This window comes from Collinsella aerofaciens, assembly GCF_015560135.1.
Lineage (GTDB): Bacteria > Actinomycetota > Coriobacteriia > Coriobacteriales > Coriobacteriaceae > Collinsella > Collinsella aerofaciens_AN.
This window is the reverse complement of the sequence record NZ_JADMRH010000006.1, coordinates 1-112,872: the sequence shown is the minus strand read 5'-3', so window position 1 is coordinate 112,872 and position 112,872 is coordinate 1. Positions and strand designations below refer to the sequence as shown.

General features: G+C 59.0%; 99 protein-coding genes, 1 tRNA gene, 1 pseudogene and 1 riboswitch. Of the genes and pseudogenes, 48 read left to right on the top strand and 53 right to left on the bottom strand.

Annotated features, from left to right (window positions below; translation table 11 throughout):
* Positions 1 to 332: 332 nt before the first annotated feature.
* Both I2H19_RS04385 and I2H19_RS04380 read right to left on the bottom strand, forming a co-directional pair.
* Complete coding sequence (locus I2H19_RS04385; RefSeq protein ID WP_195621511.1) at positions 333 to 1,244, bottom strand: hypothetical protein; 912 nt, start codon at positions 1,242 to 1,244, stop codon at positions 333 to 335.
* A 152-nt stretch (positions 1,245 to 1,396) separates the two neighbouring features.
* Positions 1,397 to 2,746, bottom strand: coding sequence for an MFS transporter (locus I2H19_RS04380; RefSeq protein ID WP_229089776.1), 1,350 nt, complete (start codon positions 2,744 to 2,746; stop codon positions 1,397 to 1,399).
* A 270-nt stretch (positions 2,747 to 3,016) separates the two neighbouring features.
* Here I2H19_RS04380 and I2H19_RS04375 point away from each other — a divergent pair, with 270 nt between their 5' ends.
* Positions 3,017 to 3,427: a peptide deformylase gene (locus tag I2H19_RS04375; RefSeq protein WP_195621508.1), complete on the top strand. Its 411-nt coding sequence runs from the start codon at positions 3,017 to 3,019 to the stop codon at positions 3,425 to 3,427.
* Positions 3,428 to 3,502: 75 nt separating this feature from the next.
* On the opposite strand, the gene I2H19_RS04370 is transcribed toward I2H19_RS04375, so the two are convergent.
* On the bottom strand, positions 3,503 to 4,984 hold the full coding sequence (locus tag I2H19_RS04370; protein ID WP_271745587.1) for an aminotransferase class I/II-fold pyridoxal phosphate-dependent enzyme: 1,482 nt from the start codon (positions 4,982 to 4,984) through the stop codon (positions 3,503 to 3,505).
* A gap of 201 nt (positions 4,985 to 5,185) precedes the next feature.
* Positions 5,186 to 6,043 carry a LysR family transcriptional regulator gene (locus I2H19_RS04365; protein ID WP_271745582.1) on the bottom strand — a complete coding sequence of 286 codons (858 nt, stop codon included), beginning with the start codon at positions 6,041 to 6,043 and terminating at the stop codon, positions 5,186 to 5,188.
* A gap of 118 nt (positions 6,044 to 6,161) precedes the next feature.
* On the opposite strand from I2H19_RS04365, the gene I2H19_RS04360 reads away from it, so the two are divergent.
* Positions 6,162 to 7,073 carry a DMT family transporter gene (locus I2H19_RS04360; protein WP_195621506.1) on the top strand — a complete coding sequence of 304 codons (912 nt, stop codon included), beginning with the start codon at positions 6,162 to 6,164 and terminating at the stop codon, positions 7,071 to 7,073.
* Positions 7,074 to 7,211: 138 nt separating this feature from the next.
* On the top strand, positions 7,212 to 9,461 hold the full coding sequence (locus I2H19_RS04355; RefSeq protein WP_195621505.1) for a KUP/HAK/KT family potassium transporter: 2,250 nt from the start codon (positions 7,212 to 7,214) through the stop codon (positions 9,459 to 9,461).
* Between the two features lie 81 nt (positions 9,462 to 9,542).
* On the opposite strand, the gene bsh is transcribed toward I2H19_RS04355, so the two are convergent.
* Together bsh and I2H19_RS04345 are read right to left on the bottom strand one after the other, a co-directional pair.
* A complete protein-coding gene (gene bsh, locus I2H19_RS04350; protein ID WP_195621504.1) occupies positions 9,543 to 10,508 on the bottom strand; it encodes a choloylglycine hydrolase in 966 nt (321 codons plus the stop codon).
* 131 nt (positions 10,509 to 10,639) lie between these two features.
* Positions 10,640 to 11,059, bottom strand: coding sequence for a peptide deformylase (locus I2H19_RS04345; protein ID WP_195621503.1), 420 nt, complete (start codon positions 11,057 to 11,059; stop codon positions 10,640 to 10,642).
* 193 nt (positions 11,060 to 11,252) lie between these two features.
* On the opposite strand from I2H19_RS04345, the gene I2H19_RS04340 reads away from it, so the two are divergent.
* The gene (locus tag I2H19_RS04340; RefSeq protein ID WP_195621499.1) at positions 11,253 to 12,563 is read left to right on the top strand and encodes an NCS2 family permease; all 1,311 of its coding nucleotides are present in this window, start codon (positions 11,253 to 11,255) and stop codon (positions 12,561 to 12,563) included.
* Positions 12,564 to 12,700: 137 nt separating this feature from the next.
* Positions 12,701 to 13,366, top strand: coding sequence for an alpha/beta hydrolase (locus I2H19_RS04335; RefSeq protein WP_195621498.1), 666 nt, complete (start codon positions 12,701 to 12,703; stop codon positions 13,364 to 13,366).
* Between the two features lie 60 nt (positions 13,367 to 13,426).
* Here the strand turns inward: I2H19_RS04335 and I2H19_RS04330 are convergent, their stop codons facing one another.
* From I2H19_RS04330 to I2H19_RS04315, 4 genes are all read right to left on the bottom strand, one after another.
* Positions 13,427 to 14,761, bottom strand: coding sequence for a uracil-xanthine permease family protein (locus I2H19_RS04330; protein WP_195621496.1), 1,335 nt, complete (start codon positions 14,759 to 14,761; stop codon positions 13,427 to 13,429).
* 123 nt (positions 14,762 to 14,884) lie between these two features.
* Positions 14,885 to 16,018 carry a 5-methyltetrahydropteroyltriglutamate--homocysteine S-methyltransferase gene (locus I2H19_RS04325; RefSeq protein WP_229089775.1) on the bottom strand — a complete coding sequence of 378 codons (1,134 nt, stop codon included), beginning with the start codon at positions 16,016 to 16,018 and terminating at the stop codon, positions 14,885 to 14,887.
* A gap of 155 nt (positions 16,019 to 16,173) precedes the next feature.
* Complete coding sequence (locus I2H19_RS04320; protein ID WP_195621493.1) at positions 16,174 to 17,070, bottom strand: LysR family transcriptional regulator; 897 nt, start codon at positions 17,068 to 17,070, stop codon at positions 16,174 to 16,176.
* Between the two features lie 10 nt (positions 17,071 to 17,080).
* Positions 17,081 to 17,989 (bottom strand): HAD-IIB family hydrolase, encoded by a 909-nt coding sequence (locus I2H19_RS04315; protein ID WP_195621492.1) that lies wholly within the window; start codon positions 17,987 to 17,989, stop codon positions 17,081 to 17,083.
* Between the two features lie 160 nt (positions 17,990 to 18,149).
* Positions 18,150 to 18,260, top strand: a riboswitch (TPP riboswitch).
* Between the two features lie 51 nt (positions 18,261 to 18,311).
* Here I2H19_RS04315 and thiM point away from each other — a divergent pair.
* Genes thiM through I2H19_RS04300 form a run of 3 tightly spaced genes read left to right on the top strand, consistent with a single transcriptional unit; the run spans position 18,312 to position 20,188 of the window.
* The gene (gene thiM, locus I2H19_RS04310; RefSeq protein WP_271745575.1) at positions 18,312 to 19,151 is read left to right on the top strand and encodes a hydroxyethylthiazole kinase; all 840 of its coding nucleotides are present in this window, start codon (positions 18,312 to 18,314) and stop codon (positions 19,149 to 19,151) included.
* A gap of 3 nt (positions 19,152 to 19,154) precedes the next feature.
* On the top strand, positions 19,155 to 19,496 hold the full coding sequence (locus I2H19_RS04305) for a thiamine-binding protein (protein ID WP_229055688.1): 342 nt from the start codon (positions 19,155 to 19,157) through the stop codon (positions 19,494 to 19,496).
* A complete protein-coding gene (locus I2H19_RS04300; RefSeq protein ID WP_195362042.1) occupies positions 19,493 to 20,188 on the top strand; it encodes a thiamine phosphate synthase in 696 nt (231 codons plus the stop codon). Before I2H19_RS04305 ends, I2H19_RS04300 begins: the two co-directional genes overlap by 4 nt.
* Positions 20,189 to 20,485: 297 nt before the next feature.
* Here the strand turns inward: I2H19_RS04300 and I2H19_RS04295 are convergent, their stop codons facing one another.
* The gene (locus I2H19_RS04295; RefSeq protein WP_195621491.1) at positions 20,486 to 21,355 is read right to left on the bottom strand and encodes a patatin-like phospholipase family protein; all 870 of its coding nucleotides are present in this window, start codon (positions 21,353 to 21,355) and stop codon (positions 20,486 to 20,488) included.
* Between the two features lie 128 nt (positions 21,356 to 21,483).
* On the opposite strand from I2H19_RS04295, the gene I2H19_RS04290 reads away from it, so the two are divergent.
* From I2H19_RS04290 to I2H19_RS04260, 7 genes are all read left to right on the top strand, one after another.
* Positions 21,484 to 21,780: an EAL domain-containing protein gene (locus I2H19_RS04290; protein WP_195621490.1), complete on the top strand. Its 297-nt coding sequence runs from the start codon at positions 21,484 to 21,486 to the stop codon at positions 21,778 to 21,780.
* A 127-nt stretch (positions 21,781 to 21,907) separates the two neighbouring features.
* Positions 21,908 to 23,437, top strand: coding sequence for a diguanylate cyclase domain-containing protein (locus I2H19_RS04285; RefSeq protein WP_195621489.1), 1,530 nt, complete (start codon positions 21,908 to 21,910; stop codon positions 23,435 to 23,437).
* A gap of 73 nt (positions 23,438 to 23,510) precedes the next feature.
* Complete coding sequence (locus I2H19_RS04280; protein WP_195621488.1) at positions 23,511 to 24,134, top strand: flavodoxin family protein; 624 nt, start codon at positions 23,511 to 23,513, stop codon at positions 24,132 to 24,134.
* Between the two features lie 12 nt (positions 24,135 to 24,146).
* Entirely contained in the window at positions 24,147 to 24,488 is a 342-nt protein-coding gene (locus tag I2H19_RS04275) for an arsenate reductase family protein (protein WP_022093957.1), read from the top strand.
* Between the two features lie 86 nt (positions 24,489 to 24,574).
* Positions 24,575 to 25,705: a GTP-binding protein gene (locus I2H19_RS04270; RefSeq protein WP_195621486.1), complete on the top strand. Its 1,131-nt coding sequence runs from the start codon at positions 24,575 to 24,577 to the stop codon at positions 25,703 to 25,705.
* A gap of 98 nt (positions 25,706 to 25,803) precedes the next feature.
* Positions 25,804 to 26,403: a tRNA (cytidine(34)-2'-O)-methyltransferase gene (locus tag I2H19_RS04265; protein WP_195621484.1), complete on the top strand. Its 600-nt coding sequence runs from the start codon at positions 25,804 to 25,806 to the stop codon at positions 26,401 to 26,403.
* A gap of 143 nt (positions 26,404 to 26,546) precedes the next feature.
* Complete coding sequence (locus tag I2H19_RS04260; protein ID WP_271745567.1) at positions 26,547 to 27,647, top strand: ATP-binding protein; 1,101 nt, start codon at positions 26,547 to 26,549, stop codon at positions 27,645 to 27,647.
* Between the two features lie 40 nt (positions 27,648 to 27,687).
* Here I2H19_RS04260 and I2H19_RS04255 read toward each other — a convergent pair whose 3' ends face one another.
* The 4 genes from I2H19_RS04255 to I2H19_RS04240 all read right to left on the bottom strand — a co-directional run bounded on the left by I2H19_RS04255 (position 27,688) and on the right by I2H19_RS04240 (position 34,210).
* The gene (locus I2H19_RS04255; protein ID WP_195621482.1) at positions 27,688 to 30,201 is read right to left on the bottom strand and encodes an excinuclease ABC subunit UvrA; all 2,514 of its coding nucleotides are present in this window, start codon (positions 30,199 to 30,201) and stop codon (positions 27,688 to 27,690) included.
* Entirely contained in the window at positions 30,194 to 31,312 is a 1,119-nt protein-coding gene (locus I2H19_RS04250) for an AAA family ATPase (RefSeq protein WP_195621481.1), read from the bottom strand. Before I2H19_RS04250 ends, I2H19_RS04255 begins: the two co-directional genes overlap by 8 nt.
* Positions 31,313 to 31,405: 93 nt before the next feature.
* Positions 31,406 to 33,409: a GTP-binding protein gene (locus I2H19_RS04245; RefSeq protein ID WP_195621479.1), complete on the bottom strand. Its 2,004-nt coding sequence runs from the start codon at positions 33,407 to 33,409 to the stop codon at positions 31,406 to 31,408.
* A 312-nt stretch (positions 33,410 to 33,721) separates the two neighbouring features.
* Entirely contained in the window at positions 33,722 to 34,210 is a 489-nt protein-coding gene (locus tag I2H19_RS04240; protein ID WP_195621516.1) for a GNAT family N-acetyltransferase, read from the bottom strand.
* 77 nt (positions 34,211 to 34,287) lie between these two features.
* Here I2H19_RS04240 and I2H19_RS04235 point away from each other — a divergent pair, with 77 nt between their 5' ends.
* The gene (locus I2H19_RS04235) at positions 34,288 to 34,584 is read left to right on the top strand and encodes a hypothetical protein (RefSeq protein WP_195621477.1); all 297 of its coding nucleotides are present in this window, start codon (positions 34,288 to 34,290) and stop codon (positions 34,582 to 34,584) included.
* Between the two features lie 48 nt (positions 34,585 to 34,632).
* Here I2H19_RS04235 and I2H19_RS04230 read toward each other — a convergent pair whose 3' ends face one another.
* Positions 34,633 to 35,337, bottom strand: a complete 705-nt coding sequence (locus I2H19_RS04230) for a class I SAM-dependent methyltransferase (RefSeq protein WP_195621475.1) — start codon at positions 35,335 to 35,337, stop codon at positions 34,633 to 34,635.
* 435 nt (positions 35,338 to 35,772) lie between these two features.
* On the opposite strand from I2H19_RS04230, the gene I2H19_RS04225 reads away from it, so the two are divergent.
* Positions 35,773 to 36,174 carry a hypothetical protein gene (locus I2H19_RS04225; protein WP_117805917.1) on the top strand — a complete coding sequence of 134 codons (402 nt, stop codon included), beginning with the start codon at positions 35,773 to 35,775 and terminating at the stop codon, positions 36,172 to 36,174.
* A gap of 129 nt (positions 36,175 to 36,303) precedes the next feature.
* Here I2H19_RS04225 and I2H19_RS04220 read toward each other — a convergent pair whose 3' ends face one another.
* Positions 36,304 to 37,119 (bottom strand): putative RNA methyltransferase, encoded by an 816-nt coding sequence (locus tag I2H19_RS04220; protein ID WP_195621473.1) that lies wholly within the window; start codon positions 37,117 to 37,119, stop codon positions 36,304 to 36,306.
* A 232-nt stretch (positions 37,120 to 37,351) separates the two neighbouring features.
* Between I2H19_RS04220 and I2H19_RS04215 the strand changes: the two genes are divergently transcribed.
* Entirely contained in the window at positions 37,352 to 38,734 is a 1,383-nt protein-coding gene (locus tag I2H19_RS04215) for an MATE family efflux transporter (RefSeq protein ID WP_195621471.1), read from the top strand.
* 27 nt (positions 38,735 to 38,761) lie between these two features.
* Here the strand turns inward: I2H19_RS04215 and I2H19_RS04210 are convergent, their stop codons facing one another.
* Entirely contained in the window at positions 38,762 to 39,628 is an 867-nt protein-coding gene (locus I2H19_RS04210) for a LysR family transcriptional regulator (RefSeq protein WP_195621469.1), read from the bottom strand.
* A gap of 158 nt (positions 39,629 to 39,786) precedes the next feature.
* Here I2H19_RS04210 and I2H19_RS04205 point away from each other — a divergent pair, with 158 nt between their 5' ends.
* Both I2H19_RS04205 and I2H19_RS04200 read left to right on the top strand, forming a co-directional pair.
* Positions 39,787 to 40,689 (top strand): DMT family transporter, encoded by a 903-nt coding sequence (locus tag I2H19_RS04205; protein ID WP_195621467.1) that lies wholly within the window; start codon positions 39,787 to 39,789, stop codon positions 40,687 to 40,689.
* Positions 40,690 to 40,777: 88 nt separating this feature from the next.
* Positions 40,778 to 41,503, top strand: a complete 726-nt coding sequence (locus tag I2H19_RS04200) for a uracil-DNA glycosylase (protein ID WP_195621465.1) — start codon at positions 40,778 to 40,780, stop codon at positions 41,501 to 41,503.
* A 50-nt stretch (positions 41,504 to 41,553) separates the two neighbouring features.
* On the opposite strand, the gene I2H19_RS04195 is transcribed toward I2H19_RS04200, so the two are convergent.
* From I2H19_RS04195 to I2H19_RS04185, 3 genes are all read right to left on the bottom strand, one after another.
* Positions 41,554 to 42,234: an SDR family NAD(P)-dependent oxidoreductase gene (locus I2H19_RS04195; RefSeq protein WP_195621463.1), complete on the bottom strand. Its 681-nt coding sequence runs from the start codon at positions 42,232 to 42,234 to the stop codon at positions 41,554 to 41,556.
* 9 nt (positions 42,235 to 42,243) lie between these two features.
* The gene (locus I2H19_RS04190) at positions 42,244 to 42,966 is read right to left on the bottom strand and encodes a VUT family protein (RefSeq protein WP_022093974.1); all 723 of its coding nucleotides are present in this window, start codon (positions 42,964 to 42,966) and stop codon (positions 42,244 to 42,246) included.
* A 156-nt stretch (positions 42,967 to 43,122) separates the two neighbouring features.
* The gene (locus I2H19_RS04185) at positions 43,123 to 44,736 is read right to left on the bottom strand and encodes a peptide chain release factor 3 (protein WP_055252215.1); all 1,614 of its coding nucleotides are present in this window, start codon (positions 44,734 to 44,736) and stop codon (positions 43,123 to 43,125) included.
* Between the two features lie 214 nt (positions 44,737 to 44,950).
* On the opposite strand from I2H19_RS04185, the gene I2H19_RS04180 reads away from it, so the two are divergent.
* From I2H19_RS04180 to I2H19_RS04170, 3 genes are read left to right on the top strand one after another with little or no spacing between them, the layout of a single operon-like run.
* Complete coding sequence (locus I2H19_RS04180) at positions 44,951 to 45,331, top strand: GntR family transcriptional regulator (RefSeq protein ID WP_055309996.1); 381 nt, start codon at positions 44,951 to 44,953, stop codon at positions 45,329 to 45,331.
* A gap of 23 nt (positions 45,332 to 45,354) precedes the next feature.
* Positions 45,355 to 46,236 (top strand): ABC transporter ATP-binding protein, encoded by an 882-nt coding sequence (locus I2H19_RS04175; RefSeq protein WP_195621460.1) that lies wholly within the window; start codon positions 45,355 to 45,357, stop codon positions 46,234 to 46,236.
* Positions 46,233 to 46,931, top strand: a complete 699-nt coding sequence (locus tag I2H19_RS04170) for an ABC-2 transporter permease (protein WP_195621458.1) — start codon at positions 46,233 to 46,235, stop codon at positions 46,929 to 46,931. Before I2H19_RS04175 ends, I2H19_RS04170 begins: the two co-directional genes overlap by 4 nt.
* Before the next feature lie 95 nt (positions 46,932 to 47,026).
* Here I2H19_RS04170 and I2H19_RS04165 read toward each other — a convergent pair whose 3' ends face one another.
* The 3 genes from I2H19_RS04165 to I2H19_RS04155 form a co-directional block, all read right to left on the bottom strand.
* Positions 47,027 to 48,331 (bottom strand): chloride channel protein, encoded by a 1,305-nt coding sequence (locus tag I2H19_RS04165; RefSeq protein WP_117769864.1) that lies wholly within the window; start codon positions 48,329 to 48,331, stop codon positions 47,027 to 47,029.
* A 125-nt stretch (positions 48,332 to 48,456) separates the two neighbouring features.
* Positions 48,457 to 48,990 carry an LOG family protein gene (locus I2H19_RS04160; protein WP_195621456.1) on the bottom strand — a complete coding sequence of 178 codons (534 nt, stop codon included), beginning with the start codon at positions 48,988 to 48,990 and terminating at the stop codon, positions 48,457 to 48,459.
* Between the two features lie 36 nt (positions 48,991 to 49,026).
* A complete protein-coding gene (locus tag I2H19_RS04155) occupies positions 49,027 to 49,452 on the bottom strand; it encodes a potassium channel family protein (RefSeq protein WP_117820851.1) in 426 nt (141 codons plus the stop codon).
* A 198-nt stretch (positions 49,453 to 49,650) separates the two neighbouring features.
* On the opposite strand from I2H19_RS04155, the gene I2H19_RS04150 reads away from it, so the two are divergent.
* Both I2H19_RS04150 and I2H19_RS04145 read left to right on the top strand, forming a co-directional pair.
* On the top strand, positions 49,651 to 52,455 hold the full coding sequence (locus I2H19_RS04150) for an ATP-binding protein (RefSeq protein ID WP_195621453.1): 2,805 nt from the start codon (positions 49,651 to 49,653) through the stop codon (positions 52,453 to 52,455).
* 42 nt (positions 52,456 to 52,497) lie between these two features.
* The gene (locus I2H19_RS04145; RefSeq protein ID WP_195621451.1) at positions 52,498 to 52,977 is read left to right on the top strand and encodes a pyridoxamine 5'-phosphate oxidase family protein; all 480 of its coding nucleotides are present in this window, start codon (positions 52,498 to 52,500) and stop codon (positions 52,975 to 52,977) included.
* A 94-nt stretch (positions 52,978 to 53,071) separates the two neighbouring features.
* Here the strand turns inward: I2H19_RS04145 and I2H19_RS04140 are convergent, their stop codons facing one another.
* Both I2H19_RS04140 and I2H19_RS04135 read right to left on the bottom strand, forming a co-directional pair.
* Positions 53,072 to 54,286, bottom strand: a complete 1,215-nt coding sequence (locus I2H19_RS04140) for a MalY/PatB family protein (RefSeq protein WP_195621449.1) — start codon at positions 54,284 to 54,286, stop codon at positions 53,072 to 53,074.
* 112 nt (positions 54,287 to 54,398) lie between these two features.
* Positions 54,399 to 55,136: an SAM-dependent methyltransferase gene (locus I2H19_RS04135; RefSeq protein ID WP_229089774.1), complete on the bottom strand. Its 738-nt coding sequence runs from the start codon at positions 55,134 to 55,136 to the stop codon at positions 54,399 to 54,401.
* Positions 55,137 to 55,277: 141 nt separating this feature from the next.
* On the opposite strand from I2H19_RS04135, the gene I2H19_RS04130 reads away from it, so the two are divergent.
* The 3 genes from I2H19_RS04130 (at position 55,278) to I2H19_RS04120 (ending at position 57,503) form a co-directional block, all read left to right on the top strand.
* Positions 55,278 to 56,105, top strand: a complete 828-nt coding sequence (locus I2H19_RS04130) for a TipAS antibiotic-recognition domain-containing protein (protein ID WP_195621443.1) — start codon at positions 55,278 to 55,280, stop codon at positions 56,103 to 56,105.
* Between the two features lie 51 nt (positions 56,106 to 56,156).
* Complete coding sequence (locus I2H19_RS04125) at positions 56,157 to 56,402, top strand: glutaredoxin family protein (protein WP_117763676.1); 246 nt, start codon at positions 56,157 to 56,159, stop codon at positions 56,400 to 56,402.
* Positions 56,403 to 57,236: 834 nt separating this feature from the next.
* Positions 57,237 to 57,503, top strand: coding sequence for a ribbon-helix-helix protein, CopG family (locus I2H19_RS04120; protein WP_055309982.1), 267 nt, complete (start codon positions 57,237 to 57,239; stop codon positions 57,501 to 57,503).
* A gap of 151 nt (positions 57,504 to 57,654) precedes the next feature.
* Here I2H19_RS04120 and I2H19_RS04115 read toward each other — a convergent pair whose 3' ends face one another.
* The 4 genes from I2H19_RS04115 to I2H19_RS04100 all read right to left on the bottom strand — a co-directional run bounded on the left by I2H19_RS04115 (position 57,655) and on the right by I2H19_RS04100 (position 62,760).
* Complete coding sequence (locus I2H19_RS04115; RefSeq protein ID WP_117840389.1) at positions 57,655 to 58,608, bottom strand: tRNA dihydrouridine synthase; 954 nt, start codon at positions 58,606 to 58,608, stop codon at positions 57,655 to 57,657.
* A 448-nt stretch (positions 58,609 to 59,056) separates the two neighbouring features.
* Positions 59,057 to 60,322 carry an MFS transporter gene (locus I2H19_RS04110; protein WP_006234574.1) on the bottom strand — a complete coding sequence of 422 codons (1,266 nt, stop codon included), beginning with the start codon at positions 60,320 to 60,322 and terminating at the stop codon, positions 59,057 to 59,059.
* A gap of 11 nt (positions 60,323 to 60,333) precedes the next feature.
* The gene (locus tag I2H19_RS04105; RefSeq protein ID WP_195621442.1) at positions 60,334 to 61,398 is read right to left on the bottom strand and encodes an ornithine carbamoyltransferase; all 1,065 of its coding nucleotides are present in this window, start codon (positions 61,396 to 61,398) and stop codon (positions 60,334 to 60,336) included.
* Positions 61,399 to 61,521: 123 nt separating this feature from the next.
* Positions 61,522 to 62,760: an agmatine deiminase family protein gene (locus I2H19_RS04100; protein ID WP_148346582.1), complete on the bottom strand. Its 1,239-nt coding sequence runs from the start codon at positions 62,758 to 62,760 to the stop codon at positions 61,522 to 61,524.
* Between the two features lie 239 nt (positions 62,761 to 62,999).
* On the opposite strand from I2H19_RS04100, the gene I2H19_RS04095 reads away from it, so the two are divergent.
* Positions 63,000 to 63,563, top strand: coding sequence for a TetR/AcrR family transcriptional regulator (locus tag I2H19_RS04095; protein ID WP_022094929.1), 564 nt, complete (start codon positions 63,000 to 63,002; stop codon positions 63,561 to 63,563).
* Positions 63,564 to 63,701: 138 nt separating this feature from the next.
* Here the strand turns inward: I2H19_RS04095 and I2H19_RS04090 are convergent, their stop codons facing one another.
* The 5 genes from I2H19_RS04090 to I2H19_RS10155 all read right to left on the bottom strand — a co-directional run bounded on the left by I2H19_RS04090 (position 63,702) and on the right by I2H19_RS10155 (position 70,632).
* Positions 63,702 to 64,982, bottom strand: a complete 1,281-nt coding sequence (locus I2H19_RS04090; protein ID WP_117840391.1) for an MFS transporter — start codon at positions 64,980 to 64,982, stop codon at positions 63,702 to 63,704.
* 175 nt (positions 64,983 to 65,157) lie between these two features.
* Positions 65,158 to 68,412, bottom strand: coding sequence for an ATP-binding cassette domain-containing protein (locus I2H19_RS04085; RefSeq protein WP_195621440.1), 3,255 nt, complete (start codon positions 68,410 to 68,412; stop codon positions 65,158 to 65,160).
* Between the two features lie 252 nt (positions 68,413 to 68,664).
* Positions 68,665 to 69,636, bottom strand: coding sequence for a TlpA family protein disulfide reductase (locus tag I2H19_RS04080; RefSeq protein WP_195621439.1), 972 nt, complete (start codon positions 69,634 to 69,636; stop codon positions 68,665 to 68,667).
* 29 nt (positions 69,637 to 69,665) lie between these two features.
* Positions 69,666 to 70,568 (bottom strand): 4Fe-4S binding protein, encoded by a 903-nt coding sequence (locus I2H19_RS04075; protein WP_195621438.1) that lies wholly within the window; start codon positions 70,566 to 70,568, stop codon positions 69,666 to 69,668.
* On the bottom strand, positions 70,561 to 70,632 hold the full coding sequence (locus I2H19_RS10155; RefSeq protein WP_254179316.1) for a CD1871A family CXXC motif-containing protein: 72 nt from the start codon (positions 70,630 to 70,632) through the stop codon (positions 70,561 to 70,563). The genes I2H19_RS04075 and I2H19_RS10155 overlap by 8 nt, the downstream gene beginning before the upstream one ends.
* Positions 70,633 to 70,779: 147 nt before the next feature.
* On the opposite strand from I2H19_RS10155, the gene I2H19_RS04070 reads away from it, so the two are divergent.
* Together I2H19_RS04070 and I2H19_RS04065 are read left to right on the top strand one after the other, a co-directional pair.
* Positions 70,780 to 71,472 (top strand): response regulator transcription factor, encoded by a 693-nt coding sequence (locus I2H19_RS04070; protein ID WP_138111720.1) that lies wholly within the window; start codon positions 70,780 to 70,782, stop codon positions 71,470 to 71,472.
* Positions 71,469 to 72,626, top strand: coding sequence for a HAMP domain-containing sensor histidine kinase (locus tag I2H19_RS04065; protein ID WP_195621437.1), 1,158 nt, complete (start codon positions 71,469 to 71,471; stop codon positions 72,624 to 72,626). Before I2H19_RS04070 ends, I2H19_RS04065 begins: the two co-directional genes overlap by 4 nt.
* 162 nt (positions 72,627 to 72,788) lie before the next feature.
* On the opposite strand, the gene I2H19_RS04060 is transcribed toward I2H19_RS04065, so the two are convergent.
* Positions 72,789 to 73,553 (bottom strand): trypsin-like peptidase domain-containing protein, encoded by a 765-nt coding sequence (locus I2H19_RS04060; RefSeq protein ID WP_195621436.1) that lies wholly within the window; start codon positions 73,551 to 73,553, stop codon positions 72,789 to 72,791.
* Positions 73,543 to 74,085 (bottom strand): hypothetical protein, encoded by a 543-nt coding sequence (locus tag I2H19_RS04055; protein WP_195621435.1) that lies wholly within the window; start codon positions 74,083 to 74,085, stop codon positions 73,543 to 73,545. The genes I2H19_RS04060 and I2H19_RS04055 overlap by 11 nt, the downstream gene beginning before the upstream one ends.
* A gap of 376 nt (positions 74,086 to 74,461) precedes the next feature.
* On the opposite strand from I2H19_RS04055, the pseudogene I2H19_RS10105 reads away from it, so the two are divergent.
* Positions 74,462 to 74,689, top strand: a pseudogene (locus tag I2H19_RS10105) (leucine zipper domain-containing protein); the annotation flags it as partial.
* Between the two features lie 60 nt (positions 74,690 to 74,749).
* On the opposite strand, the gene I2H19_RS04045 reads toward I2H19_RS10105, so the two are convergent.
* The 3 genes from I2H19_RS04045 to I2H19_RS04035 are packed head-to-tail and all read right to left on the bottom strand — an operon-like array spanning position 74,750 to position 75,977.
* Positions 74,750 to 75,031: a hypothetical protein gene (locus I2H19_RS04045; RefSeq protein WP_195621515.1), complete on the bottom strand. Its 282-nt coding sequence runs from the start codon at positions 75,029 to 75,031 to the stop codon at positions 74,750 to 74,752.
* A gap of 15 nt (positions 75,032 to 75,046) precedes the next feature.
* Positions 75,047 to 75,670: a DUF1700 domain-containing protein gene (locus tag I2H19_RS04040; RefSeq protein WP_195621434.1), complete on the bottom strand. Its 624-nt coding sequence runs from the start codon at positions 75,668 to 75,670 to the stop codon at positions 75,047 to 75,049.
* Positions 75,660 to 75,977, bottom strand: coding sequence for a PadR family transcriptional regulator (locus tag I2H19_RS04035; RefSeq protein ID WP_195621433.1), 318 nt, complete (start codon positions 75,975 to 75,977; stop codon positions 75,660 to 75,662). Before I2H19_RS04035 ends, I2H19_RS04040 begins: the two co-directional genes overlap by 11 nt.
* A gap of 241 nt (positions 75,978 to 76,218) precedes the next feature.
* On the opposite strand from I2H19_RS04035, the gene I2H19_RS04030 reads away from it, so the two are divergent.
* The 4 genes from I2H19_RS04030 (at position 76,219) to I2H19_RS04015 (ending at position 82,159) form a co-directional block, all read left to right on the top strand.
* Positions 76,219 to 76,491, top strand: a complete 273-nt coding sequence (locus I2H19_RS04030) for a hypothetical protein (protein WP_195621432.1) — start codon at positions 76,219 to 76,221, stop codon at positions 76,489 to 76,491.
* 143 nt (positions 76,492 to 76,634) lie between these two features.
* Complete coding sequence (locus tag I2H19_RS04025) at positions 76,635 to 77,639, top strand: helix-turn-helix domain-containing protein (protein WP_195621430.1); 1,005 nt, start codon at positions 76,635 to 76,637, stop codon at positions 77,637 to 77,639.
* 156 nt (positions 77,640 to 77,795) lie between these two features.
* Positions 77,796 to 78,443: a hypothetical protein gene (locus tag I2H19_RS04020; RefSeq protein WP_195621428.1), complete on the top strand. Its 648-nt coding sequence runs from the start codon at positions 77,796 to 77,798 to the stop codon at positions 78,441 to 78,443.
* Positions 78,425 to 82,159 (top strand): hypothetical protein, encoded by a 3,735-nt coding sequence (locus I2H19_RS04015; protein ID WP_195621426.1) that lies wholly within the window; start codon positions 78,425 to 78,427, stop codon positions 82,157 to 82,159. Before I2H19_RS04020 ends, I2H19_RS04015 begins: the two co-directional genes overlap by 19 nt.
* A gap of 112 nt (positions 82,160 to 82,271) precedes the next feature.
* Here I2H19_RS04015 and I2H19_RS04010 read toward each other — a convergent pair whose 3' ends face one another.
* Positions 82,272 to 83,291, bottom strand: coding sequence for a hypothetical protein (locus tag I2H19_RS04010; protein WP_195621424.1), 1,020 nt, complete (start codon positions 83,289 to 83,291; stop codon positions 82,272 to 82,274).
* A 348-nt stretch (positions 83,292 to 83,639) separates the two neighbouring features.
* Between I2H19_RS04010 and I2H19_RS04005 the strand changes: the two genes are divergently transcribed.
* The 3 genes from I2H19_RS04005 to I2H19_RS03995 all read left to right on the top strand — a co-directional run bounded on the left by I2H19_RS04005 (position 83,640) and on the right by I2H19_RS03995 (position 89,972).
* Positions 83,640 to 85,427, top strand: a complete 1,788-nt coding sequence (locus I2H19_RS04005) for a DUF3825 domain-containing protein (protein ID WP_195621422.1) — start codon at positions 83,640 to 83,642, stop codon at positions 85,425 to 85,427.
* A 261-nt stretch (positions 85,428 to 85,688) separates the two neighbouring features.
* Entirely contained in the window at positions 85,689 to 87,686 is a 1,998-nt protein-coding gene (locus I2H19_RS04000) for a DNA gyrase/topoisomerase IV subunit B (RefSeq protein WP_055309971.1), read from the top strand.
* Between the two features lie 45 nt (positions 87,687 to 87,731).
* Complete coding sequence (locus I2H19_RS03995) at positions 87,732 to 89,972, top strand: DNA gyrase subunit A (RefSeq protein WP_195621420.1); 2,241 nt, start codon at positions 87,732 to 87,734, stop codon at positions 89,970 to 89,972.
* 179 nt (positions 89,973 to 90,151) lie between these two features.
* On the opposite strand, the gene I2H19_RS03990 is transcribed toward I2H19_RS03995, so the two are convergent.
* Complete coding sequence (locus I2H19_RS03990) at positions 90,152 to 91,360, bottom strand: ATP-binding protein (protein WP_195621417.1); 1,209 nt, start codon at positions 91,358 to 91,360, stop codon at positions 90,152 to 90,154.
* Between the two features lie 136 nt (positions 91,361 to 91,496).
* Here I2H19_RS03990 and I2H19_RS03985 point away from each other — a divergent pair, with 136 nt between their 5' ends.
* Positions 91,497 to 91,634 carry a hypothetical protein gene (locus tag I2H19_RS03985; protein WP_195621415.1) on the top strand — a complete coding sequence of 46 codons (138 nt, stop codon included), beginning with the start codon at positions 91,497 to 91,499 and terminating at the stop codon, positions 91,632 to 91,634.
* 108 nt (positions 91,635 to 91,742) lie between these two features.
* On the opposite strand, the gene I2H19_RS03980 is transcribed toward I2H19_RS03985, so the two are convergent.
* Positions 91,743 to 92,273 (bottom strand): flavodoxin family protein, encoded by a 531-nt coding sequence (locus tag I2H19_RS03980; RefSeq protein WP_195621412.1) that lies wholly within the window; start codon positions 92,271 to 92,273, stop codon positions 91,743 to 91,745.
* A 322-nt stretch (positions 92,274 to 92,595) separates the two neighbouring features.
* On the opposite strand from I2H19_RS03980, the gene I2H19_RS03975 reads away from it, so the two are divergent.
* Positions 92,596 to 93,534 carry an LPXTG cell wall anchor domain-containing protein gene (locus I2H19_RS03975; protein ID WP_229089773.1) on the top strand — a complete coding sequence of 313 codons (939 nt, stop codon included), beginning with the start codon at positions 92,596 to 92,598 and terminating at the stop codon, positions 93,532 to 93,534.
* A gap of 424 nt (positions 93,535 to 93,958) precedes the next feature.
* Here I2H19_RS03975 and I2H19_RS03970 read toward each other — a convergent pair whose 3' ends face one another.
* Positions 93,959 to 95,182, bottom strand: a complete 1,224-nt coding sequence (locus I2H19_RS03970; protein ID WP_195621410.1) for an ATP-binding protein — start codon at positions 95,180 to 95,182, stop codon at positions 93,959 to 93,961.
* Between the two features lie 252 nt (positions 95,183 to 95,434).
* On the opposite strand from I2H19_RS03970, the gene I2H19_RS03965 reads away from it, so the two are divergent.
* A complete protein-coding gene (locus I2H19_RS03965) occupies positions 95,435 to 95,854 on the top strand; it encodes a YjdF family protein (RefSeq protein ID WP_195621409.1) in 420 nt (139 codons plus the stop codon).
* A 210-nt stretch (positions 95,855 to 96,064) separates the two neighbouring features.
* Here the strand turns inward: I2H19_RS03965 and I2H19_RS03960 are convergent, their stop codons facing one another.
* Positions 96,065 to 96,607, bottom strand: coding sequence for a hypothetical protein (locus I2H19_RS03960; RefSeq protein WP_195621407.1), 543 nt, complete (start codon positions 96,605 to 96,607; stop codon positions 96,065 to 96,067).
* A gap of 230 nt (positions 96,608 to 96,837) precedes the next feature.
* Entirely contained in the window at positions 96,838 to 98,436 is a 1,599-nt protein-coding gene (guaA, locus tag I2H19_RS03955; protein WP_195621405.1) for a glutamine-hydrolyzing GMP synthase, read from the bottom strand.
* A 266-nt stretch (positions 98,437 to 98,702) separates the two neighbouring features.
* Between guaA and I2H19_RS03950 the strand changes: the two genes are divergently transcribed.
* A complete protein-coding gene (locus I2H19_RS03950; protein WP_195621403.1) occupies positions 98,703 to 99,716 on the top strand; it encodes an asparaginase in 1,014 nt (337 codons plus the stop codon).
* 21 nt (positions 99,717 to 99,737) lie between these two features.
* Here I2H19_RS03950 and I2H19_RS10100 read toward each other — a convergent pair whose 3' ends face one another.
* Positions 99,738 to 99,956 (bottom strand): helix-turn-helix domain-containing protein, encoded by a 219-nt coding sequence (locus I2H19_RS10100; RefSeq protein ID WP_195621401.1) that lies wholly within the window; start codon positions 99,954 to 99,956, stop codon positions 99,738 to 99,740.
* A gap of 76 nt (positions 99,957 to 100,032) precedes the next feature.
* Here I2H19_RS10100 and I2H19_RS03940 point away from each other — a divergent pair, with 76 nt between their 5' ends.
* Positions 100,033 to 100,422 (top strand): hypothetical protein, encoded by a 390-nt coding sequence (locus I2H19_RS03940; protein ID WP_195621399.1) that lies wholly within the window; start codon positions 100,033 to 100,035, stop codon positions 100,420 to 100,422.
* Positions 100,423 to 100,431: 9 nt separating this feature from the next.
* Here I2H19_RS03940 and I2H19_RS03935 read toward each other — a convergent pair whose 3' ends face one another.
* From I2H19_RS03935 to I2H19_RS03910, 6 genes are all read right to left on the bottom strand, one after another.
* Positions 100,432 to 100,815: a DUF1648 domain-containing protein gene (locus tag I2H19_RS03935; protein WP_089572786.1), complete on the bottom strand. Its 384-nt coding sequence runs from the start codon at positions 100,813 to 100,815 to the stop codon at positions 100,432 to 100,434.
* A gap of 11 nt (positions 100,816 to 100,826) precedes the next feature.
* On the bottom strand, positions 100,827 to 101,903 hold the full coding sequence (ychF, locus tag I2H19_RS03930; protein ID WP_055309950.1) for a redox-regulated ATPase YchF: 1,077 nt from the start codon (positions 101,901 to 101,903) through the stop codon (positions 100,827 to 100,829).
* A 114-nt stretch (positions 101,904 to 102,017) separates the two neighbouring features.
* On the bottom strand, positions 102,018 to 103,271 hold the full coding sequence (locus tag I2H19_RS03925; protein ID WP_195621397.1) for a 4Fe-4S binding protein: 1,254 nt from the start codon (positions 103,269 to 103,271) through the stop codon (positions 102,018 to 102,020).
* Between the two features lie 150 nt (positions 103,272 to 103,421).
* Positions 103,422 to 104,489: a glycerol dehydrogenase gene (locus tag I2H19_RS03920; RefSeq protein ID WP_195621395.1), complete on the bottom strand. Its 1,068-nt coding sequence runs from the start codon at positions 104,487 to 104,489 to the stop codon at positions 103,422 to 103,424.
* Positions 104,490 to 104,601: 112 nt separating this feature from the next.
* Positions 104,602 to 105,702 (bottom strand): glycerol dehydrogenase, encoded by a 1,101-nt coding sequence (locus tag I2H19_RS03915; protein ID WP_117563611.1) that lies wholly within the window; start codon positions 105,700 to 105,702, stop codon positions 104,602 to 104,604.
* Between the two features lie 84 nt (positions 105,703 to 105,786).
* Positions 105,787 to 107,010, bottom strand: coding sequence for an iron-containing alcohol dehydrogenase (locus tag I2H19_RS03910; RefSeq protein WP_006234677.1), 1,224 nt, complete (start codon positions 107,008 to 107,010; stop codon positions 105,787 to 105,789).
* A gap of 498 nt (positions 107,011 to 107,508) precedes the next feature.
* On the opposite strand from I2H19_RS03910, the gene I2H19_RS03905 reads away from it, so the two are divergent.
* The 4 genes from I2H19_RS03905 (at position 107,509) to I2H19_RS03885 (ending at position 112,226) form a co-directional block, all read left to right on the top strand.
* Complete coding sequence (locus tag I2H19_RS03905; protein ID WP_195621392.1) at positions 107,509 to 108,585, top strand: hypothetical protein; 1,077 nt, start codon at positions 107,509 to 107,511, stop codon at positions 108,583 to 108,585.
* Complete coding sequence (locus I2H19_RS03900; protein ID WP_195621390.1) at positions 108,585 to 109,628, top strand: hypothetical protein; 1,044 nt, start codon at positions 108,585 to 108,587, stop codon at positions 109,626 to 109,628. The genes I2H19_RS03905 and I2H19_RS03900 overlap by 1 nt, the downstream gene beginning before the upstream one ends.
* Before the next feature lie 45 nt (positions 109,629 to 109,673).
* A complete protein-coding gene (locus tag I2H19_RS09920) occupies positions 109,674 to 111,851 on the top strand; it encodes a MurT ligase domain-containing protein (RefSeq protein WP_229089771.1) in 2,178 nt (725 codons plus the stop codon).
* A 298-nt stretch (positions 111,852 to 112,149) separates the two neighbouring features.
* Positions 112,150 to 112,226, top strand: a tRNA-Glu gene (locus I2H19_RS03885).
* Positions 112,227 to 112,872 lie beyond the last annotated feature (646 nt).

Below are 112,872 nucleotides of genomic sequence, written 5' to 3'. Positions count from 1 at the left end.
GCCGCGGACGGGTTGATATAGGGAGAGGGCCTGACCCCATATCGTTGGGGCCAGGCCCGATTTTGCCTCTTGACAATGTCCTGCTCATATTAAAAGGAACGTCCCCATCTGCCACATCGCAGGTTGAGCACACGCCAGCGAGCGACGTCCAGAGCGAACAAGTTGGCATGAAAAAGGCAAGGCATAGACCTTCTGGTCATGCCTTGCCTTTTGAATGACAAATTGTCGCTCTGGACGTCGCGCAGCGTCGACCGGTCCGCCGTTCGTTAGAACGGCGGAACCTAAGGGCGCAGCGTCAACTGGTTACGCGGTTCGTAGAACCGCGTAACCAATTAGAAACGGTTGCCGCGGAAGCCGCCACCGTTGCGGCCGCCACGATCGCCACCGCGACCGCCACGGTCGTTACCACGGTTGCCGCCGAAGCCGCCACGGTTGCCACCGCGATCGCCATAGCCACCACGGTTGCCGCCAAAGCTGCCGCGACCGCCACGGTCGCTGCCACGGTCACCAAAGCCGCCACGGCCGCCACGATCGCCACCGCGGCCACCGCGGTCACCGCCACGGCCACCGCGATCGCCAAAGCCGCCGCGACCGCCACGGTCGCCGCCACGGCCACCGCGATCGTCACGACCGCCGCGAGGACCGCGGTCCTCGTCCAGGCCCATGGCGACGAGCGGAGCGATAACCTTATCGAGAGCGGCCATCAGCTCGGTGGCCTCCTCATAAGAAAGCTCGGGCAGGAGCTTCTCCTTCTTGTTGGCAAGCTCGACCAGGCCCTCAGCGGCATCCTCGGCGGCGAAGACAACAATCTTGCGCATATCGCCCTCGGCGTCGTCGATGCGGCCGACCAGATCGGCAGCCTCGGCCTCGGCCATCAGGCCATCGAGCTCACGAAGGCGCATGCCCAGCAGGTCGGACATTTCCTTCTGCTCCATCTTGGGCTTGAGGTCAAGGAGCTTGATGGCGCGCTCGATGTTCGCCATGCGCTCGGCCTTGGCCTCCTCCTCCTTGGAAATAGCAAAGCGACGGCTACGCAGCAGACGGGCGGCCTTCTGCATCTTGTCCATCAGCTCTTCGTCATCGTAATCAACGGCGGCCTCGACAACCTCGGCCTCCTCCTCGGCGGAAACCTCGTCAGCAACCTCAACCTCGGCAGCTTCGGTTTCCACGGTCTCGACTGCCTCGACCTCGGCAGCCACGGTCTCGTTCTCGGTCTCGTTCATGATCTCTTCGTTCTCGGACATGAGACTCCTTCTTGGCCCTCTCGGGCATCATCGCCCCATTCGCGGGGCCCGTCGCGCACTCTTTGCGCTTTAAACATTCATGCCTCTCGGCAAAACGTCCATTAGTTTATGGTGTCGCCATCCAATCTAGCTGCAGAATCTATGTGCACACATTAATGCGACATGTGCGACTCGCGACGAGCGTACACCAGCGACGTCGCGAACCCGACCACGGCAATTACAGCCGCCACACGCACGGCAGCTGCAAATCCAATCGCCTGGGCAACGTCGGACGCAGCGCCAGCGGCGCCGGCGGTCGCGGCAGAACTCGAGAGCAGGCCGATAAACAGCGACGGGCCAAACGATGCGGCAATCATGTTCCACGTGTTGAGCAATGCCGTTCCGTGAGGATGCTCAGCGGCAGGCAGCGTCTCCAAGCCGGCCGTCTGCGAGGGACTCAGCACCAGGCCGACTCCGGCATACACCACAACGGTCAGCGCCACGACGACGCCGATGTTCATGCTTGCCGCCGTCATCGAGATTGCAATCTGTCCCACGGCAATCAGGGCAAAGCCGACCGGCAGCAGCGGCCATGCGCCATGGGCGTCCATCACGCGTCCGCCCACAATCGAGGTCACGGCGTTGCAGGCAATCGCCGGCAAAATGAGCAGGCCCGCAACAAGTGCGGTCATGCCGTATGCGCCCTCAAAATAGAGCGGCAACAAAACGCTCATCGAGAACGTCGTCATCATCGACACCACCACAAGCAGGCACGCAGGCCAAAAGCGACCGCTCGCCATGGGACGCACGTTAAGCACCGGATGCTCGAGCTTGAGCTGGCGGGCCGCAAATAGGCCGAGCAGCACAATGGCGGCGAAAAGAGCCACGATGCCGGCAATCAGATTGGTCGAGAACTCGCCTACGGAATACACAAATGCCGTAATGCCGGCGGCGAGCAAAACAACCGACAGAATATCAAGCGTGGTGTTCGAGCGCTCTCCGACATTCCGAACGAGCTTTGCTGCCGCCGCGGCGACCACGACACCGCCCACCAGCGGCACTACGAACACCGCCCTCCAGCCAAACAACGTGCACATAAGACCACTAATCACGGGCCCAAACGCCGGCCCTAGCGTAATGCAGGCACCGCCCAGGCTCAGATACAGACCGAGCTTCTCGCGCGGAGCACAAGATAGCACCACATTCATCATGAGCGGAAACAAGATGCCCGATCCCGCAGCCTGCAAAATACGACTTGGCAGCAAAACGGTAAACGACGGGGCGACCAGGCACAGAACTTCTCCGGCGACCATGCATCCGCATGCGAAAAACAGCAGCTTGCGCGTCGAGAAACGACCGGACAGAAAGGCCATGATGGCCGTAAAGATCGACGTCACGATCATGTATCCCGAAACGAGCCACTGCGCCGTGGTAGCGCTCACCGAAAAGACCGCCATGATGTCGTGCAACGCCACGTTAATAATGTTCTCGTTAAACGCGGCGACAAAGGCTGCAATATACATTACGACGAGAAACGCCGCAGTGGCCGATGGCGCTACTTGAACTTGTTGCTGAGATTTGCTCCCCATGCATTTCCTTCCTCTTGGAACGACAGTCACATCGCCCCAGAGGAACAGTCCAGGGCGAGAATGAGCCCTAGACTTACGCCAGACGCCGCACGCGACGAGTCTGGCAACATGGTCCAACGTCGAAAGATTGTAACGCGGACGAGCAGCTTTCCTTCCGCGCTATTATTAAAAGTCCACGAAAGCACGAGACATGAGGAGCCCGCCATGATTAAGCCCATCATGAAATCCGAGTTCTTTTTGCGCCTGCCTTCCGAAGACGCGGGGCCCGACGATGCCGCGACCGGGCAGGACCTCCTGGATACGCTCCATGAGCATGAGCACGAGTGCGTGGGCCTTGCCGCCAACATGATTGGCGTGCGCAAACGCATCATCTGCGTAAAGGACGGCAACAGGGCGCTGCTGATGTACAGCCCTCAAATTCTTGAGCAGGTCAATTCCTATCAGACGAGCGAAGGATGTCTCTCGCTTTCCGGCGAGCGCCCCTGTACTCGCTATCGCCGCATTAAGGTTGAGTATTTGGACGAGAATTTCGTCCACCGCATCAAAAACTTCTCGGGCTACACCGCCGAGATCATCCAACACGAAATCGACCACTGTTGCGGAATCGTTATTTAGTTCCGCCGATTCAAGAAAGCTCCCTGCAGCAAAACAACTGCAGGGAGCTTTTCATAGTGCGGAACTTCTATCCCACTAGCTCTGGCGGTAATGGTCGAAGAAGTCGGCGAGGTCTTCGAGGGACTCTTTGAGCACTTCCATGCGCGGCAGGTACACGATACGGAAGTGGTCGGGCTCAGCCCAGTTAAAGCCGCCGCCGCGCGTGATCAGGATCTTCTTCTCGTGCAGCAGGTCAAGGGCGAACTGCTCGTCATCGGTAATGTTGAACTTCTTCACATCCATCTTGGGGAAGATGTAGAACGCCGCACGCGGCTTAACCACCGAGATGCCGTCAATCTTGTTGAGCGCCTCATACACAAAGTTGCGCTGCTCGTAGACACGGCCGCCGGGGCGGATGTAGTCGTTGACGGACTGATGGCCACCGAGCGCCGTCTGAACGATCGACTGAGCCGGCACGTTGGAGCACAGGCGCATGTTGGAGAGCATGTTGATGCCCATGATGAAGTCGCTCATGCAGCGCTGGTTGCCCGAAAGCACCATCCAGCCAATACGATAGCCCGCGATCATGTGCGACTTGGACAGACCGCTAAAGGTGACGCAGGGCAGATCGGGAGCGAGCGAGGCAATCGAGACGTGCTCGTAGCCGTCCATGCACAGGCGGTCGTAGATCTCATCAGCAAAGATCATCAGCTGATACCTGCGTGCAACCTCGACGATGCCCTCGAGCACCTCGCGCGGATAGACGGAACCCGTGGGGTTGTTGGGGTTGATGATGACGAGGGCTTTGGTCGCGCTCGTAATCTTGGACTCCATATCCTCCAGGTCGGGATACCAATCCGCCTGCTCATCGCACAGATAGTGCACAGGATGACCGCCGGCAAGGGTTGCGCACGCCGTCCAGAGCGGATAGTCGGGGCTGGGGATCAGAATCTCGTCGCCATTGTCGAGCAGCGCGTTCATCGAAAGCTGAATGAGCTCGGACACGCCGTTGCCCGTGTAGATATGCTCCATCTGAACGTTGGGCAGGCCCTTGATCTGCGAATACTGCATGATCGCCTTGCGCGCGGAGAACAGGCCACGCGAGTTGGAATAGCCTTCGCAGTCGGGCAGCTGCTGGCGCATGTCCTTGATGACCTCATCGGGCGTGCGGAAACCGAAGGGCGCCGGGTTACCGATATTGAGCTTGAGGATGCGCTCACCCTCGTCCTCCATACGGGCGGCCTCGTCGACGACGGGACCGCGCACGTCATACAGGACGTTATCGAGCTTGGTGGATTTAGAAAAAGTACGCATGGTGGTGCTCCTTGCAATTTGAGCTGAGGGATGGGGTTCGGGCTTGGAATCGTTGCGGGGTGATGATGCCTCGCCTTGATCGGCGTCGCCGGCAAGCAGCCAGGTAACATCGACCTCCAAAATACGAGCGAGCAGCTCAGCCACATCGCGCCGCGGGATCGTCTTGCCGCTCACATATTGGCTCATCTGACTCTTGCCGAGTTTTTTGCCGAGCATCTCCGATGCGCGGATCACGTCCGACTGGCGAACGTCGCGATCGGACATAGCCTGTCGCAGGCGATCGCTAAACGTCTCTTGGGCCACAGGAACCTCCTCGCTGGCAAAGTTCAATTTATAGAACACGAATTGAACCGATGTTCAATTTAGTAAGCAGTATAGCGCCGCGCCTCATTCGAAAGTTCAATTTCATAAGAAAACGTACCGAACTCCGAGGTTTGCCCAAAGCGGACAATGGCGTGTACGCGTTTAGAGGTATTCAAGGAATCGAGCGGCGGCAAGCGAAACGTCAGCCGTGCGATATATCGCATTGATCTGCCGATGGGGATGTCCCTCGAGCGAACGCACGGCAACATCGAACTGACAACGGCGCAAGATGAGCGCGGGAAGAATACTCACGCCCAGGCCGTCCTCGACCATGGCCATAATCGCATAGTCATCCCAGGTCGACAGCTTAGAGCGCACCGCCAGGCCCGCGCGGCGAAACAGCGGCGTAATCTCGTCGTCGCTACCGCGTTCCGGCAGGATAAACTGCTCGTTGGCCAAATCGGCAAGGGAAACGACCTCCGCGGTGGCAAGCGAGGAGTCCGCTGGCACCACGGCCATCAGCTCGTCTTGCACCAACGGCCGCGACGCCATGCCGGCGCCGCGTGGTTCGCGCGGAATAAAGCCCAGGTCGCAGCGACCTTCCGCCACCCATTGTTCAATCTCTGAATAATCGCCCATCAGCAGCTCGTAATCGACGTCCGGGTGATCGGCGCGAAAGTGCGCAATCACCGGCGGCAGCACGTGGGTCGCCACACTCGAAAACGTACCGATGCAGATTTTGCCGCGCATGAGCCCACGCATCTCATCCACCCGTCGCTGCAAGCGAGTGAATTCCTCGCAGAGCGCCTCGACCGCCGGCATAACTTGCCGCCCGTCGGCAGAAAGCACTACGCCCTCGCGGCTGCGATCAAGCACCTTAAAACCCCAGTCCGCCTCAAGGTCGCCCACCATGCGGCTCACGCCCGACTGCGAATAGCTCAGCCGCTCTGCAGCACGCGTAAAGCTGCCGGCACGCACCGTCTCGAGCAGCACCTGCATCTTTTGAATATTCGTTTCCACGGCACGTCTCCACCTTCGCATGAGTTCTTGTCATGTTTGCCATGCATTATATTCGCTTTTCTTCTAAAGCCAGTTCACCCATAGTGAACATGCTCGGATATAGAGGGGATGTCAGCGCATGAACAACGGACTGTTTACGTACTTAGCAGCATTGCTATTGTTTGGCTCCAACGGCATCATTGCCGCTGTCATCGCGCTGCCGAGCTCCGATATCGTGCTCCTGCGCACGTTTTTGGGCGCGCTCTCACTCATTGTCATCCTCGTCACTACGCAACGCCATAAGTTGCAGGCGCCATCTCGCCCTCGCGAAGCCGCAGCCCTCCTCCTTTCGGGAGCCGCGCTGGGCGCCAGCTGGATTTTTCTGTTCCGCGCTTATCAGACAATCGGCGTCGGCGTATCCTCGCTGCTGTACTACTGCGGCCCCATCATCGTCATGGCCCTTTCGCCGTTTATCTTTGGCGAGAAGCTGACCGGCGGCAAAATCGCCGGGTTTATCGCCGTCGCCTGCGGCGCTTTTCTCATTGCGGCGCAAGGTCTAGGCGGCAATATGCCCATTGCGGGCATCGTCTGCGGCATCGCCTCGGCATTTTGCTATGCGTTGATGGTCATCGCAAGCAAGGGCGCGCCGCACATCGAAGGCCTCGAGAACTCCGCGCTCCAGGTGAGCGCGGCCTTTGTGACCGCGCTGGTCCTCACGCTCATCACGCAGGGCGCTCCCTCGTTCCTGTCCGCCGGCGTCGCCGCCAGTATTGATTGGCGCGCCGTCGCTATGCTCGGCGTCGTCAACACCGGCATTGGTTGCCTGCTCTACTTTAGCGCCGTCGCCAAGCTGCCCGTCCAGACCGTCGCCGTCGTCGGCTACCTCGAGCCGCTTTCGGCGGTCGTGTTCTCGGCCGCCCTTTTGGGTGAAGCCATAACACCAGTCCGCCTGATGGGCGCCGCGCTTATCATCGGCGGCGCGATTTTTTGCGAACTCGCCGGCAAACGCGCAAACGCCAAGGCTGGCATCGCCCAGACAGTACGTGCTTAAAAGCCCCTGCTTTGAAATGCTACCTGCGTAGATAAATAATCCCCAGCTGAGGATTATTGTCTAAAATAACCCGATGTGCCAAACTGCTCTTGTATGTATAAAGACGGCATAAAGTTTTTGTCCTAGACAGATAACCGGATGTCTAAGGGAGTCCTCGTGGCACACAACAAACTGGAGGCAAACCTCCAAGACCAGCGCGGGCAAGGCGGGCACGGAGCCATCCCCCTCTCCGCTGGCATGCTGCTCGTAACGCTCGGCGTCGTCTATGGCGACATCGGCACGAGCCCCATGTACACCATGAAATCAATCGTTGCCAACAACGGCGGCATCGGTACCGTCAGCGAGGACATGATCCTGGGCGCGCTTTCGCTCGTCATCTGGACCATGACGCTCGTGACCACGGTCAAGTACGTGGTAATCGCCATGAAGGCCGACAACCACAACGAAGGCGGCATCTTCGCCCTGTTCAGTCTCGTGCGCAAGGTGGCGCCATGGCTGATTCTCCCCGCCATGATCGGCGGCGCGGCGCTGCTCGCCGACGGCATCCTCACCCCCGCCGTCACGGTTACCACGGCCATCGAGGGCTTGCGCACTATCGAGTGGGGCCATGCGCTTTTGGGTGACGGCCAGACCAACGTCATCATCATCACCATCATCATTATCTGCGGCCTGTTTGCCATGCAGCGCGCCGGCACCTCGTCAATCGGCAAGATGTTCGGCCCGCTTATGACGCTGTGGTTCCTGTTCTTGGCTGGCGCCGGCCTGTTCAACATGCTCGGCAACCTATCCATCCTGCGTGCGCTCAACCCCATCCGCGGCATTATGTTCCTGTTCTCGCCCATCAACCACTCGGGCATCATGGTGCTCGGCTTTGTCTTTCTGTCGACGACCGGTGCCGAGGCGCTCTATTCGGACATGGGTCACGTGGGCAAGGCTAACATTTACGCATCCTGGCCGTTCGTGAAGGCGACCCTCATCCTTAACTATCTGGGTCAGGGCGCTTGGCTGCTCGCCAACAACTCCAATCCCCAGATGCTCGCGATGGACATCATCAACCCGTTCTACATGATGCTTCCCGAGCCCCTGCGCCCCTTTGCCATCGTGCTTTCGACCGTAGCGGCCATCATCGCCTCGCAGGCGCTCATCACCGGCTCGTTCTCGCTGGTATCCGAGGCCACGCGCCTCAACCTTATGCCGCATCTGCGCATCCACTACCCCAGCGACACCAAGGGCCAGCTCTATATTCCGCTCGTCAACAACATCATGTGGGTCGGCTGCGTCTTCATCGTGCTGCTGTTCCAAAACTCCGAGCGCATGGAGAGCGCCTACGGCCTCGCCATTACCGTGACCATGCTCATGACCACGACGCTTTTGACGAGCTACATCGCCGGCGTCCTCAAGCACAAGCTGGGTGCCTGCGTCTTCGCCCTGCTCTTCGGTGCCATTGAGCTGTGCTTCTTCGCTTCGTGCCTCACCATGTTCTTTGACGGCGGCTACGTCATGATCTTCCTGGCCGCACTGCTGTTTGGCCTTATGTATGTGTGGCGCCGCGGTACTGCCATCGAACGCACGCAGACGATTCTGCTGCCCGTCTCCAAGTACATCGACCAGCTCAACCGCCTGCGCAATGACGAGACCTATCCCGTGCTCGCTGACAATCTGGTATTTCTCACCAACAGCCCCGACCCGCTCACGCTCGACCGCGACGTGCTCTATTCCATCCTGGACAAGCACCCCAAGCGCGCCAAGGCATATTGGTTCATTAACGTGCATGTCACCGATGAGCCCTATACGCACGAGTATTCCGTTGAGACCTTTGGCACAGACTTCCTGTTCCGCGTGCGCTTGGACCTGGGCTTTAAGGTCAACCAGCGCGTTAATGCCTACCTGCGCCAGATCGTTGGCGACCTGATGGCATCGGGTGAGTTGCCGCCGCAGCATCACACCTACTCTATCTACGAGACACGCGGCAACGTGGGCGACTTCCGTTTTTGCATGCTGCGCAAGATGCTTGCCCCCGAAACGGACATCAACCGCAACGACCACCGCGTGATGGCCATCAAGTACGCCGTCCGCCGCGCCTGCGGAAGCCCGGCACGTTGGTATGGTCTCGAGAACTCGGCCATCATCATTGAGTACGTACCGCTCTTTGCCCGCATGCGTCCGGCAGTCAAGCTCGTACGCACCCAGGTGCCGCTCGAGATCCTGATCGAAGAGGCCGAGGAAATGGAAGTCGACATCTTCTCGGACGACCTGGTCAACGGCAACGAAGCCGGTAGGAACATGAACGTCGATCCCACCGAGTTGCTCGAGAGCGTCGCCGATACGCCCGAGCAACAACAACTCGACGGACTCGAAAGCACCCAGCTCAACGACGCCAACTTCTAACACGCCACCAGCCATTGACGACAGCGGCCCTGCACCTCACGAGAGACGCAGGGCCGCCTTGCATTGCAGTAAAGCTATCGGCTACGAACGACGTGGCTCGGGAACCACGAGCTTATCGGGGCTCGCGCCCTCGGCATCCATCAGGCTCACGTAGCGAATCGACGGATCCCCATACATCGCGTAGTAATAATTGCCCGTGCGCGCGCTAAAGCATCCGGTATAGATAGTCTTCTCGAACTTGCCATCGCCCATCCTAGACGCCCCCTCAATCATCACCACGCCCTCGAGCGATCGGAACATGCGGACGACGTTTTCGGTCTCGCTCTCCTTTTGCGGGTAATTGGCATTGAGGTACGCCGCCTTTACAAAACGGCTCGGCGAATAGCAGTCACCCGGAATACCGCGCATGCCGGCACCCGCGCCATAGGGCTTGAGCTCGACGCCACGCCATGTCGCCGTCTGCGGAAAATCGCTTGTGGCCGTGATATAGGTGCGCAGGTTTTCCATGTGCCACGGGAAGGTGGGCTGATTGGCAAGGGTGTCGACCGGATCGTCGTATACATGCAGGCCGTCAGCCATCATCTCGACCACGATGCTGCGCTGGCTGTCGCCGATAATCCAATGGAGCAGCGACACGCCCAGCCCCTCTCCGGCAGATTTGGCGACAATCACCGTGTCGCGCAGCGCGGCCTCGACCTCATCGACCGTCGAGAACGTCGCTGCCACCCACAGGGGAAACTCATAGGCCGCGATATTGGTCTTACCGTCGACAGGGTCATCGGCATACTCGGCATAACCAGGGAAATTGAGACCCGCCACGGCGAGGCCCGCATCGTTGCCGCAATCGAAGAACATAGGGTAGTTCCTGTAATCGATGCACATACCGATCACCGCGTGCGCCGCTGTCGCGTCGTCGATAAACGAATACGGAATGTGAAACCCGCGCGGCATCACGCGAACCTGTTGGCCGTAGTCAAAGCTCCAGTCGAGATTGCGGCCCAGATACATGTGGCCAGAATTATCAGTAAATCGAATACTCGTACACATAGCGCCTCCTAGCTTTACGTTCTTGCTAATTTCATTGTCTCCAAACAAAAAGGCGCTAAACACAAAAGCCCGGACATGACAACAATGTCATGCCCGGGCCAAAAGAGACGAAGTGCGGTGCTTTGGTCCCCTTAGACCAACTTGCCGAGACAGTGGTCGATCATATGCTGGATCATCTGTGCCTCAAAGCCCACAAAGTCCTGCTTGCGCTCGCGCATCTTGCCGTCGACGATCTGGTCAAAGGCAACCTTGCACTTGATGTAGCGCGTGGACTTGGTGACCTCCTCGTGCGTCAGGCAGCTCTCCTCCATCTTGCTGGCGCCCAGACCAAACACCAGACGGGGGTTGTAGAGCACATGGGGCTGGCCGGCATCGTCCAGGTAGACGCAGACCTTCTTGGTGACGCCAATCTGGTTGGCGGCAAGGCAGCCGGCATCGTCGAGCGACTTGATGGTATCGATCAGGTCCTGTGCCACCGACTCGTCCTCGACGGTCGCGACCTCGCAACGCTGGGACAGAATAGCCTCGTCGTGGCAGAGCTCTTTAATCATACGTTCCTCCATAGGGGTCGTTGTAACTGCTTAAGTATACGGTACCCACACATTTTCATGCGAAAAATACCGTCTGTCTGCTACAAAGCGCCGAACATCAACATGCGAGGAACATCAGCCTTTCAAAGGCGATATAGTAGTTGAGTTCGTGTCAATCGGCCTAAACTCGGGGCCGAGCAAGGAAAGGGTATGCATGGACGAACTATTTCACGTCAGCGAGCGCAAGTCCACAATCGGGACCGAACTCCGCGCTGGACTGACAACATTCCTGGCGATGGCCTACATCATCGCCGTCAACCCCGCGGTGCTCTCGGGCGCTGGCATCGATGCGGGAGCGCTCGCCTGCGCCACCTGCCTGGGCGCCGGCATCATGACCATCTGCATGGGCATCTTCGCCAACCGCCCGCTCGCCTGCGCGTCGGGCTTAGGCGTCAACGCGATGATCGCTGGAATCACCACCACCGTCTGCGGCGGTGACTGGCACGTGGCCATGAGCGTCATCTTCCTCGAGGGTATCGTCATCTTGCTGCTCGTGCTTTGTGGCCTGCGCGAGGCCATCATGGACGCCATCCCGGTTGTCCTGCGTCACGCCATCTCGGTGGGTCTGGGCCTGTTCATCGCCATGATTGGCCTGTGCGATGCCGGCATTATCACCTCTGGCGCCGGTACACTCGTCGGTCTGGGCGACATCACCTCCCCCACCTTCATCGTCGGCATCATCTCCATCCTGGTGACAGTCGCCCTCGCCTGCCGCAACGTCCCCGGCTCGCTGCTCATCGGCATCGTCGTCGCCGTCATCGCCGGTATCCCCCTAGGTGTGACCCATGCTCCGACCGGTATCATCGCCCCGCTCGACTTCTCGAGCATCGGTGGCCCCATCGCCGACGCCGGCGGCGTGCCCGCCATCGTCAAGGTCCTTACCGACCCCACGCTCCTCGTCATCTCGTTCTCGCTGCTCATGAGTGACTTCTTCGACACTATGGGCACCGCGATGGCCGTGGCCAAGCAGGGCGAGTTCCTCACCGACGACGGCAACGTCGAGAATATCAAGGAGATCCTGATCGTCGACTCCGCCGCCGCTGCTGTGGGCGGTTTCATGGGCGTCTCCTCCATCACCACCTTCGTCGAGTCCACTTCCGGCGCCGCCGACGGTGGCCGCACGGGCCTCACCTCCGTCACCACCGGCGTGCTGTTCATTCTCGCCGCGTTCTTCTCCCCCATCGTCACCATCGTTTCCAGCGCCGCCACCTGCGGTGCTCTGGTCTACGTCGGCTACCTCATGATGAGCGAAGCCTCCGAGATCGACTGGTCCGACGTGTCGCAGGGTTTCCCGGCGTTCATGATCGTCGCCGGCGTGCCCTTCACCTACTCCATCTCTGCCGGCATTGGCCTGGGCTTTATCGCCTACGTGATCGTCGCGCTCTTTAAGGGCGAGGCCTCCAAGATCAAGCCGCTCATGTGGATCGCAGCCCTTGCCTTCCTCGTCTACTTCTTCGTGGCGTAACGGCATAGTCTGCTAAAGCAGAACATCAAGGCGCGGAGTCGCATCGAGCGGCTCCGCGCCTTTCTTTTAGCGTCTGCCCCCGCGCCAGCGTGCGACAATTGAGGCTGTCAATATCACAACACCGAGAGAAGCCTGCCTTGGAAGCGCATCATAAGCAGATAACCGTTTACTCAGAGTGTGCGGAAGGCGCGCCCGTCATCTACCTCCCCGTGGTTATGGGCGACGGTAGTGAAGTCTACGAGCGCTGCCGAGAGCTCGACTGCCCGCCATTCACCCTTGTCGCCATTGGAGGGCTCGATTGGAATCGCGAGCTTAGCCCCTGGGAATGTGAGGGAACTATACGAGATGCCGAGCCCTTTGGTGGACAGGCTGCTGGTTTTCTTGACGAGTTGTTGAAGCAGATAATCCCAGAGGCCGAATCATCACTTCCCTGCCCGCCCACCTGGCGCGGCATTGCCGGCTACTCGTTGGCGGGTCTTTTTTCACTGTGGGCACTTTGGCAAACAGATGTCTTTGAACGCGCGGCAAGTGCATCGGGGTCGCTGTGGTTCCCCGGCTTTATCGACTACGCGCGCGAGCGCACGATGACAGCCACGCCCGACGCCGCCTATCTGTCGCTCGGTAAAAAGGAAACCAAGACGCCCAACCGCATGATGCGGCACGTACTCGACGATACGCGTGCGATGGAAGAGCTGTTTATCGAGCGCGACATTCCAACAACACTGGAGCTCAACCCCGGCAATCACTTTGCCCAAACTGACCTGCGCATGGCGCGCGGCATCCACTGGATACTGACGCATTAAAAATGGCGTCCGCGCGTACATACGCATGGACGCCATCTATAATTTGGCTGAACGCAGCTACTATTCAGTAGTCTCCTCAAGCTCGGAAGTATCGAACTCAAAGTCATTACCGGGCAGGATGGCGTTGAGCACAATGCCCACCAGCGAGCCCACGGCAAGGCCCGAAAGCGAAATCGTCACGCCGCCCAGCTCCAGCACGATGGCACCGGCGGTACTGTAGGCAATGCCGAGCGAGAGCACGAGCACCAGAGCCGCAACCAGCACGTTGCGGTTGTTCTGGAAATCGACCTGGTTTTCGATAAGGTTGCGAACGCCCACGGCACTGATCATGCCGTAGAGCACGAGCGACACGCCGCCGATAACGCACGCCGGCATAGCAGCGATTACAGCAGCAAACTTGGGGCAGAACGAAAGCACGATGGCGCAGCAGGCGGCAATGCGAATCACACGCGGGTCGAACACGCGCGTAAGCGCAAGCACACCGGTGTTCTCGCCATACGTAGTGTTGGCCGGAGCGCCAAAGAGCGAAGCCAGAATCGTGGCAAGGCCGTCGCCGAGCAACGTGCGATGCAGACCAGGATCGGCGATGTAGTTACGCTCGCAAGTGGAGCCAATGGCGGAGATATCGCCAATGTGCTCAATCATGGTCGCAAAGGCCAGCGGCATGATGGTGATGATAGCCGTCGTGGCAAGACCGCTATCGAACTGCGGGCCAAAGAGCGCAAACACGGTGTTGTCCCACACGATGGGCAGACCGACCCACGGAGCGGCGGCAACGCCCGAAAAATCAACCTCGCCCAGCACCGCCGCGACAGCATAGCTCACCACAACGCCCAGCAAAATCGGCACGATCTTGACCATGCCGCGGCCCCAGATGTTGCAGATGACGATCACGGCCACGGCGACAACGGCAACAAGCCAGTTGGTTTGGCAGTTGGCAATGGCAGAGCTCGCCAGGATCAGGCCGATGGAAATGACGATGGGACCGGTCACCACCGGCGGAAAGAAGCGCATGACACGCTTGGCGCCAAATGCGCGGAACAGCGCCGCCAGCACCGGATAGAGCAGGCCGGCGCAGGCAACGCCCAGGCAGGCGTAGGGCAAAAGCTCGGCCTCGCCGTTGGGTGCAATGGCGGCATAACCCGCGATAAAGGCAAACGACGAGCCCAGAAACGCGGGCACCTTACCGCGCGATAGAAAATGAAACAGCAGCGTGCCGATGCCGGCGAACAGAAGCGTCGCCGAAACGGAAAGGCCGGTGAGCACGGGCACGAGCACCGTGGCTCCGAACATCGCAAACATGTGTTGCAAACCCAACACGAACATGCGCGGGCGGCCGAGCGACGATGCATCGTAGATGGCATCGGTGACGGCGGGCGTCGAGGATTGGGACATGGAAGTCCTTTCATAATGGAAGGGCGATCAGGCATATCGGATAACCTGCCCGAACGATACGATCCGAACCATTGTACGTGATACGCCATGTCTCGCACGCGCCGTCACCTGCAAGCGGTAGCGTTACTTCCAAACGCGCTCGGCAATGCGCTTGACCAGCGCGATCTTTGCCCACTGTTCGTCCTCGGTCAGTTTGTTGCCAATCTCGCAGCTGGCAAAGCCGCACTGGGGCGACAGGTACAGGTTCTCGAGCGGCACATACTTTGCGGCCTCTTGGATACGTTCGACGATAACGTCCTCGTCCTCAAGCTCAGCCGCCTTTGTAGTGACCAGTCCCAGCACCACCTTCTTGCCGGGGGCGACATACTTGAGCGGCTCAAAGCCACCGGCGCGCGGCGTATCGAACTCAAGGTAGAACGCGTCGACATCCTCGTGCGCAAACAGGTACGGTGCAATGGGATCGTAACCACCCTCGAAGGCATACGTGGAGTGATAGTTACCGCGGCACACGTGCGTGTTGATGACCAGATCGTCGGGCTTGCCCTCGATGGCGGCGTTGTTGAGCGCCACGCCCAGCTCGCTTACCTTTTGCAGGTCGACCGGGCTCATGCCGGTTTTGGCGACAAAATCAGTATCGCAGTAGATGCCCCAGGTGCAGTCATCAAACTGGATGTTGCGACAGCCTGCTGCGTACAGGTCGGCGATCACCGTGCGATAAGCGGCTGCAATGGCGTCGGCAAGTTCCTCATCGGTCTTGTAGACGGCGCGCAGACTCTCCTGCTGTCCATCGCAGCGGTCGAGCGTAACCTCCGAGAACGTCTGGATCGGCGCCGGAATGGTTTGACGCGCGACCTGGCCCTCCCCCTCAAGCGCCTTGACAAACTTAAAATGCTCGACGAACGGGTGGTTCTCGCCGCTAATGGGACCGGTAACCACAGCGGTGTCGGCCGTCGTCTCCTCGTCATGGAACATATAACCCGTGCGTGAGGTACGGCGCTCAATGCCGTTGAGTCCCCACATAAAATCGAGGTGCCAGTAGCTGCGGCGGAACTCGCCATCGGTAATCACCTGCAAGCCGGCAGCCTTCTGCTTGGCCACTAAGTCGCGGATGGCCTCGTCCTCGACGGCCTTAAGGCCGGAAGCGTCGAGTTTACCCGCGACATAGGCGGCATGGGCGTCCTTTACAGCCTGCGGACGAAGAAAACTGCCGACGATATCGGCACGAAACGGCGCGTTCGGTTGAATCGAAGTGCTCATAGATATCTCCCTTTGCATTGGTTGCTTTACTGGGACAGAGTATGAGCGTTCATATGGCCATCGTAAAATATACGTTTATAACAGTTTGATATAGATGCTTCCTATATCAGTCTGGACTGTCATAAAGAGACTTGAACCGTGCGGAGCACAGCAGCCTAGATATGCTGACGAATCGCGTCGATATAGGCCCGACCGTAGCGCGTGAGCGTCGTGTTCTTGCGCGTGATGATGCCAATCTCCATGTACTCGTCCACGTCGAGCGGAATCGAGATAATGCCGGGGCCGTTGAGCTCGTGGCTGATCACGCCCGAGCATACCGTGTAGCCGTTGAGGCCCATGGCCAAATTGAACAACGTCGCACGATCGCGCACGCGGATATTTTTGCGACGCTCGAACGTCGAGGTCAGCTCCTCGGAATAGTAAAACGAGTTGTAGCTGCCCTGCTCGTAGGACAGGAACGGGTAGTCTTCCAGATCCTCGAGCGTCACGCTGGAGCGGCCCGCCAGCGGATGGTCGGCACAGACGAAGACATGCGGCGTGGCGCAGAAGAGTCCTTCGAACACGAGTTCGTTGGCCGCCAGCATGCGCTCGATGACCTCGCGATTGTGCTCGGACAGATATAGGATGCCCAGCTCGCTTTTCATGTGCGCGACATCCTCGATAATCTCGTGGGTCTGTTCCTCGCGCAGGGTAAAGTCGTAGCGCGCGGCATCGAACTCGCGGATTACATCGACAAACGCATTAACGGCAAAGGAATAATGCTGGCAGCTCACACTAAAGTGCGGCACCTGCTCGGACGCGCCTTTGTACTTGCCCTCGAGCAGGTCGGCCTGGTCGAGTACCTGGCGCGCATAGCCCAAGAAGGTCTCGCCCTCCTCGGACACAATGACGCCCTTGTTGGTGCGCTCAAAGATGTGCACACCCATCTCGTTTTCGAGATCGCGGATCGACGCGGTAATCGAAGGCTGCGACACAAAGAGCCGGCGCGAGGCCTCGGTGATGCTGCCGCATTCGGCAACTTTGACAACATATCTGAGTTGCTGGAGCTTCATGGCTTTCTCCCTAGACGTTTGTGACGTCGAAACCCGCCGTGTCCATTTGGCTCATAAACGACGGCATCTCCCCCGTCGCGGCGCAGGCGACAATCTGATGCAGAGCCCCGGCAACCGCATCATCTGCCGCAGCGCCGATATGCCAGCGTGCGGCAGCCGTGACGGCCTCGTTGGCATTGGCGACTGCAACGGAGTTGGGAACAGCATCGATCATGGGCAAATCGTTATCGGAATCGCCGAATACGGCCACCTCGTCGGGCGTCAGGCCCAAAGCACGCGCCAGCTCCAGCGCAGCGCAGCCCTTGTCCCAGTCGGTCGGAAGAACGTCGAACAGGCGCACGCGGTTGTTGGGAAACACGAGCGAGAGCTCCGGCACCTCAGCGGCAACACGCTCGCGCAGCTCGGCGAGCTCCTCGCGCGAACGGGCACTCCAGATATTCGCCTTGTATACCGGGGCATCGTCAACGACAGGACAACAGGGAGCCTCTTCGCCCTTGAGCCACGCGTTGCCGCCTGACTTCATGGCGCGACGCACACGCTCGGGATCGCTTGTCACGCAATAGGCATCGTTATTCCAAAAGTCATCGCCCAGACGGTAGACCTTCAAATACGTATCGTCGGTCTCCTGTTCAAAATAATCGGCTAAGCGCATAAGGACATCGTTATCGATTGCGCGCGAAGCGACTACTTCGCCGTCGACAAACATCACCTGGCCGTTACAGAACGCGCCAGTCGAAAAGCACTCGGAACGATTTTTGAACATCCAGCCCATCGCGGACGGCTGACGACCCGAAACCGGACCAAAGTGCAGACCCGCCGCCTGCATGGCATGAATACCCCCAATGGCGTAGTCGCTGACACCGTCATGTCCAGCCGGAATCAGCGTATCGTCCATATCGGTCAGCACAAGTTTGATCATAGAGCCCCCCGTCATTTTCACCGTAACCATTGTAACGACCTGCCAATAAGGGACAGGTTTATTTTGCCAGGTTTTATCTGGGAAAATGCAACGCCCCTGTTGCCACCTACCAAAATAAACCTGTCCCTATTTGGCAGGTGCGCTAGTATAGGGAGCAACAGATTCGATGCGGGAGTGCCGGCGGTGCAAACCACAAGGCTGAGAGGGCATGGGGCCCAATCCTTTGAACCTGTCAGTTAATGCTGGCGTAGGGAGCATGCCGCCTTTACAGGGGCGCTGTCTATGCACAGCGCCCCTTTTCTATGCCAAGGAGGCATGTGCAGTGATTGATTCGGAACAGCTTAAACAACATATGGTCAAGGCCGTAGAGGAGATTCGCGCCACCAATCCGATGGCCGGCTCCATCACCAACACGGTGACGATCGACTTTGTCGCCAACGCGCAGCTCGCCGTGGGCGGATCGGCCGCCATGGTCTATCTGCCCGACGAGGGCGAGGCACTCGTTGCCGGCGGCGGCGCCATCTATCTCAATATGGGCACGCTCTTCCCCATCTACGAGCAGACAATTCCCCGCGCGGCCAAGGCGGCACACGACGCCGGCAAGCCCTGGGTGCTCGATCCAGTGGGCTTGGGCATCGGCAGCCTGCGCACCCAGTTGGTAAACGAGCTCAAGCAGTACAAGCCCGCTATCGTGCGCGGCAACGCCTCCGAGATCATCGCACTCGCCGGCCTGTGGGGTCTTGAGGGCGAGGCAGCTGATCTGAGCCGTGTACGCGGTGTCGATACCACCGACACGGTAGACGCCGCCCGCGATGCCGCCGTGGCGCTCGCCCGCTACACCGGCGGCGCCGTTGTGGTCTCGGGCGAAGTCGACCTGATAACCGACGGCACAACCGTGGCCAAGTCCCACGGCGGCAGCCCGCTCATGTCCAAAATCACCGGCTGCGGCTGCTCGCAGGGAGGCGTGCTGGCCGTGTACGCCTGTGCCGCCGACCCGTTTACGGCAGCCATCTGCGGCACCGCCGTCTACAACGTTGCCGGCACGCGTGCCGCCGCTGTCGCCGATGCCCCGGCAAGCTTTAAGGTCGCCTTTATCGACGAACTCTACCGCGCGACCGCCCAAGACATTGCCGACAACCGACTCGAGCTCGAGGAGGCATAGGCCATGTCCGATCCCGCAACCAATACCGGCATGAACACGCTCGTCGCCGTCGCCATCGCCCCGTGCGGCACCGGCGACGAGCTGTCCGCCGAGGTCGCCGAGGTCGTGCGCGTCATTCGCGAGAGCGGCCTTCCCAACCGCACCACCTCGATGTTCACCGAGATCGAGGGCGACTGGGACGAGGTCATGCATGTCGTGCGCGACGCAACCTTTGTGTTGGCGAGCAAGGGCATCCGCACCGAAGTCGTGCTCAAAGCCGATATTCGGCCCGGATTTACCGACACCATGACCGGCAAGCTCGAGCGCATGGAAGCACAGATCAAAAAGCAGGAGGAAGCACGATGAGCATCCGCGACAACCTTGATATCTCGGCCTATCTGGTACTCGGCCCCGAAAACACGCTCGGACGCCCCGTGGGCGATGTGGTGGCCCAGGCACTCGACGCCGGCTTTACCTGCATCCAGGTGCGCTCCAAGATGGCAAGCGCCCGCGAGATCATTGCGCTGACCGGCGATGCCGCACAGGCAATCGCACAGGCCGGCAAGACCGGTCAGGTCGCCCTGCTGATCGACGACCGTCTGGACTGCGTGCTTGCCGCGCGCGAGCAGGGCATCGCCGTCGACGGCGTGCACGTGGGTCAGAGCGATATTCCCGTCGAGGTCTGCCGCAAACTTCTGGGCCCCGATGCCATCGTGGGCCTTTCGGCACGCTGCGAGGAGATGCTCGAGTACGTCAAGACCGCCGACATGAGCCTGGTCGACTACCTGGGCATCGGCCCGCTCCACGAGACCAAGACCAAGCGCGATTGCGGACGCGCGGCCGACGGCTCTATCATCACCAAGAGCTTTGAGGACCTGGCCGCCCTCCACGCGGCAAGCCCCGTGCCCATCGTGGTGGGCGGTGGCGTCAAGACAGCCGACTTGCCGCAGCTCAAGGCCACCGGCGTCAACGGCTTCTTTGTGGTGAGCGCCGTCTGCAGCGCCGATGACCCCTACGCCGCGGCCAAGGAGCTTGTCGACACCTGGCAGCAGGCATAGGCTCAGGCCGAGCAACTGATTCGCGGCCTCATATCTTCAGCAATGGAAAGCGCATCCCGGTTTGGACCTCCATTCCGGGATGCGCTTTCCGCATGCGGCTCCGTTGGGAAACCCTATCCCATTCCAGGCGCAAATTCTGGGACGCCGTTTCCAAAACCCGCCGTCGGGGAAACTGCATCCCGTTTTGGATGCCGATTCCGGGGCGCGCTTTCCGCTACGGGCCTCTCGCGGAAACCTCATCCCATTTTTAGCGCCGATTCCGGGATGCGCTTTCCGCCGAGTCCACGGCAGTTTGCTCTACTCTGCCAGATACGCTTCCAGCGCCGGCAAGGTCGCCTCCGCATCGTGACGGCCGATCTGGTAGATGCGCTCAAGTTCATCCGGTTCGCGGCACAGCGACGGCACCTTCACCGATTCGCTCGGCCGTACCACAAAGATTTCGCCGGCAGCCTCGCGACGTGCCAGGTCATCGAGCGTGGCATTGTAGACCTCATGCCGGTGCTCAAGCGCTGCGACAAACTCCGGATAGTGACGGAACACGCGCCGCAGCATGGGCATCACGCTGTTGGGCTGCTTCACAAAGCCCGCCGGCTGCGTGAGTACCACGATATTGCGGTCATACCCCTGCGCAAACAGCCAAGCGCTGGGAATGGAATCGGCCACGCCGCCATCCAGGTACTTGCGGCCCTCAATGGCGACAGGACGCGTCGCCACGGGAATTGCCGACGACGCCCGGATCCACTCGATATCGCGCTCGTCGCCATACGGCAGGTCGTGGTAGACGGCCTTGCCCGTCTCGATATCGGTACACACGCACGTAAATCGCATGGGGCAGGCGCGATACGCCTCCAAGTCGATGGGATCGCGCTCGATAGGCACCTCGTGATAAGCAAAGTCGGCATTGAACATATCGCCGGTTCGCAGCCAGCTGGTCACGCTCGCATAGCGCTTGTCGGCGCAATAGGCCTTGTTATAGCGAATGGCGCGGCCGATCTGGCGCGATTTAAAGTTGTAGCCAAATGCCGCGCCCGCCGAGACGCCCACCATATGGTCGCAGGTCAAACCGTGCTCCATCCAAACGTCGAGCACGCCCGCCGTATACATACCGCGGTAGCCGCCTCCCTCGAGCGCCAGCCCCACCGTGCGCGTCATATTTGACTGTGCCATGCGACCATCTCCGTTCCTGCGTTTTAAACCGGGACAAGTATACCCGTCAACATATATCGTCCCAGTCGCATTTTTATCGAACATCGCATCGTCGCGCTACCGCCTGTCGAATAATAGCCGCCCACAGCATGTGCACCCATATCCCCGCACTCGAGGAAAGCGGCTTTATGGTGACGCTCGACAAGCACATTTGGCAGATTGTGCCCACCGACCGCGATCAAGGCCGCAGCACGCAAATCATTTCATCGATGCTCGAAATGGCGCAGTCGCTCCATCTGCCCGTCGTGGTCGAAGGCGTCGAGACAAATGAGCAGGCGAACATGCTACGACAAATGGGCGCCCGCTACGCTCAGGGCTTCCTCTGCTACCGCCCCATGCCGGCGAAGGATTTTGAGGCATTGCTCGATGGTGGCAATAACAACTGATACGCTCGCGCGCAAAACGCCACCGTCGAAGGGGATATTTGTCTCCATTAGCTAACTTATATCCCCAATTCAAACCGAATTGGGGATATGATACAAACCGTTGTTCCGCCCAAGGAGGTTATCCATCATGAACGAGTCATATCGCCTGGGCGAGCAATCGATTATTGCCTATCTTCAGCGACTTGCGAACGGCGTCTCGACCGCCGAACTCGATGTTGCCGCGCTGCCTGCTGAGCTACGCGCCGTTGGCGAGCAACTGCAAAAGACGCATGCCATCCTGCAACAAGAGCGCCAGCTGCTTGAGCGCAACGCCTATATCGATCCGCTCACCAACTTGGGCAACCGCAACGGATTCGACCGTCACGTCGAGCAACTCTGGCGCAAAGGCGACCCCTTCACCTGCGCCTATATTGACATCGACCATCTCAAGCATTGCAATGATAGGTTTGGCCACGCCGAAGGCAATCGCTATATTCTGAGCATCTGCCGCACGCTCTCCGAAACCATGGAGCACGATGAAATGCTGTTCCGTATCGGTGGAGACGAGTTTGTGCTTATCTCGCTCTCCGCAAACGAGATTGAACTCGAGCAGCGCTTGGAGCAGGTACGTACCAGGCTGATCGAGGCGAGCTCAGGTGGCAAGGCGCCCATGATCGGCAGCTTTAGCTTTGGCTGCTCGCGCGTCGATCCACTTGCTGGCGACACGCGTCGCCAGATGACGATGGATGCCGATCGCAAGATGTATCGCTATAAGCTTATGCATCGTGTGCAGCAACCGAAAGACGATGACGCGCCGCAACGCCCAATCGTCGATCAGCTTCCCTGCAACGACCGGGTGTTCCAAGCGATCTCCATGAGCTCCGAGATGCGCTATCCGTTTATCCTCAATCTCGATACGGGAGAATCGCAATGGTCGGTTAACGCCGTGCGCGATTTTGACCTGCCCTCCCAGCACCCTTTTAACTCACTCGACATGTGGCTTGCCCGCGTTCACCCCGAGGACCGCGACAACGTACGCGCCGAGCTCGACATGGTGATAAACGGCACGTGGCACTTCCACTACATGCAGTATCGCGTAATGGACGCCACCGGAAAATACGTGCTTTGCGACTGCACGGGCTACCGCTTGGACGGCACCGATACCGAGCCCAACATGTACGTGGGCATTATCATCAACCGAAGCCTAGCGGATACGACCGACTCAGTAACGGGCCTGGGCGATGTCCACGCACTGGTCAACGCTATTGGAGAGATGCGCCACGTGCCGCACGAGGCAGGTTTTATTGCCATTAAGGTCGACGATATCGCCGAGGTCAATGCCCGCTTTGGATTCGATGCAGGCGACCGCGTGCTCGCCGAAAGCGCCGCCTGCCTCATGGATTGTTCGCGCGGCAAGGGCCGCCTGTTCCGCTCAACGGGACCGATGTTCGTGGCACTCTTCGATGAGCTCGGCCCCGAGGCAATCGACGAGATCGCAAGCGACATCGAACGGTTCCTGGGTACTCCCGTGCTCATCGGCTCGCTTGAATATCAGCCGCCCATTCGCGTGGCCACGCTCCATCTGGACGGCGTCGACCGTCAGCCCGTTTCCATTTTGAACGAGCTCAAAGCGTTGCTCGGGAAAGCCGTGCAGGTGCCAGGTACCAAACTGGATTAGCGCCGCGCCCGCGCCGCCCCCCCATCGTGCGATAATCCTCTGCAGAAGTCACCAAAAGCAGAGGGAGTTTGTGATGAAGGTTCTTTTAGTCAACGGTAGCCCCAAGGCAAACGGCAACACCGCTCGCGCGCTTGCCGAAGTCGCCGAGCAATTGCATGCCGAGGGTATCGATACCGAGGTGTTCCAGCTGGGCGCCAAGCCCATTCGCGACTGCATTGGCTGTGGTCAGTGCGGCAAGCTCGATTACCGCTGCACCTTTGACGACGACGAGGTCAACGAGCTCATTGCCGCCGCCGAGCAGGCAGACGGCTTTGTCTTTGGCTCGCCCGTCTATTACGCGCACCCCAGCGGCCGCATCCTCTCGGCCCTCGACCGCGCGTTTTATGCTGGCAGCAAGGCCTTTGCACACAAGCCGGGCGCTGCCGTCGCCGTTGCCCGTCGCGGCGGCACGTCGACGACCTTCGACGTACTCAACAAGTACTTCACCATCAACCAGATGCCTGTGGTAGCGTCCACGTACTGGAACAACGTGTTTGGCTGCGTGCCCGGCGACGCCGACGGAGATGCCGAGGGTCTGGCCACCATGCGCAACATCGGCAAGAACATGGCCTGGCTCCTGCATTGTATCGAGGCAGGACAGGCTGCCGGCATCGAAGCCCCCGAAGCCGATCGCGAGCGCACCAACTTTATCAGGTAGAACGGCGGGACCATGAATATTCAAATCTTCGGCACCAAGAAGTCCTTCGATACCAAGAAGGCACAGCGTTATTTTAAAGAGCGCCGCATTAAGGTGCAGTTTATCGACCTTAAGGAAAAGGAGATGAGCAAGGGCGAGCTCACGAGCGTGATGCAGGCGGTCGGCGGTATCGACAAGCTGCTCAACCCCAAAGCCAAGGACGAGGAGACGCTCGCGCTCATTCAGCATCTCACCCCCAGTCAGCGCTTCGACAAGCTGCTCGAGAACCAGCAGGTTCTAGCCGAGCCCATCGTGCGCAACGGCAAAAAGGCCACCGTCGGTTATTGCCCCGATGTATGGGGAGCCTGGGAGTAGCTTGTGTTATTTGCCGGCGCGTGGGTATAAGAGCAGGCGTTTGGCATAAGATTCAACTGTAAGCCATGTCTAACAAAGGAGGGCACATGCCCAACAAACCCGTGAAGATCATCATGCTTACCGGATACCTCGGTGCCGGCAAGACCACGCTGCTCAACCACATCCTCGCTAACGACGGCGGCATCCGCGCCGCCGTGATCGTCAACGATATCGGCGAGATCAATGTCGACGCCAGCCTTATCGCCGACGGCGGCCTTTCCGAGACCGACGACCTCATCCCGCTCACCAACGGCTGCATCTGCTGCACGCTTTCGGACGACCTGGCCAACCAGCTGCAGGGCATCGCCGATTCGGGCAACTTCGATTACATCATCATCGAGGCCTCGGGCATTTGCGAGCCCATCCCCATCGCCTACACCATCTCGAGCTTCTGCGACGAGGCCAAGGTGGGCGGCGAGCCTAAGCTCGCGCTCGACAACATCGTGGCCGTGGTCGACTGCGCCCGCATGTACGACGAGTTCAACGGCGGCCGCGACCTGCTGGCAGAGGATATCGACGAGGACGACATCGAGAGCCTGCTCATCCAGCAGATTGAGTTCTGTTCCACGCTGATCCTCAACAAGACCGATACCGTGAGCTCTGAGCAGATCGCCGAGCTTAAGGCCATCGTGCGCAGCCTGCAGAAAGACGCCGTGATCGTCGAGGCCCAAAACGGCGAGGTCCCCATGGAGGAGCTGCTCGACACCGACCGCTTCGACTTTATGCGCGCCTACAACTCCGCCGCCTGGATCGATGCCATGGGGCATCCCGAGGAGCACGACGACCCCGAGGTGCTCGAGTACGACATCGAGACCTTTGTATACTCGCGTCGCAAGCCGTTTGACCTGCAGAAGTTCACCGATTTTGTTGAGCAAGAGTGGCCCGATGAGGTCATTCGCGTCAAGGGTCCGCTGTGGCAGACCGGCGATCCGGACATGTGCTACATGTTTGAGCAGGCCGGACACCAGATGCGCCTGATGGAGAACGGCCTGTTTGTCGACTCGGCGCCCGAGGGCGAGAAGCAGAAGATTATCGACGAGAACCCCGAGATCATGCAGATTTGGGACGACGAGACGGGCGACCGCATGACGAGCCTGTGCATCATCGGCCGTCACATGGACAAGGATGCGCTCATCGCCTCCCTCGATGCTTGCCTGACCGACTGGCACCGCGCCTAGGTTTATCCAAGCGGGCATTTGTCCGCAAAGTAGTCGCCAACCACCACGAAGGTGCCTGTCCCTTCGTGGTGGTTTTTCGTTCTGAGCCAAGGAGATTCATGTTCAACATTGTGCTGTATGCGCCCGAGATTCCGGCCAATACGGGCAATATCGGCCGCACCTGCGTGGTTACCGGCACCCGCCTGCATCTGGTGGAGCCGCTGGGGTTTTCGCTCGACGACAAGACGGTGCGTCGCGCCGGACTGGGCTACTGGCAAAACTTGGACGTGACGACCTATGCCAGCTGGGAGGATTTCCTTGCGCGTAACGGCCTCTCCCCTACCGACGAGCGTCTGCATCTGCTGACCAAAAAGGCGCGCAGGACCTATGCGCAAAGCACCTACCGTGACGGTGACTACTTGGTCTTTGGCAGCGAGAGCTCGGGCATTCCCGAGGAGCTGCTCGCCGCGGCGCCCGAGCGCTGCGAGCGCATCCCCATGCTGCGCGATTGCGACTCACTCGATAACGCCGAGACTTGGGAAGCTCACGAGGAATCGCTCGGGCATACCGAGGACAGCCACGAGGCCATCCTGCAGCAGGATATCTGCGGCAACTTCGTTAACCCCGACGACTACCGCATCAGCGCGCTGAACCTCTCCAACAGCGCCGCCATCGTCCTCTACGAGGCCCTACGCCAGGCAGGCTTTCCGGGAATGTGACAAAGGGACTATCCTTTTGCCACATTCGAGCGCCACGTCGATGGCACACACGCCTAATTGATGCTCTAGATAAAGGCCCTCACTTTTAATCAGAATTAACTAAAGTAAAATGAAGTTAAACGGCGGTGTGAAAGGAGAGCCGTGTGAAATATCTCGAGAACCCGTTTACCCCCAGTTTTGGTGAGGTTCCTGCCCATCTCGCTGGCAGACAACAGATTATTCGGGATTTGGACCGCGCCTTCTTGAGCCAGCGCAGGCGCCCAGAATTGACCTCGATCTTCTCAGGCGCGCGTGGAACCGGTAAAACCGCTCTCATGTCATCGCTCGCGACAAGGGCGGAATCCCACGGCTGGATAGCCGTAAAGACGACCGCGCTCCCGGGAATGCTTGAGGAAATCGAGTTCGGGACGAAACGCGCCGCAGCCCATCTCATCGACTCGTCCTACCACTTCGAAGTCACCGGCCTCGGAATTGCACCGCTCGGCAGCATCGAGGTCAATCGCGTTCACGATGCCTCAACCTGGCGTTATCGCATGAGCGATATCATCGACCAGCTCAACGGGGCCGGTACCGGTCTGCTCGTCACGGTTGACGAGGTGGACCCGACACTCGACGAGATGATTCAGCTCGCGGCGACGTATCAGCACTTTGTGACCGATGGGAAACGCGTCGCCCTGCTCATGGCGGGACTTCCCAACAATGTCTCGACGTTGCTGAACCACAAGACGGTCTCGTTCCTTCGCCGCGCCCAACAATATCATCTGGGTCGCATTGCCGACTATGACGTGCGCGAGGCCTTGATTCGCACAATCCAGGAAAACGATCGCCTGGCAGATGCCGAGGGAATCGATAGAGCCGTTCGCTCGATCTCTGGTTTTCCCTTCCTATTGCAACTCGTAGGCTACCGTGCCTGGGATCTCACAAGCGATTCGAAGGAAATCTCGTCACGCGACTTTGACCTGGGAATCAAAATCGCGCGCGACGAGATGGACGACCGAATCCTCGCGGCAACCTATCGGGAACTCACTGCAGAGGACAAGCGATTCCTCATCGCCATGCTCGATGACGAGGAAGAGTCCACCACCGCCGACCTTGTCGAGCGCCTTAAGCGTTCGCCGCAGCAGGTCTCCCGCTACCGACGCCGAATGATAGATGCCGGCATCATCGGGGAACGAGGACGAGGGCTCGTCGCATTTGAATTGCCATTCTTCCGCGACTATCTCGCGGCTCAATGCGTGAAATAGGCATCAATGAGGCAAAGGGGCTGTCCCTTTGCCTCATTGTCTATAGGTAGCGGCCGGTGATGCTTGCGGAGCAAGCTGCGATGTCGCCCGGCGTACCGGCGCAGACGATTTGCCCGCCCGCATCACCACCGCCCGGACCCATGTCGATCACATAATCGGCGTTACGGATAAGGTCGAGGTCATGCTCGATCACGATAACCGTGGCGCCCTTGGCGACAAGGCCGTCGAACACACTCAGCAACACCTGAACATCGAGCGGATGTAGTCCGATCGTGGGCTCGTCGAACACAAATACGGCATCGTCCTGCACACGACCCATCTCGCTCGCGAGCTTAAGACGCTGCGCCTCGCCGCCCGAAAGCGCCGGTGTGGGCTCGCCAAGTGTGAGATAGCCCAGGCCCAGGTCGTGCAAGGTCTGCAAGCGCGTCTGAACCTTCTTGAGTCCCAGCGTGACGTCGATAGCCTCGTCCACACTCATGTCCATGATCTGCGGCAACGTAAGTAGACTCCCGTCCTTGCCCTCGCGATGGATACGCGAAGCCGCGTCTGCATAACGCGAACCGCGACATGCTGGGCAGACGATCTCGACATCGGGCAAAAACTGTACGTCGAGCGATATCGAGCCCGTGCCGTCGCACGTAGGGCAGCGCAACGCGCCGGTGTTATAGCTAAAGGCACCCGCCTTGTAGCCAGCTGCCTTGGCCTCGGGCGTACGGGCAAAGGCACGACGCAGCTCGTCATGGATGTCGGCATAAGTCGCCACCGTCGAGCGCACGTTGGCGCCGATAGGCGTGGCGTCAATCAGGTTTGCGCGGGCAATGCCTTCGGCATCGACCCAACGCACGTGCCCCGGCAGGCGCTCGCCGGCTGCCTGCGCCTTAAGCGCCGGGATGAGCGTCTCAAGCACCAACGTCGTCTTACCCGAACCCGAAACGCCCGTCACCGCAACGAGACGGCCGCGCGGGATATCGACTTCGAGCGGTTTGACAGTATGGATGGTATCGGTTGCCATACGGATGTGGCCCTGGTCGAACATTTCGTCGTCAGTCACCTGTGGACGCAAGCGCTTGGGCTCTGCGCGCAGAAACGGAGCGATGCGGCTGCCCCGCGATTGCTCGACCTCGTCTACTGTACCGGCAGCGATCACGTTACCGCCGCCTGCTCCGGCGACGGGGCCCATCTCGACCAGATAGTCGGCTTCCGCCAGTACGCGCGTATCGTGGTCGACAACGACCACGGTGTTGCCGTCGCCTACCAGGTCGCGCATCACACCAACCAGGCCGTCGACATTTGCCGGATGCAGGCCAATCGAGGGCTCGTCCAACACATAAAGCACGCCTGTCGATCGGTTGCGCACCACGCGAGCAAGTTGCACGCGCTGGCGCTCACCCGTGGAGAGCGTGGCACCGGCGCGATCGAGTGAAAGGTAATCAAGACCCAGGTCGACCAGGCGACGGGCCGTGCCCAAAAATGAATCGCAGATATCCGCTGCCATGGGCCGCATCTCGGGCGGCAAGGATGCGGGCACCCCGCGCACCCACTCAACCGCATCACCAAGCGTCATGGCCGCGGCCTGCGCCAGATTGATACCGCGCACTTGGGGCTGGCGCGCAGCCTCGGAAAGACGCGTGCCACCACAGTCGCGGCATGGCCCCTCGCGCAAAAAGCGCGCAACGCGTTTGAGCCCCTTATCGTCCTTAACCTTGGCGAGCGCATTCTCGACGGTATAGACGGCGTTGTAATAGGTAAAGTCGAGCGGCGTGGCGCCCTCGCCGTTTTTGGGAACGTAGAGAATGTGCTTCTTAACCGCCGGACCGTGGAACACGATGTCGCGCTCTTGAGGCGTGAGCTGGTTAAACGGCACGTCGGTGCGCACGCCCATCTCGCCGGCCACCTGCTTCATCAGATCCCACATGAGCGTGCCCCAAGGAAGCACCGCGCCCTCGTTGATAGTCTTTGACTCGTCGGGCACCAAGCTCGCCTCGTCCACCTCATGCATAACGCCGGTGCCGCCGCAGGTGGGACATGCACCACCGCTATTGAAAGCCAAATCCTCGGCACCCGGCGCGTAGAACTCGCGGCCGCATGCGGGGCACGTGAGCGACAGGCCCGCAGCCACGTTAAGGCTCGGCTCCACACGCGCCCCGCAATGCGGGCACACGTGATGGGCGCAGCGGCTAAAGAGTAGACGCAGGCTATTGTTGAGCTCGGTCATGGTGCCAAAGGTGGAACGCACGTCCGGCACGCTGGGGCGCTGATGCAATGCGAGAGCCGCCGGCACGTGCAATACCTCATCCACCTGAGCGTGCTCGGCCTGCGTCAGGCGACGGCGGGTATAGGTGCTGAGCGCCTCCAGGTAACGGCGCGAGCCCTCGGCATAAAGAACCCCCAGCGCCAGCGAACTCTTGCCCGAACCCGACACGCCGGCAATGCCCACAAGCTTTCCCAGCGGAATATCGATATCGATGTCTTTAAGGTTATGAACGCGCGCGCCACGCACCTCGATAGCCTGCGGGCTCATCTTTTGTTCCGTCACCTTTATCACCCTACTCATGCCATAAAACTCGATCGCGAACGTACGCGCCCAGCATGGGCACGGTAAACCGGACGAGGCCGTATCCGGCAGCCTCGATGACGCGCTCGCGAATCAGGCTTGCGCGATATTTACTCGCCCAGCTCTGGGTACGATCACAGCGCTCAATGATATCCGCCATGCGCGTCGGTTTGTCCTCGTCAACCGCCATGGCCTCGATAAAGAGGCGCTGTGGACTGCGCAGCCCGTAATACAGGGGCGCGTCAACCGCTTCGTAGAACTCGGAGACGGCATCCGCATGGCCATCCTCGACATCGCGCCTTTCGATGACCTGCGAGCCACGCCGGACAGCAGACCGCCACATGTAATATCCCACCAGCTGAACCATATAGGGATGCCCCATGCTCTTGCGTGCCGCAAGGTCCGCCGTCTCCGCGTCAACGTAAAGACCAGCGTCTTTGACCGTCTGGATATATGAATCGCGCACCTTGGGCAAAGATATCGCCCCCAGCGTACGCTGCTGGGCGCGGCGCAAAAACGTCACGCTCGGCTCTTCGAGCAGATCGTCAACCATACTGGGCAAGCCGGCAAAAACCAGCGCAAGACCGCGCTGGTCGCTATCGGGTAATCCCGTGGCATCCTGGTCTCCGAGCACCTGCTGATAGAGAACGGCAAGAGCCGCCAGTTCCTCGATAGACGCCGATTGCGCCTCGTCAATCGCAAACAGTATGCCCTTGCCTGGACCGAGCTTCTTAAGGCGCTCGTTGACCAGCCCTCGCAACGTCTCGCCCTTTGCTCGCGCCGCCTCGACCGACATCCGGCCAAACGAAGGACCGAACTCCATTGACGTCACAACGGGTTTATTCGAGCGAAGCGCGTCGGCCAAGCGGTCGCATAAGCCAAGCGAAGCGGAATCGGAGACAACCGCCCATCCGCGCTCGCTGGCCAGACGTTGCAGCTCCCGCAGGAGAACTGTCTTGCCGCAGCCGCGGTTTCCCGTAATGAGCATGAGCCTGCCCGGCGCTCCGGCGCCGTTATCGAGCCCTTCCTCGAAATCTTCGATGACCGACTCGCGACCAATGAGCATCGGAGGCCGCTTGCCTGCCGTTGGCTTAAAGGGATTTGGATTCATGTCGGCCTCCTCGGATTGGCAAACCCTGGTAATAGTTATACCAACTTATACCGAGTTATACCAACTGAATCTGCCAAAGGGGCTGCCCCTCTGTCACATGTGGCCGAAAAACTCGGCGTCTGCTGCTCGCCAGGGGCGGAAGGTGGAGGGATCGACCTTTACGTGGGCTGCCTCGGGGACGTCGTACCATTTGACCGTGTAACCGGCGCCGTGGGAGCAAAAGACCGAATCGGGCGTGTTGGGCAGATCGGCCTCGGGCTCATAGGCGGCCGTCTCGATGACGCGCTCGGCATCATGGCAAGCCGCATAGCCGGCGAACTCTAGGTACAGATGCCCACGACCACTCGTATAGGCGGCCACCTCCAGCGCGTAATCCTGCACCTCAGATGCCGGCACGCGACCCACAAGCTTCGCCCGGTCTCCCGCCATCGTCGGCGGCTCGTACTCGGCACCCATGCGCGTGGCATCCGAGAGTGCCCGGCCCACGCACTCCCCCGGCACCTCGAGCTCAAAGCGATACCACGGCTCCAACAGCACCGCCGCGCCAGCCTCACGCGCCTGCATGAGCCCCTGGCGAATCGCGCGGTACGTGGCCTGGCGAAAATCGCCGCCCTCGGTATGTTTGGCATGCGCACGGCCGCCCGTGAGCGTAATGCACACATCGGTGATGGGCGAGCCGGTCAGCGCGCCCAGGTGATCGCGCTCCATGGCGTTGGTGAGTGCCAAACGCTGCCAGTTAAGATCGAGTTCGTCGGTCGAGGTCACGGTGCCAAACTGCACGCCCGAACCCGCTGGCAACGGCTCCAGGCGCAGATGTACCTCGGCATAGTGGCGCAGCGGCTCAAAATGGCCCACGCCCTCGACCGGCTGCGAAATAGTCTCCTTATAGAGAATGCCGCCAGACTCAAACGCAACCGAAAGGCCAAAGCGATCGGTCAACACCCGCTGCACGACCTCGAGTTGCACGGCGCCCATCAGCTGTAAATGAATCTGCTCAAGATGAGTGTTCCAGCTTACGCCGAGCATGGGATCTTCGTCCGCCAACTCTGTCAGTGCTTTGAACACCGCGTGGACATCGTGTTCGCCCGGAAGCACCGTATAGGTGAGGACCGGAGCGATGACAGGCGCATCGCCCACGGGCTCCGCCCCCAAGGCATCCCCTGGGCGAACGTGCGCAAGGCCCGTCACGGCACAAATACCGCCAGCAGCAACTTCTTGGGCAAGCTCATACTTCTCGCCGTTATAGATGCGCACCTGGTCGATCTTTTGCTCCCAAGTGGAGGCGCCAGAGCATCCCTCGACAACTTGCTTTGCACGCAGTACACCGCCCGTCACCTTGACCCAGGCAAGACGCTCGCCACGGTCTCCACGACTCACGCGGTAGACTCGCGCGGCGAACTCCTGGGGCCATGTTCGCTCGCGCATCAAAGCGCATATGCCGTCGAGTAGCTCTGCCACACCCTGGTCCTTGAGCGCCGAGCCCGCAAAGCAGGGAAACAACTTTCGCTCTGCGACCAGCCGCGAAAGCGTGGCAGTCGAAAGCTCCCCTGCGTCGAGAAACTCCTCGAGCGCCGCCTCGTCCAACGCAGCAGCGTCCTCCTGAACGGCACCACCCACCAACAGTTCGCTGGCATCCAGGCAGCCCTCGGAAAGACGTTGCCCAAGCTGTGCCAGCAAAACATCGCGGCCGGGATTCTCCAAATCGATTTTGTTGATAAAGATGAACGTCGGAATGTCATAGCGCGCAAGCAGGCGCCACAGGGTTTCGGTGTGCCCCTGCACGCCGTCGTTGGCACCCACAACCAAAATCGCATAGTCGAGCGCGCGCAGCGTGCGCTCCGCCTCGGCCGAAAAATCGACGTGGCCGGGCGCATCCACAAGCATGACGTGGGTATCGCCGTGGTCGAGCACGGCCTGCGACGAGAAGATCGTAATGCCGCGCTCGCGCTCGATCGCGTTAGTGTCCAGATGCGAATCGCCATCGTCCACGCGGCCGCGCTTGCGAATGCGACCCACGTTGAACAACATGGCCTCGGCCAACGTGGTCTTGCCGGCATCGACATGCGCCAAGATTCCAACGACTGCCTGCTTCGACATGGCTCTCCTCTTATTACAAGCTACAAGCCCATCGCACGCGGCAACGGGCGTCCTCGTTCCACACTGGATGATACAATTTACGAGCCGGCGGGCGAAGCGGGCCCTATCCCCCGACCAAGCTCATCGCCCTGCGTTGCCGCGCGGCGATTTTCGTAGGTTCGCGCCTTGCGAAAGCCGGCACCTCCCCTTTTTGTCTGCCCGGGCTCATCTGGGGCGATAACAACGCGAGCCCCACAACAACGCGTTTTACCAAAAATGGCCCCACTCGGGGCCATTTTCATTTCGGTGAAACGCTGGTATGCGACTCGGCCTTTATGCCTCGCGCAGCCAATCAAACGCGACGCGCGGCGTACCGTCCGACACATATACGATACCGGCGCGCTTAAACCCGGCCTTGGCGATGGCGCCCTGCATAGGCAGGTTGTCTTGGTGCGTGTCGATACGCAGATGGTCGATACGTTCCTTGGCAAAGGCAAACATCGCGGCCGCAACGCCATGCGTGGTGCCGTCGGATGCCACGCGATGCAGCACGGCATACGGAGTGTCGCTGCGCCATTGACCGTCCTCAATCACGTCATAGCACTCGTCCGGACCCGGTAAAAAGGCAAACGTCGCCACCACGCGGCCATCGACTTCGCACACGTAACTGCCACCAGCGGCAATATCGGCAGCCAGCTGCTCGGCCGAAGGCGTGCCCTCGGGCCACTGCGTGGCGTTGCCATGCGCGCGCATAAAGGCGCGGGCCGCGTCATAGATAGCCATGACGGCGGGAATGTCGGTATCGAGGGTTTTTCTGATCATCACGCGGCGACCTCACGTTTATTGGTATCACTTTGATTGAGCAATGATACCAACGTTTGGAGAGGAGCGCGAAGCAGATGGGGAGCAAAAAGCGAGCCGCCTGGTCAAAAGCCAAAAGCGAGTTTTTGGGCGCTGCCACCGGCGGCGATATGAGCGACCTGTTTGCACGCGAGGACGAGCGCCGCGACGCCCTGGACGCCGAGCGCGACGAGGCTTGGCGCTATAAGTCGTGCGAGCGCAAAAACCGTTACGACACACGCGCCGAAGCCGAGGCCGTTATGGCCGACTGCGAAAACCGCGGACGGCGTGGTTTGGCCTGCTACAAATGCGAAGACTGCGGCGGCTGGCACCTGACGTCGCACCCTTGGAAATAGACCCCGCATCGGCACGGCGCTGGCGAAGCGCCAGCCATCGTGCACAAGCTACGGGCGCGGCGGCACCAAAACATCGTAACGAACGGCCTTGCCCGTAAGCTGATAGCTCGGCTTAACGCCGGCAAGCAGCGGCCCCTTCACCGGTCGCTTGATAACGACCTTGCGCGGGTGCACCGCAAGCGCAGCTTCGACCAGCGTCTCCTCGTCGGCGCACGGCTGCTCCAGATGGTGCAAGAGCTGAAACTTCTTTTTCACCGCCGCGCTCTTGGTGCGCTCGGGAAACATGGGGTCCAGATACACCACGTCGGGGGCCGCGAGCTCGCCTTGCTTGATCAGCTCGGCCGTATGGCGAAGGCCGGCAATGCTGTCCTCGCCCGCATGTAAGCGCATGCGCGCCACAGCAGCCGCAAGCGCCGGATCATCTGCCGCGCGATCCAAGGCGTCCTTGAGGAGTGCCGCGATTACGCAATCCTGTTCATACAGATCGACGGTAAAGCCCGCGGCCGCCAGCAGCAGCGAATCCTCACCAAAGCCCGCCGTGGCATCAATCGCCCATGGGCGCTCGATGCCTTTTGTGCGCGCAACCTTTACCAGCAGCTCTTGCTGCAGGCGGCCCTGCTTGAGTCGTGGCAGCATGCGGCCAAAATCGGCGCGCAGTTCCATCGTGCCGTCGGTGAGCGTGAGTCCCTCGGACTTCCCGGTCAGCTCAAGCCCCGCGGCCCGAGCAACAGAAAAGGGATCGACGACGCCCATGGACACTCCTTAGCAAACAAAACGAATACGTGAGCGCCACCTCAGTTGGCGCCCAACCGTCCGTTATTGTCCCACATGCGACATGGTCCACAGCATCCCAATGCAAAGCACCGCCATCAATCCCGTGCACACGGCAGCGATCACAGAATCACCCATGCGCCTTCCCAACGACCGCGGTTCACGCACTTGCTCTGGTCCGTACATCATGGCTCCTCCTTAGACTCACTTCTTATCACGGCCTCATCATCGCAGCGCCGCACATGAGCTGCCATCGATTTGACTTACAGCTGGCTTTCCTTTTTGAAAGATTGCCCTGCACAGGCGAGAAGCGCTTTCTAACACACACGCCGTCACGTTGAACTACAATGTGCTTCACGATATGTGCAGCATATGGGACGCGCCAGACTGGCAGCGCCCGAATCGAAAGGACTACCTATGAGCGCCGCGCGCAAGACACTCAAAATCCTTGCCCTCATCTATTTTGTTTTGGGCATCGCCAGCCTCGTCATCGGTATCACCGGCATCGCAACCGGCAAATTTGAATCCGTCTACGGATCGAACGCCATGCTCGCCGCGGTCGTGCTTGTCGCCAAGGGCGTTATCGACCTTGCCGCAGGTGTTGCGGGCATCAAGGGCGCCAACAAGCCTTCGCAGGTGGATGGCGCGTTTAAGCTCGGCATCGTTGCCGCAATCGCCACGATTGCGCAGGCTGTGCTCACCCTTCCCGCGCTCGGCGGCAGCGCCGTCAATATTGGAGCCTTTGTCATCGTGGTGTACGACCTGTTCTTTGTTCAGCAGGCACACGCCGTTAAGGCCGAGAACAAGGACCGCCTATAAGCGCTCGCTTCTCATAACCTCTGCAGCCAAGCAACTAAAAAGGGCCGATCGCGCATCTCCGCGGTCGGCCCTTTACGTTTGCCTAGATAAAACCCACCAAAATAAACCTGTCCCTTTTTTGGCTGGTTGTTAGCTGTGGCGGTACTCGGCGATGATGAAGTCGATATCGGTTTGGAGCGTGTCCAGGTTTGCCAGGCGCTCTTTGTCGGCAGGGCGCGTGCGATAGTAGTACGGCGTCATCTGGAACACCGCCTCGATGTCCGCCTGGGTCTGAAGCGTAATATTCGCGGACACCCGCTGCGTTCCAACCAGCTTGAGCTCCGTTGTTTGTGGCAGCTTCTCATCGTTAAGGTACGGCGTGTCGTAGAGTACCTCCTTGAGCCCAAAGAGGTGACGAGCACCCGGCACCACGGTGTAGAGCGAACCCTCCGGCGCCAGCACGCGGGCAAACTCGCGCTCGTTAAAGGGGGCAAAGAGCTCGGTCACCATATCGAAGGCGCCATCGGCCACGGGGATGTCCTTCATGTTGGCCACGAAGTAGGTCGCATCGCCGCGCTTGGCGGCCAGGCGCACCATCTCCTTGCCCAGGTCAAAACCGTAAGCATCCACGCCCGGCACCGCGCCCATGGCACTGGTGTAATAGCCCTCGCCACAGCAAATGTCGAGCAAGGGCAGCGGCTTGTCCGACGTAGCCGCGCACCGCTGAGCTCGTTCGCGCACGAGCTCGACCATCGTATCGCGCAACGGCGCATAGTAACCGCGGTTCAGAAAGTCGCGACGGCTGCGCGCCTGTGACTTGGGATCGCCCATGGAGTCGCCGCTCTTGGACGAGCGCAGTAGATATAGATAGCCCTCGCGCGCACGGTCAAACCGGTGTCCGCCCGCACATGCAGCACCGCGCTCATTGTCCACCAACGGCTCATGGCAAACGGGACACAACAACATGGCAACTCCTTAGCGCGAACAACACAACGCCCACCATTGTCGCACGCCTTTCCCACCTAGTCATTGGGGACGTTCTTGAATGACTAGCCGTTTAAGGACGTCCCCAATGACTACAAGGAGTGTCCCCAGCTGCCGGCAGAAAAGGAACGTCCCTAAGTGCCGACTGGTTGCATTAGGAGTATCATCGTCTGCGCAAATAAGCACGAAAGAGCATGTTAGAGATTGAGAGCGTATGGCTGATACCGCATCTAAGCACATTGACATGACAACCGGCTCGCTGTGGCGCAATATTCCCCTGTTCGCCTTCCCCGTGGCCGCCACGAGCATCTTGGAGCAGCTGTCGAACCTCATCGCCACGGTCATCATCGGTAACTTCTCGGGCGACCAGGGAACCCTCGCCATGGCGGCGGTCGGCTCCAATGTTCCGCTTACCAGCCTTATGCTCAACCTGTTTATTGGCATGTCGCTTGGCTCCAACGTGGTCATCGCCAACGCTATCGGCCGCAACGATCAGAACATGGTCAAGCGCGCCGTCCATACCTCGATTTTAATGGCGCTCGTGGGCTTTGTCGTCATCGCGCTGGGCGAGATCTTTGCCGAGCCCATGCTCGCCGCGCTCAACGTTCCCGCCGAGACCATGCCGCTCGCCTCACTCTACCTACGCGTCTTTTTGCTCAGCATGCCCTCGATTTTGCTCTACAACTTTGAGGCCGCGATCTTCCGCTCCGTCGGCATCACCCGCATGCCGCTGCAGGCGCTTGCCGTGTCCACCGTCCTCAACATTGGCCTGGACCTCATCTTTGTCCCCGTACTCCACTGGGGCGTCGCGGGTGTCGCCATCGCCACCGCCATCGCCTACACCGTCAGCGCCGCCACACTCTTTATCCGCCTGCTCAAGACTGATTCCGTCGTCCGCGTCACCCCGCGCGACCTGGCTATCGACCCCGTCGCCCTCAAGCGCATCGTTAAGATCGGCCTGCCCGCCGGCATCCAAAGCGCTGTCTTTGCCGTCGCCAACATCATCATCCAGTCCGCCATCAACAGCCTGGGCACCGAGGTCATGGCGGCATCGAGCGCCGCCATGAGCCTGGAGTACGTGTGCTACAACCTGCTCAACAGCTTTAGTCAGGCTTGCACCACCTTTGTGGGACAAAACCACGGTGCCCGCCAGATCGACCGTTGCACCAAGACGCTCAAGGTCTGCCTAGTCGAAGGCGGTATCGTCGCGCTCACCACGATTATCGTTATTGTTGGCCTGGGGCGCGAGATCTTGTCGCTGTTCAACAGCGATCCCAACATCGTCTCGATCGGCTATATCCGCGTATGTTCGATCTTCCCGGCGTACGCCTTTAGCATGTTCTACGAAAACATGTCGGGCTACCTGCGCGGCTTTGGTATCTCGCTCACGCCCGCCCTCATCACCATGATCTGCGTCTGCGGCATCCGCTTCTACTGGGTGTTCTGCGTGTTCCCGCACTTCCGCACCTTTGCGAACATCATGATGGTCTACCCCATCAGCCTGGGCACCACGGCGTTCTTTATGGTCGTGGCGGTATTGCTCTGCCACCCCGCACGCACCTATCGTGCCACCCAAGCCAAAGCGACAGCCCGCTAAACACCGCACTCAACGCCACGCCAGTCATTAATTGACAATATGTGAGCTCATATAGTCGATAAAGCGCCTCGTGGCGATGGGCATGGTATCCCAGCTGCGCCAGGCGGCCACCACGTCGCGCGAGGGGGCATGCACGATGGGCCGCACACAAATATCGGCTCGCATGCCCTCCACAGTACGACGGTAGAGCATGCTCACGCCTAGGCCTTCCTCCACCATCGCCATGATGGTGTAGTCGTCGGTCACCTCACTCGTCACGTGCGGTGACAGGCCATGCATTGCGAATGCATCGAGCACCAGACTCTGTTCGCCCTCATCCAGCAGCACAAACGGCTCGGACGCCAGGTCGGCGAGTGTCACCTTTTCCTTTGCTGTCAGCGGATGCGCAGCCGGCAACAGTGCCACCAACTCGTCGTGATAGACGACGCGCTTCTCGAGCCCAGCGGTAAATCCGCGGGCCGTAAAACAAAAATCAACCACGCCGTCGTGCACCCACTGGGCGTTGCGCGTGTAATCGCCCTGCTTGAGGGTAAAGCGTACGCCCGGGTGCAGCGTGCCAAAGTCGCGGATCACACGCGGCAGCACGGTACGGCTCACGTTGGTAAACGTCGCGATACGAATATCGGTCGACGAAAGGCCCAGCAGCTCCTGGCGCTTGCCCTCGAGCTCGGCCTCGGCAGTCACGATCTGGCGCAGGTACGGCAGATATTGTTTACCGTCGCGCGTAAGCGAAACGCCCTGCTTTCCGCGCTCGATAAGTGTGGTGCCCAGCTCGCGCTCGAGCGCCTTGACGGCCTGGCTCACCGCACTTTGCGTATAGCCCAACTCGTCCGCCGCGGCCTTAAGACTGCCGCGATCGACCACCATACAAACAATCTGATACCGCGATGCCATCGTGCCTCCACATCAATGCAGCCGTAAAACGTTTTGCCAGCGCTTTTCGCACCAACTTTAGCGTTTCTTAATCATACTGAAGATACATTCGCTTTACTACATCTAAATCTGGGAGCAGAATCCTTTGTGCGAAACCGTTCTGCAACAAAAGGAGTCCCATGGATCGCAAAAAAGCAATCGCGCTCTCATTTTCCGTTCCCGTCGCATGGGGCTTTTCGTATCCCCTCATGAAGATCGGTATGGACAGCATGAACGCCACGAGCATCGTCGCGCTACGCTGCATCATCGCCTTTGTGGTCTGCCTGCTGCTCTTCCACAAGCACGCGTTGCGCATCAACCGCGACCTTATGGTCCGTGCCGCCATCATCGGCGCCATTATGGCAACCGAGCTCACCTGCATGTGCCTGGGCTCCAGCCTCACCTCCGCCTCCACTGCCGGCTTTTTGCAGAGCCTGACGGTCGTGATCGTGCCGTTTGCCAACGCAGCCCTGCTGCGTCGCGCCCCCGAGCGCAAGGTGCTCATCGGCACGGCCATCGTCACCTGCGGTATGTTGCTGCTCTCGGGTGCCGACTTCACCAGCCTGAACCCGGGCGCGCTCATCATGCTGCTCTCCGCCTTTATCTACGCCGGACACATCATTGTCGCCAAGCGCTTTGTCGAAGAAGTCGATCCGCTTGCTCTGGGCGTTTGGCAGCTGGGCTTCGGCGGCCTGTTCTCGGGCATTGCCGCATGCGTCTTTGGCGGTTTCACACTTCCCAGTACGCCCAGCGAGATCGTGGTCGTCGTTGCCCTCGCGCTCATCTGCTCTGCCTACGGTTTTATCACCCAGACGCTCGTGCAGCCCCACGTGCCCGCCGAGACCACCGGCTTCGCCTTCTCGCTCGAGCCAGTCTGCTCCGCTGTCTTTTCGTTCTTCTTGGTTGGCGAGGTCCTGAGCCCCATCGCCTTCTTTGGCGCCGCCCTCATCCTAACCGGCGTCATGGTGGCAACCGTCGAGCTTCCGCGCCTCCGCGCACATGGACAAGCTCGCATGGCAGGAGCGCCCGAGCACGTCTCGTAGACCCCACTCTTCATACAGCCGTGGCGTAAAGGCAACCGGTGCGCCTTTACAATAGATACCGACAGAGCATCTGACGTAAAGGAGCCCCATGGACGCCGCGACCCGCGACCGCAACATAGCAACTTGGTTGGGCGATGCGCCACAGCCGGTACGTGACACTACGAACCAGCTGCTCGAGCGCATCGCCCTTTTGCGTGCCGAACAGACCATCTACCCTGCACAAGACGACATCCTCAATGCCCTCGCCTACACGCCGGCCGACCAGGTCAAGGTTGTCATCTTGGGTCAAGACCCCTATCACGGACCCAACCAGGCCATGGGGCTGTCGTTCTCGGTCCCCGCGACGCAAACCAAGTTGCCACCGAGCCTGCGCAACATTTACAAGGAACTCAATGCCGATCTGGGTTGCCCCATTCCCGCCACGGGAGACCTAACGCCATGGGCACAACAGGGCGTCCTGCTCCTCAACACCACGCTCACCGTGCGCGAGCATGCCGCGAACTCGCACGCCAAGCTGGGCTGGAGCACACTCACCGACTACATCATCGAGCGCTGCTGTAGGCTGCCCCAGTCGGTTGTCTTTTTGGCATGGGGCCGCTTTGCCCAGCAGATGGTCGAAGGCAAGCTCGCCGCGATCGGTGCGGGCAAGGCAACCGGCAAGTTCTGCCTGGCATCCACGCACCCCTCGCCGCTTTCGGCCAACCGTGCCACGGCAGTACTCCCCGCCTTTATGGGATCACGCCCCTTCTCGGCAGCCAATCGGCTACTCGAACAGCACGGCTCGACCCCCGTTAACTGGACTTGCCTCGGCTAAAAATCGATATATCAAAAACGCGCTCGACGGCTTCCATCGGGCGCGTTTTGCTACTCGGGCCAAATAAATTGTGTGCGGCCGGCCTCGCCGCCATCGATTAGCAGACTCTGCCCGGTCATAAACCGGTTGGTCACGCCCACAAAGTAGATCCACTCGGCAATCTCTTGGGCGGTGGCCCAGCGCTTAAGCGGCGTGAGCTCCATAATCTGGTTCCACAGGTGTTCGTCTTCCATCACGCAACGGTTGAGCGGCGTGATAACGCCACCCGGGTCCACACTGTTGGCGATAGCCTGCGGCGCCAGACGGTTTGCAAGGTTCTTGGTGTAGGCGATAACGCCGCCCTTGCTGGCGGCATAGTCGGGAAACTCCGATCCCGTATGCCCGCTCGCCGACCCCACATTGACCACGGATTTGATAGCCGGCTCCGGCTTGGCGGCAAGCCCCTCCCCCGCAAAGGCGTAGCGCTCGGTCACGTTGATGGTGCCATACAGGTTGGCGGCGATGTCGTCAGCCGAATCCTGCGTACCGGCAACATTCACGATTACCTGGGGTTCAAGGTCGCCTGGAAACGAGTCCGGCTCGCGAACATCTACGATCAGATGGCGGTAGCGCTCGTGTTCGACCGTCGCCGGCAGCAGATCGAAGCCCACGACCTCGTGGCCCTCGTCCAAAAAGCGCTGCACGCATGCGGTTCCGATACCGCCCGAAGCGCCCGTGATCAAAACCCGCATACTTGCTCCTTAGGCGGTTGCGTGGCGCTCGAGGTACTCGGAGCCCACATTCTCGCGCTCCCAGCCGCGCACGACCTTGTAGCCCACGGGGCTCAGGAAAACCTCGCACAGCAGCTCGGCAACAGCGCCGGTCAGCGAGCACATAAGGACCTGCACCCAGGTCCAACCAAAGAACGTGTGGCTCACCACAATGGCAAAGACCAGGTTGTCGATAAACTGGCCAACACCCGTGGACACATAGGAGCGGAAGGCGAAGCTCGCAAAGTTATTCTTTTTGAGCATGCGGCCGAGCGACTGGTTGAGCGTGGAGTTAACCACGGCAGAAACGAGCATTGCCAGCGAAGAGCCCAGCACCACGTACCAGGTGCCGCCGATGGTGGCGTTAAGGGCGGTGTTGACCTCGATCATGCCCGTGTCGTAGTAGGCGCCCCACATGCCGGGCGTGAGCGAACATGCCCAAAAGCACAGGCTCACGGCGAGGTTAACCAGCAGCGCGAGGATAGAGATTTTGATGGATGCCTTGGCGCCAAAGCGCTTGCAAATCATGTCCTGGCACAAAAACGAAACCCAGCTCACCACAAAGCCGCAATCGAGTGCCAGATACGGCAGGCTGATGAGCTCCTTGTTGGCCAGCAGGTTCATCATGATGACACTCACGAAAAACAGCGAAACCGTTGCCGCGGGAATGCTCCGCAACAGGACCTTGTAGTCCTCCATGACCTTCTTGATCATTATGTACTCCTTTGGTTTTAGGTTTAACGAGCAGGATATCGGACCCGAACTGCTCGGACGCCCCGGTCTTGAGACGACGGTGGGTATGATAGCCGCTCGCGCGGCATAAGGCAAACAAACGGCGCGGCAGCCCCACAGGACCACCGCGCCAATGCGTTAAAAGGCTACGTTGCCAAACTCCGACAGGATAAGGTCGGGGTTGTGGTCGGTTGCCCAATCCACGTTCCACGGGCTCGTGAACAGCAGCAGCTTACCGCCGCGCATGTCCTCGACACGCAGCGTGTCGCGCGTGAGCGAAAGGCCCGGGATATCGATAGTGTCGGGGTCGTTCTGGATCCAGCGGATGTCCGTATAGGGCAGCGGCTGGCGACGAACCTCAACACGGTACTCAGCCTTGAGGCGGCGCTCGAGCACCTCAAACTGCAGCACGCCGACCACGCCCACGATGACGCTCTCCATGCCGGCACCCAGTTCGCGGAAAATCTGGATGGCGCCCTCCTGGGCAAGCTCCTCCATACCCTTGACGAACTGCTTGCGCTTGAGCGTGTCGACCTGCGTAATGCGAGCGAACATCTCGGGGGCAAACGTCGGGATCTGCGGATACTGCACGTGGCGCTTGCCGGAGCACACGGTGTCGCCGATGCTAAAGATACCCGGGTCGAAGAGGCCCACGATATCGCCCGCGTACGCCTCGTCCACGATGGCGCGATCGTCGGCCATCATCGACGTGCCCGTGGCGAGCTTAAGCTTGCGGTTGCCCTGCACGTGAAAGGCATCCATGCCGCGCTCGAACTTACCCGAGCAAATGCGCACAAAGGCGATGCGGTCACGGTGGTTCTTGTCCATGTTGGCCTGAATCTTAAACACAAAGCCGCTAAAGTCGTCGCGGCAAGGATCGACCGGCTCACTGGTGAGCGTATCGGTATAGGCGCGCGGCGTCGGGGCCAGACGCAGGAACTCCTTGAGGAAGGGCTCCACACCAAAGTTGGTGAGCGCCGAGCCAAAGAACGCCGGGCTCAGCTTGCCGCAGGCCACGGCATCCAAGTCGAGCTCGTCGCCGGCGCCATCGAGCAGCTCGATATCGTCCATTAGGTTCTTATGGTTCTCCTCGCCAATGAGCTCATCCATGGCGGGGTCGCCCAGCTCGGCCTCGACCTCGGCGACCTTCTTGGTGGCGTTGGCGTGACCATCGCCCTCAAAGGCGATAACGCGACGGGTCTGACGATCGAACACGCCGCGGAAGTTACGACCGCTGCCGATCGGCCAGTTCATGGGATACGTATTGATACCCAGGACATTCTCGATCTCTTCCATGAGCTCAAACGGGTCGCGAGCCTCGTGGTCGAGCTTGTTCACAAAGGTGAAGATGGGAATATGACGCAGCGTGCAGACCTTAAAGAGCTTTTTGGTCTGGGCCTCGACGCCCTTGGCGCCGTCGATGACCATGACCGCGGCGTCGGCGGCCATAAGGGTACGGTAGGTATCCTCCGAGAAGTCCTGGTGGCCGGGGGTATCGAGGATGTTGACGCAGGCGCCGTTGTAGGTGAACTGCAGCACCGAGGAGGTAACGGAAATACCGCGCTCCTTCTCGATGTCCATCCAGTCCGAGACGGCATGCTTGGCCGAGCTCTTGCCCTTGACCGAGCCGGCAGTCTGGATGCTGCCGGTATAGAGCAGCAGCTTCTCGGTAAGTGTGGTCTTACCGGCGTCCGGGTGGCTGATGATCGCGAATGTGCGGCGCGACGAGATTTCATCCGACAGGCTTGCCATGCGGATCCTTTCTTGCATTGAGTGCATTACGTCGTTGTAACCGCACTATTGTAGCCGCGAAATCCCGCTCTAGGGCGCCTATCAGGACAAATTCATCAGTTGGGGCCTAGACAGCCGGCCCAATCCGTATTTGCCTCTTGCATAACTGTGCATAGTGTATATATACTGTGCTTACCGGTTATATACACGTGTAGCCAACAGCTAAGGAGCCGCTGTGGACATCATCCTATCCAACTCGAGCGATAAGCCCATATACGAACAGATATCCTCGCAGGTCAAAGCTCAAATCCTTTCGGGCACGCTCACTGCGGGAGCCAAACTCCCCAGCATCCGTGCACTCGCGAGCGACCTGGGTGTGAGCGTCATCACCACCAAGCGCGCCTACGCCGACCTAGAGCAACTCGGGTTTATCTGCACCGTGCAGGGCAAGGGCTGCTTTGTCGCCGAGGGCAACCAGGAACTCTTGCGCGAAAACCAGCTCTGCCATATCGAAGAGCTACTTGCGAAAGCGGCGAGCCAAGCCGAAACCCTGGGCGTCACGCGCGACAAACTGCACGAGATGCTCGACCTGGTAGCCCCCGAAACCATGCAGTAGCCATCTGCAAGAAAGGCTATACCATGCAAAACCTTTTAGAACTCAAAGGCATCTCACGCCGTGTGAGCGACCGCCTTTCACTACGCGACGTCACGCTCGCTGTGGAGCCCGGCCAGATCGTTGGCTTTGTAGGCGCAAACGGCGCCGGCAAGACAACGACCATTCGCGCCGCGCTCGGGCTTATAAAGCTCGATGCCGGCGAGGTGCACCTGTTTGGGCAGCGCTGTGGCGCCGACGCGCCCGATGAATCGCAACGCCATCTACGCTCCCGCGTCGGTCTTGTCCTGGACACGTGCCCCTTCCCCTCCACGCTCAGGGTGGGCCAGATCGAGTCGCTCGTAGGCCCGGCGTACCCCACATGGGACCGCGAAACGTTCGCCGGATTCATCAACCGATTTGGCCTCGATCCCAAGACAAAGGTCAAGGACCTCTCCCGCGGCATGGGCATGAAACTGCAGCTTGCCTGTGCACTCAGCCACAATGCCAAGCTGCTCGTTTTGGACGAAGCCACCGCAGGCCTTGATCCCATGGCACGCGAGGAACTGCTTGATGAGCTGCTTGCCTTTGTCGCCGACGGCCAGCACAGCGTGTTACTCTCGAGCCACATTACGTCCGACCTCGATCGCACCGCTGATCGCGTCATCTGCATCGAAAATGGCTCGATTATTTTTGACCTGCCGCGCGAGGACATTACCGACCGCGCCGGCATCGCCCACTGCACCCAAGCACAGGCCGCCGAGCTTATGGCTTGCGTCGAAGGCGCCCGTGCCGCCCACCACGCCTATAGCGTGGACGTGCTCGTGCCCAACCGTCACGAAGCGCTCGAGGCCTTTCCCGAGATTCCCTGCGATCGGGCAACCATTGATGACTATCTTCGCCTCACGCTGAAAGGGGCTTCGAAATGAAACGCGCCCTTATGTCCGAGCTCGCCATCGTTCGCTCGCTTGCCCCAAGCATTGCGGGTGTCGGCTTGTTCATATTCGTCGTGCTGACCCTTGCCAACGCATCGGACGGCGATTCCGGCATGAGCGCTGGCGCCTGCGCGGTCAGTGCCATGTCACCCATCATGGTCATGAGCTCGCTGGCCGGCTTCGACAATCAAAACGGTTGGGAGCGCTACCGGGCAACGCTGCCCTTCTCGCGCAAAGACATCATCCGCGCACGCTACCTGAGCGTTATTGTCTTCTCCGCCGTCATGGCGTGCGCCGCCGCGCTTCTGAGCATCGTCTCCTTCCCGCTCTTCAACAGCGCGGGTATCCCGTTGACGGGACAGATCGTCTTTGAGATTGCAATAGCCTCAGCAGCATCAATGCTCATCTCCCTCATGATGGTGTTTTTGGCGCAGCCGCTGTTCTTTCGATTTGGTCACATGGAGGCGCTGCGCCTATCCGTTGGCCTGTTTGCCCTGCTTGGTTGCGGCACCATGGCCACGCTGAGCTCCTCCAACCCCATCAGCAACTGGCTCATGTCGATTGCCGGAGCGAATCCCGATCCTGCCGTTCTTGGCTGCCTGTGCGCAGGAATTGCCGTACTGGCCCTCGCGCTATGTGCAGTCAGCTGTACCGTCAGCACCAAGGTTTATCAAGTACGCGATCTGTAGGCACGCGAAACTCGACCTATGCAGGCCACTATCGGTCGCAATCGCCCATCCGCAAATCCGTGACAAACGGCATGTCCCCGGCGTGCGTCACCGTGCTACTTGCGCAGCGGCTTGGGCAGTGGAATGCCAGCGGCAATGGCTGCGGCGATGATCATGCAGACGATACCCTTGAGTGGGAAACACATAAGCAGCAGGCCCACAACCATGACAGGCTGGCGCATGACGGCGCCCATCGTCGATGCCGTGCAGACGGCGACGCAAAAGACCGGATCTGCGCCGGTGAGGATGGCAAGGCCATAGCCCAGGCTTACGCCCGAGAAGATAACGGGGAAGAAGTGGCCGCCGCGCCAACCAAGGTTGATGAGGGCGGGCGTCAGCATGGCCTTAACAAGACCGGTCGCGATAAGCACGCCGGCGGGAATGGTGAGGTAGGTCTCCATAAGTACATCGGCCTGGGTCTCGCCGGCAAACATGGTGTAGGGCAAGACCGTGCCGCAGATGGCGAGCGCCAGACCGGCCAGCATGGCCTTGACGACAGGACGCTCCCCTATTGCATGGGACAGCGCCTCGCTCGCGTGCTCCGAGACAAAGTACAGCCAGCCGCAAACGGTGCCAACCAACGCCAGCGGGATGAGCCAGGCAAGCTCCAGGTTGCCCACCTCGGCGGCCTCGAACCTGGGCATGCCCATGCCGCCGCCCATAACCTGGCCGAGCAGCAGATAGGTGCCCAGGCCGCCGGCAATCGCAATACCGTAGACCACAGTCTTCTGTGCCTTGGGCAGTTTGATGGTGATCTCGCCGGACGCGGACCCATCGCCGGCGTCTTCGCCCTGGCCGTCGGCGCTACCGGCGAGCGGCGCCACAAAGCCAAAGACGGGCGCGGTAAAGAGCGCCGTCAGCGCGGCCTGGGTGCCCAACAGCGTGAGCTCCCTGAACTCGGCGCCAAAGCGGCGCATGCGGTCGCCGACCCAGCTGCACAGACCCGCGATAACGCCGGTCAGGCCGGCCTCCGGTCCAATACTTCCGCCAAACAGCAGCGGCAGCAATGCCGCGAGCGAAAGCTTGCCCAGGTTGTCGTACGGGTAGCGCCCGTCTTGCTTAACCTTAGCCATCACCTGGTTGAGGTCGTCGGTCTTGGTGCCCGTAAGCTTTTCGTACAGGCCGATCAGCAGGCCGCCCAGCAGGCAGACGAAAAACGGATACGGCAGAAAACCGAACGGGCCGCTGGCGAGTTCGGGCGACGCCGCGCCCAGCATGTGGGGGATCTCGGTCCACAGATAGTCGATACCGTGCTCCATCGCAAAAAAGAACAGCCAGACCGCGGCACCTGCGAACGCACCGGTCACGGCAACGCTAACTAAAAACAGCACGCGGTTTGTGGGTTTGGCAAGGTTGTCCATCGGGTCCTCCCGCGGTCAAAGTCGACATAGTTATGTTTTATTGTAGAGCGAGCGTTGCCCAGACAAGCCAACCATCTGCGCCACAAACGGCACCATTGGGAGTCATAGTGGGGCAGGCTCAAGACTTATCCGTTGATAATCGAGACAATCTCGCGCAAATCGTCGGCAAAGTAGATGCCTTGCTGGCGCCTCGGGCTCGAAAGCCCCTTATCAATCATGTGCCCGAGCAGCGCCTTGAGGTCGTTGTAGTAACCGTCAAGGTTATACAGGATGCACGGAGCACTCAGGTGCCCCAACGACACCGCGGACATGACCTCGGCAATCTCCTCGAGCGTGCCCGTCCCACCGGGAAAGGCGATGAACGCATCGCCGAGCTCAATCATCTTGGCTTTGCGCTCGGCCATATCGCTCGTCACGATGAGGTCATCGATGCCGTCGTGCTGAAACTCGGCCTCTATAAAAAAGCTCGGCTCAACGCCCGTCACGTGTCCACCTGCCTCGAGTACGCTATCGGCGAGCGCGCCCATCAGGCCCGATTTGGACCCGCCGTATACCAGCGCGTGCCCGTTGGAGCCAATCCAGTTGCCCAGCTCTTGCACCGCAGGCAGAAACGCCGGGTCATTGCCGACGCTGGCGCCCAGGTATACCGTGATATTCATATTCAGTCCCCCTCGTCGTGACGCGCGGCGCCCGTTCTAGCGTTGGCGTCGGCGATATTCGCGCACACGGCGCGACAGGTCGGCGAGCTCGTCACGATCGAGCTCTTCCAAATGCTCCAGATCGTCCATAAAGCGCGCCATGGTGTCCTTTTGGCGCAGCTTGATGAGCATATTGCAGTAGTTCACCGCCACACCCGTGAGCATGGCGATGTAGAAGATGCTGATAACGCTCAGGACGACGGTAATAGCGCGAGCGACCGGCGTTTCGGCCGGGATATCGCCAAAGCCGATGGTCGAGACCGTCTCAAAGCTAAACCAGAGACCATCGCCAAACGTGAGGGTCGTGGGCTCGGACAGCCAGACAGCCGTCGAGCACAGCAGATAGAAGATAAGAAACAGGCCCGTGATGCGCGCAAAGCCAGCCTGGCGCAACACGTCGGCAAGCGTCCTCAACTTGTTCATCGCGACCCCTTTTCTCAGATGCCCAATCACATTCGCTCGGTATTGTCCCACATCCGGCACTTGAGGACGTTCCTTTTGTGCCGGCAGAAAGGGACTGTCCCCAAGTGCTGGGAGGAACCGTTTAGCGGCGCAACTGCCGGCTAGGCAGGCTGAGCTGGTATCCTTGTGCGGTAACGTCTCGATTCGTTAGGATTGCATGTGAGAGCTTCCGCTGTCCTTCGTTCAGTTATATATCGCACCCTGGCCGTCGCGCTTGCCGCGCTCGCCGTACTGAGCACCATCATGCCCGCCCCCGCCTTTGCCGCCGGCTCCGATCAACAGGTCAAAACGGTCCGCGTTGGTTGGCTCGTCAACAACGAGGGCTTCCAGGACGGCACCCCCGGCGAGCGTCTATCGGGATGGGGTTACGAGTACCTCCAGACCCTGTCGTACTACGCGCCCGGCTGGCGGTACGAATACGTCTCCGGCACCTTCACCGAGCTTATGGACATGCTCGAGGCAGGCGAAATCGACCTCATGCCCAACATCTCCTACTCCGAGGAACGCACCCAAAAGCTGCTCTTTTCCTCGAACCCCGAGGGCACCGAGCGCTACTACATCTACGCCAAGCCCGATCGCGACGACCTGGCCAAGGGTGACCCCCAAGCGCTCCAGGGCCTTACCATCGGTTGCAACTCCGGTGTTATGCAAACCTTCGTTGGCCAGCAGTGGCTCGCCAACGAAGGAATCACCTGCACATACAGGGAGTATGACGGAGGCTCCATGCTCTTTGACGCACTCGCAAACGACGAAGTCGACGCCGTCATCATGAACGACACCATCTCGTCGCCCGATGCGTCGCCCATGTTCTACGTTGGCTCGAGTGACTACTATTTTGCCGTCCCCAAAAGCCGCCCCGACCTGATGAACGATATCAATGCCGCCATGACGGCAATCGCCCGCGTCAACCCACGTTATAACGACGAGGTCAAGGCGAATTACTCGGCCCAAAACAGCGGCTCATCATCGCTCACCGGCCCCGAGCGCTCCTGGCTCAAAGCAAACGACAACACCATCACGATCGGCTATCTTAAAAACAAACTCCCCTACTGCACGCAAAATGACGACGGCGAAATGGAAGGGTCGCTCGCCTCGCTTGCAACGACGTTGCACGACAAGTTTGGCATTACGGTTGCAACAGTAGCGTTCTCGAACAACGAGCAAATGACCAAAGCCCTTTCCACAGGGACCATCGATGTCGCCCTACCGTTGTTTCGCGACTACTGGCTTGCCGAGCAGGCAGGGGTCATCCTGTCAAACCCGATGGGAACGGTTTCCCTAGCCGCCATTCACAGCAGCAGCAACCTGAACAGTGACCTTAAGAACATCGCTTGCACAGCAGACGCGATCGTCAACCGTTTTGAGCTCGAAAACCTATTCCCCGACGCAAAGGTAACCGAGTATCCGAATGACAACGAGGCACGCGAAGCCCTCAATAAGGGGGAGGCAAGTTGCATCATTGTCCCCAGCACGCGCTTGAAAACCATCCGCGACACCTACGATATCGAGGATTTCCAAACACAGGAGCTCACCGACACGGCACAGCTATCGTGTTTGATTTCGCGCGGCAAGCCCGTGCTGTTGGGAATCATTAATAAGGGCATCGTCAATGCTGGCGAATCGCTCTCTGCAAGCAGTTATTCCCCCACATCGTACTCGGCGCAAGAATCGGATGCGTTTCGACTTCTCTACCGCAACCGCATCGTCATTGCGGCAGTCATCATCTGCATTTTGCTCACCGGCATCGTCATCCTTGTCTGGTCGCTTCACCGCGCGCAGAAAGAACAGCAGAAAGCCGATGCCGCCAACGCCGCTAAGACGGCATTCCTCACGCGCATGAGCCACGACATCCGTACGCCACTCAACGGCATCCTGGGTCTTATCGAAATTGAGGAATTGAAAGACGGCGACATGCAGGCCGCCCGCGAAAGCCGCGCCAAGGCGCGTGTTGCCGCCAATCACCTACTCTCGCTGATCAACGACATCCTCGAGATGGGCAAAATCGAAGACCGCAAGCTAACTCTGGAACATGCGCCTTTTAACCTCAAAGAGCTCTGTGACGATACGCTGGTGCTGTGCAAGCTCCGCGCATCCGATAACGGCATCACAATGCAGGACAATAGTCTGCCGTACGCCACGGGGCCATACATGATCGGCAGTCCCACCCATATCCGACAGATCATAATCAACCTGTTAGACAACAGCATTAAGTACAACAAGCACGGCGGCTCCGTCACCTTTAGTTCAAAGACCAAGCCACTCGATGATGGGCGCGCGCTCTTTTGCTTTAGTGTTTCGGATACTGGCATTGGCATGGCTCCCGAGTTTTTAAAGCATATCTATGAACCGTTTGCCCAAGAAGGTGACGATGCGCGCAGCAAGTTCCAAGGAACCGGCATGGGCATGCCAATCGTCAAGTCGCTTATTGAACTGATGGGCGGTACGATTGAGATTTCGAGTGAGGTTGGCGTGGGGAGTACGTTCAACGTCCAGATTCCGCTCGATATCGACAAGAACCCTCAGGCGCGGGCAGATACGGTCGAGGGGGTGCTCGACTGCTCGCTCGCCGACATGAACGTGTTGCTCGCCGAAGACAACGAATTGAATGCCGAGATTGCCCAGACGCTGCTCGAAAGCGAAGGCATTGTCGTAACTCGCGCCGCCGATGGCAACGAAGCGGTCGACCTATACGTTGGCCGTCCCGCCGGCAGCTTCGATGCGATTCTGATGGACATCATGATGCCGGGCATGGACGGCTATGAGGCAACCCGCGCGATTCGTCTGAGCGAGAAGGTCGATGCAGCCGATATCCCCATCATCGCGCTCACCGCCAACGCCTTTGCCGAGGACGCCAAGGCGGCACACGATGCCGGCATGAACGCCCATCTGTCCAAACCGCTCGACTTTAACAAGCTCAAAAACATACTCGCCCGCATCAAGAAAAACGGATCCGTTTCGCTATAGTTTGTGCTCAACCACCACGCACGACCAGAAAGGAAACCAACGATGTTTAGGCCCTTACGTCGAAAGAAACGCGCCATCACTGACGAGGAAGCGCGCGAACTGCTCGCTACCTGCAAGCGCGGCGTCTTTGCCGTCAACGGCGACGATGGCTACCCGTACGCCATTCCCGTCAACTACTTCTTTGACGACGAGCACGACAAGATTTATTTCCATGGCGCCAAGGCTGGCCACAAGGTCGACGCACTCAAGCGCGATGACAAGGTCTGCTTTACCGTTTACGGCAACGAGTGGTACCAGGACGGTGACTGGGCTCCCTACGCTATGAGTACCGTGGTCTTTGGCCGTTGTCGCCTGGCGAATGACACCCCCGCGTTTATCGAGGACAAAGTCCGCCAGCTCGCGCTTAAGTACTACCCTTCTGCCGAGGAAGTCGAAGAGGAAATCGCCAAAGACATCAAGGGCGTCCAGCTCTACGAGATTACGATTGAGCATCTTTGCGGCAAGCAGATTCAAGAAAAGTAAGCCTCTCAGCAGGTCTGCGCCCAATTGCTACAGATGCTTTACCATGTGGGGCCTTCTAGCCAACTTGGCAGAAGGCCCCACATGCAGCGCACGCTTACCGTGCATTAAAAACGTAGCGGTCCAGGCGGTCGCACGCTTCCCTCACGCGCGAAAGCGGCAGCGCCAGATTCACGCGAATGTGGCAGGGCCCGTGGAACGGGCGGCCGTCCTGATACCCCACGCCCACGCGCGCCCCCTCGTCGAGCAACCACTGAATATCGCGGCCATGCTCGCGGCACCACTCGGTGCAGTCCAGAAACACCATGTACGTGCCCTGCGGACGCGAAAACGCGACGCCCTTCCAGTGCTTTTCTGCATACGTGCAGAAGTACTCGATATTGCCGGCAAGCACCTGGTTGAGCTCATCAACCCACTCATAGCCCTGCGGCTGGTAGGCACCGATAAGCGCATGCATGGAGAGGACGTTCATCTCGTTGTAGTGGGTCTTGTTGGACACGGCGCACACGCGGTCGCGCAGCGTCTCGTTGTAGATGATGTGGTAGCTGCCGACCAGGCCCGCCAGGTTGAACGTCTTGCTGGGCGCGTAGAGGGCAACCGTGCGCATGCGAGCATCCTCGCTCACCGACTGCGTCGGGATGTGCTTGTGTCCCGGCAGGATGATATCGGACCAAATCTCGTCCGAGATCACCACGCAATCGTGCTGGCGATAGATGTCCATGGCGCGCTCGATCTCGTCGCGCTCCCATACGCGGCCGCAGGGATTGTGCGGCGAGCAGAACACCGCAGCATGGATGTAGTTTTGGGCGAGCTTGCGCTCCATGTCCTCAAAGTCCATGCGCCACACGCCCTGGTCGTCGAGCTTAAGCGGGCTGTGGACAATACGATAGCCCGCGGCCTCGATGGACTTGGTAAAGCCGATGTAGGTAGGGCTGTGGACTAGCACCGCATCACCTGGCTGGACATACGCGCGTAGCGTCGACACGACACCGCCCAGCACGCCGTTTTCGTAGCCGATATGCTCCGGCGCCAGGCCTTCGACGCCATTACGGCGGCTCTGCCATTCGATGATGCGGTCGAAGTACTCGGGGCGCGGGTTAAAGTAGCCAAACATGGGATGCTGGGCACGCTGAATGATATGTTCCTGGACCGTGGGCACCGTGGCGAAGTTCATGTCCGCCACCCACATGGGAATGCGATCGAAGCACTCGTCGGGTGCGTTTGGAGCCATGTCGGGGATCTCGCCCCAGGAGTCAACGGCGATGGAGTCCATGCCGTGGCGGTCGATAAGCGAGCTAAAGTCGTATTTCATGCTGAGCTCCCGTGCAAAGTTGATTGTTTTGGTAGACGTTATTGTCCACCAGCGTGGGCGGCTTTGGCGCGGGGTTTGGCGCTTAATTTGACGGGCGCGGACGAATGGCTGGTTAGTCTTGCGCGTCGTTGACGGCGACTACGGTTAGCTGGGTTTCGTCGACCGTAAACGATATGTCGAGCCCGGCGAAGGCCAGATGATAGACGCGGTTTGGCTCGTGCTTGCTGCCCGCGCGGCGCGGGTCTTGGCGAAGGACCTCGGCCAAGCCGGGGAGCTTTGCGGGGAGGACCATATCCTGCAGCGTCTGAGGGAACTCGATGTCGAGCTCTTGCCACGGAGCATCCTCGATCCAGCCTCCGGTCGCATCCGGGTGGCAGTCCGCAAACGGAATGTAGGGCTTAATGTCGTAGATGGGCGTACCGTCGCGCAGGTCGGCCCCCAGCACATGGATGATGGGCCCATCGTCGGTGAGCTCGACGCGATCGAGCTTGACGCAGGTGAGCCCGATGGGATTAGGGCGAAACGGGCTGCGTGTGGCAAACACGCCCAAACGCTCGGCTCCACCCAGACGCGGCGGGCGCACGGTTTTCGACCATTTTGCGTTGGTGCCGGACCTGTCCTGCGTTTTGGCATCGGCAGCTATGTCCTTAGCCGTGCCACCGGGCGTTCCGTTTTCGAAGCGCCACAGCAGCCATAGGTGAGAGAAGGAGTCCAGACCCTCAACCGCTGCGTTGGAAGCAAATTCCGGCTCAAAAACGATGCGCCCCTGCAGATGAGGCGCCAAAAAGCTGTTGCGCGGAATGCCGAACTTCTGCGGCAGATCGGTATGTATGTGTGCAATAGGTTCCATGCCGGTCATTGTACGGCATGGAGGCGTGGGGCGTTGCGCGCAATTCTTCGCCGCGGTCCCCCGTCGTGCAACCAACGGTTGCTTGGAAGGGCGCCTGCCGCCGCGTATGCTTAAGCCATCAACCAGCAGAAAGGAGCCGCTATGGCCTTTGCAGAAAAGCTCATTGCTGTCCGTCGCGCCCATCACCTTACCCAAGAGCAGCTTGCCGCTAAGCTCTTCGTCACACGCCAGGCCATCAGCCGGTGGGAGCGCGGCGAGGTCACACCGGGCATCGACATGATGAAGCTCATCGCCGCCGTAACCGGAGAACCGCTGTCCCACCTGCTCGAAATGCCTGAGCACTATTGCCAGAGCTGCGGCATGATACTCACGCCCGACGACTGCGGCACCGATGCCACGGGCACCGCGACCGATCATTACTGCAAGTGGTGCTACGACCACGGCAAGTACACCTACGACACCACCATGGAGGCGATGATCGAGGACTGCGCCCCGCGCCTGGCGCAAAACACCGGTATGTCGCTCGACGATGCCGTCTCGCTCATGGGCGCCGTGTTGCCGCAACTGGAGCGCTGGCGCACCGTGCAGGAAAACGAGGAGCGCTACGGCGCCGAGGCGCGGGCGCGCTATGGCGATGAGGCTATCGATGCAGCAAACGAAACGTTACTGGACATAGATCCTCAGACATGGAACGACATGAAGGAACTTGAACGCGCTATTCTGGGCCAGCTCTCAATTGCCATGGGCATTGGCGACCCAGAGAGCAACGAGGCTCGCAAGCTTGTCGCGATGCATCGTCGCTGGATTGCTCTCAACTGGGGATGCGAGCCCCAGAACGAAGCGTACCTGGGCCTCGCCCACGGTTATCTTGCCGACCAGCGCTTTGTTGGCTACTACGACAAACCCTGCGGCACCGGAGCCACGGCGTTTTTGGTACAGGCCATCGAGTCGTCGCTGGCCCGCGCATAGATTGCGGCGGCTTTGGGTATTTCAATCAAAACCGCAACCGATTGGAGACCTATGGCTACTAATCACGAGCTCGCGCTGTACGTTATGACCGGCTGCCCGTATTGCTTAAAGGTCAAGCACTTTTTGGCCGATAACGGCGTGACCATTCCCGAGCGCAATATCTCGACCGATTCCGATGCCGAACAGACACTCATCGCCGTCGGCGGAAAACGCCAGGTTCCCTGCCTGTTCATCGACGGCAAACCACTCTACGAATCGAGCGACATCATCGCGTGGGTGCAGGAAAACCTGCTCTAGTACGCACGCTCTGTCCGTCCAGGGCCCCAACCCATACGACCCAAACATGTACACCAGCATCCAAAGTCGACATTTTTCGACATCTTTGGATGCTGGCGTACAGCTTTTTGGTAGTCATGGACGCTCTTGGCCGGCTAATTGTTTGAGGAGACCTTTGGATTATGGCTGTTTGACGCCTCTGGAAAGGTTTCCGAGAGGGCTGTGGTCAAAAAAAGGGCAAATATGAGTACTGCTACCTGTTTAGTAGCAGCGATTTTGATCACTTCAGGAACTATTCAACGTTCCACTCGTCCGCAGACGACGTTATTTCTCCTCATATGTTCAATAAAAGTAGCTCTTAATGGGAACAAATCTCATCAGGAGCTACAATTTATAGCAAATAAATGCAACCATAATGGCAACAGTACTCATATTTGCCCTTTTTTGACCACGACCCTCCAGAATAGTCGCTGAGAGCGACACTAAATGACAAAATCCGACACTTGAACGTTCTTATATGAGTAGCCATTGAAGGACACCTAACGACTACTCCCATTCGCGACACACTGTGTCGCGAATTAAGCTGGCCCCATTACCGAAGACCAGTGAGAGCTCCTGCCCAGAATCTCAATAGCTTAATAAAGGGCTCCCCTCCGGAAGTTCAATGAGCATCCAAATTCCAAGCTGAAAAGCAAAGGAGTATCGAAGCCGTCAATGCTCATTTCCTATCGAACAGGCAGGTCAAAACAAGCTAATTAGCCCGATGAACTGCTTGTATTTTTGTCTACAAAATTGTATACAAAAAGAGAATCCGAGAACCGGCGCTCGACATTATGTCGATCGATAGGAGGCGCCATGGATGCTAAGCAGCTCGAAAAGATGATGGGGTTTGCTCCCGGAGAGTTGAAGAAAGCCGCGGAAGCCTACGAAAAAGATGAGTGGCCGAAAGGTCACACCATCAAGTTGGGAAGGCCACCAATCTCCGATGAGCCGAGCGTCGTTATATCAGCACGTGTGGGCGAATCGATTCTTGAGGCGTTTGACGAAAAAGCCAAACGCCATGGGCAAACACGCACGGAGCGGCTCAGAGAGCTCATTACACTTGATGCACTGATTGCCTAGGCCCGCTCCCCCGTCGGACCCAAACATGTACACCAGCATCCAAAGTCGACATTTTTCGACATCTTTGGATGCTGGTGTACATGTTTTTGCTACATAGTCGTTGGGGACGTCCTTAAATGACCAGTCGTTAAAGAACGCCCCCGATGACTAGTTAGCCGTGGAAGCGAGCTGTGGGTGCAAGCGGCTGTTCACGAAAGACGCGCTCGACGGCAGCGCGGTATTCGTCGACCTTTTTGGTCTTGCGTACGATCTTGTGGACGGTAGCGGGATCAGCGAAAGCGCACTTGGCGTAGAACCACCACTCCTTCATGCGGAAGACCGCATTGCCGCCAATCTCTTCTGCATATGCCGCAAACAGCGTGTCGTGGAAGCGCTGCAGCTCAGCAGCCGTTGCAGCAGGGCCGCCCTTGACCATGCGAGCCAGAGCGGGGTTCGCGAGCAGGCCACGCCCCAACATCACATGGCGCGTGCCGGGATAGGCCTCCACCAGCGCGTCCATATCCTCAAGATCAAAAATGTCACCGTTATAGGCCACGGGGAACGGCGCACGCTCCAGCGTCTCGCCATAAAACTCTTTGCGCGGCAAGCCCGTATAGCGGTCCTTCTGTACGCGCGGATGCACGATCAGCTCTGCCAACGGCATGCGGCAATACAGATCGAGCACGCGCTCGTATTCGTCGTCATTCTCCAGCCCCAGCCTGGTCTTTACCGACACCGGCAACGGCGACCGCTCGCACACATCGCTTAAGAACGCCTCGAGCTCGTCGAGATTGCGCAAGAAACCCGAGCCCTTGCCCTTGGCGACAACCGTTCCCGAAGGGCAACCCAAGTTGAGATTGACCTCGCGGTAGCCCATGTCGGCGAGCACCTGTGCCGCCCACACAAACTCGTCCGCGTTCTTGGACATCAGCTGAGGCACCACGTTGAGCCCCTGGTTATTGGCAGGATCGATCTCCTTAAACGCCTTGCCGCCAAAGCGGTTTCCCACCCGCGGCGGCGGCAAAAACGGCGTGTAATAGCAATCGAGCGCACCGAAGCACTCCGCATGCACGCGACGGAACACATGCCCGGTAATCCCCTCCATAGGGGCCAGCGAAAGGATCATCTACTCTTCTCTCATATCAACACAACAAAGGGGCCGTCCCTTTGTCACATGCATTATGCCTTGCGCTTCAGGCGATTCACAAGGAAGAGGTAGCTACTGAACGATGACCACCCTCCAGCCGCACCCCATACAACGAGGTTTAATACTTTTCCCGAGAAGTGAACGAGTGAAAACGGGCCCCCGAAGCATCGGCACTTTCGAGATGCAATTTCCTGCGGTTTTGCCAGCCAAATCCTGCGGGTTTGACGTCTAAAAATGTCGATGCTTCGGAGGTCCAAGTATGGCCGTTCACTTCTCGGAAAAGTATTAGACCTCGATTTACATGCCACTCAATGTGACAAAGTGGCTGCTCCTTTGTCACATTCGATGAAAAAGGGCACCGATGTTAGTCGATGCCCCAAAGCGGCTGCAGGTTAAGCCCTACAGCGTATGTCTAAGACGAATCGAACTATTCGTCCCAGGAGAGGTTCTTACCAGTCTTTTTTGCCAGCAGCAAGAACAGGCCGATAATAACGTTGCATGCGATGCAGAAGATGAAGACGCCCTGGAAGGAGCCGACAAGCTCATAGACCTTCATCATAACGGGCATGCCAAAGGCGCCGACGATATAGCCCACGGAGCAGATCAGCGCGAAGATGCGACCGAAATCGCGGGAGCCAAAGACATCCATAACCAAAACGGTCAGGGCAGTGCCAGCGATGACGTACATTACGTCGTTCACGCCTGCTGCGAGGATGCTGAGCGTCGAGTTGCCGCTGCTCATCATGAGCATGACAAAGGAGAGGATGGAGACAGCGAGCCAGCCCAGAATGGCCTTCGTGCTGCCGAACCTATCGCAAGTGGTGCCGACGATCGGATTGAGGAACAGATCGAAGAGCGATGCAGCGGATACCATGAAGCCGCCCACCATGGGGCTAAAACCAACCTCGGAAGCATACGTCGGGAAGAGCTGGTTCATGCAGCAAGTGAGCTGAACGAGACAGAGGAAGCCGATGCAGAAGAAGAAGGCAGGCGACTTAATGGCGCGCGCATAGCTAACGCCACGCGTGCTATCCTCGGTCGTCTCCTCGGTCTCGGTGACCGTCTCGCCCTCGACGTAGCCATAGGGCAGCATGCCCTTGTCCTGAGGCTTATAGCGAATAATCAGGACGGAAGCGGGGAGAATGAGCACGGCGGAGACGCCAGCGAGCACCAGATAGCCAGTCCTCCAGCCAGCGGCCTCGATGACAGAGGTGATGACGGGGCTCATGATGAGCATGTAAATCGAGTTCACTGCCCAAGCGAGACCGATTGCCAGGCCACCAGATTTTTTGAACCACTGGTCAATAACGTCGGACATGGCGACGCCGGTGGTGAAGGCGAAGCAAACGCCAATCAGGGCGCCAGCGGCGATGAACATCCAGACTTCGGTGTAGAAGGCCATGCCTGCGCCGGCAGCAAGCAAAATAAGCTCGACAACGGGGAGCCAAACCTTGCCAACGACCTTGGGAATGAGTTTTCCGACAAACGGAAGAGCTGCCGCAAGACCAATGAGCGTTGCGGTGAAGTAATACGAGAAGATGGAATAGTCAAACCCGAACTCCTCGCACACGGGTGCGACGAAGGAGCCCGCGATGACGCTATAGGATCCGGTCGTGCCGGCAGACATAAGGCCGAGCGCGATTACGAGAACCCATGCGTAAACCTTGCTGCTCTTTAACTTTGCATTTTCCATTGATACAGCTCCTAGAGACCCAGAAGGGCACACATAACGGCCTTGATGGTGTGCTGACGGTTCTCTGCCTCACGGAAGATGACCGAAGCGTTGGCCTCAAAGCACTCGTCGGCAATCTCAAAGCCCTCGGTGATGATTTCGCGATGGAGGTCGTTCTTGCACTGGTCGAGGAGCATTTTGCCGACACGGTGATCTGCGTTATGGACAGAGGGAAGCTCATGCATGCAGAAGATGTCGGGATTGTTGGTGCGCTTGCACAGCTCGCTGGTGACGCGATAGGGGTACAAAGACTCGGCATCGCCCAGCCAGGAGTTGTAGTCGTCGGGATCCAGAACCTCTTCGCCGCACTCGGGGTTGATGTAGCGCCACTCCTCGGTAACGATAACGTCAACGCCATCCAGGGCATCGAGGTCAGAGGTGATGGTAAAGGTCCTATTGGGAGCGTACTTGGCGTAGCAGGTCTCCACCTCTTCGATCATTTCCTTGCACATCTGATGACGGAGGTCGTCGGGGCCGATGGCGAGGAAGTCCATGTCGAGCATAGCGCACAGACGGCCATACCACACTGGGGCGCCGGCGCAGTTGCCAACGAAAGCCATCTTCTTGCCGCGGCTCGTACGCAGACCGCCCCATTGCTCTTCCATCGTAAGAGCGTCAGCGAGCATCTGAGTCGGGTGATCGCCGAGAGTAAGGGCATTGATGACCGGGATGTCAACCAGGTCGGCGACGTCATAGAGGAACTGCTCGTCCTTCTGTGCGCGGTAGACGATGAGATCGTACATGCCGTTAAAGACGCGCATGGCATCCTTGACGGTCTCGCAGTCACCCATGTGGGAGTTGGTCAGATAAGTGAAGCCCATGCCCAAATCATTGCAGGAGGTCTCGAATGCGCAACGAGTACGGGTCGAGCCCCACTCAAAGTTGGCGAGGACGTTTTTGCCGGGGAAGTAGCGCTGGTCGACACCAGACTTCTTCTGAGCCTTAAGGTTCCAGGCAAGATCGATGAGATAGCGGAAATCCTCGGAGGAGAGATCATGGATGTTGATGTAGTCGCGACCGCGGAGGCTGTTGTTCATGCCTATTTCCTTTCGAATTATTATCAAAATTATTGTTGAATGTGTCCCCGAGGAAAACACGGATATCCCTCGGGGAGCGGTACATGTGGCGCCTAAGCCAAAGAGCGCAGGCTCTAAGGCTCACTAACGACTGGCCGCCACGTCCTTAGTCCAGCAGTGCACGCCGCCGCCGGACAGGTTAAGCGCGAGGGAATCAATCATGATGACTTTGCGATCGGGGAAGCAGCTCTCAAGAACTGCCTTGGCCTGCTCATCCTTCTCTTTCACGACCTCGCTCATGCCCTCGTGGTAATAACGCTGGCCAAGAACGACGCCGTTGCAAATCAGGAAGTTGCAGTAGCTCGCTGCGGCGTAGAAGTGGACGGGGCCCTCGGGCCAGGGGGTGCCATCCATAAACTTGCCGCCCATTTCGTCGATGAAGCCCTTATAGAGCTCGTAATCTTCATCGCCAGGGGCGATAACGACTTCAATAGGCTCGGCGGTGGGCATACGAACGATCTCGAAGGGCTTGCCCTCCCAGTCCGTTTCGTTGCTCAGGATCTCGTAGGCTGCCTCAATGCGGCGACGAGACTCTGCTCCAGCCTTGCTCGAGGCTGCCTCTTCATCGGACACCTCGGCAAGAAGAATCTTGTTCGGAGTGATAAAGCGACACATCTCATCAATGTGAGCTGCAAAGCTCATGCCAAAGACGGGAGTTCCGTCTTCCTTCTCGTCGAGGATGCCCAGTCGATAGTCGTCGTCCTCGAGCATAGGCTGCGGAAGCCAGATAACCTTGTTGAGGTTGTAGATGCGCTTATACTCGGCCTCTACTTCCTCTTTCGTGAACTCGGGATTACGCTTGCGGCATTCCGTGTCCTCGATGGCGATCAGAGTGCCGTGACCGTCAAACTCGCGGTCACCGCCCTCCGAAACCATTTCGGAATTGACGATATCGAAGCAACCGAGCGCAACCGCCATGTGAACGGCTGCCTTACGTGCGGACTGGCACTCCGGGGAGTTCTTGTCCCACACGCCGTAATAGGTCCAAGCGGGGTTGACCATATAAGAATGGCCCTTGTCGTCGACCATGATGCTGGGACCGTTGTCGCGGACATAGAAGTTGGAGTCTTCGAACTGCGTGATCTCGATGCGATCGAGATCAACCCCCTCCTCCTTCAGGCGCGAGCAAGCCTCCTCATAGGAGCCGGGGGTGCCGCAATTGAGGTTGACCGTAACGTCGCCATACTCGAGCAGAGCCTTGATCACGTCAACGCAGGGCTGGCGGTTATCGTAGCCCTCTGCACGGATGTAATCGGGAAGCCATGTCACATAGACGTTGGAGCGCTTCTCGAACTCGCCCGGCATACGATAGTTCTCGTACATGGTTGGTCCTTCCGTCGGGTTTCCCGCGATGCTGTCCGGCCGCGACAATAGCGGGGTTTCACCTGCTATAGTACTACTATACCTACCGTTCGGTAGATAATTTTGAATAATTGCCGCTCGCCTACTGATACATACCGTTCGCCGTATATAGTGGTCATGTTTGGACACGAATTGATGTTCCGTTGCCATCCTTAATAATGTTGGTAGTGCGGAAGTGATTTGCAATGGAGAAATGCAGCGTGAGCACAAGAAAAAAAATATTGGACGCAATGTACGATCTTGTGGCAGAAGTCGGTTATGACAAAGCGTCTATCGGAAAGATTTGCGACTTTGTCGGTATATCCAAGCCGTCGGTGTACTACTACTTTCCCTCAAAAGAGGAGATTTTCACTACGCTCTTGGACAGCATGTTTCCGACCATTGACTATCAGCGCGACTACTCGCTAATAGTCGATAGGGACGGGTTCAAGGCCGCGCTTATCGAGCTCGGCAATTCAGTTATAGGTGGCTATCGAAGCGATGAAAAGCGCCGGCGCGTGCTGGCCGAGGTTAGCGTTCAAGCAAATCGAATTCCTGCAGTTCAGGAACGTCAAGCGACGGCGACCAAACGAACCATGGATGCGCTTAAAGACATCCTTCTTCATGGTGTAGAGATTGGCGCGTTTTCCGATAGCGCCGACGTAATGCTCTACGTACAAATTCTTTATACCGTTCTGGAGGGAGCAAGCAATACGGTCGCTCAAGGTGAGGATATTGATGAGAAAGCGGTTTGGGCGGGAATAGTCGAGCTTATGTTCAAATAAACCAGCCAAGCTGAAGCGCATGTTGGCACCCATGGTGCCTGCGGGCAACCTTTAAAACGAAAACAGGGGTCGACTCCAGTCTGGCTTGGAGTCGACCCCTGTTGCGTGGCAATCTATGCCGATGCAAATCGGCGCTTATTACTTTTCAGCAGCCTTATTGAGAAAGCCGGAAACGATAGCAAACGCAGCAATCATAAGGTTGCAGGCAATGCAGAAGATAAATACTCCCTGGAATGACCCTGCCATGCCGTAAACCTTCATCATGACCGGCATTCCAAAAGCACCGACGACATAGCCCGCTGAGCAAACGATCGAATAGATCCTTCCAAAATCGCGTGATCCAAAGAGCGAGAGGAGAAGCATCGGCATTGCGGTTCCAACGATGGCGAACATGACATCGTTTACACCAGCTGCAATGATGGAAACGGTCTCATTGCTTCCGCCAATGATAAGAAGCAGGAATGAAAGAATGCTGACACCTGTCCATGCGACCGTTGCTTTAATAGCGCCAAGCTTGTCGCATGTTTTGCCCACGAAGGGATTTAGGAAGATATCGGAGAGTGAAGCTGCCGAGACCATTAAGCTTCCTACGATAGGATTGAAACCGACCTCGCTTGCATAGGTTGGAAACAGCTGGTTCATGCAGCAGGTGAGCTGCGCCACGCAAAGCAAGAGGACACAGAGAATAAAAGACGGCGTTTTCGCGGCATCGCGGAGTGCCATGCCCGAAAGGACATCTTCCTGCTCATCGGCGCTGCAGCTCTCATGGGTTTCGGAGGCGGTCTCTCCGTACGGAAGCATATTGCGATCAGAGGGGTTAAGGCGAATGATAAATGCGCTTGCAGGCAAAATCATAGCTGCAGAAACGGCCGCAAGCACGATGTATCCCGTACGCCAGCCTTGCTGCTCGATGACCAGTGTAATGACAGGACTCAATAACAGCGTGCAGAGAGAATTAACGCCCCAAGCGAGGCCGATGGCGAGACCGGACGATTTGCTGAACCATTGGTCAATGACATCGGACATGCAGACGCCCGTTGTAAACGAAAAGCAGATGCCGATCACTGCGGCGGAGACGGTGAACATCCAGACCTCGGTGTAGAACGCCATTGCGGCGCCGGCGGCAATAAGGACGAGTTCAATGCAAATATGCCATGGTTTGCCGATTACTTTTGGAATGAAGCGACTCAAAAGCGGAAGCCCAAGCGCAAGGCCAAGAAGAATCGCGGTGAAATAGAAAGAAAAAGAAGTGTAGTCAAAGCCCAGATCTTCACATACTGGAGCAACGAATGAGCCGGCAATAATGCTATATGTGCCAGTTGTTCCGGCGGACATTAAGCCGAGCGCAATAACGACGACCCAAGCAAATGCGCCGCTTTCACGGAGACAATCTTTTTTGGCTGGTGTGGTGAGAGTCATGGTTGCTCCATTTCTATCGGCAATACATCCTATATGCCTACCGATAGGTATATAAACCAGAGGACTCTTCGTCAAGCATTAAGCGGGGAGGGGGAGTTCTTAACCTGCCGAACGGTAATTAGACCCCGTTTTCGCAAGGGTCTCAATGTGACAAAGGGACTGTCCCTTTGTCACATTATTCGGAGCGCAGGGCTTCGACGGGGTCCTTCTTGGATGCGCTACGGGCCGGCAGCAGGCCGGCAACAACCGTCAGCAGCACCGAAATTGCAATGAGCACCAGCGCATCCTGCACGGGCAGACTCATCAGGTTGGGGACCTGTTTGGCCGCAAGCGCCCAGGCATTGACCGGGAAACTCACGAGCACCACGACGACAATGGCAAAGACGCCGGCGATGAGGCCCTCGATAAAGGTCTCGGCATTGAATACGTTGGCCACGTTGCGCTTCGACGCACCGATTGCGCGTAGGATGCCGATCTCCTTCTTGCGCTCCAATACGCTGATGTAGGTGATGATGCCGATCATGATGGAGCTCACCACCAGGCTGATACCCACGAATGCGATGAGCACCAAGCTGATGGTGTTCACGATGTCGGTCACCGAGCCCATGATGATGCCCATGTAGTCGGTGTACGAAATTGCCCGATCATCGTGGCCAGCGGCTTTGACCTGCTTGTTGTACGCATCGATGTGATCGAGTACGCGCTCCTTGGCCTCAAAGTCGCGCGGGAAAATCTTGACCGAGATGGGGTCGGCCTCGTCCGCATAGCCCAGTGTGGTCAGATTGTTGTCGTAGGTGAGCTTCGACGCCTTGGCATAGCTCATCATGAGCGAACTCAGGTCCTCGGCGTCCATGTTGAAATGGATGGCACGAGCAAAGGCACTCGCATCCACGTGCATGGCGCCCGTCAAGTTGGCAAAACTTGACGACATCTGCGTCGCTATCTGTCCCATGAGCCCCGCCGCGCCTGCCTTGAGCTGAGCTGACACCGTCGCCGCAATCTGGTCGTTGATCGACTTCATCATCTGATCCATAGCCTGCTGCAGATACGGAGCCAGCTGCTTTTGCACATAGTCGGTCATCGCCTGTTGCAGGCGCTCGGCCAGGGCATCGCCGCCGAGCGCCTTGAGCTGGGCCAGGATTTGCTGCGCCGTGGCATCACTCTCAAGATACGTCGAAAATGCAGCAGCAAGCTTTGAGGCATCCTTAAGTTCTTCGGGCGTCAGCGCCTTAAACTGATCAGACTGCAAAAAGCCCTCAAACAGTTGGTTGGCAAGCGTTCCCACCTGCTGCATTTGCTCGGGCGTGAGCTCCAGACCGTCAAAGACGCCCGAGAAATCTGGAGCCGGCGCTTTGGCCATGATGTCACTAAAGTCGATATCCTTACCTACGCCCGAAAGGTCAATATCCAACCCGGACAAGTCAAGACCCGACAGGTCCATACCGCCGGCCGCGCCCGAGAGTGCAGACGCATCAAACGAGAACGCGCTCTTGAGCACCGCTTCGTCCACGCTGAACATGCTGCCCAGGTCCACGCCCTGTTTGGCTTCACTTTGCAGCTCGTCGAAGGTCTTGCCGGTAAACACGTCTGTCTCGGGGTGGGCAAGCTGCTCTTGCACAATCTGCGAATTGGCGGCGCGCTCCATAAGCTGGCGGGTCAGCGCATGCGTATAGGCAATGCCCGGAGACAACGCACTCGCATTGGCTGTCTCGTTAGGTCGCACCACGCCCACAATGTGCACGTCAATACCGTCGGCAACCTTGGCGGCCATAAAGTCGGCGTCGCCAGACATATCGGTCCACATGCCGGTCTCTTCGTTTTTGCGATAGGCATCGGCCGTCGACAGCATCTTAAACGTCGTGGACAGCGCATCGTCGTAGGTAAAATCGGTGCCAGTCTCGGGCGTCTCGGCCTTGCCGTCGGCCGCCATGACACTGCTAACCAGGTCGTTGAGCTCATCGATATCCAACGCACCGATACTGTAGAGCGTGTAATCGCCCACCGTGCCACGGCTCGAAAGCACCATCACGGCTTCGCTGGCAGACGTGGGCCAATGACCGGCGACGACATCGTACTGGCTGTCGAGCAGGCTCTGGTCGTCGATCATCTCGTTAAAGACAGAGGTTCCCATGGATTCCATGCTCACCGTTGCCGCCGAGCTCGCGTCTCCGCTCATGGCCTCAGTCATAGCGTTGGGCACCAGCCGAACGGGCTTCTCATCGCCTTTGCCGGCACGATAGACAACCGGCGATACACCGTAGCCGTACTGAATGGCGTTGACCTCTTTGTCGATACCATCGCCACCGGCATCGAGCCATGCCTTAAAGCTCGTCATGTCGTTGGACTTAACACTTGCAAACATATCCTTTACGGCCGTGACCACAGGGATCTTATCGGTTCCCTGAGCCTTGCCGTCGGTTCCGTCGTCGGACGAATCCACGTTTTCAGGCGAGTCATCATCCGCAGCCCCCTGCCCGCCCATCATGGACGACAGGTCGTAATCCTGCTTGGAAATGGTGAGTGGGTAGCTCGAGAGCGTATCCTCCTCGACCTTTTTGATGTAGCCGTTTACGCCATTGGACAGCGCCAGGATCGCCGCAATACCTATAATGCCAATCGACCCCGCAAAGGCCGTCATGGCCGTACGGCCTTTTTTGGTCATGAGGTTGCGAGCAGAAAGCCCCAGCGCCGTCACAAAGCTCATCGAGGTTTTGCGCGTAGGCTTGGCCTCACGACGCGCGGCCTTGGCAACATCAAAGGGATCGGAATCGTCGGTAATCCTGCCGTCCGCCAGGTTGACGATGCGCGTGGCGTACCGGTACGCCAGCTCGGGATTGTGCGTGACCATGATGACCAGGCGGTCGCGCGCCACGTCCTTGAGCAAATCCATGACCTGTACGGATGTCGTTGAATCCAAAGCGCCGGTCGGCTCGTCTGCCAGCACAATCTCGGGATCATTAATCAGGGCGCGGGCGATGGCTACGCGCTGCATCTGTCCGCCCGATAGCTGGCTCGGGCGCTTGTTAACGTGCTCGCCCAGGCCGACTTTCTCCAACGCCTCGCGCGCACGCTGACGGCGCTCGGCATGCCCCACGCCCGTGAGCGTAAGCGCCAGCTCAACGTTTTCCAAAATGGTCTGATGCGGAATGAGGTTATAGCTCTGGAACACAAAGCCGATGCGGTTGTTGCGATAGGCATCCCAATCGCGATCGTGAAAGTCCTTGGTCGAGATGCCGTCGATGAGCAGGTCGCCGGAATCGAAATGATCGAGCCCACCGATTACGTTGAGCATCGTAGTTTTGCCCGAACCCGAGGGACCCAGAATGGCCACGAACTCGTTATCGCGAAAAGACAGGCTCACGCTGTCGAGCGCCACCTGCGCAAACGACTGCGTAACGTACCTTTTGCAAATACCTTTGAGCTCCAACATGGACGGCAACCTCTCCTGCGCAGGCACCCTGCCCGCTCTCCCCCGCCGTTCGTATTCGACGCGTTTGTCCTACTCTATCCCCATTTTTTGCCGGCGCCAGTGAGGAATGTAGGGAACCGCGCCAAAAAACGAACGGGACGGCGCCCAAAAAAGAGGTCCCGAGCGGGACCTCTGTATGGTGGAGCTTATCTTGAAAGGGAACGGACTACTTCGCACAGCGGCGCACGATCCTCGCCATGCCTTACGCGTTTTCTACTGCTCGCTATTCGCAATCGCCTGGTCAATAAGCTTGTCGAGTGCTGCGCGCTGCTCGGCGGAGCTGATGGCTCCCACGATTGGATCCCCTACGATGTTGCCATTCTGATCGATGACATACGTTGTCGGGAACGAGAACAAATTTGACGTAAACTTACCGGCCTCGCTATCCGACTTGAACCAGATGTTCTTATATGTCACGCCCTTCTTGCTCAGCACGTCCTTGGCATCTGCGATCTCGCCCTTGTTGCCATCGAGCGTAAAGGAATTGACGCCCACGACCTGGCCGCCCTTCTCGGCAAGCTCCTGATTCAGCTTCTCAAGATCGCCCAGCTCGCCCACGCACGGCTTGCAAGTAGTGAACCAGAAGTTCATGACGGTGACCTTGTTCTTAGAGAACAGCTCGTCGCTGTTCACGTCGTTGCCATCCAGGTCCTTGCCCGTAAAGCTGGGGAACTTCGTCGCCTCGCTCGAAGCATTGGCACCAGCCGTCATGCCAGCGGTCGAAGCGTCGACGCTCTCGCCTGCACTCGGCGTGCTTCCACAGCCGGGGAACTCCTTCTCCAAGCTCTCGAGCTTGTCCTCGATCTCCTTGATCTGCTGCGCACCGGCCTTGAGTGTCTTAAGCTCATCCGCCGTAAACTCATCCTTGGCGCCTTCGATGGTCTTGAGCAGGAAATCGCCGTAATTGCTGCCGTCCTCAATCATTGCCGAGTCTTTATTTGCCGCATTGAATACCTTTTCCCACAGCGCGTTATCACTCGAAAAGATCTCGTTCTCCTTCTGCATGAGCTTCGCATACAGCTCGGCGGCCTCGTCGGCATTGGTCGGCTTCTGCGCAGTGAGTTCTGCGATCTCAGGATCGGAGCTCGCAGATTCGCTCGCATTGCCGCCAGGTGCCGAGCACGCCACAAGACACAAGGCCAGCACCGGCACCATAAACAGGGCCGCAATCTTAGAAAGCTTCATAGTCGTTCCTCCGTTTTGTCGAAGCTTGTTTACTTTTTATCGGCGGTCAAGGGGAGCTTTTCCGCCGACACATCCAGGCCATAGCGATAGCTAATGGCATCGACGGGACAGGCCCCGATGCACTTTCCGCACCGGATGCATTCGGCATGATTGGGTGCGCGGACCACATCAACGTCCATCTGACAAACCTTTGAGCACTTGCCGCACGAGACACATTTGCATGCGTCAACCCGAATCCCCAGTAGGGACACCCTATTCATAAGCGCATAGAATGCGCCGAGCGGGCAAATCCATTTGCAGAAGGGGCGATAGAACAAAACGCTCAGCACTACCACGGCAATGAGAACGACAAGTTTCCAAGTAAAGAGCTGTCCCAACGCAGATCGAATGCCGGCATTGGCAATGGCCAGCGGAATGGCGCCCTCGAGCACACCCTGCGGACAGATGTACTTACAAAAGAACGGGTCGCCCATGCCCACGTCGTTAACCACCAAGACGGGTAGCAGCACCACGGCAAACAGCAACACGACGTACTTGATGTACGTGAGCGGCTTGAGCTTTTTTGTCGAAAGCTTTTTGCCGGGAATCTTATGAAGCAGCTCCTGCAGCCAGCCAAACGGGCACAGAAAGCCGCATACAAAGCGTCCCAGCAGCACGCCGAGCAAAATGAGCGTACCGGTAACATAGTAAGAAAAGTTGAACTTGGATGAACCTACCACCGACTGGAACGACCCGATGGGGCACGCACCCGATGCCGCGGGGCACGAATAGCAATTAAGTCCAGGTACGCAGACTGTTTTTCCCGCGCCCTGATAGATGCCGCCTTTGGCAAAGTTTGGCAGGTGAATGTTGGTGACGAGCGTCGCCGCCGCCTGAATGAATCCGCGAAATCGAGCCAAAACATGCGACGCAGTGTTTTCTCTTTTATCCAATTCCGATACACTCCAAGCACAGCCTAATCGCTTTGGCCAGCACGGCATCTGCCTCGCCACGCATAACGCCAAAGCACACCATGGCAATTCCGACGATCAACAAAGCGACCTGTACCACGGGTTTTACCGCTTTGAACAACCTGACCACTCCTTTCGTTACGCGACCATTGGACCATATCGGCTATAAAATCCGTGTTAAGCGCGATTTGAAATGTGCAAGGAGACTGTTATGCGTATTTTGATCGTCGAGGACGAGCGGGCGCTGTGCGACGCAATCGCGCGCAGCTTGCGGAACTTGGCGTACAGTGTCGACTGCTGTCACGACGGACAGGAGGCGCTCGACCTACTGGACGTTGAGGCCTTCGACCTCGTGATACTCGACCTCAACCTTCCCCGTATCGACGGCATGACCGTACTCAGGGAACTTAGGAAAACCGACTGCGAGACCAAGGTGCTGATTCTGTCCGCGCGTGGCGAAGTATCCGATAAAGTCGCCGGACTCGATGCCGGCGCCAACGATTACCTCACCAAGCCGTTTCATCTGGACGAGCTTGCGGCAAGGATCCGCAGCCTTACCCTCAGACGCTTTACACAAAGCGACGTAGTTTTAACCTGCAGAAAGCTCCGCTTTGACACCAAGGCGCGCATCGCTTCCGTGGACAGCGAGACTTTATCTCTTACGCGCAAGGAAACGGGAATCTTGGAATACCTGATGCTTAATCAGGGGCGTCCGGTAAGCCAAGAGGAGCTTATCGAGCACGTTTGGGATAGCAGCGTGAACAGCTTTAGCAACGCGACCCGCGTTCATATCTCGTCACTCCGCAAAAAGCTACGCATCGCTTTGGGATACGACCCGATTCGCAATCGGATTGGAGAGGGCTACGTTATGGAGGATAGCGAATGAAAAGGCTTTCGTTGCAATGGCGCATAACGATTATGACGGCACTGCTCACGTGCGCTGCGTGCGTGCTGACGAACTGCCTGGTCGGCTATACGGGCATGCGCTACATGGATGCTATCGGCAGCGACGTCTCGGCCCTTAGCGCAGCCGGCGAAGATTCGCCCCAGGCGTTCGACCCAACGAAAGCGACCCTCGATGACGAGGTCACGATCGTCGTAAACGACGCACAAGAGTCTTTTGGCACGACAGCCTGGTGCATCACGGCTGGAGTCACACTCCTTGGCGGCGTGCTGGCATACTTTGTGAGCGGCCGTGCGCTCAAACCGCTACGAGCTTTTGCCGCCCAGGTTGAGCGTGTGCAGCCTGACAACCTAAGCGAAATCAGACTCAGTGAAGATGTGCCCACCGAGCTACAACGATGTAGCGCCTCTTTCAACGACATGATCGCCCGTCTTGGCGAAGGGTTCTCTGCACAGCGTCAGTTTACCGGCAACGCCGCACACGAGCTGCGCACCCCGCTCGCCCTTATGCAAGCACAGATTGAACTATTCATCTCCGAGCACTCCGGTTTGCAACCCGAAACAGCCGAGCTGCTCGGCCTGCTACAAGAACAAACCGAGCGCATGTCTCGAATGACCAAGGTATTACTCGAGATGAGTGAGCTCCGCAGCGTTCCTTGCGAGGACGATGTTGAACTCGGTCCCTTGTCCGAAGAGGTCCTCACCGACCTTGCGCCACTTGCCGAGAATAAGGGCATAGCCCTCAATTGTGCTGGAGACGCTTTGACAATCGGAAGTGATACGCTCCTCTATCGGCTGGTGTTCAATCTGGTCGAAAACGCCATCCGTTACAGCCGCCCCGGCTCGAATGTCGACGTCTCCATCTGCGACAACGACAGCCACGTGTTCCTGCGAGTCGAGGACCAGGGTCCGGGAATACCCAAGCAGTACCGTGAGAGCATCTTCCAGCCGTTCTTTCGTCTAGACAAATCCCGCAGCAGGGCATACGGCGGCGCAGGACTCGGGCTAGCGCTTGTTTGGGAAATTGCGGCGCTTCACGGTGGCACGGTAGAGGTCGAAACAAGTTCCGAGAACGGGACCACCATGCTCGTAAGCCTTCCAAAACGATCCGCAGCGTTAACCGAACAGCAAAACTAGAACGAGGCCCAGTGGGTCCCGCCCTTACAAAACCCGAAGGCTTTCCATGAGTCTGTACTATGAGCCGTTGGGGAACCAGATGTCAACCAGCATGCCGAGCTCAGTCACCTCATCCTCGGGAAAGGAGCAAAGGGGCGTCACTGCTTTTGACGGTGCTCTTAGCTACAGTAGACCTTCCACGAAAGGTTTGAGCTTGTCGAGCATCGCGTCGCTTCTGATGACTGTACCTAAATCGAGGTGCTCACTCTTCTCCTTCGTAATCGTCTGAGTGATTACGCCCATGAACAGCAGCCTGGAGCCGATGGCAATTCCGTCGGTCGTGGGATAGCTGCCCTGGTTGAGGATGAAGGCGGGACTGCCGCTGGAGCCCTCGAATACAGATGCGTCAACGAGGAACTCGCGCTTACCCTTGTAGTCGTTCCAAGCGGGCGTGGAAGTCCAGCCTTGCCTGATGAGGGGGGTCTTGTTGTAGTCGTCATAGAGCCCGCTGGGGTATCCGATAAAGGTGATTTGCTCGAGCGCCGCCAAATTGTCCAGCACACTCTTCTTCGGGATGAGTCCAGAGTCGATGGATCGGTAGAAGGGCCTCTTCCCGTTTTCTTCAAGCATGCTGAGAACAGGGGCCACCGGCATCGCAACCAAGTCGAGCTCTCCGAGCTTCTTCCCCTCGATGAATGACTTGTCGAAGTTCACGCTGATGGTCTCGCGTGACGGGGCGTCACCTTCGGCTAGATTGATGACGAAGCGACCCTGAATCACATCCTTGAGGACATGGTGGTTGGTAATGAGCAGGGGCACTTTTCGCCCGTCTTCAAGGTCATAGGAAAAGAAGAATCCTGTACCCGAGACGCCCGTGCCTTCGGTAGTAATGCCCACGATGGGGACCGTGGTAAAGAGCAGCTGCGTGCTCGTATCATTAATGTTCATCGGTCTTGGTCTCCTTGTCATCGGGATCCGCCAGGTGTTCTAGGACGCGCTCGGCCAGATCAGATTTGCCCTGCTTCTCTTCTTTTCGGATAAAGATAAAAGCGACAAAGAGTCCTACTGCGCCACACGGTGCTACGCAGAGCATCAAGATACCGGGCAAAGATGCGAGATTGACAGATGACGACAAACCCCCGAGAAACCAGCCCAGGAACGTTGTCGCAAGACCTAAAAGGATGTCAGGTTTGTAGGAAGGGCGCTCCTGCTTGGCCTGAAGGAGCATCTCCCTTGCTTTTCTCAGGTCGCTGTCGCGCTGTCCGACGTATGATTCCTGCAGGTATTCATTGGGGATGCGAACCTCGTGGTCCTGGCGCACGGCGACGTGCTCCCGGTCATTTATGAGGTGGATGCCGCTACTTGCCTCTCCAACGCTAGCATTGTCGCCCATGTGCTCGAATACGCTGTCGAGGTCAGCCCACCTGACTCTATGGGCAAGCGCCTGGTCTTGTGGTGGGTTCTCTTGACCTTTCTCCACCAGATCTCCTTAGAACAAGGTCCTAGCGTCTTGCGGAGGTTTATGGTCACAGCAGAGACACCATGGTTCAACCAATATATCGATGGATAGATTATACCGTGCGGCTGATATGGCGACCAAGGGATGCTGCCGGCACGGCTGTGGGGTGCTAGTGACTTGCAGATTGCTGGCGACAGGCTACTAATAGCGGCATGGCTTTGCTGTTGGCTCACTCCGCCGCCCGCCTCACGGCGCCGGGGGTTTCTCGGCGCAGTGAGGCGGCATCGGTTGTTCTAGCTGTTCTGTGCCAATAGGTTGTTTACACCCGGGTAGTGACAAATAGGGAGGGCTCCCACATGCTGTGAGTTGTCTAGACGAACAGCAGAGGAGCCCTCCCATGGAGCAACATCCTAACGCAAGGCTCACCCCGAGGGGGCGCGAGACGCTCGTCTCGCGCATAGAGTCCGGCCTCGGCGTCGCCGAGACCGCGCGTCAGATGGGCGTCAGCCGCCAGACGGCGAGCAAGTGGCTGCGCCGCAGCAGGTCCGGAGAGCCCATGTCCGACCGCAGTAGCCGCCCGCGCAGGCTCGCGAGGTCCACGCCGCGCGAGATCGAGAACCGGGTCCGCGAGGCGCGCTCGTCACTGCCGCTCGCCCCGACCGGGCTGGCGCCGGGCGCGCTATGCTTAGGGAGCGGTGGGCGCCTCCGGAGCAGCAGGGGACTCGGACGCGGTGATGCCGGAGGTGTCGACCTCGCCGATTCCGGCGAGCTGCTCGATGAGGGGGAGGCCCATCGGGTCGTCCACCTCGACGCCGCCGAGCACGATGGTGCTGTCGCGCGTGTCGATTTGGGTTGTGAACACGGCCGGGTCGAAGCCCGAAGCGATAAAGCCAATGCCCGCGAGGACAACACCCGCGGCAACGAGCCCGCCCGCCACGGCGAGGTAGATCTTCTTCGCGCTGGTCATGGTACTCACTCCTTTCTACGCCGCGAGATGCGCGGCAGCGCCGCCCTTCTCGCCCTTACCCTTCCAGAAGGGCGAGGCGGCCTTCCTCGCCCAGAGCGCCGAGAGGCGCGCAATTTGTTTTGAGGCGGCCCAAGCGCCAGCACCAACGAAGAGCGCCACGCCGACGAGGCCGAGCCCCACGCCCGCCGAGGCGAGGGTGTACGGGAAGTGGCCGATGGTGACGCCGCTTACGGCAAACAGGAGCTCAACTACGCCCACGCCCCCGAGTGCCGCCGCGACGATCCACACGCAGAGCGCCAGCACCCAGATGCAGATATAGACCGTGACGACCACGGCGGCGAAGGCGGCGAGCAGCGGCACCCACACCGGGGAGCCCACGATGGTCAGCACCCACAGCAGCGCGGTGCTGCGCTGGCGCGTCCTCGCGATCGCGCGCGGCACGGCGGGCAGGTCGTCGAGCGTGGCCTCCGCCACCTCGCCGGGCGTGCCCATGGCGGCCACGGCCTCCTCCTCGCTCATACCGTCCTCCATGCGATCGGCGATGGCCTCCGCATAGAACGCCTTGGTCTCCTCCACCTGCTCGGCCGGCAGGCAGGCGAGCAGCTCGCCCAACCGGCCCAGAAACTCATCACGCGTCATGGTGCGCCCCCTCAACGTATGCGTAAATCTCCCGTACGGACGGCCACTCGGCCAGGAACTCCTCGATGCGCGCTCGCCCGTCGTCCGTGATGCGGTAGTACCGGCGCAGCCGCCCGTTGTGCTCGGCGGAGCGCGCCGTGATGCACCCGGCCTTCTCCAGGCGCTTGAGCAGCGGGTAGAGCGTCGACTCCGTGAGCCCCATGCTCGCCGGTACGTCCTTCACGATCTGGTAGCCGTAGGACTCCTCGCCGGAGACGGCCGCGAGCACGCAGGCCTCCAGGAAGCCGCGCTTCATCTGTGCCTCCATCCGCACACCTCCTCTCGTCATATACTATGCTATACGCACTATACGATGCAAGGTATTAGACGTCAACTCTCATCGCGAAGATTCTCCGGCCCCTGCGCGCTGCGAACGTGATGTCGCGGGGCGGTTGGCATTATGCATGAAACGTCAAGTAACGCTCTTTTGATCCACTTCCACTCGGCCCCATTCGCCTTGCACAACGCCCCCTTTCAACCTTGGGTTCAAGAGAGCCGCTAGGCTGGACGTGCCGGACGGTAAGGTCCTGGACGACATGGTGGACTTCTCCGATGCCATGGGGGTCATGGGTCTACGCCGATGGAGTCCCACGTACGCGGCAGGGCTCGCCCGTCACCGCTGGTCGCCGGACGGTCCCCACGCCCCGCTCGCCAACGCGCAGGCGACAGCAGCAGTCCAGCGCTGGCTGGAGACGCCGGAATGCCCAGAAGATGCGTTTCCCATCGCTGCGACAGAGCTTTTTGCAGGGGTGGCAATTTTCCCGAATATCGAGGTCAGCTAGGCTTCGGTAGCCACCTTGGGAGCATCGCCAATAGACTCTTCCTTTATACGTTCGGCATAATCGTAGGCGATACCAACAAATTCCAGTCCCGAGCAACAGGAGTATAATTGCTGCTATTGTTGCCAGCTGTTGGGAGATGGAAGATGGACTGCGATGGCTACCCATGCGTTCCCATGCCGTTGATGTGCACCGCCTTTGTGCCGGGGCAGATTGACGCTGCGGTTGCAGGCATTTCCGGCCCCGATTCACGCACCATCGCCACGGCAGAAGCGCTGTACTTTCGCGGACAGGCCGCCCTCGCTGCCAAGACGGCGCGCCCCTATCTTGACGCCACCGATTCCGCACTGCGCTATTCCGCATGCTTTATCTGCGGATACGCCAGCCTGTCGCTCAACCGTATCGCCGACGCCCGCCGTTGTCTTGCGGGCATCCTCGATACGCCAACTGACGAGGAATCACCCGCCGTCCACGCCACGCATATCCTGTTCGCCTCGGCCGCAAGCGTCCTGCTGCACTTGTCTTCCCCGTATTCTGCCGAAGAGTTTTATCCGCTTGCGGCGCATCTGCCCGAAGGCCTGCGCCTGTTCGCCAGCTACGTGATGGCGCATGCCCTGTACCTGCGCGGCGAATATGGCCGCAGTCTGGGCATGGCGGAAAACGCCCTGATCATGAAACAGGGGAGCTATCCGATCTCGGAACTGTTCCTGCACCTGGCAGCTTCCATGGCATGCATGAGCCTCAAGGACATCGACGCCGCTAAAACGCACTTCGGAGTTGCTTGGAACACTGCGCGTCCCGACGGCCTTATTGAGCTCATTGGCGAGCATCACGGCCTTTTGCAGGGGCTCATCGAGGCATGCCTAAAATCGCAATACCCTGACGATTTCGCACGTATCATCGAGATTACGTATCGATTCAGCTACGGCTGGCGGCGCATCCACAACCCCGATTCGGGCGAGGACGTTGCCGACGATTTAACGACCACGGAGTTCACCATGGCCATGCTCGCCTGCCGCGGATGGACCAACGCCGAAATCGCACGCCACATGGGCGTGTCGCCAGGTACCGTTAAAAATCGACTGTCCAACGTGTATGCAAAGCTTGGCATCGGCACGCGCACCGAACTGGTCGCGCATATGCTGCGTTAGCGGCCAGACTGCCTAGCGCGGCACGTGCGCCCCGGAGCCCCGGCGCTTCGCTCGCTCAAATTGGACATTTTGGCCCTCGGACGGCACTACCGTGACAGGATGCCTTCTCGCAAAATTGGATTATTTCCACCGATACCTGCGGGATGGGAGCCAAAGATGCTTGATCGCCGTTCGTTACTTGTTGCCGGAGCGTCCTCGCTGGCGAGCATTATGTTGCCGCGCGTGCCGGGAAGCGCAAACGCCTTCATATTGCCGTTCGCCCCCGCCGAGGCATACGCCGACGAAGATGATCCCTTCAAGGTCTTGGTGCTCTCGCGCACCATGTTTGGTGTGGTCGTGGTCGACGTCGCCAACAAGAATACGCCCATCACGGGTGCCCAGGTCACGCTCATATCGCGCTATGCCGCAGGCAAGCAGCTCACCGCCACGACCGATGACGAAGGCACGGCCATCTTTGAGGTCGCCCCTCTTTCAGAAGGCTACGTGGACGAGGCAACGCTTCTCGACGCGTACGACTTTAACGGCGGCATCTCCATTAGCATGGCAGGCTACCGCGATGTCGAGATTCCCCTTGCGCGTATCCAGGGCGGCACCGCTATTACCGCACCCACACGTCCGCTCTCCGATGGCGAGCCGTACTTTCGACAGCTCACGTTCGACGAATGGGACATCCAGTACGCCGACGCCACGTTTATGGCAATGCAGCGGACGAAGCAGCAAACGACCAGCCCGACACGCACGCTTTTACCGTGCAGGCTCATCTGCCGCAGGGCGGGCAGGCAACGTTGCATATCAATAAAGTGATGCCCTCTGCGGGCAGCTCAACCGAAACCGTCACGCAGATCGGCCAGATCAAGGCCAGCGCATCGGGCGCGGATAATCTGGCGACGTTCACGCTCGAAGACACGTTCCTCGATGCAGCTTCGGGCCTTCTGGAAGAAGGATGCAGGCTGCGCTTTATCCTCGACTATCAGGGCAAAACCTATACACTCTCCTCCCCCATGGCCGTTGTCACCGCGCCAGCCGCAAAGGCGGAATCGAGCTCGACCACTATCGTCCCCACTACCATGGACCAAGAGATCACTCCGTTTGATTTCCCCGCGGCGTTCCCCGGCATCGGCGGCAACAAGTTCACCTGCTGGATGCCCACGTTTCCGATTCTCTTCGATTTCTCGTTTGCCGGGTACGTGCTGTTTGGCGGAGGATACAAACCGGTCGGCTACATGAACGATTCAGGCAATCCGGATCCAGAGTACTGGAAGAAATCGCCGCGCGAGTCGGGCGCCAAGCAGGCAAACCGCTACCTCGACGAGATGGAGGGGAAGTGGAATCAGTACAAAAGTATGAGTGCCGGTTCGGGCACCGATCCAAGAAACACCAAGCTCCTTCGTCACCATTGCACGCCGCTGTTCACGATGGATATCGCAACACAGGTGTACGGATCGCTTGCCTACGACTGGGTAGGCAAAACTTGGGGCGATAACAACGATCCGGCGTTCGGCAATATTAAGGCCCTCTTCCAAGTAAAAACCGACCTCAACTGGACCGAGCAGTTCACCTTGGGCCCGGTGCCGTTTTTCCTAAACGTCAACCCTTGGGTGCTGGCGAAGCTGGCGCTCGCCGTAGGCGCCCACACGCACGGCAGCGGTGCGGCGTTCTTCAAAAACATTTCGCTCGACTATTCCAATACGTCGGGATCGTTCACCATCCAGATCGGGCTTGCCGTCACCTTTGGAGCCGGCGTTGCAGGCGTCGCTTCGTCCGCCGTACGCGGTGCCGCATCCCTCACACTGTTCATTGGGTACGAGAAGGCGGACGGCCACCAGCTTCCGCGGCTGCGCGTGGGTGCAGACGTCGATGTCGACGTGATACTCCAGTTCGTGATGTTCAAGTGGACCACCAAGGCCTGGTCGGGGTCGTGGCCCACACTCGCCGATTCATGGAACATGTCGGTCAACAACGGCGACCAGTATGTGCTCCAGCGCTCAGAGCTGGCCTTGGATGGAGATACGCCTTATACGCTGGATGCCTGCTTTGGCGCGACCGGCAATGCCGAGTCGGGCGGCGTGCCGCAGTTTATCGCGTCGGCCACCATCGTCACCAATGCCGAGCTGCTCGCATGCGCCGAAGTTGCAGCCACCGCCTTAAACGTCGCGCCGATCGTGCGCGATTGGGAGCAAGCGGTCACGCGTATCGACCTCGAAACGGATGCAGAGAGCGCTGACACGGGACAGGTCGAGCATTTCGTCCACGCTCTGATGGAGAATGGCGAAAACGCCGCGCCGATGTATAAGTACACCTACATCGGCCAGGCGACGAACGCCGTTGCGGACCCGAACGCCAATTCTGCCGGCGTGTCGGAGGACGAGCGCGGCGGCATAAAGCCCTCGGGCGACAACGTGCTGTTTACTGGCGTGCTCAGCGAAGCCCACATGAAGTTTGCGGAGATCGCCGGCGTGGAATGCCTGTTCCGTATCGCTTCGGTGCGCTACGGCGAGGATGGCCGCTCGCGCCTAGTGGTACACACGAAGGCAAACGGAGCGTGGTCCGCGCCCATGCCGGTCGACTTCCCCCTGGGCTTTGGCGAGGGCGACGTGGAGCGCAATGACACGTTCGATTACGACTTCGACATGGTGGAATACACCGATGGCGCGGAGCACACGGACGCTTACGTGCTGCTCGTCTCGGGCGAACGTCCCGCTGGCGACAACACCCTTTTCGACACGGCGAGCACATCCGGCATACTGTCCGTTGTGCGCCTGCGCATACGTAATAGCGAAGTTCGCGTGATATCGCACACGTCGTGGCGCAGTATCTCGCGCGGCCGCCTGCAGGAGGACGGCTACCATTGCCTGCAATGTCCGCGTATCACAGTAGGCAAGACGCTTGTCGACGGACGTCTGTCGGGCGCCTATCTCCACCGTCGCGGAGCCACCGCCGAGAAGGCGCTCGGCAGCGAGGCAGAAGTCGCGCTCGAGTGCTTTACCCTGTGGTCGGATGATTTGGGCGACAGCCTCACGTTCCGTCAGGTTCTCCGCTTTCCGCAGGCACCGTCGAGCATCGAGCTGGGCGCGCCCGAGAATATCAACGGCAAAATGGTGGTGCCCGTTGCATACGAGACTGCAAGCGGTTGTGGCTGCGCATCGTACGCCGTGATCGGTCAGTCCATCGCGGGTTGGGGCGTCATGTCGCCGGACCCCTCGGTGCCGCGCGTGGTACCGTGGCCGCAGCACACGGGCTTTTTGGCCACCGTCAACGAGCAGCTGCAGTACGTTACCTGGACGCGAGGCGCATCGGCATTTGCAGCGGCACCCGTGGGCGCAGTTGGCTGCGGCCCGGTGTCGTTTAGCATGAGCAACAACGGCCGGTGCGTGATGTACGTAGAGAACACCGACGGCAAGGTGGGACAGACTTACGACGAAGAAGGCAACCCGGTGGCGGTAATGGGCAAGCATTTCCGCATCTTCGCCAGCGCCCTGATCGACGGCCTGTTCACGGAGCCATTCGTGCTCTGCGAGTTGGAGCACCCCATCGATCAGATAACGACGTTTTTGACCTCGGGCGGCATGCTCTCAGCGCTTGCCACGCACATCGTGAGCGCCGAGCAGAGCAAGGCAGAACTGCACGGCATCGAAGTGCCCTTGGTGGCATGTGCCACACCACTGGGCGCGATAGCCAACCTGGGCGCCGTGGTGCCCGGGGCGGCAAGCGAGTCGTTTACGGTAACGGTGCGAAACGACGGCAACACGCTGCTGACCGCAGGAACAGTCGATCTGTACCGAGAGGGCTCCAACCAACCGTTCTCCAGCGCATCCATCGGATTCGGCGCGAACGCGCGCATGGCATCGATCTACGATCCGGAGCTTGCCGAGGATGCTTCGGCCAACGACATGGCACACGTGAAGTACGCAGTCGAGACACTGGGCGTGCGCCCCACGCACCCGCTGGTAGCCGACAACGGCAACGCCGTGCTGGCACCGGGTTGCACAGCGCAGTTCCGTATGAGCTTCGCCATCCCGGAGAGCTGGAGCGACGAGGTGGGCAAACGCGTCACGCTCTACGCAAAGGCGCGCGACCTGGTGGCGCTCGACCCCGTAACGCTCGAGGAGATTCGACCGGGCGCAAACTCCGCGCTGGGCGCCGTGCTGCACGAGCTCCACATTCCCGACGCGGTATGCGAACGTGCAGAGGTGCTGGTGGGCGTAAGCAGCAACGCGAATACGACGGGACTCCACGATGCACCGATGACCGTGGACGGCGATGGCGGCTCGAGCGGCGGCGGTTCCGGCACGGGAGGCAGCTCCGGCGGAAGCGGCTCTGGCAGCGGCAAGGGCAACGACAATAACAAGCTCTCCGGAAAAGCAGGCGCGCTTGCTGGAACGGGTGACAGCAACATCCCCCTGACAGCAGCCGCTGCAGCACTCGCCGCAGCTGGTGCCGGCCTTGTCGCCTACAGCGCCCGCCGCACGGCGCTCGAAACCGACACCGCCGATGAGATCAATTCTGATAAGCCTCACTAGCTCTCAGTCACCTTTGCGAGAGACGCCGACTCGGCTCATCGAACACCAAAAAGGGCTGGCCTCGGGTACCCGAAGCCAGCCCTGAGTCGCCTGGCGTGGGAATCGCAGCCCGCTACTTGAGCTTCAGCGCTTCCATCATGGGCACAGCGGCATCCCAGTCGATCTTCCAGCCAATCGACACGCGGACGGTCTCGCCCGTTGCGGGAGCCGTCGCAAACAGCGTATGGCCGTTGTCGGGACCGGTAAAACGCAGCCACGTTATGCCGTTGTACTCGACCTGGTCGGTTGTTGTTTCCTTGCCTTCGAAAACCTGCTCTAGGCTTGCAACCTCTTCCTCCGGCGAGCGCGGGAAGATGCTGATGTGCAGACGTCCTCCAGTCTCGTCATGGAAGAAGTCTGCCTTTTCGTGCTCTTCGTTGGACGAATCCAGCGTGTAGCCATCGGCGGCCTCGATGCTGTACGATGCGCAATCGATGCCGGTCATATTGGCCGCGTCACCAGAATCGGCCACGCCGCCGGCCGCCTTGAACTCCTTGGTCTCGCATCCCGTGGTGTCGAAGTGCATGGCCTCATGATTCTTGGCGGGGGCGTAAGCGTCTACGAACTCGACAGTGATGGGCCCGTAGTACGCCGTCTTGGGTGCCCAGAAGTAGACATACTCAACGGTCTCGCCCGGACCGATATCTCGCCTCTTGGAAAGGTCGATGCCCTCGTAAAGCCCATCGGGGGCCTCGCTTGCAACGTAGTCGAGCACTGCCGCCTTGCCGGAAGTAAACAGCGGGTCGCCTGCCTCAAGATCGCCCTGGGCAGCATGCACGTTAAAGGAGTTAAACGTCCTGTTCTTTGCATTGTTGTTGGTGATCTTGACGTGCAGGTAAAAGCCGTCCTGCAGCTTAGCGTCACCGCGATAGAACGTACCGTGGGCTACCGACTCATAGGTTATGCCAGCCACCTCGACCGTCTGCGACTCATAGGCCTTGGCCTTCTTCTCTACGGGAGCACTGCCGCCCGAGCTCCCGCTCGAGCCGCTCGGAGCACTACCGCCGCAGCCTGCCACCGTACACGCCAGCACGGTCGAAAGCGTCACGGTGGGAATTCCTAACAGCAGCTTCTTCGTCATGGGCTTCATCATCCTCACCGCTCCTTTCGACTTGTAGCTCATCCGTTGCCCGAGGCATTCGTTGTCCCCCGTGGCATCGGCTTCCACTATGAGCGTACGACGAAATACGGCACCGACGAAGTGCCCCGCGGCCCAAATCACGCCCCGTTAGACCCCCTTTCAGGCCAAAAGAGCCGTGGTTCGCATACCCTCGGCCCATAAAACGAGACACATGTCCCAGCATCCGGGCGCAAAACCGAAGTGCCGGCGGCGTCAATCAGAGCGTATGATGTCTTCAACGATTTTGGGCAACGGGAATGGATCGTCGCCGGCGTCCAGGCCGCTCGCCCAAACCGAACAACTATTTGGAGGAGACAAAGTATGGAAGAGGCAAAATGTGGACAGGCCATCCTGAGCGAAGAGGACCGCTCGGTTATCGCAAGAGCGGTCGATTCGCCCAAATTTAAAGCGTCGCCCGTCTCCCCCGAGCTCTTAGATTCGTTTAACGATGACCTGGCCAGCTTTGTATCGATTCCATATACCTCTAAATCTAGGCTCTCAAGCCTCTATGGACCGGGGCTCGATGTTATGGCGCTGCTTTGCGCCGACTGGAAAGAAGCATGTGCCCAGGGTGCGCTTTATATGCGCGATGCCAAAACGGTCAGCTTTGCCACACACTTGGAGACGGTAAGCGGATCGGCAGTTGAGCTGTCGATAGCCGAAAATGCGCAGGACGGTCTCCCCTGGTTCCTCTCGTATGTCCCCATTGCCGACCGTATGAAGCTGCGACGAGATTTTGAGGCCAAGGCCCCAGGCGTCGAAACCCATACCCAACCTGTTGCAAGCACGAGCACGGACACCGATACCCATCCGGTCGCAGCCCCGCTGCCCCCGCTCCTAGAACGCAACCTTGAGCATATGCAGCAGACCGAGGACTATCTTGACGGTCCCGTCCCGCAGGACCTCGTCGAGGAATTCGCATCCTTTGGCAATGAACTCTCGTCATTTGCATGGACCTCGCAGCGGTGGACCGACACAATCATCGAGTACGCAAAGCGCGACATTGACGTCACGGCCCTTTTGGATCGCGATTGGAAATTCGCCTTCTCCAATCGAATCATTCGCTTCTACGAGGGCAAGGTCATCTTCCCGATCAGCGTCCTTCGAAACGACGGGGAGACTCCGGTCGAGGTATCGATTACACGCGATCGTAAAATGGATCGCCCGGGCGCGCTGCCTTGGCGCGTCTGCTATGTCGATAACTTCGCTTTCCAAAAGGTGCGTGCTGGTCGCGCACTCACCGACTGGGCGTATCTGGGCAACATCGACAGCATGATCGAGAGCCTGGCAGATTACGCACTGGATGAGAAATGGGGATTTGAGCAGGACGAGGACTCCAAGGACTATTCGATTCTGCGCAGCTACCTCATGTACACCTTCTATCGCCTTCAGTCCGAAAACAAGGTTCTCGAGGACAGCGACAAGGGAATCGCGGCATTCAACACCGGCCTCGTCGACCCCACCTACGAGGCCATTTATGCCTGCTTCTCGCCGTCGAGCAACGGATGCCCATGGCGCTTCGAAGCCTTCTGCAAAGCAGGTTCAAAGCAGTGGGGCAAGAAACTCGTTGCGTCGTTCGACCCGCTTCCGCAGCGTGCATCCTACTTCGAAAAGAAGGAAGACCTGCTCTTTGACGGCAACAGAACGCTCCAACGCGACGTCGACCATATCCTGCTCGACAACATCGACCGCCTGCCCGAGGCGTTTCTTGCCGAGGAGCTGCGCGGAAGCAGCGATGCGCTCGAAGCACTGTCGAGGGCGGTCAATGCGGATGACGACGCGGCTAAAAAGGCCGCCTACGACGAGCTGCGCGAAGCCGTTGAGGATAACGCCAAGGTAAAGCGCCGTCTGATCAACAGACTCGACGATGCCATCGAGCTCGCCCAGAAGCGCGTTGAGTGGAACTTCAAAACCGCTGTGCCGGCGTTCTACCCCACCAAGAACACCATGAGCCTGCTGCTGCCGCTCGATCTGACCGAAAACGACCGGCCCGACGTAGCCTTGGTGGTTGAGCTCATGGAGTCCGGCGCTTATATCGGCCAGACGATTCTAACGATGAAGATGGCCTACAACAACGCACGCCTGATCAGCCGCCCGGACAGCGACTGACTCAATACCTCACTGCAGGTCCCGAGCTGTTAAACCACCCGATTCTCTTGCCCCGCGCCCTACGGAGGAGCGCGGGGTTTGCTTTTTATCGCTTATTCGCACAGAACCGAGTCGGTTTTGTCCGAGTAAACGCCGTTCCACCAAATTTCGAACGGTTGTTCGATGGATTTCGTGTTGGTTGGAATCGCCTATGGGCTGGGCTATGCTACCTTGACTATCTATATGACTTAAACGCAGCAAAGGAGCACCGAGAGAGCGAGTATGGCAAAAAACACCGCAAACTATGGTAACGACAGTATCCGCCAGCTCAAGGACGAGGAGCGCGTACGCCTGCGCCCCGCCGTTATCTTTGGCTCGGACGGGCTCGACGGCTGCGCGCATGCCGCCTTCGAGATCCTGTCCAACGCCGTTGACGAGGCACGCCAGGGCTACGGCAAGCTCATCACCCTTACCGCCTTTCGCGATGGCTCTATCCAGGTAGAGGACAATGGCCGTGGCTGCCCGCTCGACTGGAACCCTTCCGAGAAGCGCTTTAACTGGGAGCTCGTCTTCTGCGAGCTCTACGCCGGTGGCAAGTATAACAACAACCAGGGCGGCGACTACGACTTCTCGCTCGGCACCAACGGCCTGGGCTCCTGCGCGACCCAGTACGCTTCCGAGTACATGGACGTCACCGTCTGGCGTGACGGCAACAAGTACTCCTTACACTTTAAAAAGGGCAAGGTTGTCGGCGCTAAAAAGAAGGCACTCGAGATTGAACCCAGCGACGAAAACCGCACCGGCACCACCATCAAGTGGCGCCCCGATCTCGAGGTCTTTACCTCGATTAGCATTCCCCACGATTGGTATCGCGAAACCATGCGCCGACAGGCCGTGGTCAACGCCAACGTGACCTTCCGCCTGCGCATCGAGGGCGACGACGGCGAGTTTTCCGAAGAGGATTTTTGCTATCCCAAGGGCATCGAGGACTACGTGCTCGAGAAGGTCGGTACCGACTACCTTACCGAGCCCTTCTTTATCGAGGCCGACCGTCGCGGTCGCGATCGCGAGGACCTGCCCGATTACAACGTAAAGATCACCGCGTGTATGTGCTTCTCGCGCACCTTCATGATGCAGGAGTACTACCACAACTCCTCCTGGCTCGAGAATGGCGGTTCGCCCGAGAAGGCCGCTCGCAGCGCTCTGACTAGCGCCATCGATGCTTACATTAAGCAACAGGGCAAATACAACAAAAACGAGAGCGGCATTAAGTGGCAAGACGTCCAAGACTGCCTGGTGCTTGTGACCAACTGCTTCTCCACCCAAACGTCCTACGAAAACCAGACCAAGAAGGCCATCAATAACCGCTTTATCCAGCAGGCCATGACTGCCTTCTTTAAGGAGCGTCTCTCGACCTACTTGATCGAAAACAAGGACGCCGCCAACAAGATCATGGAGCAGGTGCTCATCAACAAGCGCTCGCGCGAGAATGCCGAGAAGACGCGCCAGAGCATCAAGACCAACCTGCAGCAAAAGACCGACATGGCCAACCGCGTGCAGAAGTTCATCGACTGCCGCTCCAAGGACAAGAGCCGTCGCGAGATCTACATCGTAGAGGGCGACTCGGCAGCAGGCGCCATTCGCACCTCGCGCGATGCCGAGTTCCAGGGCGTTATGCCCGTTCGCGGCAAGATCCTCAACTGCCTGAAGGAAGACTATCCGCGCATCTTTAAGTCCGACATCATCATGGACCTCATGCGCGTGCTGGGCTGCGGCGTGGAGATCAAGGACAAGCGCATCAAGAACCTCGGCGCCTTTGACCTGGACAACCTCAACTGGAACAAGGTCATCATCTGTACGGACGCCGACGTCGACGGTTATCACATCCGCACGCTCGTGCTCACCATGCTCTACCGCCTGGTGCCCACGCTTATCGACGAAGGCTACGTGTATATCGCCGAGTCGCCGCTCTACGAGATCAACTGCAAAGAGAAGACCTACTTTGCCTACACCGAGCTCGAGAAGAACGGCATCCTCAAGGAGATCGGCGACCAGAAGTGTTCCATCAACCGCTCCAAGGGTCTTGGTGAGAACGATCCGGACATGATGTGGCTCACTACCATGAACCCCGAGACGCGTCGTCTGATCAAGGTGGAGCCCGAGGACGTCACCAAGATGGAAACTATGTTCAACCTGTTGCTGGGCAACGACGAGGCAGGCCGCAAGCGCCATATCTCCGAGCACGGCAAGGAATACCTGGACCAGCTGGACCTGCAGTAGCAGCAAATCGATAACGACGGCCCATAAGAAGTTCAAGAGGAAATCGTGGCAAAGAAGAAGACGAAGAACCAGCCAAAGAAAAAGCAGGTCAACGCCGAGAACGTCATCGGCCTGCACTCCGAGGTCACCGACCAGCCGATCACGCAGACGCTCGAGGTCAACTACATGCCCTACGCCATGAGCGTCAACGTCTCGCGTGCGTTCCCCGAGATCGACGGCTTTAAGCCCTCGCACCGCAAGCTGCTCTACACCATGTACAAGATGGGCCTGCTCAAGGGCGAGCGCCAGAAGAGCGCCAATATCGTGGGCCAGACCATGAAGCTCAACCCGCACGGCGACGCCGCGATCTACGAGACGATGGTGCGTCTGGCCACCGGCAACGAGGCGCTGCTCGCCCCCTTCGTTGAGTCGAAGGGCAACTTTGGCAAGTACTATTCGGGCGATCTGAGCTACGCCGCCTCGCGTTATACCGAGGCCAAGCTCTCCCCCATCAGCGCCGAGATCTTCAAGGACATCGACAAGGACCCGGTCGACTTCGTCGACAGCTACGACGGCGCCATGAAGGAGCCGCGCCTGCTGCCCACCACATTCCCCAACATCCTCGTCTCGGCTAACAAGGGCATCGGCGTCGCCATGGCATCCGACATCTGCGGCTTCAACCTCAACGAGGTATGCACTGCCACCATGCATTACCTACAGGACCCCGACTGCGACCTGCTCGAGTACATGCCCATGCCCGACTTCTCGACCGGCGGCGAGATTATCTACCGCCGCGAGGAGATGGAAAAGATTATCGAGACCGGTCTTGGCAGCTTCCAGATCCGCTCCCGCTGGCGCTGGATTCCCGAAGAGCGCATCATCGAGGTTTATGAGATCCCCTACACCACCAAGACCGATGTCATTATCGAGCGCATCGTCAAGCTCTCCAAAGAGGGCAAGGTCAAGGAGATCGCAGACATTCGCGACGAGACCGACCTTTCGGGTCTGCGCATCGCTATCGACCTTAAGCGCGGCGTCGACCCCGACAAGCTCATGGCCAAGCTCTATCGCTCGACCACGCTGCAGGATTCGTTCTCGTGCAACTTTAACGTGCTGGTCGACGGCTATCCCCGCGTTATGGGCGTGCGCCAGATCCTGCACGAGTGGGTCAAGTGGCGTATTGAGTCCACGCGCCGCCGCATTAACTTTGACCTGGGCAAAAAGTCCGAGCGCCTGCACCTGCTGCACGGCCTTGAGGCAATTCTGCTCGACATCGACAAGGCGATTGCCATCATCCGCGGCACCAAGCTCGAGGCCGAGGTCGTGCCCAACCTTATGAAGGGCTTTGACATCGACGAGACCCAGGCCGAGTTTGTTGCCGAGCTCAAGCTCCGCAACATCAACGAGGAGTACATCCTCAACCGCACCAAGGACATTGCCAAGCTTGAGGGCGAGATTGCCGAGCTTGAGGAGATCCTCTCCAGCGAGGAGAACATCAAGAAAGTCATCAGCGACGAGTTGGCAGCGGTCAACAAGAAGTACGTGATGCCGCGCCGCACGGGCAGGATCGAGCCCCATGAGGTTATCGAGGTGAGCCTGGAACCCGAGGTCGAGGAGTACCCGGTTACCATCATGCTCTCGCGCGACGGCTACCTCAAAAAGATGACCGACCGCGTGCTCAAGAAGGCCGCTACGCTCAAGTACAAGGACGGCGATAAGCCCTTTATCGAGTTCCTGTCCTCCAACACGCACGAGCTGCTGGTCTTTACCAACAAGAGTCAGGTGTACAAGTGCAAGGCCGCGCAGTTTGAAGACACCAAGTCGGCCCAGCTGGGCTCGTATCTGCCGACCGATCTTGAGATGGAACCCGACGAGAGCGTCATCTGGGTTATCGACCCCGAGGACTACAAGGCCGACGTGCTATTCGTCTTTGAGAACGGCCGCGTGGTGCGTGTCGCGCTTTCCGGATATGTCACCAAGACCAACCGCAAGCGCCTCAAGAACGCCATCTACGGCGGCAGCAAGCTGCTGTATGCCCAGGTGCTCAAGGAGGATCGCGACATTGCGCTGGTCTCGAGCGACTACCGCCTGATGAACTTCAACACGTCGCTGCTCAAGACCAAGACGACCACCAACACGCAGGGCGTCCAGGCTTTCACGGCCAAGAAGGGCCGCTCGGTCACCACCGTCGGCACGACCGAGGACATCCTCGGCGCCGGCGTCTCGGCCGAAAAGTTCACCGCGCAGAGCCTCCCCTCCGCCGGTGCCCTCATGAAGGAAAACGACATGCCGAGCTTGTTTGACTAGGACGACGGCAATTGAGCTGGTCCAAGCCACAAACCTACGAGGCCCGGAGCGCAGTAAATACTGAGCTCCGGGCCCCGCTATTAGACATGCAAGGCAAAGACGACAATGTCAGCAACTACGCATGGCGATCAGCGATCCTTTGGTAACCATCAATCAAGACCGCGCCATTGCTACATAAATCATATGCACCACACGGGAACCGCCTGGACATCCTTGGTAATGAGGTATGGTTCCGGAGCTTGGCAGACAACGTGTCCAAAGCCAATCTCATAGCCAGAAAGGCCTTCAAGACAGGTAAAGTTCTTCACCGCGTCTCTACCCACCGTAGCAGACATCTTCACCTCGACGGGATGTAAGATACGACCCTCTTGGATGAGCAAATCGATTTCGCGCTTCTTTTGATCCCGGTAGAACCATACATCACGAAGGCTCTTCCCCGCATTCATAAAGCTCTTCAAAATTTCCGAGACTACGAACGTCTCAAATATATGCCCCGCCGCAGCCCCGTTGCGCAATTGCTCCGGCGTTATCCATCTCGTTAGATGACAAACAAGACCTGTATCCATGAAGAATATCTTAGGGGTCTTGGTCAGACGCTTATCGACATTAGGCCAAAAGGGCTCGACAATCCGAACGATGTTCGACGCCTGCAAAACCGAGAGCCAAGCCTTTACCGTCTTACGGTCGACATCAACGGTGTTTCCAATATCGGTGGCATTCAACAGTTGCCCCGTTCTCGCTGCGCACGCGACCATAAAGCTGTAGAACTTCGCCTCATCCTTCACGTTTACAAGATCGCGAACATCGCGTTCGAGATATGCGGCAACGTAGTCGGAATAATAGGAGTCCCAATCGATATTCTGGTCTTGCAGTTCGGGCATCGAACCCCTATGGATGATGTTCCAAATATTTCCCGAAGACATCTTAGATGCTAAGGAAATCTTTTCGGGGATATACGGACGAGGACTCTGGGAACCGCCGATGAGCTCTCGCAAGCTTAGAGAGGGCATCTCCAAGATTCTGATCCTCCCCGCCAAAGATTCGCTCACCCCCTTCATGAGGTGATATGTCTGGGATCCTGTGAGGACGATTCGGCCCTTCTCCCCTGATTGATCAACAACCCACTTCACCGGAGAAAAAAGCTCAGGCACGCGCTGAATCTCATCGATGATAATCGGCAGATCATGAGACTCGAAAAACAGGGCGGCATCCTCTTTTGCAAGGAGATAATCCCGCGGGTTCTCCATCGAAACATAGTCGAATCGGTCGCCCAGATGTTGCTTGAGAACCGTCGTCTTCCCAACTTGGCGCGCCCCGGTCACCAGGACAACTTTTCCCTGCCCCAGCATCGAATCTATCGTCTGTTCAATTTCGCGCTCGATGTACATAGAATCGCCTCCTGTTCGGAGTTCATTATCTCGCACAAACCTAAATCGGTCAAAATCGGGAATAGAACTCCCGATTTTCACCCTCAGTCTTCTGTTCGATTCTGGCCCCAGCAGGGTCTCGGAGATAGCCAAGCGCATGGGCGTCGCTAGAAACTACGCAAGTCAGTACAAACGCCGCCTCCTCGAAGACGGCGTTATCGGGGAGCGCGGACGTGGCCTCGTGGGCTTTGACATCCCCGCATTCAGGGAGTTCTTGAGCGAGAAGGCGTTTTAGCTCGCCGGAATTGCCCGCGAGAGCATCAACGCTTGGCAATCAGCAATCCTCTTGGTAAGGACAGCAAGCATTTCCGCTCGTGCCGATTGCCATGCGCTCTTCTTGTCCTTAGGCCAGCTTGCGAGCGAGCTCTTGCACCTCTTCCAACTTGGGCGAGGAGGCCATGCTGTCGCGCTCGGTCATACCGCTGATGGTGACAACGCCTTGGTCCTCCCACTTGCAGTATGCGCATGCGGACTTGTACATGGCGATCGCAGCATCATAGACGCCCTCGCTGTGGCTATCGAGCAAAAGGGCCGTCTTGGTGAACGGGAAGCCCGTAGCACCGAAGGCGTAAAGGCGGTCGATGGCGGCTTTCTCCTGCGCGGTAATATCAAACCAGTAGATCGGCGAAGCGAAGACGACCATGTCGGCGTCTTTCAACGACTCGATCACGCCGGCCATGTCGTCCTTCTGCACGCAGGCACCCTCATGGGCAAAGCAGTACTGGCATCCCAGGCAACCAGTGATCTTCTTGCTGGCAACGCGGACGACCTCGACCGTATGGCCGCCCTCACGCGCGGTCTCGGCAAACGCCTCGACCATAATGTCGGTATTGGCGCCCTTACGCGGGCTACCGCTCAATACAACGATATTCATAGGAATCTCCCTCCTTCATGCCGCAGGCGCGCGGCACGCTTTCTGTTTTAACCAAACCGGATGGAGCTATTCAGTTGTCTGCAGACCACATCTCTTGTTCGCACTCTCTAGACACAATTCCATTGGTTGATAACTCCCCGGCAACCTTAATTCTCTCTCCAAGAATCAAGCGGGCAGAATGTTGCTCGCAAAGTGTCGGCTGTGGGAAAATTAACTTGAGCTTTCTCCCTGCTCGCGTGAGCGTTCGCGTGTATGAACCTGGCCGAATCGGACAGGCGCAATATAGACCCACGGAAACCGGCCTACGAACAAGGAGCGCCTTATGTATGGACAGTGTGTTACACCTCAAACCCAGAACAAACGGACCAGCCTGTCTATCCGCAACGCCATGCGTCATACAGGTGTCAGAGTCGCTGCTTTCGGAGTATGCATTCTTATGGCGGGGCTGCTTTTGCTACCCGGCGCGGCACTGGCGGCCGAAATGCCCGAACCCGATACCGCAACGCCCATTACCTGCGACGAAACCAACACGAACGGCAACTTCACAGCTACCACCGTTGTCGACCATTACTACGACCTAGAGCTACCCCCTGCTTTCATGTTGATCCAGAACGAGGCGTTTGTTTACGACTTCCCCGACAAACCCGAGGATTTCTCCTACGGGCTTAACGACACCGTCCACCTCTTCAAGGTCGACACCGATACCGAAAGCCTTATAAAAACCGAGAACCCCAAAGAGGCAAGCGTCTCTATCGCCCTGACCATGATCGACAATCACGTAAGAGCAACCGTAGTCTTTACAGGCGGTTACGCCGACGACCAAATCCCTTACAGGCTGAATCTCGTCAGCTCAACCTGCCTTGGTACACACGTTGACCGCGATTACGACACCACGCAGGGAACTATGCGCGAGACACGACACGATTACTACATACGCTACGTCTTCGACAGCGATGTACATTTGATTGCAACCGACACGACCGATCCCGAGCCCAGCCCTGACGTCAAGCCGAACCCAGAGGTGAAACCGAATCCCGAGGTCAAACCCAATCCAGAAACCAAGCCCGAGCCCACGCCGCAGCCTAAAACAGAAAAGCCAGCCGCAGCCTCCTCCCCCGCCAAGACACCAGCGGTCGTTAAGCACACCGAGACCGTCCTGCCCGCAACAGGCGACAACGGCGCAACGGCAGTCGTCTTGAGCGCAGTTGGCGTAGCGATCGCAGCAGCCGGCATTTCCGCAACAAGGAGCCGCAACAGCTAGCTAAAATATGGCAAATCGACGCACGGAAAGAAACGTACCGATGCTGGTGGATTTCAACGAGGTCAAAGAGGCAACCATCCCGGGAGTGAACAACGAGACGGGCGAGATGAACGCCAGGTTGTAGATGGACTGGCAGGGCAAGATTATCCCGATGGCTATTCATTCAGGCGGCTCGATTGGTCCTCACACGCGCTCAGCGCACACTAGGGCCGCCGGCTCGGCACATGTCGAAAAAATGAGAGTGGATAATCCACGCTCATGCGTCCAGATTTCCACGCTCGTGCAGGCGTGTCGGAAATGCACGCTCCATCCTTGGTAGCAGGAAGCGCGCTTCGAACAGCGAAAGCTGAAGCGAAAGCTGAAGCGCAAGCAAAAGCATCGCGGGCATTAATCAATGCCGACATGAATCGGAGCCGGCCTCCACTCAAATTAGGTCGCCGTCGTCTTTCATAAACGACACCATGTTCAGATGCCTGACGCCGTCTCTCTCCTGCAGCAGGGGGTCAAGCGTGAAAAGGTAGCGCGGATATCCGTCCCTGATGTAGCCGAACGGCCTGTACTCCCGCTCCTCCACGTCCCTATCGGCGATCGTCATCGAGACCTGGATGTAGGCGTAGGCGTTGCGTCTACGCGCGATGAAGTCGCACTCCAGCTTCCCGATGCGGCCTACGGATAGCTTATATCCCCTCGAGCGGAGATAGATGTACAGGGCGTTTTCCAACGAGGGCCCGTAATTCAACCGGACATCGACGTTGCGCGCAAAATAGATACCCGGATCCGCGAGGTAGTACTTCTCCTCGCCGCGCAACGATTTGCGGGACTTAAGGTCGAACCTCTCGCATTTATAGAGCACCTTGGCATCGACGAGCATCTGGATATAGGAGGCGATTGTCCGCCGCTCGACGGCAATATGCTCTGTCTTGGTGAAGTAGCCGTGAAGGTTGGTGAGGATCGTCGGCGCACCGTAGTTGTTGATGACGTAGGTCATGACACGGTTGAACGTATCGATGTTCCGGATCTTGTTGCGAGACCTGATGTCCTTGTCGACGATCTGCCCTACGACATCCTCGATGTAGCGAGCCTTCGCCTCGGGGTCATCGTATTCCAGGGACCGGGGAAACCCTCCATACCGTAGATATTCGTCAAACTCGATCCGCGCGTCACCGACCTCCTTGCCCATGAACCTCTTCATATCGAGAAACTCGGAAAAGGACAGGGTGAACATCTCGAACTCCACGTATCGGCCCGTGAGCTTGGTCGTCAGCTCGCCAGACAGCAGATACGAGTTGGAGCCTGTGATGAAAATCGAGAAGCCGCCATCCGAGTTATAGGCGTTCACGACCTCCTCGTAGTCTCGGACGTTCTGCACCTCATCGATGAAGAGGTATTTGAAGTCGTTGTCAGCCAGAAGCGACTCGATTTTTTCCTCCAGCTGATCAGGCGTCTTAATTGAGCGGTTGCCGCGCTTGTCGAGGTCGAGGTAGATGATGTCCTTGTCTTCGACACCACGGTTTCTCAGTTCTTCGGCAATCGTCGACATGAGGCACGATTTGCCGCAGCGGCGGATACCCGTGATCACCTTGATCAGGTCATCGTCGTAGAACGGTCGAATCTTTTTCAAGTACTGTTCGCGATGATACAGTTTCATAGAAATCGCCTCCTCTGCTTAGCATATCAGAGAGGACGCTAATCGTCGGTTAAGGCACCTATTTTTTTCGATTTTGCAGAAATTGGTGTCTTAAACCTTATTTCAACTCTTCCATGCTCGCTTGATATCGCGTCATAGATGAAAACACAGTCCCCGTCGGGTAGTCGTGGGCGTGCGGATGTCCGCATCAGTAACCTGCCTCCTTGGTTGTCCCTTCTCTGCATGGACATCTACATAAAGGAGGAACCAACCATGCAGATCAGCGTGTCGTCCACCCTGACCGTATATCACGACGGCCAATTCTGGGTCGGGCTGACGGAGCACGTCGAGGACGGCGGGTATGACGCCGCCCGCATCGTCTTCGGCGCGGAGCCGTCCGATGAGGAGATCCTGCGATTCGTTACAAGCGAATGGGAGAAGCTCTCGTTCTTCGACGACGAGTCCACGGAAACAAGCAAGCCCGCGAAGAACCCCAAGCGACGCGCTCGCGAGGCGGCGAAAGCCCTTAATCGGCCCGCGATGAGCACAAAGGCGCAGCAGGCACTCGTGGCACAGAGAGAAGCGATGAAGCAGGAGTCAGCTCATGCAAGAAGCCGACGCCGCGCGGAAGAGGCTGATGCGCGCTTCGAGCAGAGAAAACTGAAGCACAAGCAGAAGCATCGCGGTCATTGATACCGCCATTTGCAGCAAGGCAAACCATATACAGCAGCGGCGTCAATTCCACTTGAAGCCGACGCCGCGTAGACGCTAATGGTGACGGCTATGCACGGGCACGGGCGCGCCACCGCACTTCACAGCTTGTTTCTCAAGTATCTGGGACGCACACGCGGCGTTCAAAAATGCTGAGCGACTCCGCATGGCTCGAGACTGAGCCGAGGTGCCCTACTTCTCGCCCTCCAGCAGCCCCACGATGCGGTCGATGTCGACGGCAAAGTGAGGCCTTCCCTCGCGCTCGTAGCGGTCGAGGTATGCCTGGCACTCGGAGACAATGCGCTTGGTGTTGCCGTCGATGATGCGCTGGAGCGTCTCGTAGTAGGCCGAGCCCTCGGTCCTGAAGCGGCGCTGGTAGGCCTTGGTTATGGGGAACATCTTGATGTAGTGGATGCCGTGGCGGCAGCCGGGGCGCGTCGTGGGGCGGGGTGGCAACGCAAAGTACTGGTCTTTGGGCACGTTAGGGGCGATGTTGGAACGCAGCGGCACGGCGAAGTCCCTGCGCTTTCCGTGGAAACGCAGCCTCACCACCACGATGCAGGGGCGGTCGCGCTTAAGCATGAGCTCGCGGTTGCCCTCGACGAGGTCGAAGAAGTCCTGGAGGTGGATACGATCTTCATCGGCTACGCCCCCTTCATACGAAGCGGGGCCCGCATCGCTGCGGGCCCCTACAGGTGGGCGATATTCTACGCCTTGCGGCGCCCCGTCGCCCACGGAGGTTAAACGTACACGTAAGCCGTACTCTGAAAGCCGCGGCTTCCGGCAAGTAGTTTATAACACGAAAGGTCGCTTTCAATGCGCATAGCTCGCAAAATAACACTCGCTGGGCCGTCACCCTGGCCGTTACCCTCCAATCTTCATTGGAGTCAGCAGGTCAATTCATATAGTCATGGGGGTTTATCCTAAAGGGAATCAAATTTATACCCCCATAACTAAGGATTTTTCTATTCCCACTCGATCGTCGCGGGCGGCTTGGACGTGATGTCGTAGCACACGCGGTTGGCGCCGGGGACCTCGGCCACGATACGGCCGGAAATGCGGGCCAGCACGTCGTAGGGCAGCTTGGCCCAGTCGGCGGTCATGGCATCGCTGGACTCGACGGCACGCAGGATGATCGGGCGCTGGTAGGTACGCTCGTCGCCCATGACGCCCACGGACTTAATGTCGGGCAGAACCGCGAAATACTGCCAGCAGCTATGCTCGGAGTTGCGCTCGCCGGTCTGCTCAAACAGACGCTGGTTGTAGGCGTCGAGCTCCTCGCGCACGATGGCGTCGGCGTTCTTGAGAATCTCGAGCTTCTCCTTGTCGACCGCACCGATGATGCGGATGGCCAGACCCGGGCCCGGGAAGGGCTGACGGAACACGATGTGAGCCGGCAGGCCCAGCGCCAGACCAAGCGCGCGGACCTCGTCCTTAAAGAAGTGATCGAGCGGCTCGATGAGGTCGAAGTGCACGCCATCGGGGAACGGGATCAGGTTGTGATGGCTCTTGATGGTGGCCGTCTTGCCGCCCGTCTTGCGAGCGCCGGACTCGATGATGTCGGGGTAGATAGTGCCCTGAGCCAGGTACTTGACCGGCTTGCCATCGGTCTCGAGCTGCTGCGCCACGGCGAAGAACTCTTTCCAGAACTGCGTACCGATGATGCGGCGCTTCTCCTCGGGCTCGGTCACGCCGGCCAGAAGCTCGGCATAGCGGTCCTCGGCGTGAACGTGGATGAAGTCGACGTCGAACTGCTTGGTGAAGACCTCCTCCACCTGCTCGGGCTCGCCCTTGCGCAGCAGGCCGTGGTTGATAAACACGCAGGTCATCTGCTTGCCCACGGCGCGAGCGCCCAGCGCAGCGACGACGGAGGAGTCGACGCCACCGGACAGGGCCAGAATCACGCGGTCGTCGCCGACCTTCTCGCGGAACTCGGCCGTCATGGTCTCGACCAGGTTGTCCATGCTCCAGTTGGGCTCCAGGCCGCAGATCTCAAACAGGAAATTGCTCAGCAGCTGCTGACCGTACTCGGAGTGCTTGACCTCGGGGTGGAACTGCGTGGTGAAAATCTTGCGCTCGGGGCACTCCATGGCGGCAACCGGGCACACGTCGGTGCTGGCGGTAACGGTAAAGCCCTCGGGCACCTCGGAAACGGCGTCGCGGTGGCTCATCCACACGGTCTGCTCCATAGGCGTAGAGTTAAAGAGCTTGGCGCCGGCCGTGCGCGTGATGGTGGCGCGGCCGTACTCGCCCACCTCGGAGTGGCCGACCTTGCCGCCGAGCGTCACGGCCGTGATCTGATGGCCGTAGCAAAAGCCCAGGACGGGAAGGCCCAGGTCAAAGATGGCGGGGTCGATGGACGGAGCGTCCTCGGCATACACAGAAGCCGGGCCGCCGGAAAGGATGAGCGCAGAGGCGTTCATCTCGCGAATCTCGTCGGCCGAGATGTCGCAGGGGACAATCTCGGAATACACGTTGAGGTCGCGGACGCGACGGGCAATGAGCTGACCGTACTGCGCACCAAAGTCGAGTACGAGGACCTTTGCGGAAGCCTTTTGATCCATGGTTCCCCCTCTTGTTGGCGGGGAGCCGGTGCCCACCCGCGCGAATAAACGAAAACAGCTTTCATAGTGTACACGTTATATGGGGTTTCTCGTCCCTCGCAGCCATCAGCGCACGGCAAACGCACGACCTGGGCCCTATTTGACGGCGATTGAAGTGTTACCAAACGTTACAGATGATGTAATACGTTTGAACATTGGACGCCCTGTGCCACAATACTGCCGAACGACTCCGCCTCTGCGGCGGCAAATACGATAGGAATACCAGCATGAAGCGCATCCTTCTCATCGCCACGGGCGGCACCATTGCATCGACCGAGGACGGCAACGGCCTCTCCCCCGCCCTGACCGGTGAGGAGCTCGCCCAGAGCGTCCCCGAGATCTCGGGCCTCTGCGAGCTCGACGTGGTGCAGCCCATGAACATCGACAGCACCAATATGCGCCCCAGTGACTGGATGCGTATCCGCGACGTCATCGTCGAGGGTTATGCCGACCACGACGGCTTCGTGATTCTGCACGGCACCGACACCATGAGCTACACCGCGGCGGCGCTTTCCTATCTGATTCAGGACAGCCCCAAGCCCATCGTGCTCACCGGCTCGCAAAAGCCCATGGGCAACCCCTTTACCGACGCCAAGCTCAACCTGTACCAGAGCCTGCTCTATGCACTCGACGAGCATTCGCACGATGTGTCGATTGTGTTTGGCGGCGTCGCCATTGCCGGTACGCGCGCCCGCAAGCAGCGCACCATGAGCTTCAACGCATTCATTAGCGTCAACTATCCGCCCATTGCCTACATCCGCAATGACCGTATCGTGCGCAACGGGCTCCACGGCACGCATCAGGACGAAAACCCGGTGCATTTCTACGACAGCATCGACCCGCGCGTATTTGTACTCAAGCTTACGCCCGGCGTAAACCCGGGCATCCTCGACGCCCTAGCCGATAGCTACGATGCTGTAATCCTTGAGACCTTTGGCATTGGCGGTATCCCCGAGTTTGGTGAGTCGGGCGAGTCGTTCCAGGAGGCGATTTTCCGCTGGGTCGATTCGGGTCGCACCGTCGTCATGACCACACAGGTCCCCGAAGAGGGCCTCGATCTGGGCGTTTATGAGGTCGGCCGCGCTTACGCCGATCATCCGGGCATCCTGCGCGGCGATGACATGACCACCGAGACGCTCGTGGCCAAGACCATGTGGGCACTCGGCCAGTCACGTGATGCGTCAGAAATTCAGCGCCTGTTCTACAGCCAAGTCAACCACGACCGTATCCCGATGGTGTAACCACCGGTCAATAGGCATCTTCTATTCAATGCCCTCGAGAAGCTCTGACACCGTCATGCCGAGTGTGGGCGCGATCTTAAATAGAACCCTGAGCGTGAAATTTGCCGTCCCATCTTCGATTCGGTCGAGGTAGGGTCGGCTGATTCCTGTTGCCACACAAAAATCAACCTTGGAGATACCAAGGTCTCTGCGTGTCTCTTCGACCCGCCTGCCAAGAATCTGTTTCGCACGTTCGTCCATGCAGCCGAGTTTGAAATGGAGCCGAACATAAACGTAAACTATAGTTTACGTTTTGCCGAATACACAGGAGTTTTCTATGTCGGGTTCTTCGGTCCGCATGTACCGAGCCACGCTTCGCACAAACAGCGCACCGCTCAAGCTCGTCGTCGTTGAGGCCGAATGCCTTTCGCCCGATGAGCGCACAGCATTTGCATTGCTATCAAGTCGCGTCGCCGCCGTTCTGGTCCCTTGCCCGGCGCAAGGTGAACTTGCTATCCAATGCCAGGCGCACAGCTGCTCGCTCAATCAGGCTGCCGTGATCGCAACCAGCCAACGCGGTCTGCCCCTTCTCCTGGAAGCCGGTATCGCACTTGCCCTTCGCGGCGCCGGATACGAAAACGAGGCCGCCGCCGACATGGTCTTTAAACCACGATCGAGCGGCGGCCTCGCAGCAGCCATTGAATATGCGTGCAGGCTCGTTGCCTAAAAGGACAAGCTAGAAACCAAAGCCAAAGCCCGTTCCGGTAATCGCCGAGTACATAAAGTAAACGTTGATCACGTTGAGGAACACACCCGTGATGCAGCCGTTGCGCAGGTAGCGCTCGCACACGATGCGCGCCATGGCGGCGGAGTCATCATTGTTTTTAGCCTGGCGTCCCGCCGTAAAATACGTCGCCACGCTCAGCAGTAGGTTGAGCACCGGCAGTGCCAGCAGCTCGTAGCTCTTACCCCAGCGCGTCACCTCGCCGGCGGCATTAAACTTCGTTGCCACCTCGGGACCAATGTTGGGGATAACACACGCTGCGACCACCAGCGGAATCACCGCAAGTACGAGCAGCGCAATACCCATGTAGCCAGCTTTTTTGCCATATTTAAACATATGCGTCGTCCTTACACGTTAAAGCGGAAGTGCACGACGTCGCCATCGGCCATGACATAGTCCTTGCCCTCAATACGCAGCTTGCCGGCAGCCTTGGCGCCCTGCTCGCCACCGAGCTCGATGTAGTCGTCGTAGCCAATGACCTCGGCCTTAATAAAGCCACGCTCAAAGTCGGTGTGGATGACACCGGCGGCCTGCGGGGCGGTCGCGCCCTGACGCACCGTCCAGGCCTTGACCTCCATCTCGCCAGCCGTAAAGAACGACTGCAGGCCGAGCAGCTTGTAGGCAGCCTGAGCGAGCACGTCCAGACCGGGCTGCTCCAGGCCCAGGCTCTCCAGGTAGTCGGCAGCGTCCTCGGGATCGAGCTCGGAAAGCTCGGCCTCGATCTTGGCGCAGATCGGCAGCGGCTTGACGCCATCGATGGGCGCCAGGTCCTCGTTGAGCATGTCCTCGTCTACGTTGGCCACATACAGGATGGGCTTCATGGTGAGCAGGAACAAGCCCTTGGCAGCGGCGCGCTCCTCGTCGGTCATCTCCATGGACGCGGCGCGCTTGCCCTCGTTGAGCCAGGCAAGCAGGCGCTTGGCGACCTCAAACTTGGGCATGAGCTCCTTGTCGCGCTTGGCCTCCTTCTCGAGCTTGGGCAGCTGCTTCTCGAGCGTGCCCATGTCGGCCAGGATGAGCTCGGTCATGATGGTGTCGGCATCGCCGGCGGGATCGACGAACTCGCCCGTGCGGCCCACCTCACGCATGACGTTGGGGTCCTTAAAGTAGCGCACGACCTCGCAGATGGCGTCGGTCTCGCGAATGTTGGCCAGGAACTGGTTGCCCAGGCCCTCGCCCTCGTTAGCGCCCTTCACCAGACCTGCGATGTCGACGAACTCGACCGTCGCCGGCACAATACGACCCGGGTTAACGATGTCGGCAAGCTTTTGCAAGCGGCTATCGGGCACGTCGACGATACCCACGTTGGGGTCGATCGTGGCAAACGGGTAGTTGGCGGCAAGGCCGGTCTTTTTGGTAAGCGCGGTGAACAGCGTCGACTTGCCCACGTTGGGCAGGCCCACGATACCGATGGAAAGGGACACGACAGCTCCTTTTGATACAGGTACTTCAAACTGCATAAGTATAGCGCCGCCGCAGCATCCGGGCGAATCCGGACACCGCGGCGGCGCAAATGAAGCAGAGATGGAGCTCGCTGACTAGTCCGCGAGCTTCTCCACCTGATCGAGCATCTTGTCGAGCTTGGCCTTTGCCTCGGCCTTGACCTTCTCGGCCTCCTCGTGGGCCTTGGCCTTCTGAGCGGCCTTTTCCTCGGCCTCGGGATCGACGACGACCAGGTTGGATGCATCATGCTCAACCAACTTAAGCGCATGCTCGGGACACACCTTGACGCAGGCCCCGCAACCTAGGCAATACGTGGACTCCAGTGCAAAGCGACCGCTTCCCACCAAATCGCAGGCAAACGTGGGGCACACGTTGACACACTCGCCACACGACGTGCACTTGTCAAAATCGCACTCCGGCGTGCTCACCTGCATGTTCTGGGCAAGCTCGGGATGGTTTTGCAGCGTCGAGAGTACCAGCTGGCGCCCGTGCGTAAGCGTACGGCGACGCTTGGTCGTCGTGGTGCCGCACATGGTGTTGAGCGTGCGCTCCAGCTGCGTAATCTGGTGACGGTGGGCCTTCAACTTCTGCGTCACCGAGGCCAGCGCCGCCGTCGCCGGGTTGAGCTTGGTCACGGTAAGGCCCGTGGTGCGGGCAATCTTTTCCATGTACTCCTTGCGCTCGTACTCGCGGCGCTTATGGCACTTGAGGCTCTTGGGATCGACCTCCAGACCCATACCCGTGCCCGCCCACTCCTCGGCGGTAGCAATGGCCTCGCCCAGGATGTCCTCGCCACCGGTGTTACGGCACTTATCGCACACGCCCAGCGGCAGGTACACGCTCACGTTGGGATAATCGGCCAGCACCGAGAACCAGGTCTCGGCCGTAATATCGCCCACGCAGGCAACGACGACCTCGTTTTCGCGCGGCATGCGCTTGAGGGCGCGTGTGCAGGTGACGTAGGCGGTCTCGTGGCTCGTAGCGGCGGAGACGATATCGTCATACAGGTTTTTAGGCGCCAGGCGCGGCGAGATGATCGCCTCGGTCGGACAGGCAGCGGCGCACAGGCCGCACTTGCGACAGGAGTCGAGGATCTCGATGGCGTCTTCCTCGACCTCGATAGCGTTGACCGGGCACACGTCCATGCATGCGGTACAGCCGCTCTTTTCGTTTTTGCAGGTCAGGCACGGAATGGTGTTGCCGCGCGGGCGCTCCTTGTAGTCGGCAGGATTCCACTGCGGCGCCGACGGATCGAGTGCATCGGTCACGCCGCCAAGCGGGTTTTTAAGAAAGTCGAAACCCTTGCTGATCTCGATAATGTCATCAAACAGATCGTGTTCCTGCGCCATGCGCGGCCCCTCCCTGAGCAGTGCAAACAAGCAAGAGATAATGATACGCTATCGGCCCACGCCTCGGGCAAATTACACGCGGCGCACCTTTGAGGCAAATAGCCTATGCCTATCGCCGCCTCGATTGCACAAGGTCGATCAAGCGCCTAGCTATGCCTCGCGCATGAGCTGCACGAGCTTTTGTCTGGTCACCTTGGCCTGTTCGTTAGCCATATTGCGTTCGTTTCTAAAGGCCGCATCTGCAACGCTCATCAGGTCGGCATCGGAAATCTCGTCAAGGCCCAGCTCCTCGAGCGTCGTCGGCAGACCGACGCGCTGGCAAAACTCGAGCACCTGATTAAGCTCGGGCGCACGCTCCAGGCGCAGCTGCACCACCAGGCCAAATGCCACGGCCTCACCATGCATGGCCTTGCACTCGGGCAGAATCGTCAGGCCGTTGGCGATGGCATGGGCAAGCGCTAGGCCACCGCTCTCAAAGCCAACACCCGAGAGCAGAATATTGCACTCGATCAGGCGCTCAACCGCCGGCGATATACGGCCCTTTTTGAGATCGCGCTTGGCAGCGACGCCGCACTCCATGAGTGTGTCATAGCAGGCCCGAGCCGCAACCAAGGCCAAGTGTCCCGGCGCGCCACCGTGCTCGTTGGCGCCGTGCGCCGCGGCGCACGAACGCGCCTCGAAGTACGTTGCCAGCGCGTCGCCCATACCAGCGACTGTCATGCGCAGCGGAGCTGCCGCGACCACGTTGGTATCGACCACAACCAGGTCTGGATTCTTCTCGAGCATCAGGTAGCGGTCGAACGACCCATCCTCGTGACACAGCACCGAAATCGCGCTGCACGGACCGTCCATCGACGCCGCCGTGGGACATACGCACAACGGCAACTCGGCATAAAACGCAACGGCCTTGGCGATATCGAGCATCTTGCCGCCGCCAATACCCACCACCATGTCGCAATACTCAGCCCGGGCTTCCTTAGCCATTTCGACAACGGCATCTTCCGTACACGGACCGTTGTAAATCTTAAAGAACGGCTCGCTTAGATCTTCATCCAGAAATCCATCGACGATCTGCCTGCACAGCCGATCCTCGGTGCCCTGGTCAAACAAGACATAGGCAGCGCAGCCCAACCATGACAAATACCTGCCCTGACGCGAGAGCTCACCCGGCCCCTGAACATACCGGCCGGGACCGCCATATACCATGGGAAGCGCCATACGAGAATCCGCCCTTTCATCAACAACAATTGGTGCAAAGTAACCTGATCCCTTTGCACCATAGCAAAAAGGGCAAAGCCATCTGCCGGCTTTGCCCCTTCCTTAGCTTGATTTACTCATCCATGAGATAGTAGTGGCCCAGCGCGTCGGCACCCAGGATGGCGTTTGCGACCATCTCGGGCGTCACCTCAAACGGCATGTTGCACATGGTGTCATCGGGCGCGCAGGCGGCCTCGGCAACAATCATGGCCTGCTCGCGCGTAAGCTCGGCAACGCCAAGTTCCTTCATCGTGACCGGCAGGCCCAGCTCAATGCAGAAGCCCAAGACTTCCTCGAGCTTCTCGGTCGGAGCATCCTCGAGTACCAGCTGGACGATGGTGCCAAAGGCGACCTTCTCGCCGTGATACATGCCGTGGCACTCGGGCAGCATCGTCAGGCCATTGTGGATGGCATGAGCAGCAGCAAGGCCCGAGCTCTCAAAGCCAATGCCGGAGAGCAGCGTGTTTGCCTCGATGATGTGCTCCACGGCAGGCGTCAGCGCACCTTTCTCCAACGCGACCTTGGCCTTCACGCCATCGGCCATAAGCGTCTCGTAGCAGAGCTTGGCAAGTGCCAGACCAGCCATACCGCCCTTGCCGCCGGCGCAAGTGCCACCGTCGGCATCGTGCGTCGCCTGGGCCTCAAAGTAGGTTGCGAGCGCATCGCCCATACCGGAAACCGTCAGGCGCACCGGGCTCGCCGCGATAACCGTCGTATCCATCAGGACAATGTTGGGGTTTGCCTTAAGGAAGAGGTACTTGTCGAACTGGCCGTCATCGGTATAGAGCACCGAAAGCGCCGAACACGGGGCGTCGGTCGAAGCAATGGTGGGACAAATGATAACCGGGGACTCCAGGTAATAGGCGACGGCCTTCGCGGTGTCGAGGATCTTGCCGCCACCGACGCCGACGATGATGTCGCAACCGTTGTCGCGAGCGAGCGCAACCAGGCGATCGACCTCGCCCTTGGAGCACTCGCCGTTAAAGTCCTCAAACAGCAGCTCGGCCTTAGCCTCGGCAAAGCCGCCCTCGATCTTGGCACCGACGCGCTTCTTGCCCGAAGGCGTCACGATGACGAGGGCCTTAGCGCCAAGCGGCTCGACATAGGAGCCGAGCTTGGCGAGCTCGTCCGGACCCTGGATGTACTTGCTGGGGCTATTGAAAATTGCAGCCATAACTATCCCATTCTCTAAAAGAAAAAAGAAAAGGGGCTCCGTACAGATACGTGCGGAGCCCCTCGTTACGATAACAAGAGTCGATTAGAAATCGATGTCGGTGTCGTAGTAGCAGGCCTTGAGAATCTTCTCGAAGTCGGCAGCCTTGGTCTCACGCGGGTTCTCGGGCGTGCAGGCGTCCTGCTCGGCGTTCGCGGCGATCTCGGGCAGCTTGGCGAGGAACTCCTCCTCGGAAACCATCTGCGGGTTCTCGGCGTCGACCTTCACGCCACCATTCGCGTAATCCTTGATGGACTGCGGAATGTTGAGCTGGTCGTTGAGGTCGCGGATCTTCTGGACGAGCGCAGCGATGAGCTCCTCGTTGGTCTCGCCGGGAAGGTGCAGGATCTCCTTGGCCACGTAAGCGTAACGCTCGGCAGCACGGGGATCCTTGGAGTTCCACTGGATGACCTTGCCCAGGTACATGGCGTTAGCAGCACCGTGGATGATGTGGCCGTTCTCAAAGGCTGCACCGGTCTTGTGAGCCATGGAGTGAACGATGCCCAGCAGGCCCGAGGAGAAGGCGATACCGGCGATGCACTGAGCCTCGTGCATGTGCTGACGGGCCTCATGGTCGCCAGCATAGGACTTGGGCAGCCACTCGACGATCTCGCGGATGCCGTGCAGGGCGTTGGCGTCGGTGAACATGGAAGCGCAGGTGGAAACGTAGGCCTCCATGCAGTGGGTCAGAGCGTCCATGCCGGTATGAGCGCACAGCTTGGCGGGCATGGTGTAGGTGAGCTCCGGGTCGACGATGGCGACATCAGGGGTGATGTTGAAGTCGGCCAGCGGGTACTTGATGCCCTTGGCGTAGTCGGTGATGACGGAGAAGGCAGTGACCTCGGTAGCGGTGCCGGAGGTAGAGGAGATGGCGCAGAAATGAGCCTTCTGACGCAGCTCGGGGAAGCTGAACGGCTGGATGATGTTATCGAAGGACTCCTCGGGATACTCGTAGAAGACCCACATGGCCTTAGCGGCATCGATGGGCGAGCCGCCGCCGATGGCGATAATCCAGTCGGGCTCGAACTCGCGCATGGCCTCGGCGCCCTTCATGACCGTCTCGATGGACGGGTCGGACTCGACGCCCTCGAACAGCTTGACCTCGAAACCGCCTTCCTTAAGGTCGTTCTCGACGTCCTGCAGGAACCCGCCGCGGCGCATAGAGCTGCCGCCAGAAACGATGATGGCCTTCTTGCCCTTGAGGTTCTTCACCTCGTGGCGAGCGCCCTCACCAAAGTACAGATCGCGAGGATTGGTAAAACGTCCCATACTGTGCCTCCTAAACAAGCCCCTCTTAGACTTGCGTATATAACGGAGCACCCGATTGGCTCCGTTAGGACCATTTTGTGCGTCGCCGGCGATAGCGACGCAATGTCTAAACGTCTCAACGCTCAGACAAACACTATTTTACCGTTCTGGTTGGTCAGTTATTCACCTAAAGCCAACAATGATGAAACGTTTTTTCTATCCCTGAAGACCCTTGTGGGGCATTCATACTCCCAAGCTGGGCAAACGTTTTATCAGGGTTGACTACATATCCCGGACAGGGCTGTGCCCCTCCAAAATGTGCCCCGTTCGCCGCCAAAAATCGACCGTTTACGGCACTGTGATACCACTCGGTCGTCCAAGGTGCCGACATTTGTGCGACATCCGTCTTCGTGGTGCAAAGGTGCAAGTCCAAGTGCGGCACCCCCGGTGTGCCACATGCGGGTAAACTAGAACCTTATATAAAGATATTTGAACCCTAACTGCAGCAAAGGAGGCCCCATGGCATTCGATCCCATTCAAGAGGATTGCCATCGCCTCGTTCTTGAGGCCTTGCGCCGCGACAATATCCCGCTCACTGACGGCCCCGCCGTCGAGCGTCTAATGGAGCAATTCACCCGCAACCCCGCGCCGCTCATCGTGCACGATCGCGACCGCGCCGGGCACCTCATTGCCAAGGTGGTCGAGGCTGTCGACTACCGCATCCCCTTTATCCCCGACGACGCCCAGGCAGAGCAAGAAGAAGCCGCAGCCGAGAACATGCTCCGCGAGGCAGCCGCGCTCGATCCGGCCAACTGGGATGCCCAGCGCATGCTGACGGCGCTCACCGCCGAATCCAACGAGGAATACGTACAGTATCTGGTGTCCAAGTGCGACGAGGTGGAGCACGATCTGGCGCTCAAGATTGCCTCGGCGCAGGACCCCTACGAGCGTGAGGCCGCAGGCGACCTGACCCGCCGTCCCTACCTGCGCTGGCTTGCCGCCTTGGCATCGCGCGCGCTCATTAGCGGCCGCTACCGCATGTCGCTGGATGCCGCGAATCGCAGCCTGGACTTTGCGCCCAACGACCCCGCCGGCGTCCGCCATACCGCGATGCTTGCCATGGCAAAGCTCGAATACCCTGCCGAGGAGCTCAAGCGTTTTCGTTCCGCCCACTCCGTGCCCTATCTTGCAAACACGCCGCCGCGCCGCCGTCCCAAGGACGCAGAGCGCGACCTGGACCCGTGGACGCTCATCGCACTGATGAGCGCAGCCTGGCGCGAGCTGGACTACGAAGGCGCCGAGCACTACTTGCGCATCCTTGCACGCTCGTGCCCGCACGCAGCCGAGGCGCTCTACTTCCAAACCGAGTTTCCCGATGGCGTCTATGCCCGCGTCAACGTAGGTCCGGGCTCCACCGATGAGCTTGTCCTTGCTCTGTCCGAGGCGACGCCGGTGCTACAGGAGGGCCTAGGCGCGCCCGACAACGCCAGCTTTGCCGCCTGGGTCGCCACCAACGAAATCGTGCGCTCCCAAATCGACGAACGAATCCTGCGCGCGGCCGAACAGGGATTGCCGTTTAAGGGAGGAGACCTCTAATGGATCCGAGCGTCTACATCCCCGCCTACCTGGAGCGCGCCTACGTTGCGTCGCACCCCGAACTCACCGATGCAGCACGCGAGCTTGTCCATAACGACATCAGCGCAAACCCCCACAAGTATGCGCAGACCGAGCATGCCCAAGCGCTGCTGTCCTATGCCGGCGTTCATCGTCATTTGCTTGACGAGCTTCGCCGCATCGAGGACATGGGCAGCGACGAGGAGTTTGAGCAGACGCGCAACCGTCTGTTCGACGATATGCGCGATGAGCTGCTCAAGATCGTCCGCGTCGATGCACTTGCCGTCGATGCGCAGCTGCTCGCCATCATCCTGGCGGACACGCCCGTTGATGCCTGCCTGGGCGACTTGATGAAGCTCGAGACGAGTACGGCCGACTACCTGCAACAAAGCGTGCCCGGGTTCGACATGGAGGCCCCGCACTACTGGGCCAATAATGTTTTGGCCGACGATGTCACCGCAGCAGACCTTACCGTGAGCGAGCCGGCGCTTATTGGCTGGCTTCACACGCTCGAGGCCATCTCGCAGCTGTGCATGGCGAGCGCTCGTTACCATGCTGCTGCCAACTACGCCCGCCGCGTCCTTAAGGCAGAAGGTTATCCCACCCGAGCTGCCGGCACCGTGTTGCTCGCCCTCGCCCGCTTGGAAGACCAGGACGGCTTTTTTGCCCTGGCTCACCAGCTCGAGGAGCAGGTGGGGGCCGATACCCTCGAGAACTCCCCCTGGTACCTGCTCGCCCGCACGATTCTGCTGTTCAAAACAAACAAGATGCGTCCGGCGACGCGCGCGCTGCGTGAGTTCGCTAACCGTTGCGAGGGCGGCGCGTTCTTCTTGCTGAACCCCATGTACCAGACGCCGTACCTTCCCTGCCGACCCGAGCCACGCGACCCCTGGGACCTCTCGCACCAGGCGGTTTGGGAAGCCGACGGCATTATCTCGGACACCCCCGACTTTGCCCCCTGGGCCAACGCCTGCGAAGACGTATCGCAGCTTGCCCAGGAATTTGCACGCCGCTACGGCTTTTAGCGACGCGATCGCCCCGACCATGTCATCTATGTTAGGAACGGCTTCATGAACCTCCGCTCATCTCTCGCCTGCACCTCGAGCGATATCGCCCGCTGGGGGCTGCGCTCTGTCCTCAAACGCCAGGGTGGCGTGCTTCCCGGCCGTATCGCCATGAAGATCGACCCAGAGCTGCTAAGCGACCTCGCAAGCCTAGTCGACCGCAGCGTGGTGATCACCGGCACCAACGGCAAGACCACGACCTCCAACCTCATCGCCGACGCAGTTGCTGCCAGCGGCGCTACCGTGGTGTGCAACCGTGCCGGCAACAATATGGAGCCTGGTGTGGTGGGTGCTCTGCTCGAGGCCCGCGGCGGCCTTAAGCACACCAGCAGCGGCAAGCGCGTGGGCGTTTTTGAGTGCGACGAGCTCTACACCGTACGCGTTCTGCCCAAACTCAAGCCGACGTACTTTGTGCTGCTCAACCTGTTCCGCGACCAGCTGGACCGTTACGGCGAGATCGACCACACCCAGGACGTCATCGCCCACGCGCTGGAGCTTTCGCCGGCAACGACGCTCATCTATAACGCCGATGATCCGCTGTGCGCCTCGATCGCCGCGCGCGTTCCCAATGCAAGCATCGCCTTTGGCATCGACGGTGCCACGGGCACCGAGTCCGACCGCATTAGCGACTCGCGTTTTTGCTCACAGTGCAACGCACCGTTGGAGTACGACTATGTGCAGTACGGACAGCTTGGCGCATACCATTGCCCCTCGTGCGGCTGGACCCGCCCTGGGCTTGTCCGTCGCGTGACGAGCGTGGAGCTCGGCTGCGACGGCTACGGCTTTGACCTGGTCTTTGGATCTACGCCCGACGCGGCTGCCGTGCACATCGCCACACGCTACAACGGCCTGTATATGGTCTACAACGTAGCCGCAGCCTTCTTCGCCGCCCACGAGCTGGGCGTAGACACCGCACGCCTGCAGCCCACGCTCGACGCCTACGTGCCAGCAGGTGGTCGCATGGGCCGTTGGAATATCGCCGGCCGAACCGTCGAGGCAAACCTGGCCAAAAATCCCGTGGGCTTCGATCGACAAATCCAGTCCATCAAGACGGCAGGCGGCAGACTCTGCGCGTTCTTCCTCAACGACAACGACGCCGACGGCCACGATGTCTCGTGGATCTACGACGTCGACTTTGAGCGCATCGCCGATACAACGGGGCTTGTCGCCTTTGCCGGCGGCACGCGCGCGCACGACATGCAGGTGCGCCTCAAGTACGCCGGCATCGATGCCGCGATTATCTCGAATATCGAGCAGGCGATCGGTGCCGTTGCGGATGAAGCCGCCGGCGACACTTTCTATGCCGTCGCCAACTACACGGCCTTTCCGCCGCTGGTCAAGGAGCTCGACGAGCTTAAAGGCACCGATGCGGCTACGGTTGCCGCCCACGCTGCAACGTGCGCCGATGGCAGTGCCGTCCCCGTCGGCGTCGCGCCGACCGAGCTTTCGCGCCCCCTGCGCATCGTCTATCTGTACCCCGATGCCCTCAACCTCTACGGCGACGGCGGCAATGTCATCGCCCTCGAGCGCCGCTGCGCCTGGCGCGGCATCCCCGTTCGCGTGGACGAGGTCCGCATGGGCGAGGCGCTCGATCTCACCGACGCCGATATCGTCATGATGGGCGGCGGCTCCGATCGCGACCAGCTGGCCGTGGCGCACGAGCTGCTCGCTCAAAAAGACAAGGTTGCGGCCTATGTTGAGGACGGCGGCTCGTTGCTTGCTATCTGCGGCAGCTATCAGCTGCTCGGCCGTTCGTACTACATGGGTGAAGATCGCATCGAGGGCTTGGGCGTCATTGCCGCCGAAACTGTACGCGGCTCCGACCGACTGATCGGCAACGTCGCCGTCAAGACCGACCTGGCACCCGAGCCCTTTGTAGGATTCGAGAACCACGGCGGCCGCACTCTGCTCGACGCAGATGCCACGCCACTCGGAACGTCCGTCGTCACGGGCACCGGCAACAACGGCGAAGACGGCTTTGAGGGCCTGATCTACAAGGGCGTCATCGGCACGTACCTGCACGGACCGGCGCTACCCAAGAATCCCGAACTCGCCGACTGGCTCATTACCCACGCCCTCGAGCGCCGCGGCGATGCGCAGGCCACAGCCCTGCTGCCGCTCAAGTCCCTCGACGACACCTACGAGCACGCCGCCCACGACGCCGCCATGAAGCTCCTCCCCTAACGCCCCGCCACCACAAAGGGGACAGGCACCTTTGTGGTGGTTTTGCCCCGTCCCAGCGGTTTGTCTCAATCTGTAACATCTAGACCGTTGAAAGTCGTCTTACTGTTACAGATTGAGATATTCGTCCCGACGCCCGCCGTCTGTCTCGATCTGTAACAGATAAATCCGATTTGCCCGCCCAGATGTTACAGATTGAGATATTTGAAAACCGGAATAGAAACCTACCTCTGTGTGGTGGTTTTTCAATCTGCCAACGATATGTGAACGGATAGAAAAGTCTGCTATACTCTTTCCCGCTGTCCCCATCGTCTAGCGGCCAAGGACGCCACCCTTTCAAGGTGGATATCGCGGGTTCGAATCCCGCTGGGGGCACCATTTGAAATCTGAAGCCCGTTGCCAATTCGGTGACGGGCTTTTTTCTTCCCCAACGCCGGGATTCGAACCCGACAGGGTGCGGAGCTGAGGAAACGCGAAGCGTTTTCCAGCGCAGCACGCAAGGAGCGAAGCGACGCAGCGAAGGCGGGCGGCGCCAGCCGCACGCGGACATCCCGCTGGGGGCACCACAGAGTCTGAGAAGCCCGTTTCTAATTCGGTAGTGGGCTTTTTGCTGCCGATATGCCGGGATTCGAACCCCGAGGGCATTAAATCACACTGTCATCCAAGGGCCCGTGTGCAAAAAATAGCAAATATGAGTACTGTTACCAATTTAGTAACAGCGATTTCATGCCATCAGAAGGCGATTTAGACGCCAGGGGTCCTACGGCGGAAGACTTGCAAGCGTTTATCAGCTAAGTACTTGGACATATGTTGCGTAACACTGCATATTTTGCAAAAAGATAATGCTACAGGACTTGTGACAGTACTCATATTTGACGTTTTTTGCCCACGACCCCTTATTACGTGGGCGAATCAGTTGCAAAACGGACTCCTAAGCGTCCTTCGCAATCAAAACCACCCCTAAAAGGGGTGGTTTGCTCTTAGGGTATAACCCTTGGATTTCCGGCACGCGTCTAAAGGCGCC

Coding starts and splice junctions, on each gene's coding strand:
- I2H19_RS04385 (WP_195621511.1), bottom strand. CDS start 1,244: ATGTCCGAGAACGAAGAGATCATGAACGAGACCGAGAACGAGACCGTG.
- I2H19_RS04380 (WP_229089776.1), bottom strand. CDS start 2,746: ATGTATATTGCAGCCTTTGTCGCCGCGTTTAACGAGAACATTATTAAC.
- I2H19_RS04375 (WP_195621508.1), top strand. CDS start 3,017: ATGATTAAGCCCATCATGAAATCCGAGTTCTTTTTGCGCCTGCCTTCC.
- I2H19_RS04370 (WP_271745587.1), bottom strand. CDS start 4,984: ATGTCCGATCGCGACGTTCGCCAGTCGGACGTGATCCGCGCATCGGAG.
- I2H19_RS04360 (WP_195621506.1), top strand. CDS start 6,162: ATGAACAACGGACTGTTTACGTACTTAGCAGCATTGCTATTGTTTGGC.
- I2H19_RS04355 (WP_195621505.1), top strand. CDS start 7,212: ATGTCTAAGGGAGTCCTCGTGGCACACAACAAACTGGAGGCAAACCTC.
- bsh (WP_195621504.1), bottom strand. CDS start 10,508: ATGTGTACGAGTATTCGATTTACTGATAATTCTGGCCACATGTATCTG.
- I2H19_RS04345 (WP_195621503.1), bottom strand. CDS start 11,059: ATGATTAAAGAGCTCTGCCACGACGAGGCTATTCTGTCCCAGCGTTGC.
- I2H19_RS04340 (WP_195621499.1), top strand. CDS start 11,253: ATGGACGAACTATTTCACGTCAGCGAGCGCAAGTCCACAATCGGGACC.
- I2H19_RS04330 (WP_195621496.1), bottom strand. CDS start 14,761: ATGTCCCAATCCTCGACGCCCGCCGTCACCGATGCCATCTACGATGCA.
- I2H19_RS04325 (WP_229089775.1), bottom strand. CDS start 16,018: ATGAGCACTTCGATTCAACCGAACGCGCCGTTTCGTGCCGATATCGTC.
- I2H19_RS04320 (WP_195621493.1), bottom strand. CDS start 17,070: ATGAAGCTCCAGCAACTCAGATATGTTGTCAAAGTTGCCGAATGCGGC.
- I2H19_RS04315 (WP_195621492.1), bottom strand. CDS start 17,989: ATGATCAAACTTGTGCTGACCGATATGGACGATACGCTGATTCCGGCT.
- I2H19_RS04305 (WP_229055688.1), top strand. CDS start 19,155: ATGTCCGATCCCGCAACCAATACCGGCATGAACACGCTCGTCGCCGTC.
- I2H19_RS04300 (WP_195362042.1), top strand. CDS start 19,493: ATGAGCATCCGCGACAACCTTGATATCTCGGCCTATCTGGTACTCGGC.
- I2H19_RS04295 (WP_195621491.1), bottom strand. CDS start 21,355: ATGGCACAGTCAAATATGACGCGCACGGTGGGGCTGGCGCTCGAGGGA.
- I2H19_RS04290 (WP_195621490.1), top strand. CDS start 21,484: ATGTGCACCCATATCCCCGCACTCGAGGAAAGCGGCTTTATGGTGACG.
- I2H19_RS04285 (WP_195621489.1), top strand. CDS start 21,908: ATGAACGAGTCATATCGCCTGGGCGAGCAATCGATTATTGCCTATCTT.
- I2H19_RS04280 (WP_195621488.1), top strand. CDS start 23,511: ATGAAGGTTCTTTTAGTCAACGGTAGCCCCAAGGCAAACGGCAACACC.
- I2H19_RS04275 (WP_022093957.1), top strand. CDS start 24,147: ATGAATATTCAAATCTTCGGCACCAAGAAGTCCTTCGATACCAAGAAG.
- I2H19_RS04270 (WP_195621486.1), top strand. CDS start 24,575: ATGCCCAACAAACCCGTGAAGATCATCATGCTTACCGGATACCTCGGT.
- I2H19_RS04265 (WP_195621484.1), top strand. CDS start 25,804: ATGTTCAACATTGTGCTGTATGCGCCCGAGATTCCGGCCAATACGGGC.
- I2H19_RS04255 (WP_195621482.1), bottom strand. CDS start 30,201: ATGAGTAGGGTGATAAAGGTGACGGAACAAAAGATGAGCCCGCAGGCT.
- I2H19_RS04250 (WP_195621481.1), bottom strand. CDS start 31,312: ATGAATCCAAATCCCTTTAAGCCAACGGCAGGCAAGCGGCCTCCGATG.
- I2H19_RS04245 (WP_195621479.1), bottom strand. CDS start 33,409: ATGTCGAAGCAGGCAGTCGTTGGAATCTTGGCGCATGTCGATGCCGGC.
- I2H19_RS04240 (WP_195621516.1), bottom strand. CDS start 34,210: ATGATCAGAAAAACCCTCGATACCGACATTCCCGCCGTCATGGCTATC.
- I2H19_RS04235 (WP_195621477.1), top strand. CDS start 34,288: ATGGGGAGCAAAAAGCGAGCCGCCTGGTCAAAAGCCAAAAGCGAGTTT.
- I2H19_RS04230 (WP_195621475.1), bottom strand. CDS start 35,337: ATGGGCGTCGTCGATCCCTTTTCTGTTGCTCGGGCCGCGGGGCTTGAG.
- I2H19_RS04225 (WP_117805917.1), top strand. CDS start 35,773: ATGAGCGCCGCGCGCAAGACACTCAAAATCCTTGCCCTCATCTATTTT.
- I2H19_RS04220 (WP_195621473.1), bottom strand. CDS start 37,119: ATGTTGTTGTGTCCCGTTTGCCATGAGCCGTTGGTGGACAATGAGCGC.
- I2H19_RS04215 (WP_195621471.1), top strand. CDS start 37,352: ATGGCTGATACCGCATCTAAGCACATTGACATGACAACCGGCTCGCTG.
- I2H19_RS04210 (WP_195621469.1), bottom strand. CDS start 39,628: ATGGCATCGCGGTATCAGATTGTTTGTATGGTGGTCGATCGCGGCAGT.
- I2H19_RS04205 (WP_195621467.1), top strand. CDS start 39,787: ATGGATCGCAAAAAAGCAATCGCGCTCTCATTTTCCGTTCCCGTCGCA.
- I2H19_RS04200 (WP_195621465.1), top strand. CDS start 40,778: ATGGACGCCGCGACCCGCGACCGCAACATAGCAACTTGGTTGGGCGAT.
- I2H19_RS04195 (WP_195621463.1), bottom strand. CDS start 42,234: ATGCGGGTTTTGATCACGGGCGCTTCGGGCGGTATCGGAACCGCATGC.
- I2H19_RS04190 (WP_022093974.1), bottom strand. CDS start 42,966: ATGATCAAGAAGGTCATGGAGGACTACAAGGTCCTGTTGCGGAGCATT.
- I2H19_RS04185 (WP_055252215.1), bottom strand. CDS start 44,736: ATGGCAAGCCTGTCGGATGAAATCTCGTCGCGCCGCACATTCGCGATC.
- I2H19_RS04175 (WP_195621460.1), top strand. CDS start 45,355: ATGCAAAACCTTTTAGAACTCAAAGGCATCTCACGCCGTGTGAGCGAC.
- I2H19_RS04170 (WP_195621458.1), top strand. CDS start 46,233: ATGAAACGCGCCCTTATGTCCGAGCTCGCCATCGTTCGCTCGCTTGCC.
- I2H19_RS04165 (WP_117769864.1), bottom strand. CDS start 48,331: ATGGACAACCTTGCCAAACCCACAAACCGCGTGCTGTTTTTAGTTAGC.
- I2H19_RS04160 (WP_195621456.1), bottom strand. CDS start 48,990: ATGAATATCACGGTATACCTGGGCGCCAGCGTCGGCAATGACCCGGCG.
- I2H19_RS04155 (WP_117820851.1), bottom strand. CDS start 49,452: ATGAACAAGTTGAGGACGCTTGCCGACGTGTTGCGCCAGGCTGGCTTT.
- I2H19_RS04145 (WP_195621451.1), top strand. CDS start 52,498: ATGTTTAGGCCCTTACGTCGAAAGAAACGCGCCATCACTGACGAGGAA.
- I2H19_RS04140 (WP_195621449.1), bottom strand. CDS start 54,286: ATGAAATACGACTTTAGCTCGCTTATCGACCGCCACGGCATGGACTCC.
- I2H19_RS04135 (WP_229089774.1), bottom strand. CDS start 55,136: ATGGAACCTATTGCACACATACATACCGATCTGCCGCAGAAGTTCGGC.
- I2H19_RS04130 (WP_195621443.1), top strand. CDS start 55,278: ATGGCCTTTGCAGAAAAGCTCATTGCTGTCCGTCGCGCCCATCACCTT.
- I2H19_RS04125 (WP_117763676.1), top strand. CDS start 56,157: ATGGCTACTAATCACGAGCTCGCGCTGTACGTTATGACCGGCTGCCCG.
- I2H19_RS04120 (WP_055309982.1), top strand. CDS start 57,237: ATGGATGCTAAGCAGCTCGAAAAGATGATGGGGTTTGCTCCCGGAGAG.
- I2H19_RS04115 (WP_117840389.1), bottom strand. CDS start 58,608: ATGATCCTTTCGCTGGCCCCTATGGAGGGGATTACCGGGCATGTGTTC.
- I2H19_RS04110 (WP_006234574.1), bottom strand. CDS start 60,322: ATGGAAAATGCAAAGTTAAAGAGCAGCAAGGTTTACGCATGGGTTCTC.
- I2H19_RS04105 (WP_195621442.1), bottom strand. CDS start 61,398: ATGAACAACAGCCTCCGCGGTCGCGACTACATCAACATCCATGATCTC.
- I2H19_RS04100 (WP_148346582.1), bottom strand. CDS start 62,760: ATGTACGAGAACTATCGTATGCCGGGCGAGTTCGAGAAGCGCTCCAAC.
- I2H19_RS04090 (WP_117840391.1), bottom strand. CDS start 64,982: ATGACTCTCACCACACCAGCCAAAAAAGATTGTCTCCGTGAAAGCGGC.
- I2H19_RS04085 (WP_195621440.1), bottom strand. CDS start 68,412: ATGTTGGAGCTCAAAGGTATTTGCAAAAGGTACGTTACGCAGTCGTTT.
- I2H19_RS04080 (WP_195621439.1), bottom strand. CDS start 69,636: ATGAAGCTTTCTAAGATTGCGGCCCTGTTTATGGTGCCGGTGCTGGCC.
- I2H19_RS04070 (WP_138111720.1), top strand. CDS start 70,780: ATGTGCAAGGAGACTGTTATGCGTATTTTGATCGTCGAGGACGAGCGG.
- I2H19_RS04065 (WP_195621437.1), top strand. CDS start 71,469: ATGAAAAGGCTTTCGTTGCAATGGCGCATAACGATTATGACGGCACTG.
- I2H19_RS04060 (WP_195621436.1), bottom strand. CDS start 73,553: ATGAACATTAATGATACGAGCACGCAGCTGCTCTTTACCACGGTCCCC.
- I2H19_RS04045 (WP_195621515.1), bottom strand. CDS start 75,031: ATGACCAGCGCGAAGAAGATCTACCTCGCCGTGGCGGGCGGGCTCGTT.
- I2H19_RS04040 (WP_195621434.1), bottom strand. CDS start 75,670: ATGACGCGTGATGAGTTTCTGGGCCGGTTGGGCGAGCTGCTCGCCTGC.
- I2H19_RS04035 (WP_195621433.1), bottom strand. CDS start 75,977: ATGGAGGCACAGATGAAGCGCGGCTTCCTGGAGGCCTGCGTGCTCGCG.
- I2H19_RS04025 (WP_195621430.1), top strand. CDS start 76,635: ATGGACTGCGATGGCTACCCATGCGTTCCCATGCCGTTGATGTGCACC.
- I2H19_RS04020 (WP_195621428.1), top strand. CDS start 77,796: ATGCTTGATCGCCGTTCGTTACTTGTTGCCGGAGCGTCCTCGCTGGCG.
- I2H19_RS04010 (WP_195621424.1), bottom strand. CDS start 83,291: ATGATGAAGCCCATGACGAAGAAGCTGCTGTTAGGAATTCCCACCGTG.
- I2H19_RS04005 (WP_195621422.1), top strand. CDS start 83,640: ATGGAAGAGGCAAAATGTGGACAGGCCATCCTGAGCGAAGAGGACCGC.
- I2H19_RS04000 (WP_055309971.1), top strand. CDS start 85,689: ATGGCAAAAAACACCGCAAACTATGGTAACGACAGTATCCGCCAGCTC.
- I2H19_RS03990 (WP_195621417.1), bottom strand. CDS start 91,360: ATGTACATCGAGCGCGAAATTGAACAGACGATAGATTCGATGCTGGGG.
- I2H19_RS03985 (WP_195621415.1), top strand. CDS start 91,497: ATGGGCGTCGCTAGAAACTACGCAAGTCAGTACAAACGCCGCCTCCTC.
- I2H19_RS03980 (WP_195621412.1), bottom strand. CDS start 92,273: ATGAATATCGTTGTATTGAGCGGTAGCCCGCGTAAGGGCGCCAATACC.
- I2H19_RS03975 (WP_229089773.1), top strand. CDS start 92,596: ATGTATGGACAGTGTGTTACACCTCAAACCCAGAACAAACGGACCAGC.
- I2H19_RS03970 (WP_195621410.1), bottom strand. CDS start 95,182: ATGAAACTGTATCATCGCGAACAGTACTTGAAAAAGATTCGACCGTTC.
- I2H19_RS03965 (WP_195621409.1), top strand. CDS start 95,435: ATGCAGATCAGCGTGTCGTCCACCCTGACCGTATATCACGACGGCCAA.
- guaA (WP_195621405.1), bottom strand. CDS start 98,436: ATGGATCAAAAGGCTTCCGCAAAGGTCCTCGTACTCGACTTTGGTGCG.
- I2H19_RS03950 (WP_195621403.1), top strand. CDS start 98,703: ATGAAGCGCATCCTTCTCATCGCCACGGGCGGCACCATTGCATCGACC.
- I2H19_RS10100 (WP_195621401.1), bottom strand. CDS start 99,956: ATGGACGAACGTGCGAAACAGATTCTTGGCAGGCGGGTCGAAGAGACA.
- I2H19_RS03940 (WP_195621399.1), top strand. CDS start 100,033: ATGTCGGGTTCTTCGGTCCGCATGTACCGAGCCACGCTTCGCACAAAC.
- I2H19_RS03935 (WP_089572786.1), bottom strand. CDS start 100,815: ATGTTTAAATATGGCAAAAAAGCTGGCTACATGGGTATTGCGCTGCTC.
- I2H19_RS03925 (WP_195621397.1), bottom strand. CDS start 103,271: ATGGCGCAGGAACACGATCTGTTTGATGACATTATCGAGATCAGCAAG.
- I2H19_RS03920 (WP_195621395.1), bottom strand. CDS start 104,489: ATGGCGCTTCCCATGGTATATGGCGGTCCCGGCCGGTATGTTCAGGGG.
- I2H19_RS03915 (WP_117563611.1), bottom strand. CDS start 105,702: ATGGCTGCAATTTTCAATAGCCCCAGCAAGTACATCCAGGGTCCGGAC.
- I2H19_RS03910 (WP_006234677.1), bottom strand. CDS start 107,010: ATGGGACGTTTTACCAATCCTCGCGATCTGTACTTTGGTGAGGGCGCT.
- I2H19_RS03905 (WP_195621392.1), top strand. CDS start 107,509: ATGGCATTCGATCCCATTCAAGAGGATTGCCATCGCCTCGTTCTTGAG.
- I2H19_RS03900 (WP_195621390.1), top strand. CDS start 108,585: ATGGATCCGAGCGTCTACATCCCCGCCTACCTGGAGCGCGCCTACGTT.
- I2H19_RS09920 (WP_229089771.1), top strand. CDS start 109,674: ATGAACCTCCGCTCATCTCTCGCCTGCACCTCGAGCGATATCGCCCGC.